The organism is Streptomyces sp. NPDC026377, assembly GCF_055567715.1.
The window spans coordinates 1-113,999 of record NZ_JBVHPV010000006.1; the positions used below are offsets into that span (position 1 = coordinate 1).

Sequence of the window (113,999 nt, forward strand, 5' to 3'; positions counted from 1 at the left end):
GGCTGCCGGGAACCCGGCGGTCAGGAAGCGCGCGGCGTGGGGGGGGGGGGGGCCGGCCCGGGCGGGCCCCCCGGGGGGGGGGGGGGGGGGCCGGGGGGGGGGGGGGGGGGGGGGGGGGGGGGGGGGGGCCCCCGCGCCCCCCCCCCCCCCACGCCGGCTTCTTGAACATGCGGGTCGCGGTGATCTCCCCGTGCACCGACCCGTCGGGGTCGGCGGGCAGACCCGGCCGCAGGTGCTCCTCGACGCTGATGTACTTCAGCCCCGCCCGCAGGTCCGCGTCGTTGCGCAACCGGATGACCAGCGGGAACTCCGCGAGCGCCGTGGTGTCGAACAGGCCCGTGGTGTACAGGAGCTGTACACCCAGCGCGTCCGACACGGCCCGCTGGAGCTCCAGGAGGTACGTGGCGTTGGCCCGGCCGATCGGGTTGTCCAGGAAGAGCGTGCCCGCGTGGCGGTGCTTGTCGCGGCCCCGGTCGTTGCTGCGCAGGGCGGCCATCGTGCAGTACAGCGCGATCGCCGCGGTGAGCAGCTGCCCGCCGGAGAACACGTCGCCCATCTGCCCCACGGGGACGCGCTCGGCGCGCAGCACCGCGTCCGGCTTGAGGATCTCCACCGCGATGCCGCGCGGTTCGAGGGCCGCCTGGACCCCCCGCAGCAGCAGGGACATCCCGTCCCGGCGCATGTCCGAGTTCTTCTTCACGGCCGCGCGCGTGGCCTCGTCGATGACCTCGCCCAGGCGCTCGGTCAGCGTCGCCTGGTCGGGCTCCTCGAAGCGGATCCGCAGGAACTCCTGCCCCGACCACTCCCCGAGCCCCTCCGGCAGCTGCGAGAGCCGCTGGGCCGAGCGCAGGGTCGTCAGCGCCGACTCCACGAGCCCGCGCAGCCGGTCCACGATCGAGTCCCGGTTGCGCTCCAGCTGCTCCAGCTCGTCGGTGAGGACCCGCAGCCGGGGCGCGAACGCCGCCGCCCACGCCGCCGCGTGCTCCGGCAGCGCGACGGCGGGCAGCTCCCGGATCTGCTGGCGGGCCGGGGTGCGCACCTGCTCGTAACGGGTCGCGTTCGCGTGCCGGACCAGGATGTCCGAGGCCTCGCGGACGGCGGCCTCGGCGGCCGACAGATCAGTGGCGCAGCCGCGCAGCGAACGCCGTGCCTCGGCCGCCGACTGCCGCGCCTCGGCGAGGTCACCGGGAAACGGCTCGCTCTCCTGCTCGTCCTCCTCCTGCTGGTGGTCGCGGAGCAGATCGCGCAGGAGCGCGGCGGTCTCCTCGAAGCCCCCGGCCGCGTCCTCGGCGGCGCGGTGGGCCGTCAGGAGCTCGGCGTGCGCGGCGCGCGAGGTCTCCAGCGCGGCGGTGCGCGCGGCGAGTTCGCCCGTGGCCGTCCGCAACAGGGCCTGCGCCTGCTCGGCGTCGCCGGGCACCAGCTCCTCGGGCAGCTCGGTGTGCGCCGCGCCGTCCTCGGGGGCCAGGCGCTCGGCCTCGCCGCGCAGCCGGCCCAGCTGCTCGCTGGCCGCCGACGCCCTGGTCTCCAGGAGCTGTACGAGCGACTCGGCGCGGGCGGCGGCGGCCTGCCGGGACGGGCCGTCGGCGCCGTCGGTGCCCTCAAGCAGCTGGGCGGCACGGGTGCGGACCTTGTTGGTGAGGCGGTCCAGCTCGGCGAGCGCGGCGCTCTCGTCGCTCTCGGCACGGGCCTGCTCGGCGCGCAGGTCGGCGCCGACGCCGACCTTCTCGTACAACTGGGAGGCGGCCCGGTAGGCCTCGCGCAGGGCGGGCAGCGCGGTCCTCGGCGCGTCCGCGTCCGGCTCCGGCAGGTTCTCCGGGGCGCCCGCGATCTCGGCACGCTCGGCGCGCAGCGCGCGGGAGGTGCGGTGGGCGTCGTCGGCGGCGCGCTGGGCGGCGCGGCGGTCCTCGTCGGCGGCCCGGGCGCGCTCCAGGAGCGACTGGGCGCGGGCCTCGGACTCCGCGGCCTCGTCCACCAGCTCGCGCAAAGTGGCCTGCCAGCCCGCGCGCTCGCGCAGCCGGAAGGCGAGCCCGGCCAGCGCGTCGGCGGCGCGGCGGGCCCGCTGCGCGGCCTCCTGGCGCTCGTCGCGGACCCGGGCCGCCTCGGCCGCGGCCTCGTCGGCCTCCGTCCGTGCCGTACGGGCCTCGGTGAGCTCCTCGACGGCGGTCCGGGCCGCCTCGCGCGCGTCCCGCGCGGCCGTGGCGAGCTCGTCGAGCATCCCGGGCGGGCAGTCGGCGCGCCAGGAGCCGAGCCGCGCGGCGAGGCTCCGGTCACCGGCGAGGCGGGCGGCGAGCGCGCGGATCTCCTCGTCACGGGCGGCGGCGCGGGTGCGCAGGGCCTGCCGCTCCTCGTCGGCGGCGTGCTCGTCGTGCATGGCGGGGTTCGGCGGGACGAGGAAGACCTCGCCGTCGCCCGCGCCCTCGCCCTGCCGGGGCACCGGGGCGAGCAGCGCGGCCGCGGTGCCGACGGCGACCGCCGAGCGGGGCAGCAGCGCCGCCCCGGCCAGCACCTCGCGGGCCCGCACGTGCGAGGCGGGGTCGGTGATCACCACACCGTCGACCAGTTCGGGCCGGGCCGCGAGCACCGAGGCGTGGTCGGCCGGGTCGACGGCCTGGGCGAGGTAGCGCCAGCCCGGCAGGGCCGGGATGCCGTGCTCGCCCAGGTACTCCACGGTGGCCAGCACGTCCGGGCCCGGCGGCAGCAGTCCGCCGTCGCCGAGCGCGCCGAGGATGCGCGAGTCGTCGGCGGCGGCGGTGCGCAGCTCGAAGAGCTGCCGTTCGGCGGAGGCGATGTTCTGGTCGAGGAGCTTGCGCAGCTCGTCGGCCTGGCGGTCCAGCTCCTCGGCGGTCAGCGGGGCGTCCGCGCCGCCCGGCGCGAAGGAGGCGGGGGTGCCGCGGACCGCGGCGTGGACGGCCTCGGCCGCGTACCTGGTCGCGTTGCGCGGCTGCGGGACCCCGGCCGCCGGGGCGGACGGCAGGCCGAGGAGCTCGGCGAGGCGCTCCTCGGAGGCGATGGACTCGGCGGCGCGGCGCTCGGCGTCGTACGCGTTCCCCGCCGCCTCGGCCGCGTCCTGGGCGCGGGCGGCGGCCAGTTCGGCGCGCGCCTCGGCGGCGGCGGCCTCGCGGGCGCGGTCGGCGGTGGCGCGGGCGCTCTCACGGGCCGTGTCCCAGGCGGCGACCGCGCTCTTCTCGGCGTCGCTGGCGGCGAGCGCGGCCCTGGCCGGGTCGGCGTCGGGGGCGCTGTCGTCCAGCCAGCCCGCGCGCACGGCCTCGGCGGTCTCCTGCTCGACCTCGGCCAGACGCTGGCGCAGATGCCCGGCCTCGCTGCGGGCGCGCTGGGCGTCGGTGGCGGCGGCCGTGGCGTCGCGGTGGGCCGCCTCGCTCGCCTCCTGGAGCGCGGCGGAGCGCTCCTCCTCCTCGGCCGCGAGCCGCTCGCCGTCCTCGGCGGCGGTGTGCAGGGCCCGTACGAGATCGGCGGCGGCGGTGGCGCGGGCGGCGAGCGCGGGCGCCGCGTCCCGCTCGGCCTCGCGGATGGCGGCGGCCACGCGCGCGGAGCGGTCGGCCGCGGCCCGGTGCCGCAGCACCGCCTCGGCGGCCTGCCAGGCGGAGTGCAGCGTACGGGCGTCGGCCAGCTCGCGGCGCTGGGCGGTGGCGGCCTTCTCGGCGACGGCCAGGGCCAGGGAGGCGTGGCGGTAGGCGAGTTCGGAGGCGATCAGGGCGCTGCGGCCGCGCGCCTGCTCGGCCTCGGTGACGGTGTGCGCGGCGGCGGTGACCCGGCCCGCGAGGTCGGTGGCGCGCCCGCGCTCCTGGGCGGCGCGCGCGGAGAGCCTGCGCGCGAGCGTACGGGTACGGCGCTCGGCGCCGGTGTGGACGTCGCGCGCGCGGGAGCGGGTCTCGGCGGCCTCGACGATCTTGGTGAGCAGGTCCACCGAACCCGCGGTGAAGTCGCGCTCCGCGGTCAGCTCGGCCCGCCTGCCCAGCTTGTTGCCGAAGCCGCTGACCAGGTCCGCCAGGCCGTCGGTGTCACGGGTGTCGGTGACCGCGCGCAGCAGCAGGTCGGTGAAGTCGGAGTCCTTCTTGACCGCGAAGAGACCGGCCGCCTCGCCCTCGTCCGCGTTCATCTCGCGCTGGTAGCGGAAGAGTTCGGGGTCCAGGCCCAGGTCGCCCAGGTGCTCGTTCCAGCGGTCGTGGATCTCCTCCCACACCACGTCGAGGTGGGGATACGCCTTGCCCGCCTCGGTGACCGCGTCGCGGAAGCCCTTCATGGTGCGGCGCCTGCCCTGGGCGCCGGAGGCGCCCTCGGCGGCGGGGCGCATCGCGCTGGACTCGGCGACCGGCAGCGAGTCCAGGCCGAGGCCGGGGCCGGGCCGGAACGAGTACCACGCCTCGGCGAACTTCCTCGGGTCGTTGGAGACCTGCCGGCCGCGCCACTCGCTGACCTTGCCGACGACGACCAGCTCGCCGGTGAGGGTGTGCTGCCACTCCAGGGCGACATGGCCGCAGTCGTCGGCGAGCAGGAACTTGCGCAGCACGCCGGAGCTGGCGCCGCCGAGGGTGTTGCGGTGGCCGGGCAGCATCACCGAGAAGATCAGCTTGAGCAGGACGGACTTGCCGCCGCCGTTCTCCAGGAAGAGCACGCCCGCGGGCGCGGGGCGGCGGGGCGGGCCGACCGGCTCGTCCTCGAAGAACTCCGCCTGGGCGGGCGCCGGGTGGGGCACGGGCGCGCCCACGCCTCGCAGGTCCAGCACGGTGTCGGCGTACCGCGCACCGGCGGGACCGATCGAGTAGAGGCGGACCCGGGACAGCTCGTACATGGCGGACTCTCGTGGATGTGGCGGTGGATGGGCGTGGGGGGCTTACGGGTGCCGGTCAGGCGTGGAAGGGGAGCCCGGCGTCGGCGGCCAGGTCGAGGTCGTCGCCGTCCGGGGGCGGCAGCAGGGTCGCGCTGCCGTCGCTGACCGCGACGACGCCGAGCTCCAGGAGCTCGGCGAGGGCGGCGCTGCCGGCCATGTCGCGGACCTGGAGCTGGTAGCGGGCGGTGGTGCGGTAGGCGCCGCCCGCGTCGTCGCCGGTCCGCTGGAGGAAGCCGGACTCGGTGAGGAACGCGACGGCCTTGGCCACGATGCCGGTGGTGGAACCCGCGAGGCGGCGGGCGTCCTTGGTGGCGCCGGTCGAGCTGCGCCGGGCATAGATGCGCCAGGCGGCTTCAAGGCCCGGGGCGCCGGTCTCGGGGTCGGTGTTCTCGCCCTGTTCGGCGGCCTTCTCCTCCAGCCGGCGGCAGGCCTGGCGGACGAAGGCGTCGACGCCGTTGACCGTGATCCGTCCGATGTAGCCGTCGTCGGCCAGGTCCTCGGGGCGGGGGAAGGCCATCGCCGCCACGGCGAGGTGGGCGAGGCCGTGCAGGAAGCGGTCGGCGGAGTCGGTGGCGGCGCGGCGGGCGTAGTCGCCCATCCGGACGGCGAAGACGGAGTCCTCGGCGGCGGTCACGGCCATGCCGGCGCGGGGGGAGACCTCCAGGACGACCAGGCCGAGCCCCGCGGCGATGGCGTCCGCGAGGCGCGCGAACGCGGGGTCCTCGCGGTGGCGGCGGAGCAGTTCCGCGTACTCCGCGTCGCGGGCGGGGAGCAGTTTGGGCTGGAGGCCGAAGGCGACGAGGCGGGCGGCGTCGGCGGCGTCGCCCGGGGTGATCCGGCGCTCGCCCCCGTCCCGGGGCACGTCGACGGGACCGTCGCCGGCCTCGGGGTCGTGCTCGGGGTGGTGGTCGGTCACGGGTCTGCTCCTTGGGGGGGTGGGTTGTGCGGTGGGGGTGCGGTGCGGGTGGGGGGCGCCTGCGGCGGGCGGGTCCCCACCCCGCCCCTTCCCCGAAGCCCAGGGCGGGCGGCCCGGGGGGCCGATGTTCGTCTGCGGGTCCGGTGGGGGCTGGTCGCGCAGGTCCCCGCGCCCCTGAAGGAACGGGGCTCCGCCCCGGACCCCGCTCCTCGAACGCCCGAGGGGCTGGAGGTGGCTGGGGCCGCAGTTGCCCAAGGGGCGCGGGGAACTGCGCGGCCGGCCCCCACCGGCCCGCAGGTCAACACAGAAGCGGGCCGCGGGCTCCGCAAAGGGGTCCGGGGGCGAAGTCCCCGGGGGACCGCCCTCACCCCCACCCGCCCCCGGAGGGGCTCGGGAAGGGGCGGGGTGGGGGAAATCACGCCGCCTCCCGGTCCGCCGCCATCCCCGCCGCGTCCAGCCGCGCCATCCCCACGATCAGGTCCGCCCCGCCGAACTCCGGGTCGTCCAGCTGCGTCCCGTCGTCCACGGCGAACAGCAGGCGCTCCTCGCCCTGGCGGTAGGCCGTGCCGACCGGCGGGCTCGCCGCGTGGACCGCGAGGAGGGCGACCAGGTACGGCAGGTCGGGGTCGAGGCCGCGCGCCTCGGCGAGGAGGCCCGAGAGGCGGCGCGGAGCGTCGTGCTCCAGGTCGAGCAGTTCCATCGCCGCCGCCAGCTGCTCCTCGCTGAAGCGGCTGTCGTCCGGCGTGGCGATCAGATCGGGCTCGGGCATCTCCGCGCCGAGGTGCTCCCGCTCCATGGGCGGCGTCAGCAATATGTCGACGAGGTCGGCCACCCGCACGGAGACCGGGGTCCGCAGCCCCGTCCCGCGCGCGAAGAACGCGTCCGTCACCCGCGACGCGTCCTCGACCGGCAGCGGCAGCAGGGGCGCGACCAGCTGCCCGTACAGGTCGAGGCCGGTCCGGGTGGCCGGGCGCGCGAACGCCTGGCGGTCCTGCTCGGCCCGGAAGAGCGGCCCGGCCTCCAGCAGCCGCGACTGCAGCTGCGTGTGGCGCCGGATGCAGTCCTTGACGATGTCGACGAGCTCGGCGGCCCGCCGCTTGTTCTCGGGCTCCTCCGCCTCGTCGCGCGCCTTGCGGATGTTGGTGAGGATCGCGTTCTCGTGCCGGTAGCGGTCGGCGACGTGGTCGAGCGCCTCCGCGATCATGTCCGGGACCGCGTTGAGCCAGTCGACCGCGCGGACGTTGCGCCGTGTCGCCTCCAGGGTGCGGCGCAGCGTCTCCGCGTACTGCACGGTCCGGTAGCGGGCCTGTTCGGCGGCGAGCTGGGCGTCGGCGAGGCGGCCCCGGCTGATCAGCACCTCCAGCTTCACCTCGGCGGCGATCTGCGCGCTGGTGACGTCCGTGTCGAGCGCGCCCACCAGCACGTTCACGGCCTCGTCCGTGGTGCGCAGATAGACGCTGCCCCCGTATCCGGGGACCTCCTCGATCAGCTTGAAGTCGTAGTCCCGGCGGACATAGACGCCGTCCGGGCCGAACGTCCCGTACACCGCGCGGAAGCCCCGGTCCACGCTGCCGACGTTGATCAGGTTCTCCAGGACCCAGCGGGCCACCCGCTCGTGCTCGGCGGCCGGGCGGCCCGGCGCCTGGGCGGCGACGCGCGGGATGAGCCGGGCCACGATCTGCTCGTGGTCGGCGCCCGTGTCGAAGTCCATGTTCAGCGTGATGAGGTCGATCGAGGCGAGGGCGACCTCCGCCATCGCGTAGACCGAGTACTCACCCGCGAGGTTCGCCTTGCGGACGTCCAGGTCGTGCAGCGGGGCGGTGCAGGCGAGCGCGCGCAGCCGTCGCGCCAGCCCCTCGTCGGCGGCCGGGCCCTGTGCGGGGCGCGGCCCCGCGCTGAGCTGGGGCGGAACGGGTTCCGTCGAGGCAGGCGAAGTCACGCTGCACAGATTAGGTCCTCGCACTGACAACGGTCGAAACGGCGCAGATACCACCGCCCGGCCGCCCCTGCCGCCCCTCGGCCACCGTCACGCCCGCCGTTCAGCCGGCGTCCGCCACCAGCCCCGCGTACGCCTGGACCAACTGCTCGCGGGAGTCGTCGAGATAGTCGGCCAGCAACCGGGCCGCCCCGGTCCGCTCACCCGCCCGCAGCGCTTCCAGAATCTCCCGGTTCCGTATGAGATAGGGCTGATGGAGCAGTTTCGGGTCGTCCACCACATGGAAGGCGAGCCGCAGTTCGGCCAGGACCCCGCGCATCAGCTCGTCCGTGCGCGCGCTGCCCGCGAGGGCCACCAGCTCCCGGTGGAAGTGGATGTTGGCGGTGGAGACGCCCTGCCAGTCGTGGCGCCGGGCCGCCCGCTCCCCGCCCGCGACCGCCGCGTCCAGCGGCCCGAGCGCGTACGGCGGCGCGCCGAGGCTCCGGACGACGGCGCACTCCACCAGGCGCCGGGTGCGGTAGATGTCCTCGACGTCCTCGACCGCCAGGATCCGTACGAACACCCCCCGGTTGAGCTCGTGGACCAGCAGCCGTTCGTGGGTCAGCAGCCGGAACGCCTCGCGCAGCGTGTTGCGCGAGACCCCGAGCGCCTTGCCGATGGCGTCCTCCGCCAGGCGCTCGCCCGGCGGGAAGTAGCCCTCCGCGATCCGGCCGCGCAGGATGTCCGCGACGCGCTCGGCGGTACTGGTGCGGCCGAGCAGCGGGCGGTCGTCCGCCAGCCCGCCGGCCCCGGACCCGGTGGTCCCCACGGCAACCTCACTCCCCCGCCGGGCTTCCGGCGACGCACTGCCCCCCATCGTAGAAGCGCCGTCACGGAAGAACGGGCCGACACGACTCTTGTCGGATTGTTCAACGATCCTCTAGCTTGGGCGGCACCCCACCCGGGGCCCCCACCCCTCCGCTCTCGACCGCACCCTCCCCCCTCCCCCTGCGAGGTGCAGATGAGCACGACCAAGGCCCAGCCGGAGCAGGACGAACTCCCCGGCGACGGCGGCCCGTTCGGCTGGCTGCGCGCTCTCGGCCCGCGCGGGCGGCGCGCCTTCGGCGGCGCGTTCGGCGGCTACGCCCTCGACTCCTACGACTACTTCACCCTGCCGCTGAGCATGGTCGCGATCGGCGCGTACTTCGGCCTCGACCACGGCCAGACCGGTCTGCTCACCACCGTGACGCTGGTGGTCTCGGCGGTCGGCGGCGCCCTCGCGGGGATCCTGGCCGACCGCATCGGCCGGGTGAAGGCACTGATGATCACGGTCATCACCTACGCGGTCTTCACCGTGGCCTGCGGTTTCGCGCCCACGTACGAGACGCTGATGGTCTGCCGCGCCCTCCAGGGCCTCGGTTTCGGCGGCGAGTGGGCGGTCGGCGCGATCCTGGTCGCCGAGTACGCCTCGGCCAAGGAGCGCGGGCGGACGCTGGGCGCGGTGCAGAGCGCCTGGGCGGCGGGCTGGGCGCTGGCCGTCCTCGTCTACACGCTGGTCTTCCACTACGTGGACGCCGGCACCGCCTGGCGCGTGATGTTCTGGACGGGCGCGCTGCCCGCCCTCCTGGTGATCTACATCCGGCGCAACGTCAGCGACGCACCCCAGGCAGCCGCGCGGCGCGCCGCCGACTCCACCCGCGGCTCCTTCGCCGCCATCTTCAGGAAGGACCTGCTGCGCGCCACCTTCTTCGCGACGCTGCTCTCCACCGGCGTCCAGGGCGGCTACTACACGCTCGCCACCTGGGTGCCGACCTACCTCAAGACCGAACGCGGGCTGACCGTCGTCGGCACCGGCGGCTATCTGACGTTCCTGATCTCCGGCGCGTTCCTCGGCTACCTCACCGGCGGCGTCCTCAGCGACCGGCTGGGCCGCAAGCGGAACATCCAGCTCTTCGCCGTGCTGTCCGCGCTCTGCATCCTGATCTACACGCACATCCCGTCCGGCGCGAACACCCTGCTGCTCGTCCTCGGTTTCCCGCTGGGGTTCTGCATGTCCGCGATCTTCAGCGGGTTCGGCTCGTTCCTCAGTGAGCTCTACCCGACGGCAGTGCGCGGGACCGGCCAGGGCTTCACGTACAACAGCGGCCGGGCCGTCGGCGCCTTCCTGCCCACCTTCGTGGGCTACCTCTCCGACAGCTGGGGCGTGGGCGGCGCGCTGACCCTGGGCGCGGTCGGCTACGCGCTGGCCGTCGTCGCCCTGTTCGGGCTGCCCGAGACCCGCGGCAAGGAGCTGCTGTGACCCAGGTCCCCTCCCGTATCGACCTCAACGCCGACCTCGGCGAGGGCTTCGGGCGCTGGAAGCTGACCGACGACGAGCAGTTGCTGTCCGTCGTCACCAGCGCCAACGTCGCCTGCGGCTTCCACGCGGGCGACGCGGCCACCATGCGGCGCGTCTGCGCGCTCGCGGCCGAGCGCGGGGTGCGGATCGGCGCCCAGGTCTCCTACCGCGACCTGGCCGGATTCGGACGGCGCGGCATGGACGTGCCGTCCGACGAGCTGGCCGCCGAGGTCGCCTACCAGATAGGCGCGCTGGAGGTCTTCGCCCGGGCCGCCGGCAGCCGGGTCGCCTATGTGAAGCCGCACGGCGCGCTCTACAACCGGGTCGTCCACGACGAGGAGCAGGCGGCGGCCGTCGTCGAGGGGGTGTGTCTGGCGGCCGGCGCGGTGCCGGTGCTCGGGCTGCCGGGCTCGCGCCTCCTGGAGCGCGCCGCGAAGGCCGGACTGCCGGTCGTCACCGAGGCGTTCGCGGACCGCGCCTACACCGCGCGCGCCACCCTCGTCCCGCGCGGGCAGGAGGGCGCGGTCATCACCCATCCGCGCGCGGTCGTCCGGCGCGCCCTCGCCCTGGCCACGAGCGGGACGGTGGACGCCGTCACGGGCGGGAGCGTCGAGGTACGCGCGCGTTCGCTCTGCCTGCACGGCGACACCCCGGGCGCGGCCTCGCTCGCCCGCCGGGTGCGGGCGGAGCTGGAGGGCGCGGGTGTGCGGGTGGAGGCGTTCGCGTGAGCCGTGCCCTGCCGATGCGTACGCTGCCGGTCGGCGACCGCGCGCTCCTGGTCGAGCTGGAGAGCGGCGAGGACACCGAGGCCCTCCACGCCGAGCTGCTGCGCCGGCGCGCCGCCGGACGCCTGCCTGCCGTACGGGAGATCGTCCCGGCGGCCCGTACGGTCCTGCTCGACGGCCTGGACGACCCGGCGCGCCTGGCGGCGCTGCTGCCCGGCTGGGAGGTGGCCCCGCCGCGCGCGGACGCGGGCGCGGCGGTCGAGATCCCGGTCCGCTACGACGGCCCCGACCTGGCCGAGGTGGCGGCGGTGTGGGGCGTCTCGCCAGAGGCGGCGGTGCGCATCCACAGCGCGGCCGCCTTCCGGGTGGCCTTCTGCGGCTTCGCGCCCGGCTTCGGCTATCTGACCGGGCTGCCCGAGCGGTACGCGGTGCCCCGCCGCGCCACGCCGAGGACCGCCGTTCCGGCCGGGTCGGTCGCGCTGGCGGGCCCGTACACCGGGGTCTATCCGCGCTCCTCCCCGGGCGGCTGGCAGCTCGTCGGCACCACGGACGCGGTCCTGTGGGACCCGGGCCGGGAACCCGCCGCGCTCCTGGCTCCGGGCACCCGGGTGCGCTTCGTCCCGCTGGGCGTCGCATGACGGACCGGGCCTTCTGCGTGGTGCGGCCCGGGGCGCTCACCTCGGTCCAGGACGAGGGCCGCCCCGGCCACGCCCATCTCGGCGTGCCGCGCTCGGGGGCGCTCGACCTGCCCGCGAGCCGTCTCGCCAACCGCCTCGTGGGCAACCCCGTGGGGGCCGCCGTCCTGGAGACGACGGTGAACGGATGCGCGCTGCGCCCCCGCCGTACCGTCACGGCCGCGGTGACGGGAGCGCCCTGCCCGGTGACCGTCGACGGGCGCCCGGAGGCGTGGGGCGCGCCGGTACGGGTGCCCGCCGGTGCGGTCCTGGAGGTGGGCGCGGCCGTACGCGGGGTGCGCTGCTATGTGGCGTTCGCCGGCGGGGTCGCCGTAGAGCCGGTCCTCGGCAGCCGCTCCACCGACCTGCTCTCCGGACTCGGCCCGCCGCCGCTCGCGGACGGCGCCGTGCTCCCCCTGGGGCCCCCGGCGGGCCGCCCCGCGCGCGTGGACGCGGCCCCCGCCCCGGGCCCGCCGGGCGAGCTGGTGCTGCGGGTGCTGCCGGGGCCGCGCGCCGACTGGTTCACGCGGGACGCCTTCGGCGCTCTCGCGCGCGGGCGGTACCGGGTCTCCTCCGCGAGCAACCGCATCGGCCTGCGCACCGAGGGCCCGGCGCTGGAGCGGGCCGTCCACGGCGAGCTGCCGAGCGAGGGCATGGTGTGGGGCGCGGTCCAGGTGCCACCGGACGGGCGGCCGGTGGTGTTCCTGGCCGACCATCCCACCACCGGCGGCTATCCGGTGCTGGGCGTGGTCGCCGCGGCCGACCTGGCCGCCGCCGCGCAGGCCGCGCCCGGTACCCCGCTGCGGTTCGCGCCCGTCCGCCGCCCCGTCGCGCGGGGCCCTCAGGAGCCGTAGCCGCCGCCTCCGGGCGTGCGCACGACCAGGAGGTCCCTGGGGCCCACCTCGACCGTGTCCACGCCGTCCAGCGGCTCGACGCGGCCGTCCGCGCGCTCCACCAGGTTCTCGCCGAGCGCGCCCGTCGGTGAAGGTGCCGCCCCGGTCGATCCAGAACTCCCAGCGCCCCGTCATCCCTCCATTCCGGCAAGGAGGGGCGGGCCCGGGGGCGCGCCGAGGGCCACGTGCGCGGCGCCGATCCGGCTCGATCCGCCCGGGGAGCGTCCCGTGATCCCTTCGACGAGCTCGTGCACGAGGTCTTCAGAGAGGGTGTCCCGCCGACAGCGCGCCCCGCGCGCCCGGACGGCTCGCGCGGCTCATATCGCGGGCGCGTCGGGGCCCATCCGGTTGTGGATGGCGCTCTGCACCTCGGCCTCCTCGGCCGGGTCGTCGGCCAGGCGCCGCAGCCGCTCCGCCACGCGCGCGTCGACCAGCTCGGCGTACTGCGCGGCCACCTCGCGGGTGGTCTCCTCGCAGTCCCACAGGCACTCGACGGCGAAGCCGGTGGCGAAGGAGGGGTCGGTGGCGGCGAGCGCGCGGGCGGTGCGGCCGCGCAGCTCGGAAGAGGCGGTCTCGCGGTAGAGGTGGCGCAGTACGGGGGCGGCGCAGCCGATGCCGAGCCGTCCGGCGCCGTCGACGAGGGGGCGCAGCAGGGGCGCGTCGGGCCCCTCGGAGCGCACGCACTCGCGCAGCGCGCCCAGCACCAGCTGGGCGTCGTCGGCCTCGCCCCGGCAGGCGAGGACGCCCGCGGCGGCGGCGCCGAGCGCGTCGGGCCGGTGCACCCAGCCGCGCGCCCGGTCGACGGCCGCGGGCCCGCACATCCGCTCGAAGGCCTGGACGGCGGCCTCGGCCACCATGCGGGAGCCGCCGCCGACCGCGGCTTCGACGAGGTCGAGGACGCGCGGGTCGCGCGCCTCGGTGAGGTAGTGCAGTGCGGCGCAGCGGGCACCGTCCGCGCCGGCGCGCGCGGCCTCGACGATCAGCTCGCGGTCGTCCGGTCCGGCGACCGCGCCCAGGCAGCGGGCGGCGGGCAGGGTGAGGTCCGCGCCGCGCTCCAGACCCTCCTCGGCCCAGTCGAAGACGGCCCGGACGCTCCAGCCGGGACGCGGCCCGGAGGGCCGCAGCTGACGCTGCCAGCGGTCGAAGGACCCCGCCTCCTGTGCGGCGCGCACCCGGGCGCCGACGGCGGGGCGACTGTCCTCGGCCCACAGCCGCCAGGGCCGGGGCTCGAAGGCGTCGCGGACGGTGGCGGCCAGTTCGGCGTCGCCCTCGGGGGTGGCGGGGAAGCGGGCGAGAACGGGCTCGGCCAGGCCGCGCAGCCCCGCGTCGTCGTCACGCAGCGCGAGCTCGTCCAGGGCCCAGCCCCAGTTGGCGCCGACCGCGGCGTACCGCCGCAGCAGCGGCAGCGCGTCGTGCCGTCCGTAGGAGGCGAGGTGGCCGAGGACCGCCAGCGCGAGGCCGGTGCGGTTCTCGTCGGCGTCGAGCACGTCCCCGGCGCCGAAGAGATGGGCCTCGATCTCGTCGAGTCCGCCGTCGAGATCCAGGTAGAGGCGCGCGTAGTACAGGGAGCGGTTCTCCACCTGCCAGTCCTGGCGGGGGTCGCTCAGTACACAGTGGTTCAGGGCCGCCAGGGCTTCTGGGCGCGGGGCGGCGAGCGCGTGCAGGGTGCCGTCGCCGCGGCCCCGCTGCAGCAGGCCGAGCAGCGTACCGCTCGGCGCTATGACCGGATCAAACATGGAAGTAGCCTCACATCAAGCTGTCGACGCAACCGGGATTCGTGCCGTGCCTAGTAGGCCGCGCGCCAACATGTTCGGCCGTCCGCCGTCTTCCGCTTGCTGTGGACCATCTTCCTGCCTCTCGTCGTGTGGCCCCCGATGTAAGGACCCTGCCCCTGATGAAGGGGCTCGTCGTCATGATGACCCAGGCATTTCGCCACCGCGACCACATTTACGAGCCTCTCCGACCAGGTAGGCAGGGGTACCCCGACACAAACCTCAGCGGTCGCCGAAGAGTGCGAGCAGTTCCGTCTTGCCGAACATCCGTGCGGTGTCGAGCGCCGACGGCGTCCCGGCGGAAGGATCGGCTCCGCCTGTGAGCAGCGCCTTCACGACCTCCTGCTCGCCCTTGAAGACCGCTCCCGCGAGCGGGGTCTGGCCGCGGTCGTTGGCGCGGTCGGCGTCGGCACCGCGCGCGAGGAGCGCGGAGACCGCCTCCGCGTGCCCGTGGTAGGCGGCGAGCATGACGAGGGTGTGACCCTGGTCATTGGTGAGGTCGGGCGAGACCCCGGCGTCCACGTACGCGGCGAGCGCCTCCGCGTCGCCCCGGCGCGCCAGATCGAAGATCCTGCTCGCCAGTTCGACCACCTCGGGATCGAGGGCATCGCTCATCGCACGGACCGCCTTCCATGGGTGCGGCGCTCCTCGGAACGCCTGTGACCTGGCCCGTACGGCACCGGGGCCGTACGAGTGAATCGACAGGGTACTGCCCGCCGGCCGACATGGACCGGCCCGCCCGGGGCAAAGCTCACCGCGAGTAACAGCGGCCGGTCCGCCGGCGCGCAGTGTCCCTCCCGCGGCCCGGATCCCTGTCCGCCACTCCAGTGAAAATCAGAGGATTTCACCCGATTGCACCTTTTATCACATAGATACTTCCCGTGATCCTGGAAGAACTCATGGTGACTGTCCCCACAACCAGGAGAACTCCTCATGATCCTGTCCATCTCCGGTGTCGTCCTGCTCGGAATCATCGTCTTCCTCTTCTTCCGGAAAGACGGTCTGAAGGCCTCGCACGCCATGGTCTGCGCCCTGTTCGGCTTCTATCTGGCGGGCACCGCGATCGCCCCGAGCATCAAGGCCGGCGGCCAGAGCCTGGCCAGCCTGCTGGGCGGGATCAAGTTCTGACCTCCCGCAGTCCCGACCACCCCCACAGGAGACCGACGTGGCCCGGCGACCACTCCCCCGCATTCTGAGCAGCACGAGCGCGCCGATCGCCCGCAGCCGCGAGCTGGCGCGCACGGCCGCCGACAGCGCCACCGACGTCCTCCATCCGCTCATCACGATCACCCGCGGCCTGCGGCTGATCGTCGCCGCCCTGGGCGGCAGGTGGACCGCCACGCCCAAGGAGCGGCGTGGTCCCGCGCTGTTCCTGGTGGCAGCCGTGGTCCTGGTGGTCGCGCTCATCCCGTACGGGCCGCTGCTCGCCCTGATCACGGTGATGGCCGCGGCCGCCTGGAAGGGCCGGGTGCGCGTCCCCGTCAAGACCGGCCCCGACGAGGCCGAGACCGCCCGGCTCCAAGCGCTCTACGAGGCGCTCGTGCCGTACTTCTCGGTGCCGGAGGACCCCGCCCCGCTCTTCGCCCACGGCGGCGACTGGACCGCGGCCTTCAGCGAGTACGCGTTCGACGACGCGGGCCGGGTCACCCGCCTCCTCATCCGCTATCCCGCGTACTTCACGGACGGCGAGCCCGAGGCGCGCGCCCGTATCGAGCAGTTGCTGCACACCAAGTCCGGGCGCGGCCGGGAGTACCGGTTCGAGTGGGACGAGGAGGGCAACCAGCTCGTGATGCGCGTCCTCGGCGCGCTCCCCACCTCCATCGCCGCCCAGCACTTCGTCGTCGGCCCGGGCGAGACCGTGCTCGGGTTCACCGACGCCGACGCGGTGCAGCGGACCGTGCCGGTCGTCGAGGGCGAGGACGTCCGCGACGCGCCCCCGGTCGTCTGGCGCACCGGGCCGCGCTCCACCGAGCCGCACCTGCTGGCGGTCGGGGAGCCCGGCAGCGGCACCACGACTCTGCTGCGCTCCATCGCCCTCCAGGCGCTCCAGCACGGCGATGTGCTCGTGGTCGAGGGCAGCGGCACCGGGGAGTACGCGTGCCTGGCCGGGCGCCGGGGCGTGCTCGCCGTCGAGTGCGGCCTCGCCGGGGCGCTGGCGACGCTTGAGTGGGCCGCGCACGAGACCGAGCGCCGTCTGATCGCCGCCAACCGCGCCCGCCAGGCGGGCCACCCGACCCCGGACGACATCAAGCGGCCGCTGTGGATCCTGCTCGACCGGCCGAGCGTCTTCGGGCACCTGGCCGCCGCCGACGGGCGCCCCGAGCCGCAGCATCTGCTCCAGATCCCGCTGCGGCACGGGCGGGCGGCCGGGGTGACGGTGGTGGTCGCCGAGCAGTTCGACTGCCTGGAGGCGCTGACCGAGCCGGTCCGCACGCACACCCGCGCGCGCGTGGTGCTCGGCCCGGCCACCGCCGCCCAGGCCGCCTGGGTCCTCGGCGTCCCGCCGCACACCACCCCGACGGCGGCGGTCCCGCCCGGCCGCGGCTACGCCCGGCTGGGCACGGGGCCCGTCCTGCGCCTCCAGGTCCCGGCGACCCCGGACCCGTACGACGAGGCGACCAGCGAACAGCACCGCCAGGCGGTTCTCGACCTGCTCCCGGAGCGCGACCTGCCGGTGGAGGCCGCCCCGCACGCGCAGGCCGTACCGGCGGAGGGGTGAGGCCGGACGGCTGTGGAGGGGTGGGGCGGGACGCCTGCGGGCCGGGGGCCGGCGCCCCTCGGCCGCCTTGCCACTGACCTCCGCGGGCTCACGCCACGAACGTCCGCGGCGACTCGCCCCCCGTGCTCGCCCCCTTCTCCACCAGCCGCGCCGCCGCCGCGAGGCGGGCCGCCGCCTCCTCGGCGACCGGGCCGCTCACGGTGAAGGGCAGGCGCACATAGCCCTCGAAGGCGCCGTCCACGCCGAACCGGGGGCCCGACGGCACCCGGACCCCGACCCGTTCGCCCACCTCCGCCAGGCGCGAGCCGGAGACTCCCCCGGTGCGCACCCACAGCGTGAGCCCGCCCACCGGCACGTCGAACTCCCACTCCGGCAGCTCCCGGCGGACCGCCGCCACCAGCGCGTCGCGGTTCTCGCGCGCCTGGGCGCGGCGCAGCCCGACCGCCTGCTCCCAGCCGCCCGTGGCCATCAGCCAGTTGACGGCCAGTTGTTCGAGGACCGGGGTGCCGAGATCGGCGTAGGCGCGGGCGGCGACCAGGGAGCGGATGACGTCGGGGGCCGCGCGCACCCAGCCGATGCGCATGCCCGCCCAGAACGCCTTGCTCGCCGAGCCCACCGTGAGCACGGTCGCCCCCGCCGGGTCGAAGGCGCAGACCGGGCGCGGCATGTCGACGCCCTCGTCCAGCCACAGTTCGGACATGGTCTCGTCGACGACGAGCACGGTCCCGGCCGAGCGGGCGGCGTCCACCAGGGCCCGGCGCTGGTCCTCGTCGGCCAGCGCGCCCGTGGGGTTGTGGAAGTCGGCGACGACATAGGCGAGCCGGGGCGCGGAGTCGCGCAGCACCTGCCGCCACAGGGGCAGGTCCCAGCCGGTGAGCCGCTCGGCCATGGCGACCGGGACGAGCCGGGCCCCGGCCTCGCGCATCAGCTGGAGGATGTTGGCGTAGCTGGGCGACTCCACCGCGATCCGCTCGCCGCGCCCGGCGAAGAGGTGGCAGATGGCGTCGATGGCGCCCATCGCCCCGGTGGTGACCATGATCTGCTCGGGCATGGTCGGGATGCCGCGCGCGGTGTACCGCTCGGCGAGCATCTGGCGCAGCGCGGGCAGCCCGGCCGGATAGTCGCCGTGGGTGTGCGCGTACGGCGGCAGCTCCTCCAGCGCGCCCTGCACCGAGCGGGTCAGCCAGGGTTCGGGCGCGGGCAGCGCCGCGCACCCCAGGTCGATCATGGAGCCCAGCGACTCCGGCGGCAGCGGCTCCAGGCCGCGCGCGGGCAGCGGGTTGCCCGCCGGCACGGCCGTCCAGCTGCCCGCGCCCCGGCGGGACTCCAGGAAGCCCTCGCCGCGCAGCGCCTCGTAGGCGGCGGCGACCGTGGTGCGGCTGACCGAGAGCGCCAGGGCCAGCTCCCGCTCGGCGGGCAGCCGCGCGGCCACCGGCACCCGGCCTTCGAGGACGAGGAGCCGGATCCCGTCGGCCAGCGCCCGGTAGGCGGGCGGCTTGCGGGTGCCCGCCGGGCGGGGCTGCCGCTGTGCGTCGAGCTGCCGGGCCAGCTGTGCCGGCCCGACCGCCGAGGTCCACTGCGCCATGGAAGTCAGTCCACCTTCCCCGAATTGGCCATGGTTGGGAGAGGATTCCCAGCCACAGAGTGTCATGCATCGGTCCACCACCACCAGACAGGGGGCGCTCACGTGTCCACACACCTCACCCGGAGGCTGCTCCAGCTCTATGTCGGCCTCACGCTGTACGGGGTGAGCTCGGCGCTGCTGGTGCGCAGCGGGCTCGGGCTCGAACCGTGGGGTGTGCTGCACCAGGGCATCGCCGAGCGCACCGGGCTGACCATCGGGGTCGTCTCGATCATCGTCGGCGCGCTGGTGCTGCTGCTCTGGATCCCGCTCCGCCAGCGTCCGGGCCTGGGCACGGTCTCCAACGTGTTCGCCATCGGCATCGCGATGGACGCCACGCTCGCCCTGGTGCCGGACGTGCACGGCCTCGCCGCCGGAATCCCGCTGCTGGCCGGCGGGATCCTGCTGAACGGCGTGGCGACGGGGCTGTACATCTCGGCGCGGTTCGGCCCCGGCCCGCGCGACGGTCTGATGACCGGGCTGCACCGGGTCACCGGCCGTTCCATCCGCCTGGTCCGCACCGCGATCGAGGTGGCGGTCGTGGTGACCGGCTTCCTGCTCGGCGGCTCGCTCGGCGTCGGCACGGTCGCCTACGCCCTCGCCATCGGCCCGCTCGCCCAGCTCTTCCTGCGGGTCTTCGCGATTCCCGGGGCGGCGGGAACAGCGGAGGTCCCCCACGGTCCCGCCCCGGCCGCCGGACCCTTGGCCACCGGCCCCTTGGCCACCGGACCCTTGGCTGCCGGACCCCCGGCCGCCGGACCCCTGGCCGAGGAAGCCCCGGCACAGGCGATACTGCCCGGGTGATTCGCGTACGCCACCCCTATCTGGACCACCCGACGCCGCTCGCCTTCGCCCATCGCGGCGGGACGGCGGACGGCATCGAGAACACCGCCGCCGCCTTCGCGCGCGCCGCTGCGGCCGGTTTCCGGTACTTCGAGACCGATGTCCACACCACCGCGGACGGCCGTCTGGTCGCCTTCCACGACTCCACCCTGGACCGGGTGACCGACGCCGTGGGCCGGATCGCCGACCTGCCGTGGGGCGAGGTGTCCCAGGCCCGGGTGGCGGGCCGCGAGCCGCTGCCGCTCTTCGAGGAGCTCCTGGAGGCGTTCCCCGAAGCCCGCTGGAACGTCGACCTGAAGGCCGAGTCGGCGCTCGTACCGCTGGTGGAGCTGATCCACCGGACCGACTCCTGGGACCGGGTCTGCGTGGGCTCGTTCTCCGAGGCCCGGGTCGCCCGGGCCGCGAGGCTGGCGGGCCCGCGCCTGGCCACCTCCTACGGAGTGCGGGGCGTGGCCGCGCTGCGACTGCGCTCGCTGGGGCTGCCCGCGCCGCTGCGCCGGGGCGCGGTGTGCGCGCAGGTGCCCGAGTCGCAGAACGGCGTACCTGTGGTGGACCGGCGCTTCGTGCGGACCGCGCACGCCCTGGGCCTGCAGGTACACGTGTGGACCGTCAATGATCCCGATCGGATGACAAGGCTCCTGGACCTCGGTGTGGATGGCATCATGACCGATCATCTGGAGACGCTGCGCAAGGTCCTGACCGACCGGGGAACCGGGCTCTGAACTCCGCGCGCGCCCACAGGACGAACGGAAGGGCGCGGGGTTTGACCGCCGAGACCATGGGCCGGGCCGCCGCGGAGGCGGACCCGGACGCCGACCGCCGCCGCGAACAACGCGGCTGGTACTTCTACGACTTCGCGTGTTCGGTCTACTCCACGACCGTCCTGACCGTCTTCCTCGGGCCGTATCTGACGGCGATCGCCAAGGACGCCGCCGACGCGGACGGCTTCGTGCACCCGCTCGGCGTCCCGGTGCGGGCCGGGTCCCTCTTCGCGTACGCGGTGTCCGCCTCGGTGGTGCTCGCGGTGGTCCTGATGCCGGTGGTGGGCGCCGTGGCCGACCGCACCGGCCGCAAGAAGCCGCTGCTGGCGGCAGCGGCCTACACCGGAGCCGCGGCGACGGCGGGCATGTTCTTCCTGGACGGGCACCGCTATCTGCTCGGCGCGCTCCTCTTGATCGTCGCCAACGCCGCGCTATCGGTCTCGATGGTGCTCTACAACGCCTATCTGCCGCAGATCGCGGGCCCCGAGGAGCGCGACCGCGTCTCCTCGCGCGGCTGGGCCTTCGGCTACACCGCGGGCGCCTTCGTCCTCGTCCTGAACCTGGTCCTCTACTCCGGCCACGACGGCTTCGGGCTGTCCGAGGGCACGGCCGTACGGATCTGTCTGGCCTCGGCCGGGGTGTGGTGGGGCGCCTTCACGCTCGTACCGCTGCGGCGGCTGCGGGACCGGCGCGCGCCCGCCGGGCACGTCCCGGCCGAGGGCAGGGTGGGCGCGGGCTGGCGCCAGCTCGTCGCGACCCTGCGCGACATGCGCGCGCGTCCGCTGACGCTCGCCTTCCTGCTCGCGTACCTGATCTACAACGACGGCGTGCAGACCGTGATCTCCCAGGCGTCGCTGTACGGCTCCGAGGAGCTCGGGCTCGGCCAGAACACCCTGATCGTCGCCGTGCTCCTGGTCCAGGTGCTGGCGGTGGCCGGGGCGCTGGGGATGGGACGGCTCGCGCGGACCCACGGCGCCAAGCGCACGATCCTGGGATCGCTGGCGGTGTGGGCGCTGATCCTCGGGGCCGGGTACTTCCTGCCGGCGCACTCGCCCGCGCTCTTCTTCGTCCTGGCGGCGGCGATCGGCACGGTCCTCGGCGGCAGCCAGGCGCTGTCGCGGTCGCTTTTCTCACACATGGTGCCGAGCGGCAAGGAGGCCGAGTACTTCTCGGCCTACGAGATGAGCGACCGCGGGCTGAGCTGGCTGGGGCCCCTGGTGTTCGGGCTCGCGTACCAGCTGACCGGCAGCTACCGGGATGCCATCATCTCTCTGGTGATCTTCTTCGTGGCCGGCTTCGCGCTGCTCGCCAGGGTTCCGGTGCGGGCCGCAGTGGCGGCCGCCGGGAACCCTGTTCCGGCGCGGATTTAGACGTTGAAGTGAAAGGCCGGTAGTGTACGCCTTTGGCCTGCCAGGCGGACCGTTACTGCGTGCTCGACTAGGGAAGACGCTGGGTGACATCTGCTGCCAGATGTGACAAACCGGGCACTGGTGGGTACAACAAGGGGCGGCACGACGGCGACACATGACCCACAACGGGAATCTTTAACGCCGACCGGACGTTGACCGGATGACGACGACAGCGACACCTGTCCTGTGGGCGACAAGCCCGGGAGGCACGATTCATGAGTGAGCGAGCTCTTCGCGGCACGCGCCTCGTGGTGACCAGCTACGAGACCGACCGCGGCATCGATCTGGCCCCGCGCCAGGCGGTGGAGTACGCATGCGAGAACGGACATCGCTTCGAGATGCCGTTCTCGGTGGAGGCAGACATCCCGCCGGAGTGGGAGTGCAAGGCGTGTGGCGCCATGGCACTCCTGGTGGACGGCGAAGGTCCTGAGGAGAAGAAGGGCAAGCCCGCGCGTACGCACTGGGACATGCTCATGGAGCGGCGCACCCGCGAGGAGCTGGAGGAGGTTCTGGCCGAGAGGCTGGAGGTCCTGCGTTCCGGCGCCATGAACATTGCCGTGCATCCGCGCGACAGCCGCAAGTCCGCCTAGGCACGCAAGCGCCGAAGCGCCAGAGTGGAAAAGGGCCGGCCCCACCGTTTCGGTGGGACCGGCCCTTTTCTTGTGCCCGGGAGGCTGTGGGGCGGGCCGGGGGCGTGTCGGGGGGCGAGCGGCCCAGGATCTGTCCGGCCGGTGGCCGGGGCCCGTCAGGGCGGTGGCCGGGGCCGTCAGATCAGCCGCGGCCGGGGGCCCGTCAGGTCAGGGGCGGCCGGGGGCCGCGCTCCTCGCGGTACGGGGAGGAGCCGGCGTCCTCGCGGATGACCTCGCCGCGCACCACCTTGCCGTCCGGCTGGTGGATACGGGCCTGCCGGAAGGCCTCGCCCAGGCCGCCGGGGCGGGAGGCGCGCATCCGCTTCTCCAGCGAGCGCTCCGCGTACCGTCCGAGGGCCTTGCGCACCGGCGGCACCAGGCACAGCAGCCCCAGGGCGTCCGAGAGCAGTCCCGGCACCATCAGGAGCAGACCGCCGAGCATCGTGACGGTGTTGCCCTCGCCGCCGGGCCCCGGCCCGCCGCCCGATTCCGCGGACCCGGACTGCTGCCGCTGAAGCGTTTGCGTGAGGTTGCGGAAGGCCCGGCGCCCGGCCCGCTTGATGACGTAGCCGCCGAGCACGGCGCCCGCGACCAGCAGGGCCAGTACGGTCAGCCCTCCGGCGGCGCGCGCCACCATGACCAGCAGCCAGATCTCCGCGAGGAGCCAGGCGGCGATCGCCGGGGGGACGAGGGTACGCGCACGGGAGCGCTTGGGCGGGGCGGAGGGCGAGGTGCCGGTCGTCATGCTCCCAGTGTGCCTGGGCGTATGACAGGACGGCATAAGGGATCCGTCTGCTCAAGGGACCCGTCGGCGGGGAGCTCGCACGGCGGGGCCGGGCGGGAAGGTACGTACGGCGGTGCGGGGCGGGCGGCCCGTCGGAGACGGGTGACCGTCACCCGCCCTTCCTCCGCTCGACCGGGCCCGTTCAGGACGGCTTGCGGCCCATGAGCTTGTTGGCGCGCGAGCCGACGCCCCAGGCGGTGACCCGCCACAGCGCCTCGACGATGATGTCGTTGCTCATCTTGGAGTCGCCGCGCTCGCGCTCGACGAACGTGATGGGCACTTCGACCACGTGGTATCCGGCGGCCACCGCGCGGCGGGCGAGGTCGACCTGGAAGCAGTAGCCCTGCGAGGCCACCTCGTCCAGGCCCAGGCCCTCGAGCGTCTCGCGGCGGAAGGCGCGGAAGCCACCCGTGACGTCGCGGATGTCCACGCCGAGCAGCAGCCGGGAGTAGGTGGAGCCGCCCCGGGAGATGAACTCGCGGTGCTTGGGCCAGTTCACCACCCGGCCGCCCGGCACCCAGCGCGAGCCCAGGACCAGGTCGGCCCCCTTGAGCGCGGTGAGCAGCCGGGGCAGCTCCTCGGGCTGGTGGGAGCCGTCGGCGTCCATCTCGACCAGGACGCCGTAGCCCTCCTCGACGCCCCAGCGGAAGCCCGCGAGGTAGGCGGCGCCGAGGCCCTCCTTGCCCTTGCGGTGCAGGACGTGGACGTGGTCGTCCTCGGCGGACAGCTCGTCGGCGATCTTGCCGGTGCCGTCCGGACTGTTGTCGTCGGCGATCAGGACATGGGCCTCGGGGACCGACTCCCGGACGCGGGAGACGATCGGCTTGATGTTCTCCGCCTCGTTGTAGGTCGGAATGATCACCAAGGCTCTGCCGAGCGGGCCGTATCGCCTCTGACCGCCGTCGTTCACTGCTGCCCCTTATTGTCCGTACGCAGGGCACCACCATAGCGAGCGGTTCGGGCACTGCCGCACCGCGAGGTCCCGGGGTGTCGGAATGGGGGCCCGGCGCCCTTCGGGCCGGCCCGGGGGCCCGCTGGCTGCGGGCTGCCTGGAGTCGTTGTCTACTGAACGTCCGGGCCCCATCCGGGTCGCACGCTCCCCCGAGCTCCCGCGGAGCAGGGGGACCCCCCGGACGGCAGAAACCTTCTGTCGGCCGGACGTCCTGCGATGGACCCGGCCGAACCTACCGGCCCCCCGCCGCTCTCTGTCAACAGCCGTTTGACCTGCGGGATCGCCGTGAACCAGCAGGTCAGCGCGGGAGATTCGCAGGTGGCGACGGCCCGGGCCAGGCAGCCTGACGGCCGTACGGAACGTCTTTACGTCACTCGTTCGGCCGGACGAAGACGGTGTGGCCGGACACCACCGTGCGCAGACAGACCGGCAGCGCCACCCCCGGGCTGAGGTCGGGCAGGCCGGGCGTGCCCGAGCGCGGATCGGTCGACCAGCGGGCCACCCGGTCGTCCGGCGCCTGCACCACCAGCTCGTCGGTGCGCCAGACCGCGTAGTCGGCGGGGGCGCCGGGCACCAGGGTGCCCGCGTCGTCCCGGCCGATGGCGCGCCAGCCGCCCCGGGTGTGGGCGGTGAAGGCGGCGCGGGCCGAGACCCGGTGCTCGGGGGTGCGGTGGAAGGCGGCCGCGCGGACGGTGCCCCACGGGTCGAAGGGGGTGACCGGGGAGTCGGAGCCGAAGGCGAGGGGCACCCCGGCGCGCAGCAGGGCCGCGTACGGGTTCAGGGTGCGGGCCCGCCGGGCGCCGAGGCGCTCGGCGTACATGCCCTCCTCACCGCCCCACAGCGCGTCGAAGGCGGGCTGCACGGAGGCGGTGAGCCCGAGCTCGGCGAAGGCGGCGATCGTCTCGGGGGTGAGCATCTCGGCGTGCTCGACGCGGTGGCGGGCGGCGCGGATCCGGGCCAGGCCCACCTTGGCGGCGGCGGCCCGGACGCCCTCGACGACCGAGGTGACGGCGGCGTCCCCGATGGCGTGGAACCCGGCCTGGAGCCCGGCCTCGGTGCAGGCGGTCACATGGGCGGCGATGTCGGCCGCGTCCAGGTGGGCGGTGCCGGTGTGCGCGGCGTCGGCGTACGGCTCGTGCAGACAGGCCGTGTGGGAGCCGAGCGCGCCGTCGACGAAGAGGTCGCCGGCCGCGCCGAGCGCGCCGAGTTCGCGGATGCGATCGGCGTCCTTGGGCCCGGTGACCTGCTCGGCCCAGTAACCGAAGACCCGCGGTCCGGCCTCCTCGCGGGCCAGGGCGAGCAGCGAGGTGAAGTCGTCCTCGTCGGAGATCTCGGGACCGCCGCACTCGTGCAGGGTGCCGATGCCGAGGGAGGCGGCGTGGCGCCGCGCGGCCCGCTGGGCCTCCTCGCGCCGGCGCGGGGTGATCGCCGCGTGGGCGGCGGCCCGGACCGCGTGGTGGGCGGCGCCGGTCAGCGGGGCGTCCGGGTGGTAACCGTCGAGGCCGGTGACGCCGGGGATCCGGTCGAGCAGCGCGGTGCTCGCGACGGCCGAGTGGACGTCGACGCGCGGCAGGTACAGCGGGCGCCCGCCGGTGGCCTCGTCGAGCTCGGCGCGGGTGGGCGCGGTCCGCTCCGGCCAGCGCGCCGCGTCCCAGCCGTGGCCGAGCAGCACGTCGTCGCCGGGGCGGGCCGCGGCGTACTCCCGTACCGCGGCCAGGGCTTCGGCGCGGCTGCGGGCGCTCGAAAGGTCGAGGCCGGTGAGCGCGAGACCGGTGGCCGTGGTGTGCACATGCGCATCGGTGAACGCCGGGGTGACCAGGGCCCCTTCGAGGTCGACCACCTCGTCCACGCCCGCCGCGAAGGCGTCGGCCGCGCCCTCGGAGCCGACCCAGGCGACATGCCCGCGTTCGACGACCATCGCCGTGGCGAACGGGTCGGCGGGACTGTGCACCTCCCCGCCGCGCAGCAGCACGGTGCGGTGGTCGGGCTCGCCCGCGGGCAGCGGGGCGACGGTTCGGGCCGGAAGGGCGGCGGCGCTCTCGGAACTCATGGGAACAGCCTAGATACGCGGCGGCCGTGCCTCGTACGGGGTCGACAGGACGACGGTGGTCCGGGTGGAGACGCCGGCCAGCGAGCGGATACGGGTCAGCAGGTGCTCCAGCTCCAGCGGGGTCGCCACGCGCACCTTGAGGATGTAGTTCTCGTCGCCCGCGACACTGTGGCACGCCTCTATCTCCGGCACGTCGGCCAGCCGTTCGGCGATGTCGTCGGGGGCGCTCGGGTCGAAGGGCTTGACCGAGATGAACGCGGTCAGCGGCAGCCCCACCGCCTCGGGATCCACGACGGCGACATAGCCGCGGATGACCCCGCGCTGCTCCAGACGGCGTACCCGCTGGTGCACCGCCGAGGTGGACAGGCCGGTGGCCTTGCCCAGGTCGGTGTAGCTCATCCGCCCGTCCTTGACGAGCAGATCGACGATCTGACGGTCCAGCTCCTCCATGCCGATCAACCTATTCCCCCAGGTCCCCTCCGGCACAGCCCACGGCGACCGGAAGAGGCACCTGCGGCGGGCATGTGACGAATGCCACAGGTTTGTGGGGCCCTGGTGAGGGTCCGCGCGGTTACGGACGGGGCGTGGCGGGAATTGCTTGCTGTGGTCGCGGCTACGGCGCCTTGCCGGCCCACCCGAGGGGGAGAATCCCAATGCAGAACATGAAGCGCGGCGGACGTGTGCCGAATGAACGCACCGACGAACGCACCGGTCCTGAGCCCGTCGCTCACCTCGTCGAGGACGAGTTCACCGACGACGAGGCGGCCGACGCCTACGACACCTTCGAGATGTACCGGGTGATCTGCCCGGACTGCGCCCAGCCGATCGCGCTCCTCGCGGACGAGACGGTGCTGCCGGAGCACGCGCTGTGCCCGAGCCCGTGGAACCCGTTCGTCCTGACGGTGTGCGCCGGGACCGGCCGTCCCGCCGCGCAGAGCAGGCCCGCGGACACCTCCAAGGAGCTGCTGGAGCAGGACACCGCGCTGCTCCTGACGCTCCCGCAGGGCCTGGACTGGCGCACCCAGCCCTTCTCGCACGTCGGCGGCCCCGGCTCGCGCCCGATGCGGGTCCCGCGCATGCGCCGCGCCGCCTAGGGCGCGCCCCCGCTCCAGTACGTTCCCCGCACCATCGCCTCCAGGCTCGCCCGGTGCAGGATCAGCGTGTCCGGGTCCTCGGGGGCCCGGACCTCGCCGAAGTGCAGCTGCCGGTAGGCGATCCTGAGCATCACCACCGCGTGCCGCAGGGCGGCGTAGAGCGTGTGGAACTCCATGGCGCGGGGCGTATGGCCGGTCAACTCCGCGTACCGCGCCTCGATGTGGTCGCGCGTCAGGAAGCCGGGCAGCCCCGGCTGGCCGAAACTCACCGTCAGATCCTGGAAGAAGCGGTGCAGGTAGACGGTCCAGCCGAGGTCGAGTTCGCGCGGGCCGAGCGCCGCCATCTCCCAGTCGAGGACGGCGGCGGGCTCGAAGCCGTCGTAGACGATGTTGCCGATCCGCGCGTCGCCCCAGCAGAGCACCGCCGGGCCTTCGTCGGCGGGCCAGTGCGCGTCGAGCCAGTCGAACGCGGACTCGATGAGCGGGGAGCGCGGCAGGCCCTCCACCACCCAGGCGTAGTAGGCCCGTTGGGCCTGCACATGGCGCCGCAGCGGTGAGCCCTCCCCCGGGGGCAGCAGGAACGCGGCCTCCTCGGCGGGGAAGCGGTCGTGCAGCCGGGCGAGCACCGCGACGGTGGCGTCCTCCAGCCGTCGGCGCTCGGCGTCGCTCGCGGAGTGCAGCCAGTTCCCCTCGTACGTGTAGGGCATGACGTCGGGCGGTACGCGCCCCTGCGCGCGCTCCATCACGAAGAAGGGGGCGCCGAGCGCGGCGGGGTCCTCTTCCAGCCACAGCACCCGGGGCACCGGGACATCGGTGTGCCGCGCGACCAGCCGCATCACCCGGTGCTGGCGGGCCATGTCGTAGACGGGGAAGACCGTGTACGCGGCCGGGTCGGCGGCGAGCCGCAGGGCGCAGGCGCGCACCGGCGCCCCGGGGTGGTCGAGGCCGAAGAGCAGGGTCTCGCTCGACATGCCGTTGGAGGAGGGGACCTCGACGCCGGTGACGCGGGCGCCGGGCAGCCGGGCGTCCAGCCAGCGGGCGAGCCTGCGGCCGGTCTCCTCGGGGTCGCGCGTGGTGGTGCGGGGGCGGGGTGCCGTGGCCATGGGCGGTTCCCTTCTCGGGGCGCTGAGGGGTCAGGGCGCGACGGACGTGTACGTGGTGAAGCCGCTGGGGTCGTGGCGGCCGAAGCTGCCGTGCTCGAAGATGCCGTACCCGGTCCGTCCGTCGAGGGTGAAGCGGGCGGCGTGGTCGGTGACGCCGTGGGCGGCCAGGGGGTGGGCGGCCGGGTCGGAGAGGTCGTGGACGCGGCGGTCGGTCCAGCCGCGCCCCTGCCAGGTGCCGTGCTGCCAGTCGTCCGCCGGCGGGTATCCGGCGCCGACGGCCAGCGGCGAGGAGGTGAGCACCTCGACGTCCAGCTCCAGGGGCTCGCGGGCGGCGTCGGCGAGATGGATCACCGCGCGTTCGGGGTGGCGGGTGCCCGAGCGGTAGGCGATGTCGGCCCGGGGCCAGCCGAGTTGGGTGTCCGGGTGGCCCTCGCGCACGAGCACGGCTTCGTTGAGGGTGCGGTAGCCGTCGGCGTCCTCCTGGGCGATCACCATCAGGAAGCGGTCGTCGAAGCGGACCGGCACCCAGAGCCAGTGGAACCCCTCGGGCCGCTGCTCCTCGGCGCGCCCGTCGCTCTCGCCGGGGATCGGGCGCACCCCCCAGCTGCGGTCCCGGGTGCCGGTCCACTCCCCCGCCGCGACGGCGATCTCCTCGCCGCCGACGCGGATGGTTCCGGTGCAGCGGCCGGCCTGGACGAAGCGGCGGCCTTCGAGGGTCAGCCGGCCGCCCCGGCGCTGGACGTGGTGGGGCTCCCAGACGGCCGGGAAGTCGGCCTGCCAGGCGATCTCGTACGAGAGCGAGGCGGGGTCGGCCGGGTCGGGGGCGCAGTGCAGGGTGAGGCGGCGCAGCGGCTCGTCGACGGTGATGCGCAGCGGGCCCACCGAGAGGTTCATCCGGTCGTCGGTGAGCGCGTCGCTGGCGCGGACGGCGTGCAGCCGGTCGCCCAGGCGCAGGGTGGCGTAGGCGTCGATGACCCCGGTGTTGGGGTAGACGCCGAGGCCCGCGATGAGCAGTGCGCGGCCGTGGTGGTCGAAGACGTGGAAGATGCAGCGGTCGTAGGCGTTGCGGTCGCCGGTGGCGACGTGTTTCAGGGAGAGCGGGACCTGGTGGATCGGGTATTCGTCGAGTGCGATCGGACGGTCCTGGGACACGGCAACCTCCTGGACGACAGGGAAGTTGACGGTACGTCAGAAAGCGCCAAAAGCCAGCCCCCGCGGTCCGGGGCGTACGGATCCGTACGCCCCGGACCCCCAGGGGTCAGCGGGTCTCCGGACCCGCCAGGTGGCGGGCGACGACCATCCGCTGGATCTGGTTGGTGCCCTCGACGATCTGGAGGACCTTGGCCTCGCGCATCAGGCGCTCCACGGGGAAGTCGGCGGTGTAGCCGTAGCCGCCGAGCACCTGGACGGCGTCGGTGGTGACCTTCATCGCCGCGTCCGTGCAGAAGAGCTTGGCCATCGCGGCTTCCTTGGAGAAGGGCCGTCCGGCGTCCCGCAGCCGCGCGGCGGACAGGTACAGCGCGCGGCCCGCCTCGATCTGGGTGGCCATGTCCGCGAGCATGAACCGCAGGCCCTGGAAGTCCGCGATGGGCCGGCCGAACTGCTGCCGCCCGGTGGCGTACGCCACCGCCTCGTCCAGCGCCGCCTGGGCGACGCCGATGGCGCAGGCGGCGATCCCGAGGCGGCCGGAGTCCAGGGCGGAGAGCGCGATCGCGAAGCCCTGGCCCTCCTCGCCGATCCGGCGGCCGTCGGAGACCCGGACCCCGTCGAAGTGCAGCTGGGCGGTGGGCGAGCCCTTCATGCCCATCTTCTTCTCGGGGGCGGCCGCGCTCAGCCCCTCGGCGTCCCCGGGGACCAGGAACGCCGTGATGCCCCGGGACCCCTCGGCGCCGGTGCGGGCGAGGACGGTGTAGAAGTCGGCGACACCTCCGTGGGTGATCCAGGCCTTGGTGCCGGTGATCACCCAGTCGTCGCCGTCCCTGACCGCCTTGGTGCGCAGGGAGGCCGCGTCGGAGCCCGAGGCGGGTTCGGAGAGGCAGTAGGCACCGAGCAGACCGCCGCCGAGCATGGCGGGCAGATGGTCGGCCCGCTGCTGCTTGGTGCCGTAGCCCGCGAGACCGTGGCAGGCCAGCGAGTGGACGCTGACGCCGAGGCCTACGGTCAGACGGGCGGCGGCGAGCTCTTCGAGGACCTGGAGGTACACCTCGTACGGCTGGTCACCGCCGCCGAACGCGGAGTCGTACGGAAGGCCGAGCAGCCCGGACGCGGACAGCAGCGAGAAGATCTCGCGCGGAAAGCGTCCGGCATCCTCCTGCTCGGCGGCATGAGGAGCGATCTCCCGCTGGACGATGTCGCGTACCAGTGCGACGAGGTCCCGGGCCTCCTCGGTGGGCAGCTGTCGGTCCACCGGCTGCGGGGCGCGGTCGGGCATGGCGGCGCTCTCCTCCCTGTCGGGCGCTTCGGCGGTCGCGCGCGCAGGGTGTGGCGGCGCCGCCGGTGAATCTGCCGGACAGCCGATGCCTACCCTTCCGGATCACGGAAGCCGCAGGCTGGTGGCCGTGGCGCTGTGAGTATGCCCGATCGGACGCGTCCCGTCACTGGCTCCAAGATCACGGATTGCGCACCCGGCGGTCACGGAACGAACTGTCCCGGGCCCGGTCCGGCCCCCGACGGACCCGCCCGCTCCCCCGTGTCAGGTGCCCGGCTCCGGCGAGGGGCAGGACGGCTCGCACTCGGCGATGGTGTCCATGGTCCGGCGCAGCATCCGCACCAGCAGTTCGCGCACGGCCGCGCGGTCGGGCTCGCCCGTCCCCAGCCACTCCAGGGTCACGCTCTCCACGCAGCCCATCCAGCCCAGCAGCGCCAGCCGGGCGAGCACCGGGACGTCCCGTCTGCCGTAGGCGCCCTCCGCGATGGTGGCGATCAGCTCCTCGCGGACGGCGTCGCGTATCGCCTGGACCTGGGTGTCGAAGCCGACGCCGCCGGTGACGATCGTGCGGTACGCCGCCTGGTGGTGCTCGGCGTAGAGCAGATAGCCCTCCATCGTCCGGTGGACGCGGTCGGCGCGCGGCAGCTCGGTGTGGGCGGCGGCGCGGGCCACCAGGTCGGCCACGGAATCTTCGACGATGGCGAGGTAGTAGCCGCGCTTGCTCGTGAAGTAGTAGTAGATGAGGCCCTTGGCGACCCCGGCGTGCTGGGCGATGTCGTCCATCGACAAGGCGTCGTACGACCTGTCGGCGAACAACTTCCGCCCCGTCGCGATGAGTTCGGACCGGCGGACCTGCGATCGCCCGGTCGCGCCGCGCTGGTGACTCTGGTTCAAAGCCGTCCCTGGTCTCCGACTGCCACAGGATCCCGGCAGTATGGCAGACCGCTCTGTGGGCCGGGCCGGCGGACGGAGGCCGGCCCGGGGGTCACAGCAGGCCGGTCTGGGTGACCAGCATCGCCAGGACCACCACGAGGGTCCACCCGAGGAAGTGCTCCAGGATCTTGGGGCCGTCGTCGGGGCCGCCGGTGCGGGCGCGGAGCTCGGCGAGGGCGCGCGGGTCGTCGGCGGTGGTGGCGTGCAGGGTCATGGGATCTCACTCGGTCGTCTGGCGGTGGACGGTCCCCCCGGGTGCCATTTCAGAGTGCCAGCAGATCCGGCCCGCGCGGGCGAGACGTTGGTCACGCCCGGACGCCCACCGAGGCCAGGGCCCTGCGCTGGTGCTCCCGCGGGCGCGCGGGCCAGTACAGGTAGCAGATGCCGCCGGTGCCCGAGACCACCTTGCCACTGGCGTTGTACCGCTTGGTCCGCAGCCAGATGTTCTCCCACTCGCGCCGCAGATAGACGCGGCGCACCTCCGGGTCGCCCGGCGAGGCCGGGTCGTTGGCGATCACGTCGCCGTCGGCCGTGAAACCGATCACCGTCATCAGATGGCCCGAGGTGCCGTACCCGGCGCCGGTCAGCTCGGTCTTGAGGAAGGACTGGGAGGTGATGGCCGGGATGCCCGCCCGGACCAGCGTCTCCAGGTCGTTCAGGGAGCGCAGCCGGGTCACCACCGCGCTCATGTCCCGGTAGGTGGCGGCGTACGCGGCGTTGAAGGGCCAGTTGCCGCAGCCGCCGTACTGGTAGTCGTAGGTGTACCGGGCCGCGTGGCAGACCTGGGGGTCGGCGAAGGCCGGGTCGACCCAGGCGAGGTCCGCCGCCGTGGGCCCGCGGCCCCAGTACTCGATGATCATCTCTGAGGAGGTCGGGCTGCACCAGGCCTCGCCGCCGTTGTCGTACTGCGGGTACTGGCCCTTGTGGATCTCCTGCGAGTAGCGCGGGACGAGCAGTTCGCCCGCGTACGCCGGGGTGGAGGCGGGCACCGTGAAGCGGTCCGGAATGTCGGAGGCCATCGCGCCGAGCCGCCACACCGTGGGGGTGAGGTGGGTGCCGGGGGTGCGGTAGAGGGTCAGACGCAGCCGGTAGGAGGCCAGGCGCAGCCCGCTGGCCGGGGTGTCGATGGCGAAGGTGTCGGTGTAGACGGTGCTCCTGCCGTCGCTCTGGCCGTCGACGGAGGTGCGCCGGATGTCGGTGTCGCCGTCGCCCGCCGTCCAGCGGCCCAGCACGTACGCGGGGGTCGCGGCGCCGTCCGAGTAGGTGCCCAGGAGCTCGGCCTGGAGCCAGGTCCCGGCCGGGGTGTGCGCGTTCCAGTGGGCGACGAGCTCGGTGGCCGGGACGGGCGTGCGGTGCTCCGGCGAGGTCCAGTGGGCGTACTCCCAGGTGGCCGTCTTCTTGGTGTGCGGGTCGGTGTAGTCGATCCGGCCTGCCGGGCGGGCGATGACCAGGCCCGGGCGGCGGCCCGGGACGGCCCGCACCCCGGCCGTCTCGCCCGAGCGCCAGTCGGCGTGCGTGGTCCAGGCGCGGTTGTCCACCAGGGAGGGGATGCCTTTCCCGGGCCGGCCCCGGGCGGCGGGCCCGGCCGAGGGGGCCGGGGCGGCGGCCGCGGAGGCCGGGACGGCGGTGCCCGCCGCGGCGGCGAGCGCGGCGGCCAGGACGGTTCTGCGCGGAGTGGAACTGCTCATGGGCGTGACCCCCGGTCGGACGAGGATGGGGCGGTGGGCGCTGCCGTGGCCCAACTATCCCGGGTCCCGGGCGGCTTCTGCCAGAGACGCGCGCCGAGCCGCGCCACCAATATGGGTCTGGACCACTGGTATGACCTGCGCCGCCGCCCCGGCCGCGCCCCTAGGGTGGAGGCATGGCAGAACTTGACCCGATCCTGGCGGCCGTGCGCGCCCTGCCGCCCTCCTGCGGGCCGGTCCGGCTGGTCGCGGTGGACGGGCACGCGGGCTCCGGCAAGTCCACCTTCGCCGGAGCGCTGGCCGCCGCGCTCGGCGGGGCGCCGGTCCTCCACCTCGACGACCTCGCCACCCACGAGGAGTTCTTCGCCTGGACGCCCCGGCTGCTCGCGCAGGTCATCGGGCCGCTGGCGCGGGGCGAGGCCGGGCGGGTCACGCCGTACGACTGGAACGCGCGCCGCTTCGGCCCGCCGGTTCCCCTGGCGCCCGCGCCCGTGGTGCTGATCGAGGGCGTCGGGGCGGGCCGGCGCGAGGTGCGGCCGTGGCTGACGTTGCTGCTGTGGATGGAAATGGACGCCGAGGGGTCCTGGGCGCGCGGTCGCCGACGGGACGGAGCGGCACTTTCCGGCTTCTGGGACGCGTGGACGGAGGCGGAGATGCGCCATTTCGCCGCGGATCCCTCCCTTCCGTATGTGGATGCCTTGGTACGTCAGTGTCAGGAGGGATACGAGTGGCTCCCGAGGCGCGATTTCGCACCCCTCGCACACCATTCTGTCACGGAGAGTGACGACAAGCCCCCGTGGGGCTGAAGCGTCGGAAAACCGCCCCTCGCACTCCTCCAACTCCGCTTGACCCGGGGGCCGTACAGGTCTTACGTTCTGAATGTGCGGCTTTCCGGAGCCGCCGCGGACGCGAAGCCCCCGGTTGTTCCCCCGTGATCGGGGGCTTCGTTCTGCCCTTTCCGGCCCTCTCACCGTGCACGTCAGCGCTTTTCGCTCACCCTCGGTCACTGGCCGCGTCACGCTTTCACCCGCCCCGCGCCACCCTTCGATCCGGGGCCCCCTCGCAGGTACGATGCGAGAGGTGCGGTCAGTTCCCGTCAATTCCGTTCGGTCATTCCCTTCTGCGAATTGGCGGTTCAGCACGGGGGCACGGTGGTGGGGGACGTGATGGACTTCGGCACGCAGGGCGCGCACGCCCCGGCCGATCTCGCCTGGCTGCGGGGCATCGACGCGTACACCATGGGCGCGTATCCGCAGGCCGAGGAGGAGTTCCGGGCCGCGGTGCGGATGGATCCGGGCATGGTGGACGGCTGGCTGGGACTGCACGCGCTGCGGGTGGACACCACCACGGCGCTGCTGCGCATGTACCGCCACCGAGAACGCTTCGGCGAGCAGCGCGCCCGGCACCGGCGCACCCTCAACTCCTGGTACTGGCTGGGCTGGTGGGTCCAGCCGGTCCTGGAGAGCCCGCGCGATCTGCTGCTCGCGCACGCCTCGCACTGGCTGGACGGGCGCCATGTGCCCGAGCTGGACCGGGCTCTGGCCGGGCTGCCGCCGGTCGACACCGACCCGCAGGTCCGCTTCCTGCACGCCTGCCGGGCGTATCTGGTCAAGGACTGGGACCAACTGGTGCGGCACACCGAGCCGTTGCTGGGCGATCCCCTGCTGGGGATCGAGGCCGGGCTCTTCGGCGGGATGGCCCGGGTGCGCCTGGAGATGTTCGGCCAGGCCGAGCCGCTCCTGTCGGCGGCCCTGATGCGCTGCCGCAGCGAGCAGCCGCAGCGCAAGGAGCTGCGGTACTGGCTGGCCCGCGCCCACGAGGGCACCGGCCGCTCCGCCGCAGCGCTGCCGCTGTACCGGGCGGTGCACCGGGTCGACCCGGCGTTCATGGACACCTCGGCGCGGCTGGCCGCGATCACCGAGTCCGATGTCCTGGACGGGTCGTACGGACCGGAGGACCCGGCCGATCTGGCGGCCGTCTCGCTGGCCGGGTTCGGCCAGGACGGCACGGCGGACGGGGCCGAGCCCGAGGCCGCCCCCCTCGAACCGCCGGAGGGACGCGAGGCGCGGGCGCCGCTGACCGGTCCGGCGGTGGTGGCGCCGCCGCCCGACGGCGTACGGCACAAGGCGGGCGTCCCCGCCCAGCCCGCCCCGCCGACGGTGCCGGCCGGTCCGACTGACTCGGCGCTGCTCGCCCAGGCGCTCGCGGAGCTGGAGCGGATGGTGGGCCTGGAGCCGGTGAAACGCCAGGTCAAAGCCTTGTCGGCGCAGCTGAACATGGCCCGGTTACGGGTCGGCCAGGGCCTGCCCGTCCAGCCGCCGAAACGTCACTTTGTCTTCTCCGGCCCCAGCGGCACCGGCAAGACCACGGTCGCGCGCATCCTGGGCCGGGTCTTCTACGCACTCGGCCTGCTGGGCGGCGACCACCTGGTGGAGGCGCAACGGTCCGACCTGGTGGGCGAGTTCCTCGGCCAGACGGCGGTCAAGGCGAACGAGCTGATCGACTCGGCGCTGGGCGGGGTGCTGTTCGTGGACGAGGCGTACAGCCTCTCCAACTCCGGCTACAGCAAGGGCGACGCGTACGGCGACGAGGCGCTCCAGGTGCTGTTGAAGCGGGCCGAGGACAACCGCGACCACCTGGTGGTGATCCTCGCCGGCTACCCCGAGGGCATGGACCGCCTCCTCGCCACCAATCCCGGCCTCTCCTCCCGCTTCACCACCCGGGTGGACTTCCCCTCCTACCGCCCGCTGGAGCTCACCGCGATCGGGGAGGTCCTGGCGGCGGAGAACGGCGACTGCTGGGACGAGGAGGCGGTGGACGAGCTCCGCTCGATCAGCGGCCATGTGGTGGACCAGGGCTGGATCGACGAGCTCGGCAACGGCCGCTTTCTGCGCACGCTGTACGAGAAGAGCTGCGCGTACCGGGATCTGCGCCTGTCGACGTATCCGACGACGCCGGGCCGCGAGGACCTGTCCACGCTGCGGCTGCCGGACCTGATGCAGGCATACGGGGAGGTCCTGTCGGGCCGGGGTGGCCCGGACCCGCTGTAGGGGTTCTGGCGGGGGGCTGGCGGGGCGGGGTTCCGGTCGCGCTCTGCTCACGCAGTTCCCCGCGCGGCTGTCGGGCCCGGTCTTCGTCTGCGGGGCGGTGGGCGGTTGCTCGCGCAGTTCCCCGCGCCCCTTCAGGGTCGGATGTTGGCTGCGGGTTGTCTGTGGCTGAGCGCGCAGTTCCCCGCGCCCCTGACTGCCCAGGGGCGCGGGGAACGGCGCGAGCAACCCAGCACGGTCCGCGGACGAAAGAGGGGTGCCGGGGCGCAGCCCCATAGGGGGTACAGGGGGCCCGGGGGCACAGGCCCCACGGGACACCCCCGCCCGCCCCCGGAGGGTTTGGGGAAAGGGCGGGGAGGGGCACGACCCCCGGTCAGCCCGCCAGGGCCTGTTCGGGGCGGGGCTGGGCCGGGAACGGTCTGTGGGACGGGTCGCGGACCTCCCCGACCAGCATCTCCAGAACGTCCTCCAGCGCCACCAGCCCCAGCACCCGCCCTGAAGCATCCGCCACCTGCGCAAGGTGCGCCGCCGCCCGCCGCATCACGGTGAGCGCGTCGTCGAGCGGCAGCTCGGCCCGCAGCGTGACCAGCGGGCGCCACACCTGCTGCGGCACCGCCCGCTCCCGCTCCTCCAGGTCCAGCACGTCCTTGACGTGGAGGAACCCCATGAAGGCGCCCCCCTCCGCGCAGACGGGGAAGCGCGAGTACCCGGTGCGCACCGTCAGCTCCTCCAGTTGCCGGGGCGTCACCGAGGACCCGACCGTCACCAGGGACGACCGGTCGAGCAGAACGTCCGTCACGGGCCGGCTGCCCAGCTCCAGGGCGTCCTCCAGACGCTCCATCTCCCGCGGGTCGAGAAGCCCGGCCTGCCCGGAGTCCTCCACCAGGCGGTTCAGCTGCTCGCTGGTGAAGACCGCCTCCACCTCGTCCTTCGGCTCCACCCGGAACGCCCGCAGCACCAGCCGCGCGCACGTGCCCAGCGCCACCGTGACAGGGCGGCAGACCCGGGCGAAGGCGACGAGCCCGGGGCTGAACCAGAGCGCGGTCTTCTCGGGCGCCGCCATCGCCAGGTTCTTCGGGACCATCTCGCCGATGACGAGGTGGAGGAAGACGACCAGGGCGAGCGCGATCGCGTAGCCGAGGGGGTGGATCAGTCCCGCAGGGACGCGGGCGGCCTCGAATACGGGTTCGAGGAGGTGGGCCACGGTGGGCTCGGCGACCGCGCCCAGCGTCAGCGAGCAGATGGTGATGCCGAACTGCGCGGCCGCCATCATCTGCGGCAGGTTCTCCAGACCGTGCAGCACCTGCCGGGCCCGCGCCGACTGCGGGGCGAGCGGTTCGATCTGGCTGCGGCGCACGGAGACCAGGGCGAACTCGGCGCCCACGAAGAAGCCGTTCGCCAGCACGAGCAGCAGGGCGAAGAAGAGTTGCAGCAGGCTCATCGCACGGCCTCCGCCACGCTCTTGACGTCGGCGGTGCGGACGAAGCGCACCCGCTCGGCGCGGTACCGCTCGACCCGGCGGACCTGGATCCGCCACCCGGGCAGCTCGGCGCGGTCACCGGGGACCGGGATGCGGCCGAGCAGATCGGCGACGAGTCCGGCGACCGTCTCGTACGGGCCGTCCGGCGCGTCCAGTCCTATCCGGCGCAGGCTCAGCACCCGGCAGCTGCCGTCGGCCTCCCACGCGGGGCGGCCGTCGTCGCTCGGCACGGCGGCGAGCTCGGGAGGGGTGTCGCCCTCGGCGTCGTGCTCGTCGCGCACCTCGCCGACGAGCTCCTCGACGATGTCCTCCAGGGTGACGACCCCGGCCGTGCCGCCGTACTCGTCGACGACCACGGCTATCGGCTGCTCGCTGCGCAACCGCTCCAGGAGCTGCTGCACGGGCAGGGTCTCGGGCACCAGCAGCGGCGGCACGGCGATCCGCGCGGCCGGTGTGCGGTGGCGCTCCTGCGGCGGTACCGCGAGCGCGTCCTTGAGGTGGACCATGCCGACGACCTCGTCGATCCGCTCCCGGTAGACGGGGAAGCGGGAGAGCCCGGTGGCCCGGGTGAGGTTGAGGACGTCGGCGGCGGTCGCGGAGGTCTGGAGCGCGCTCACCTTCACGCGCGGCGTCATCACGTTCTCCGCGGTGAGCCGGCCGAGGGCCAGGGTGCGTACGAAGAGGTCGGCGGTGTCCTGCTCGATGGCTCCGGCGCGCGCCGAGTGGCGGGCCAGGGAAACCAGTTCGCCCGGGGTGCGGGCGGAGGCCAGCTCGTCGGCGGGCTCCACACCGAGGGCCCGGACCAGCCGGTTGGCGACGGTGTTCAGCAGCGCGATGACGGGCCGGAAGAGCCGGGAGAAGCGGCCCTGGGGGCCGGCGACGAACCGCGCGACCTGAAGGGGCCGGGAGACCGCCCAGTTCTTGGGGACGAGTTCGCCGATCACCATCTGGACGGCGGAGGCGAGCAGCATGCCGATGGCGACACTCACCCCGGGCGCCACCTGGTCCGGCAGGCCGGCCGCGGTGAGCGGCCCGTCGAGCAGCCCGGCGAGCGCGGGCTCGGCGAGCATGCCGACGACGAGGGAGGTGATGGTGATGCCGAGCTGGGTGCCGGAGAGCTGGAAGGACAGCTCGCGCAGGGCCGCCACGACGGTGCCGGCGCGGCGGTCGCCCTCGGCGGCGGCCTGCTCGGCGTCCTGGCGCTCCACGGTGACCAGGCCGAACTCGGCGGCCACGAAGAACCCGTTGGCGAGGATGAGAAGGAATGCCGCGGCGAGCAGCAGCAGGGGGGTGGTCATGCCGCCGCCTCCCGCGAAGGGGCGGCGCAGGTACTACCGGACGATCCGTCCATTGCTGGAGGGAGTCACTCCTCGGGTCGCTGGTGCCCCGCAGGCTGGTGGTGCCGCCTTCTGCGCGGGGCCGGCGCGTTGCGCGCCACGTCCACCAGGGTAGCTATTGAGATCGTCGCCGCAATGCCTGCCCCGGTGCTGAAAAGGGGTGGGTCAGCCGTCCTGGCGGGTGCCGTGCGCCTCGGCGAGCGCGCGCAGCGCGCGGGCGTCGCGGATGGCCCGTTCCTTGGCGATGCCGGGCTGGATGCCGAGCGCGGGCAGGCTGGTGCCGTCGCTGAGGTCCAGGAAGACCCAGGGGTCGCCGGGGCGGAGGTTGACGCGCAGGATCTCCGCCCAGGCGAGCCGCCGGGTCCGGGTGAGGTTGACGACGGTGACGCCCGTGTCGTCGGCGACGACCTTGGGGCGGCTCAGCAGCGCCAGGACCGCGAAGAAGACCGTGGCGGTGAAGACGAAGCTGGCCCGCTCGCCCCCGCTCATGTTCTCCAGGAGCAGTGCGACGCCGGTGATCACGGCGAACATCACGGCGCCCACGCTCAGCAGCACGGCCCGGGTGCGGGTCGGCCGGAACGTGACCGGGAGAGCGGGGAGCCGGGGGGCGGGGGCGGACACGGGGAACGTCACTTCCGTACGGGAGTCGGGGGCCGGGCGGACCGGTCAGAGGCGGCAGGCGTGGATGGCCGTGGTGAGGATCGCGCGGGCGCCCAGCTCGTACAGGTCGTCCATGATCCGCTGGGCCTCCTTGGCCGGGACCATGGCGCGCACCGCGACCCAGCCCTCGTTGTGGAGGGGCGAGATCGTCGGCGACTCCAGGCCCGGGGTGAGGGCGACGGCCCGCTCCAGGTGCTCGGCGCGGCAGTCGTAGTCCATCATCACGTAACTGCGGGCGACCAGGACGCCCTGGAGGCGGCGCAGGAACTGCCGCACCTTGGGGTTCTCGGCGTCGGCGCCGGTGCGGCGGATGACGGCCGCCTCCGACTTCATGATCGGCTCTCCGAAGACCTCGAGACCCGCGTTGCGCAGCGAGGTGCCGGTCTCCACGACGTCCGCGATGACCTGGGCGACGCCCAGCTCGATGGCGGTCTCCACGGCCCCGTCGAGGTGCACCACGGAGGCGGCGATACCGGCCTCGGCCAGGTGCTTGGCGACGATGCCCTCGTAGGAAGTGGCGATCGTCTTGCCCGCCAGGTCCTCGATGCCGGAGACGGTGCCGGGCTTGGCGGCGAAGCGGAAGGTGGAGCGGGCGAAGCCGAGCGGCAGGATCACCTCGGCGTCGGCCCCCGAGTCGATCAGCAGGTCCTCGCCGGTGATGCCGATGTCGAGCTTGCCCGCCGACACGTAGATCGCGATGTCCTTGGGGCGGAGGTAGAAGAACTCCACCTCGTTGACCGGGTCGACCAGGACGAGTTCCTTGGACTCCTTGCGCATCTGGTAGCCGGCCTCATGGAGCATCGCCGACGCAGGTCCGGACAGTGAACCCTTGTTGGGGACGGCGATGCGCAGCATGAGGTCGGCTTCCTTCAGGTGAGGGGTGGGGGTGTGCGGGTGTGCTCAGAGGTGGGCGTAGACGTCGTCGAGGGAGATCCCGCGCGCGACCATCATCACCTGGACGTGGTACAGCAGCTGCGAGATCTCCTCGGCGGCGGCGTCCTTGCTCTCGTACTCGGCGGCCATCCAGACCTCGGCGGCCTCCTCGACGACCTTCTTGCCGATGGCATGCACGCCCTTGTCCACCAGCTCGGCGGTGCGGGAGGTGGACGGGTCGCCGTTGGCGGCCTTGAGCTGGAGCTCGGTGAAGAGCTCTTCGAAACTCTTGGAGGGTTTGTTCGCCATGATGCTTCTCAGGGTAAGGGGTGCGTCCCTGCCACTCAGCGCCAGGGTTCGCTGACGGTGCGCAGCGTGGCGGCCGTGGCGACGGCGGCGGTGACCGCTTCGTGGCCCTTGTCCTCGTTCGACCCTTCGAGGCCGGCCCGGTCCAGGGCCTGCTCCTCGGTGTCGCAGGTCAGCACGCCGAATCCGACGGGTACGCCGGTGTCGATGCTGACCTGGGTGAGACCGTTGGTGACACCCTGGCACACGTAGTCGAAGTGCGGTGTACCGCCCCTGATGACGACGCCCAGGGCGACGACCGCATCGTACCCGCGGCCCGCGCAGACCTTGGCGACGACCGGCAGCTCGAAGCTGCCGGGGACGCGCAGCAGCGTCGGCTCGTCGATGCCGAGCTCGTGCAGGGCGCGCAGGGCGCCGTCGACGAGTCCGTCCATGACCTTCTCGTGCCACTGCGCCGCGATCACGGCGACCCGGAGGTCTGCGCAGTTGCGTACGGACAGTTCGGGTGCGCCCTTGCCACTCACGTGCTACTCCTCGGTGATCTTCGCTGTTACGGGTGTCGTCAGGGGGTCGTTACTGGTTGCCGCAGGTCGACGCGGTCGCGTCCAGCCACGGCAGGTCGTGTCCCATCCGGTCGCGCTTGGTGCGCAGGTACCGCAGATTGTGCTCGCCCGCCTTCACGGGCATCGGCTCGCGGCCGGTGACCTTCAGGCCGTGGCGCACCAGGGCGTCGGTCTTCTCGGGGTTGTTGGTCATCAGCCGCAGGCTGCGCACGCCCAGGTTCTCCAGGATCTGCGCGCCGGCCGCGTAGTCGCGGGCGTCGGCGGGCAGGCCCAGCTCCAGGTTGGCGTCGAGCGTGTCGCGGCCGCGCTCCTGGAGCTCGTAGGCGCGCAGCTTGGAGAGCAGTCCGATGCCGCGCCCCTCGTGGCCGCGCAGATAGACCACGACGCCGCGGCCCGCCTCGGTGATGCGCGCCATGGAGGCCTGGAGCTGGGGACCGCAGTCGCAGCGCTGGGAGTGGAAGATGTCGCCGGTCAGGCACTCGGAGTGGACGCGTACCAGCACGTCCTCGCCGTCCCCGAGCTCGCCGTGGACGAGGGCGACGTGCTCGACGCCGTCGACGGTGGAGCGGTAGCCGTAGGCGGTGAACTCCCCGAAGGAGGTGGGGAGGTGGACCTCGGCCTCGCGGCGCACGGTCGGCTCGCTGGAGCGGCGGTAGGCGATCAGGTCCTCGATGGAGATGATCGTCAGACCGTGCTTGCGGGCGAACGGGATGAGTTCGGGCAGCCGCAGCATGACGCCGTCCTCACCGGCGATCTCCACGATCGCACCGGCCGGGGCCAGCCCCGCGAGCCGGGCCAGGTCGACCGCGGCCTCGGTGTGGCCGTTGCGGGCGAGGACACCGCCGGGCTTGGCGCGCAGCGGGAAGATGTGCCCGGGGCGGACGAAGTCGCCGGCCTCGGACTGCCCGTGGGCGAGCAGGCGCAGGGTGGTGGCGCGGTCGGCGGCGGAGATGCCGGTGGAGACGCCGTGCGCGGGGGACGCGTCGACCGAGACGGTGAACGCGGTCTTCATCGACTCGGTGTTGTGGTCGACCATCTGCGGCAGCCGCAGCCGGTCGAGCGCCTCGCCCTCCATGGGCGCGCAGATCAGCCCGCGGCACTCGCTCATCATGAACGCGACGATCTCGGGGGTCGCCTTCTCGGCGGCGATGACGAGGTCGCCCTCGTTCTCGCGGTCCTCGTCGTCCACGACCACGACCGGCCGTCCGGCCGCGATGTCGCGGACGGCCTGCTCGACGGGGTCGAGGGAGAGGTCCTCGCGGTTGTCGGTGGAGTACCAGGTGGGTGTGGTGGCGCTCATGCCGCCGCTCCTTCCAGGACGGGCTGCGCGCTCGTACGGGAGCGCAGCCACCAGTCGCGCAGGCCCCACAGGACGATTGCGCCGTAGATGACGTAGACGAAGCCGGAGAAGGCGAAGCCGTTGGCGAAGTTGAGCGGCACGCCCACGGCGTCGACGAGCAGCCAGGCGAGCCAGAACTCGACCATGCCGCGCGCCTGGGCGTACATGGCGACGATCGTGCCGACGAAGATGTACGCGTCCGGCCACGGGTCCCACGACAGCGTCGGGTAGGCGGTGAACAGGGCGCCGACCGCGAGGGTGCCGAGCGCCGCGCCCGCGGCGAGCAGCCCGCGCTCGCGCCAGGTGGCGAAGCGCACCGCGATGGAGCCGTCCTGGCCCTGGCGCCGCCCGCCGCGCCACTGGTACCAGCCCCACAGCGCCACCACGATGACCACCAGCTGCTTGCCGGCGCTGCCGGAGAGGTGGGCCGTGCTGAAGGCGGCCAGCAGGATGACGCCGGACAGGAGCTGGGCGGGCCAGGTCCATATGGAGCGCCGCCAGCCGAGTGCGAGGGCGGCCAGACCGACCGTGTTGCCGATCATGTCGGACCACATGATGTGCTGGTCGAAGGCGGTGAACGCCTCGGAGTTGAGCCAGTTCACTTCGGGTCCTCCTGGCCGCGGGCGCCGAGCAGGCGCTCGACGTACTTGGCGATCACGTCGACCTCCAGGTTGACCGGGTCACCGGGCTGCTTGTGGCCGAGCGTGGTCAGCGCGAGGGTGGTGGGGATGAGGCTGATGGTGAAGTAGTCGGGGCCGGCGTCGACGACCGTGAGGCTGACGCCGTCGACGGTGATCGAGCCCTTCTCGACGACGTAGCGGGAGAGGTCCGCGGGAAGCGAGACCTTGACGATCTCCCAGTTCTCCGAGGGGGTGCGGGCCACGATGGCGCCCGTGCCGTCGACATGGCCCTGGACGATGTGCCCGCCGAGCCGCCCGCCCACGGCCATCGGCCGCTCCAGGTTGACGCGGGCGCCGACGTCGAGGGCGCCGAGGCTGGAGCGCAGAAGCGTCTCCTCCATGACGTCGGCGGTGAACTCGCCGTCGCCGCTCTCCACGACGGTCAGACAGACTCCATTGACGGCGATCGAGTCGCCGTGCCGGGCTCCCTCGGTGACGACGGGGCCGCGCAGACGGAAGCGGGAGGAGTCGCCGAGCTTCTCGACGGCGGTGACCTCACCCAGCTCTTCGACGATTCCGGTGAACACGCTCAACGCTCCTTGGGAGTGGCACTGATACGGAGATCGGGGCCGACGCGGACGGTCTCGGTCAGTTCGAGCCGCAACGCCTCGGCGATCGTGGTGATTCCGGCGTCGCCCAGGGCCGCCGGGCCCGCCCCCAGCAGGACGGGGGCGAGGTAGCCGACGACCTTGTCGACCGCGCCCGCGGCGACGAAGGCCCCGGCGAGGGCCGGGCCGCCTTCGAGGAGGACGGACCGCACACCCCGGGCGTGCAGGGCGGCGAGCAGCGCCGGGATGTCCAGACCGGTGGCGGCGCGCGGCAGCCGCACCACCTCGGTGCCCGCCAGATGGGCGGTGCCGGCGTCCTCGGCGACCGCGATCAGGGTCGGCGCGGCGCCGTCGAGGACCCGGGCGCCGGGCAGCACGGCCGCGGCCTCGGTGTCGACGACGACCCGCAGCGGCTGGACGGCGCCGTCGATCCCGCGCACCGCGAGGTGGGGGTCGTCGGCGCGGGCGGTACCGGACCCCACGACCACGGCGTCCGCCTCGGCGCGCAGCCGGTGGACGTCGGCGCGGGAGGCGTCCGAGGTGATCCAGCGGCTGCTGCCGTCCTCGGCCGCGATCCGGCCGTCCAGGGTCGCGGCGTACTTCCACAGGACGTACGGGCGGCCGAGCCGTACGGAGGTGAGCCAGGCGGTGTTTCCGGCCTCGGCCTCGGCCGCGAGCACGCCCTGCTCGACCGCGACGCCTGCCGCCGCGAGCGTCTCGGCGCCCCCGGTGGCCTGCGGGTTCGGGTCGCCGACCGCGTACACGACGCGGGCGATGCCGGCCTCGACGAGCGCCTGGGCGCAGGGGCCGGTGCGGCCGGTGTGGTTGCAGGGTTCGAGGGTGACGTAGGCGGTGCCGCCCCGGGCCTTCCCGCCCGCGGCGGACAGGGCGTGGACCTCGGCGTGCGGGCCGCCGGCCTCCTGGTGGAAGCCCTCGCCGACGACGGCGCCCGAGGCGTCGGTGATGACACACCCGACGACCGGGTTGGGGCTGGTGGAGCCGAGTCCGCGCGCGGCGAGCTCGACGGCTCGGCGCATGGCGTCTGCGTCGGCTGCGGTGGCCACCGGGTCCTCCTGCCTCTTCGGGCACGGACTCCGGGGCTGTCGATGAACGACAGAGAGCGGGAACAGGGCCGTACGGACAGCTCACGCATGGCCGAAGGACGCCGATCGCCGATGACGGCGATCCGCACAACGGCCGGCCTGAGCCCTCGAAGGGCCCGCCCGCCGCGCACTGCCTCCCATCCGGACTTTCACCGTCGGTCCAGGAATTCCACCTGGTCAACCGGCCACTGGATGCGGCCGGGTCGCGGACTATTACCGCCGGTTCGGAATTACACCGACCCCGGAGTGCGCTGCTGCTGGTACAGGGTCAGTGTGCCACGACTGATCGTCGGCCATACGGGCGAACATCTATGGCCTGGGTCACAGTCCGGTAGCGACCCGTGACGGAGGTTGACCGTCCGCCATCACCGGCCCCCTGCGGCCGAACATTGGTCCATACCTATTGACGCTCTGGTCTAGTCCTCTTAATCTCCGTGTCACCTCCGAGGTGAGGCCGCCGGTGTGCGCACGCCGGGGCCGCCGCACGACCGCCCGCAGTCCGCCGTGTCCCACCGACCTCCCCTGGAGGAACCGATCGTGCTGTCCCCCACTCGTACGAGAGCCACGCTGCTCGCGACCGGTGCCGCGGTCGCCGGGCTGCTGCTCTCGACGCTCTCCGCGGGCGTCTCGCACGCCTCCGACAACGAACCGTGTCGCCCCGACGGGCTCTACAAGACGCCGGGCGTCGACGTCCCGTACTGCTCCGTGTACGACACGGAGGGCCGGGAGAAGATGGGCGCGGACCACCAGCGCCGGGTCATCGGGTACTTCACCGGCTGGCGCACCGGCCAGGACGGGACCCCGGCCTACCTCGCCTCCGACATCCCGTGGGACAAGGTCACCCACGTCAACTACGCCTTCGCGCACATCGGTTCCGACAACAAGATCTCCGTCGGCGGCGACGGCGAGAAGAACGCGGCTACCGGGATGACCTGGCCCGGCGTCGCCGGGGCCGAGATGGACCCCGCGCTCCCCTACAAGGGCCACTTCAACCTCCTGAACAAATTCAAGAAGCAGCACCCGAACGTGAAGTCGCTGATCTCGGTGGGCGGCTGGGCCGAGACGGGCGGCTACTTCGGCGACGACGGCAAGCGCGTCGCCTCGGGCGGCTTCTACTCGGTGACCACCAACGCCGACGGCTCGGTGAACCAGCCGGGCATCGACACCTTCGCGGACTCGGCCGTCGCCTTCGTCAAGAAGTACGGGTTCAACGGCGTCGACATCGACTACGAGTACCCCACCACGATGAAGGACGCGGGCAACCCGCTGGACTGGACGCTGTCCAACGCGCGCCGGGCGGGCCTGGTCAAGGGCTACGCGGTGCTGATGAAGTCGCTGCGCGAGAAGCTGGACCGCGCGGGAGCGGCCGACGGGAAGCACTACCTCCTCTCCGTCGCCGCGCCCTCGTCCGGCTATCTGCTGCGGGGCATGGAGACCTTCCAGGTGCAGAAGTACCTGGACTACGTCAACATCATGTCGTACGACCTGCACGGCGCCTGGAACGAGTACGTGGGCCCGAACGCCTCGCTCTTCGACGACGGCAAGGACGCCGAACTCGCCGCCGCGGGCGTCTACTCCACCTCCCAGTACGGCGGGATCGGCTACCTCAACGCCGACTGGGCCTACCACTACTTCCGCGGTTCGATGCCGGCCGGGCGCATCAACATGGGGCTGCCGTACTACACCCGGGGCTTCAAGAACGTGAGCGGCGGGACGGACGGGCTCTGGGGCAGGGCCGCCTCCACCAGCTGCCCGGCCGGGTCGGGGCTGACCAAGTGCGGTGACGGCGCGACCGGCATCGACAACCTCTGGCACGACCTCGACGACAACGGCAAGGAGGCCCCGGCGGGCTCCAACCCGATGTGGCACGCCAAGAACCTGGAGAAGGGCGTCGTCGGCGACTACGTGACCAAGTACGGCTTCCCCGCCGGTACCCGGCTGACCGGCGCCTACGCCCGCAAGTACAGCTCGGCGCTGGTGGCGCCCTGGCTGTGGAACGACCAGAAGAAGGTCTTCCTGTCCACCGAGGACGAGCAGTCGGTGAACGCCAAGGCCGACTACATCGTCGACCGGGGCATCGGCGGCACGATGGTCTGGGAGCTCGCGGGTGACTACAGGTACAACGCGGCCAAGGGCCAGTACGAGCCGGGGTCGACGCTGACGTCCGCGATGTACGACAAGTTCAAGACGGCCGCCCCGTACGGCGCCAAGCGCTCCTCGGTGACCCTGCCGACGCAGGCGCTCGACATCGGCGTGGACTTCGGGCAGTTCCCGCTCGGCGACTCCAACTACCCGATCAGCCCGAAGGTGACGCTCACCAACCGCACCAGGGCGACGCTGCCGGGCGGCACGGAGTTCCAGTTCGACTACGGCACCTCGGCCCCGGCGAACGCCAAGGACCAGTCCGGCTTCGGCACCACGATCGTGCGCAGCGACCACACCGGCAGCAACGTGGGCGGGCTCAAGGGTGACTACAACCGGGTCTCGCTGAAGCTCCCGGCCTGGCAGTCGCTGGCCCCGGGCGCCTCGGTGACGCTGGACTTCGTCTACTACCTGCCGGTGTCCACGCCCTCCAACTGGACGGTGACCTTCGGCGGCCGCACCTACGCGGTGGCCGGCGACCTCACCCGCGGCGCGACGCCTACCGAGCCGGACACGGGCACGACGGGCGGCACCACCGGGGGGACCACGGGAGGTACCACCGGGGGGACCGGAGGGACCACAGGCGGGACGACGGGTGGCACCACCGGCGGTACCACGGGCGGCACCACTGGCGGTGGCTCCTGCACCGCGCCCGGCTGGTCGGCCACGGCCGAGTACGGCGGCGGCACGACCGTCTCGTACAAGTCCCACACCTGGAAGGCGAAGTGGTGGACGAAGGGCGAGGAGCCCGGGACCACCGGCGAGTGGGGCGTCTGGCAGGACCTCGGCGGCTGCTGAGGCCCCGCTCCCCGAACGCCCGGCGGCGCGCCTCGGGGCCCTTGCCGCCCCGCCGGGCACCCTCGGCGAAGCGCCCGCACCCCGGCCGGACCTACCGGCCGGGGTGCGGTGCGTCAGGGCCCGAACAGCGCGTCCTGCGCGGCGTCCCGGGCGGCGAGCAGGGCCCCGCGCAGCACCGCGCGGTCCCCGAGCTCGCTGGTCCTGACGTCCGCGCCGAGCGGGGTGAGGGCGGCGAGCCGGGCGCTCACCCGGGCGGAGAGCGACGCCCCGCCCGCGTGGCCGAGTTCGCCGCCCAGAACGATCAGGCCCGGGTCCAGTACGGAGACCACGGCCGCCGCGCCGATGGCGATCCGCTCGGCGAGCGCGTCCAGGAACGGGCCGTCCGCCTCACGCACCAGGGCCTCCGCGCCGCCGCTCAGCCCGTGCCCGGCGGCGAGCCGCACCACCGCCTCGGCGCCCGCGAGCGCGTGGAACCCGCCGTCGCAGCCGGTCGCGGACGGCAGCGCTCCGGTTCCGGGGACGGGCAGGAAGCCGATCTCGCCCGCGCCACCGGAGGCTCCCCGGCGCAGCTTCCCGTCCAGGAAGACCGCCGCCCCCACGCCCTGGCCCAGCCAGAACAGGACGAAGTCGGCCTGGCCGCGCGCGGCACCGAGGCGGTGCTCGGCCATCGCCGCCAGGTTCACCTCGTTCTCGACGAGGACCGCGGCCGACAGCCGCCCGTGGAGGGCGGGGACCAGCGCCCGGTGCCAGGCGGGCAGCCCCGTGCTGTCGCGCAGCTCACCGGTCGCCGGGTCGATCAGGCCGGGCGCCCCGATCCCGATGCTGTGCAGCCGCTCGGCGCCCGCCTCCTTCGCGGTGCGCTCCAGGAGCGCCACCGCCTGCTCCACGGCCGGCTCCGTCCCGGCCTCGGCGTCGATCGGCAGGGCGGCCCGGGCGAGGGTCGCGCCGAGCAGGTCCGCCACCACCACCGTGACGCTGTCGGTGCGCACGTCGAGGGCGGCGAGGTGGGCCCGGTCGGCGACGATCCCGTACAGCCTGGCGTTGGGTCCGCGCCGCTCGGCGCCGGACTCCCCCACGACCTGGACCAGCCCCGAGCCCTGGAGCCGCTCGACCAGGTCGGCGACGGTGGGCCGGGACAGACCGGTGAGTTTCTTGAGCTGACCCGCCGTCAGCGGCCCCTCGTCCTGGAGCAGACGCAGGGCGAGGCGGTCGTTGATGACCCGGGCGGTGCTCGGTGATGCGGGCATGCCGGAATCCTTCCAGACGACCGAAAGCCGGTGGACGGCACGGTATTTATCAGGCAGGCTTCCTGATAGTTTAACGCGGGCACCGGACCGCACCGTCCACGCAAAGGGGAGGACCGGCCAGATGACGACCGAAGCGGGTGCCGCACCACGGCAGTTGAGGCGGGCCAGGATCGCGATCGCCGCGGTGTTCTGCGTCCATGGCACGGTCACCGGGAACTTCGCCACCCGGGTCCCCTGGATCCAGGAGCACACCGGGATCTCCACCGGCCAGCTCGGTCTGGCGCTCGCGTTCCCTGCCATCGGCTCGTCGCTGCTGATGCCGCTCTCGGGCGCGGTCACGCACCGCTTCGGGGCGCGCCGGGCGCTGCGCGCCCTGCTGGCGCTGTGGACCCTGGCGCTCGCCCTCCCGGCGCTCGCGCCCAACCTCTACACGCTCTGCGCGGCGCTCTTCGTGTTCGGGGCGACGGCGGGCCTGTCGGACGTCGCCATGAACGCGCTGGGCGTGGAGACCGAGGACCGGCTCGGGCGGTCCATCATGTCGGGGCTGCACGGGATGTGGAGCGCGGGCGCGCTGATCGGCTCGACCGCCGGTACGTTCGCCGCGCACCTCGGCGTCGACGCGCGCGTGCACCATCTCGTGGCGGCGGCCGTCCTCACCGCGCTCGGCGCGCTCTGCTGCGGCGCCGTGCTGGATCTGCGCAGCGCGCCCGACGAGGTGGCGCCGCCGCGCTTCACCCTGCCGCCGAGGGCGGCGGTGGTGATCGGCCTCGTCGCGTTCTGCGCGGTGTTCGCCGAGGGGGCGAGCCTGGACTGGTCGGCGGTCTATCTGCGGGACACCCTGGACGCGTCGGCGGGGCTCGCCGCCGCCTCGACCACCGCGTTCACCCTGACCATGACGGTGGCGCGGATCGCGGGCGACCGGGTGGTGGACCGGTTCGGCGCGGTACGGACGGTCCGCTGCGGCGGTGTGCTGGCCACGGCGGGCGGGCTCGCGGTGGTCCTGGCGCCCTCGCCGGCCGTGGCGATGGCCGGGTTCGCCCTGGTGGGACTCGGAGTCGCGGTGGTGGTGCCGCTGGCGTTCGCGGCGGCCGGGCGCAGCGGTCCGAACCCGAGTCAGGCCATCGCGGGTGTCGCCACCATCACGTACACCTCGGGCCTCGTGGCCCCCTCGACGATCGGCGGCATCGCCGATCTCACCTCCCTGACGGTGTCGTTCGGTCTGGTGACGGTGCTGGCGCTGGGGCTGGTGGCGGGGGCGAACGTGCTGCGTACGTCAGGGCGCGCCCCGGCCGCGGGTGGCGGGGCCGCCGTGGAGGCGGCACCGGCGCGGTCGACCGGCACCGCCCCCTAGGCTCACCCGGCGGCCATGCCCGATATTCCCCTCGTAGAGGCACCTTCCCACCCAGAAGCTTCACATAGCTGAACGCTGTTCACCAGTAAGACCGTTGGAGCGCAGAGCCAGCAGTTCCGGGTGACAATGCCTCGCCCGGAATTCACGGATGGGATCCGATCTCCCGGGCCCCACTACCATGGCGCTGATTCTTCTCAGCACGGAACGAACTGGAGCAAACTCATGGGCCTCGGCGTGCGCTGGACCCTGCACGGTGACGGGCGGACCCCCGCCCCCGGCGCCGTCGTCCGTCCGGACGAGCGGCTCTCCTGGCCCCGGACGATCGGCCTCGGCGCCCAGCACGTGGTGGCCATGTTCGGCGCGTCCTTCGTGGCGCCCGTGCTCATGGGCCTGGATCCCAATCTCGCGATCATGATGTCCGGCGTCGCCACGGTCATCTTCCTGCTCGCCACCAAGGGCCGGGTCCCGAGCTATCTGGGCTGCTCGCTCTCCTTCGTCGGCGTCGCGGCCACGATCCGGGCCACCGGCGGCACCAGCGCCACCGTCACCGGCGCGGTCCTCGTCGTCGGCGCCGTCCTGTTCGCGGCGGGCCTCGCGGTGCAGCGGTTCGGCGCCCGGGTCATCCACGCCGCGATGCCGCCCATCGTGACCGGCGCGGTCGTCATGCTGATCGGCTTCAACCTGGCGCCGGTGACCGCCTCCACGTACTGGCCGCAGGACCAGTGGACCGCACTGCTGGTGATGCTCTTCACCGGGCTCGCCGTGGTCTGTCTGCGCGGGTTCTGGTCCCGGGTCGCCATCTTCCTCGGGCTGCTCTTCGGCTACGGCGTCTCCTGGCTCTTCGACCGCGTCTTCGGCAAGATCCATTCCGTTACGGGCGCGGGGGCGGCCACCGACCACTGGCGTCTGGACCTCTCCGGCGTCGGCCGGGCCGACTGGATCGGCCTGCCCTCCTTCCACGCCCCGCACTTCGAGTGGTCCGCCGTCCTGGTCGCCCTGCCCGTGGTGATCGCGCTGATCGCCGAGAACGCCGGGCACGTCAAGGCCGTCGGCGAGATGACCGGCGACGACCTCGACGACAAGCTGGGCACCGCGATCGCGGCCGACGGCGTGGCCTCGGTGCTCTCCACCGCCGTCGGCGGCCCGCCCAACACCACCTATTCCGAGAACATCGGCGTCATGGCCGCCACCCGCGTCTACTCGACCGCCGCCTACTGGGCCGCCGCCGGCTTCGCGCTGCTCTTCGGTGTCTGCCCCAAGTTCGGCGCGGTCGTCGCCGCCATCCCCGGCGGCGTCCTCGGCGGCATCACCGTCATCCTCTACGGCATGATCGGCCTCCTGGGCGCCCAGATCTGGATCAACGCCGGGGTGGACCTGCGCAATCCGCTGAACCTGGTCCCGGCGGCGGCCGGGATCATCATCGGCATCGGCGGCGTCAGCCTGAAGTTCACCGACGACTTCCGCCTGGGCGGGATCGCCCTGGGCACCCTCGTGGTCATCACCGGCTATCACGTGCTGCGCGCGCTCGCCCCGGCCCATCTGAAGGAGCAGGAGCCGCTGCTCGACGAGGGCACGTCGTCCTACGACGAGGGCGGCGAGCGTGGTGAACGCGGCGAGCGCGGCGACGGGCAGGAGGCGCCCGAGGAGTCTCAGCGCGCCAAGTCGTAGGCGTAGTCGGGTGCGAAGCCGCCCGCCGCGCCCCGGCAGCCGTCGGACTCGCCGGGCAGCTTCACCCACAGATAGGCGTCGATACGCGCCTCGCCCGTGTGCGTGGTGGGGGCGCGCCCCAGGCTCCGCCCAGCCGGGTCGCACCACTGCCCGTCCGGCGGCGCGCCCCTGCCGTTGCGGCTGGTGTCGATCACCGCGCCCAGCCGCGCGGGGCCGCCCAGCGCCGTGAGCACCCGGCGGGCATACGCCACCTCCTCCGCCGTGGCGTGGAAGTTGGAGACGTTGGTGAAGATCCCGTCGCCACTGGTGGCCGCGCCCGCCTCGCGCAGCAGCCCCGCCATCTCCCGCGCGCCGTGCCAGCCGGAGTGGCCCGCGTCGAAGTACACCCTGGCGCGGGCGTCGGCCGCGTGCACCGCGCGCCCCGCCCTGGCCAGCGAGGCGAACCGGGCCGTGCGCTCGCCCGCGGTGAGGCAGTCCGACTGGGCGATCGCGTCCGGCTCCAGGACCACGACGACCGGTGAACGCCCGAGCCCCGCAGCGAAGTTCCCCATCCACCTGTCGTACGCGGCGAGATCCGGCGCACCGCCCTGCGAGGCGCCACCGCAGTCCCGGCCGGGTATCGCGTACGGGACGAGCACCGCCACCCGGCCCTGCGCGGCGGCCGCCGAGGTCACCGCCCGCACCTCGCGCGTGATCGAGCCCGGGTCGTACTCGGTGAACCAGACGGCCGTGGGCCGGTCCGCGATCCGGCGCTCGATCAGCGGGCGCCGGGGGTCGTCGGGGTGTGCCCGGACCCAGTCGAGGACCTGCGAGCCGGGCGAGCGGTAGAGCTCGGCGGAGATCGCGCCCCGCGCGGGCGGGGCGGCGGCCGTGGGCCGGGGAGCCGTGGACGGCCGGGCGGCGCGCGGGCTCGCGCGCGTGGGCGACGGGGGCGCGGGGGCGGGCACGGCGGGCAGGGTCGCGACGGCGGACGACGCGGACGGCGCGGGCCGGGCCGTGCCACCACCCCCGCCCCCTCCCCCGAGGGCCGCCACCGCGCCCGAGACCACGCCGACGCCCGCGACCGCGCAGGCCAGCGCCACCATGGCGGTGCGCCGGGCCGCCGAACGGCGCGCGGCTCTGTCCTCGCCGCGCCGGTGCGCGCGCGACGGCGGTGTTCCCGACAACAGCTGACTCCTCTTCCTCCGGGCCCACGGCCCGGGTTCACCCGTTCCGGGGAAGCCCCGGGCACGGCGACGTCCCGGGCGGCGCCGGACTGGGACGCTGCCCCCATGGTGCGGATGATCGAGCAGCGGGCAGGTGCCACGGGCCTCGCCGGGGCGTCGGTGGACACCGTAGCGGGACGGATGCGGGCGCTGCGCGCGAGCCTGCCGCCCAGGGACGGTCTGGCCGTCTTCAACCGGGTCTATCTGGCGGTCACCGAGGAGGTCGGCCGCTCCCTGAACCGGGGCGCGTTCGAGGATCCGGGGGCCGCGGCGACGCTGGACGTGCTGTTCGCCCGGCGCTATCTGCGGGCGGTCGACGCGGTGGCGGCGGGGCGGCGCCCGCCCGCCTGCTGGCGACCGCTGTTCCAGTACCGGCGCCACCCGGGCGTGCGCCCCCTGCAGTTCGCGCTCTGCGGCATCAACGCCCACATCGGGCACGACCTGGCCCTCGCCGTCGTCGACAGTTGCCGTGCCCTGGATTGCGGGCCGGAGGGGCTGGAGCGGGACTTCGAACGGGTCGGCGACATGCTGGTGGCGCTGGAGGAGCGGGTGCGCGAGGAGCTGATGCCCGGCCCCGACCTGCTGGAGGTCGCCGACCCGCTCACGCACCTGCTGGCGTCGTGGAGCCTGGAGCGGGCGCGCGACGCGGCCTGGTCGTCGGCGCGGCTGCTGTGGAGACTGCGGGAACTTCCCGAGCTCTCGGGCGAGTTCAGAGAGCGGATGGACGCGGGGGTCGGCCTGGTGGGGCGGTGCCTGCTGACGCCGTACGCGGGCCCCTCTCCCGTACGGGAAGTCCCCTCCTGGCGCTCCGGCGCGGACCCGGTCCTCCTTGGCTGAGGCAGGACGACACCGGCGGCACAGGCGTACGGACCCGCGCGCGGCCGGGCCGTGAGCGGGCGGCGGAACGGAAGAGGGGCCCGGGAGCCGCAGCCCCCGGGCCCCTCGTGCCCGGTCCCCGCCCTCGTCGGTCCGCCGTCAGTCCTCCGGCAGCTCGACCGGCGCGATCTCGTCGTACAGGTCGCCGGGGCCGGGGTTGGTGCCGTCCGTAGAGCCGCCGAGGTGGTGCATGACGCCCCACACCGCGTTCAGGGCGGTCTGCACCGCGCCTTCGGCCCAGCCGGCCGTCCAGGAGATGTCGTCGCCCGCGAGAAAGATGCCCCGCTTGTCCTCGGGCAGTGAGTCCTGCATGAAGTGCGTGAACAGACGGCGCTGGTAGCGGTAGTGGCCCGGCAGGTTCGCCTTGAACGCACCCATGAAGTAGGGCTCGTTCTCCCACGACACGGTCACCGGGTTGCCGATGATGTGCTTGCGGATGTCGACCTTCGGGTAGATCTCGCCGAGCGACTTGAGCATGACCTCCATGCGCTCGTTCGCCGACAGCGGCAGCCACTTCAGGCTGTCGTCGCACCAGGTGTAGGAGAGGCAGATGACGGCGGGCTTGTCCGGGCCGTCGTCCAGCAGGTAGGTGCCGCGGGTCATCCGGTCGGTGAGCGTCATCGACATGACGTCCCGGCCCGTCGGATTCCCCTTGTCGTCGACGGCCTTGTCCAGCCAGAAGGGCCGGTCAACCGGCACGAAGAGCTTGCTCGACTCCATGTAGTGGGTGCGCTCGATCGCCGTCCAGTGGTCGATCGGGAAGAGCGAGTCATCGCACTCGATCTTGGAGAGCAGCATCCAGGACTGCGCCGTGAAGATCGCCGCACGGTAGGTGCGGATGTCGCCCGACGCGTCGGTGACGGTGATCCGGTTGCCGGAGGTGCGGGTCAGCCGGGTGACCGCCGGGCGCGGCGCGCCCTCGTGCAGCGAGGAGAGCGAGGTGCCCTGCGCCCAGTGCACGATCTTCTCCGGCTCGCGCTCCCACAGCCGCAGCGGCAGCTGCTGGGAGCCGCCGACGATGCCGCGGTGGTGGTCGTCCGCCTCGGTGTAGACGACGCGCAGGATCTCCAGGATGGAGTTGGGGAAGTCGGTGTCCCAGCCGCCGGTGCCGAAGCCGACCTGGCCGAAGATCTCGCGGTGGCGGAAGGACTTGAACGCCTGCGAGTCGCAGAGGAAGCCGTAGAAGGTCTGGTTGTCGAGCTTCTCGACGAGCTTGGCCCAGATCTCCCGGATGCGCGGGACGTCGCGCTCGCGCATCGCGGTGTTCATGTCCGAGAAGTCGGCGCCCTCCTCCAGACAGGCGTTCCAGGCGGCGGCCACGTCGCGGTAGACCTGCGGCAGGTCGGCGATGGTCTCGGCGTAGTGCGACTCGCCCTTGAGGTCGACGACGGTCGAGGGGGTGGCCTCGGCGAGCGGGTTCGGGAACGGCTCGGTGACCAGGCCGACCAGGTCGATGTAGTGCTGGAGCGCCGTCGAGGAGGGCGGGAAGCGCATCGCGCCCATCTCGGCGGTCAGCCCGTCCGTGCCGGGTCCGTCGAAGGTGACGGTGCGCAGCCGCCCGCCGATCTGGTCGGCCTCGTAGACGACGGGCTTGAGGCCCATCTTCATCAGCTCGTACGCCGAGATGATGCCGGACAGACCGCCGCCGATGACGGCGACCTCGGTGCCGTGCTCGGTCGCGGGTATCTGGCCGAGCCCGGCCGGGTGGGCCAGGAAGTCGTCGTACGCGTAGGGGAAGTCCGGACCGAACATGGTGATCGGCGGCTGGCCCTCGGGCTGCGGGACGGCGGTGGGCACCGTGGACGTCATGAGGTACGGACTCCTTGCACAGTACGAGGGGGGTGGGGGACGGCCGGAAGGGGTCCGGGTCAGACGAGGGAGGTGTAGAGGCCGGGGCGGCGGTCGCGCAGATACGGGTTGTTCGCGCGCGAGGCGGCCAGGAACTCGGGGTCGGCGTCGCCGACGACCAGCTCGGCCTCGCGGCCCGCGCGGGCCCGGGCGGTGCCGTCGGGACCGGCCAGGCAGCTCAGCCCGACGAACTCGAACTCGCCCTCGGGGCCGGTCCGGTTGACGTACGCGATGTACATCTGGTTCTCGAAGGCGCGCACCGGCACCACGGACTCGGCGACGAACTGGAAGGGGTGCATCTGCGCGGTGGGCACCAGGAGGAGGTCGGTGCCGGCCAGCGCGTGCGCCCGGACGTTCTCGGGGAACTCCACGTCGTAGCAGATCATCATCCCCAGCCGCAGGCCGTTCAGCTCGGCCTGGACGACCTGCTGGTCGCCGGGGGTGAACCACTTCTGCTCGAAGCAGCCGAAGAGGTGGGTCTTGCGGTAGTTCGCCAGGCTCCGGCCGTCGGCGTCGATGAGCTGCGCCGAGTTGTAGACGCTCTCGCCGTCCCGCTCGGGGTAGCCGTAGAGGACCGCGAGGCCGTGGCGGCGGGCGATCTCGGCGATGGCGTGCGCCCCGGGGCCGTCGGCGGCCTCGGCGAGCCTGGGCACGTCGTCCCCGATGGCGTAGCCGGTGAGGAACATCTCCGCGGTGACCAGCAGGCCCGCCCCGGTCGCGGCGGCCCGCCCGGCCGCCTCGTCCAGCACCTTCAGGTTCGCGGCGACGTCACCCGGACGGCCGGAGCTCTGGAGCAGGGCGGTGCGCAGCGGGGGCATGGCGGTCCTCGGGGCGAAAGTGGTTGAAGGGGTCACCTAGACGGTACGTTCCGCCGCTCGACCCCGACAAGGCGCGACTGTTGCACGCCGGAGGAGGATTCGTTGCGCGTCAGGGGCCCTCGGCGGCGATTCGTTGCGCGCCTGCCCTGCGGCCGGTACGCCCCCCGATCCCCGGGACCGTCGGGAGTCAGGCGGGTGAGCCCGAGGAGAAGCGCCTGAGCAGGGGCGAGAGCACCAGGACCGACTTGGTGCGCTCCACGTACGGTTCCCCGGCGATCCGTTCCAGGACCCGCTCGAAGTGGCGCATGTCGGAGGCGAAGACCTGGACGATCGCGTCCGCCTCACCGGTGACGGTGGAGGCGGACGCGACCTCGGGGTACCGCTCCAGGCCGCGCTTGATGGCCTCGGGCGAGGTGTTGCGGCGGCAGTAGAGCTCAATGAAGCCCTCGGTCTCCCAGCCGAGCGCCGCGGGGTCCACCCGGACGGTGAAGCCGGTGATGGCCCCCTCGGCGCGCAGCCGGTCCACGCGCCGCTTCACGGCGGGCGCGGAGAGGCCGATCAGCGAGCCGATGTCGGCGTAGGAGCGGCGGGCGTCTTCGGCGAGGGCGTGGACGATGCGCTCGTCGAGGTCATTGAGTCGCACTGCGGGTGGATCACTTCTCTGCGGATGCGGTCTCCGTGGCCGGGGCCGAGGCCGTGGCCAGTCGGGAGCGGCGGATGCCGTATCCGAAGTAGATCACGAGACCGACGGCCATCCAGACTCCGAACACGGTCCAGGTGGACATGCCGAGGCCCTTCATCATGTAGATGCAGAAGAAGAAGCCGAGGATCGGGCAGACCCAGCCGAGCGGGGCGCGGAAGGTGCGCGGCATGTCCGGGCGGGTCCGGCGCAGCACGATGACCGCGACGTTGACCAGCGCGAAGGCGAAGAGCGTGCCGATGCTGGTGGCGTCGACGAGGTCGCCGAGCGGGACGGCGGCGGCGAGGACACCGCAGAAGAGCGACACGATGACCGTGTTGGCGCGGGGGGTGCCGGTCTTGGGGTTGACCTTGCCGAAGACCTTGGGGACCAGGCCGTCGCGGGACATCGAGAACAGGATGCGGGTCTGGCCGTAGAGCACGGTCAGCACCACGCTGGCGATGGAGATGACGGCGCCGGCCGCGAGCAGCGTGCCCCAGAAGGTCTGGCCGCTGACGTCGTTCATGATCGCGGCGAGGGTCGCCTCGCTGCCCTCGAAGGTCTTCCACTGGCGGGCGCCCACGGCGACCGCGGCGACCAGGACGTACAGCGCGGTGACGATGATCAGCGAGAGCATGATCGCGCGCGGCAGGTCGCGCTGGGGGTTCTTGGCCTCCTCACCGGCGGTGGAGGCGGCGTCGAAGCCGATGTAGGAGAAGAAGAGCGAGGAGCCCGCGGCGCTGACACCGGCCATGCCGAGCGGCATGAAGTCGGAGTAGTTGCCGGACTTGAAGCCCATGATGCCGATGGAGCAGAAGAGCACCAGGGTGACGATCTTCACCGCCACCATGATGGTGTTGGCGCGCGCCGACTCACGGGCGCCGCCGAGCAGGAACACCATCGCGAGCAGCACGACGATGAGCGCGGGCAGGTTGAATATCCCGCCGTCGCCGGGCGGCGCGGAGAGCGCGTCCGGGATGGTGACACCGATGGTCCCGTCGAGCAGCTCGTTGAGGTACTGGCCCCAGCCCACGGCCACGGCCGCGACCGAGACGCCGTACTCCAGGATCAGGCACCAGCCGCAGACCCAGGCGACGAGTTCGCCCAGCGTTGCGTACGCGTACGAGTACGAGGAGCCCGCGACCGGGATGGAGCCCGCCAGCTCGGCGTAGGAGAGCGCGGAGAACAGCGCGGTGAGTCCGGCCAGGACGAACGACAGGGTGACCGCCGGTCCGGCCTCGGGGACGGCTTCGCCCAGGACGACGAAGATGCCGGTGCCGAGCGTGGCGCCAATGCTGATCATGGTGAGCTGCCACATGCCGAGGGTGCGGCGCAGAGTGCCGCCCTCGCCCTTGCCACCCTCGGCGACCAGCAGTTCTACCGGCTTGCGTCGCAGCAGCGGGTTGCCGGGGCGCGCTGCCCCGGTGGCCGGTGCTGCTGCGGTGGGGGGCGCTGTGCCGTGGTCCAACACTTCAGTGGGCTCCTTGTCGCTGCCTTCGGACGTCGGCGACCACGACGGTCCGGCCCTTCGGATGCGAAGGGGCAATCCGGGCATGACTGAGCACACCGTGGTCGGTACCGCCGAGCAGGCGGTCGCCGCCACTCCACGTATCGCGAGAAGAGTAAAGGGTTCCGCTTCCCGCTCGTAATGCAGCAACCTTGCGCATCGGTGACTGATCATTGCGCACAAGCGCGACGGATGGGTGTTTGTTGCGCATCAGCGTTCGATCCGTGCGTCAACGGTGTGATCAGGCCACGCCCGGCGGGGTAGGAGTGAGGTCCCCGACACCCTGCCGACGTGGTGTGCGGGTACCCCGATCGGAGGCGTGGATGACCTGGCTGGACCCGGAGCCGTTCCAGCGCGGAGTGGCGTGGCGGGACGCGAGGGGCCTGCCGGTGCGGGCGGACCCCGACGATCTGGCACGGCTGCCCTGGGACACCGCGGAGCGGGCCGGACTGCCGATAGGGGTGCGGCTGGAGTTCGTCGCGGACGGAGCGTCCGCGGTGGAGATCCACTACCGGGCGCGGGTGCCCGCACCGGGCGAGGCGATGCGCTCCCTCGCCCACACCTTCGCCCTCTGGGCGGACGGCCACCTCGTCCACGAGACGGCCGTGACCCCGGCCGAGGAGGCGGTCGCGGTCCTCCAACTCCCGCCCGGCGGCGGCCCGTTCACCCTGTATCCGCCGCAGGACCGGGCGCCGCGCATCCTCGCCCTGCGCGGGGTGGGCGGCAGGCTCGCGCCCGCGCCGCGCGGGCCGCGCTGGCTGGTCCACGGCGACTCGATCACCGAGGGCTGGTGGTCGACCCGCCCCGCCCACGCCTGGCCGGCGGTGGCCGGGCGGGCGCTCGGCCTGGACACCGTCAACCTCGGTTACGCGGGGTCGGCGCGCGGCGAACTCGCCACCGCGCAGCAGCTCGCCTCCCTGCCCGCCGACGCGCTGACCCTCGCCTTCGGCACCAACTGCTGGTCGGGCGTGCCGAGTTCGGCCGAGCTGATGTACGAGACGACGCGCGCGTTCCTGACGCTGGTGCGCGCGGGCCACCCGCACACCCCGCTGCTGCTGCTCTCCCCGCTGACGCGCCCCGACGCCGAACACACTCCGAACGCCCTGGGCGCCACGCTGGGCGACCTGCGCACCGCGATGGAGGCGGCGGCCGAGAACCGCGTCAAGGACGGCGACAGCCACCTCCACGTGCTTCCTGGCCGTGATCTGCTGACGCCCGAGGATCTGGCGGACGGTCTGCACCCGGACGACGGCGGCCACGCGAAGGTCGCGGCGGCGGTGGTGGAGGCGCTGGGACCCCACATATAGAGACCGTCCCCCGCGCACAGCGCGGGGGACCGTTTCTTCAGGGGCGCGGGGAACCGCTCGATCGGCCGCGGCGAACCCGCGGAGGAAGGACCGGGCCCCCGCGCAGCGTCTAGCTCCAGCTGGCGTGGAGCGGCTTGCCCTCCGCGTAACCGGCGGCGGACTGGATGCCGACGACCGCCTTCTCCTCGAACTCCGCCAGCGAGCTCGCGCCCGCGTAGGTGCAGGAGGAGCGGACGCCCGCGATGATCGAGTCGATCAGGTCCTCGACGCCCGGCCGGGTCGGGTCCAGGAACATCCGCGAGGTGGAGATGCCCTCCTCGAAGAGCGCCTTGCGGGCCCGGTCGTACGCGGACTCCTCGCTCGTGCGGTTGCGCACGGCACGGGCCGAGGCCATGCCGAAGGACTCCTTGTACAGCCGCCCGTCGGCGCTCTGCTGGAGGTCGCCCGGGGACTCGTACGTACCGGCGAACCAGGAACCGATCATGACGTTGGAGGCACCGGCCGCGAGCGCCATGGCGACGTCGCGCGGGTGGCGGACACCGCCGTCGGCCCACACGTGCTTGCCGTACTTCTTCGCCTCGGCGGCGCACTCCAGGACGGCGGAGAACTGCGGGCGGCCCACGCCGGTCATCATCCGGGTGGTGCACATGGCACCGGGGCCCACACCGACCTTGATGATGTCGGCGCCCGCGTCGATGAGGTCGCGCACGCCCTCGGCGGCGACGATGTTGCCCGCGACGATCGGGACCTGCGGGTCCAGGGCGCGGACGGCCCTGATCGCGGCGATCATGGACTCCTGGTGGCCGTGCGCGGTGTCGACGACGATCGTGTCGGCGCCGGCGTCCAGGAGCTGCTTGGCCTTGCCCGCCACGTCGCCGTTGATGCCGACGGCGGCGGCGATGCGCAGCCTCCCGGCGGCGTCGGTGGCCGGGGTGTACAGGGTCGCGCGCAGGGCGCCCTTGCGGGTGAGGATGCCGGCGAGGCGGCCTTCCTTGTCCACGGCCGGGGCGTAGCGGCGGTTGGCGTGGTCGAGCTTGTTGAACGCCTCGCGCGGGTCGATGTCCGCGTCGAGCAGCAGCAGGTCCTTGGACATGACCTCGGAGAGCTGCGTGAAGCGGTCGACGCCGGTCAGGTCGGCGTCGGTGACGACGCCGACGGGGCGCTGCTCGGAGTCGACGACGACACCGGCGTTGTGGGCGCGCTTGGGCAGCAGCGCCAGCGCGTCCGCGACGGTCTGGGTCGGGGCGAGGACGATCGGGGTGTCGAGCACGTGGTGACGCGTCTTGACCCAGGTGATGACGTCGGTGACGACCTCGATCGGGATGTCCTGCGGGATGACGACGATGCCGCCGCGGCGCGCCACGGTCTCGGCCATCCGCCGTCCCGCGATGGCCGTCATGTTGGCGACGACGAGCGGGATCGTGGTGCCCGAGCCGTCGGGCGAGGCCAGGTCGACGCCCTGGCGGGAGCCCACCGCGGAGCGGCTGGGGACCATGAACACATCGTCGTACGTCAGGTCGTACGGCGGCTTGATGTCATTGAGGAAACGCACGTGCAGAACATCCCAGTCGATCGGAGTGACCCCAGGCATTTCAGCCGGGGCTAAACGCACGTACTTCATTGTCCCATGTTCGGGTGATTGCGCCGCCCGGGCCGATCCTCCAGGGGTCGGGGAAGGCCCTGGTGCGATCAGACGAACGCGCCGAGGGCGAGCACCACCGCCAGGGTGCCGCCGTCGCCGGTGACCACCGCCCCGTCCAGCACGTCCCGGGCGCTCTCCCACTCCTGCGGGCGCGCCGCCGCGTACCCCTGCCAGCCCCGCACCACCAGCAGCCGGCCGGGGTCGGCCGGGCCCCGGTCCGGGTCGCCCAGGCAGTCGGCGAGGGCGTCCCAGTTGCGGCCGAACCACTCCGGCAGGCGCAGCGCGCGGGCGCAGCGGTCCATGAAGCCGGCCTTGTCGGTGACCCCGGTGAGGTCGAGCACGTCGACCTGCCAGCCCGCGGACCGTACGGCGTCGAACGGGTCGGCCGTCATCGCAGCACCGCCTGATACGTCTTGTAGTGGTCGCCGGTGTAGTAGATCTCGCCGCCCTGGCCGGTGACCAGCCGCCGGGCTCCGCGGTCGCGCGACTTCGGGGTGGGCACCGTGTACTCGTGGTAGTAGCCGCGCGGGTGCCGCGGCAGGGCCTTCTCGAAGTCGGCGAAGACCGTGCCGTCCTTGCGGTACGGGAAGGGGCCGCCCCGGTCGATGAGCTCCAGGGTCCGCCGGGCCTCCGCGGGCAGAGCGCCCGGCCGGACGGTGGCCATGCCCCGGGCCCAGCCGGGCGTCGCGGCGGCGGTGGCGCGGGACGGCCCGGCGTCCTTCTCCGCCGTGCCCCCGCACCCGGTGAGCAGGAGCGCCAGGCAGGCCAGCAGGGCGGCGGCGATCGTTCGGGCGGACCGGGTGGGCATGCGCCGATGCTGCCATCTCGGACCTGCGGGCGCGAACGGGCCGGGTGAGGATGGGGACATGCTTCTCGCCGATGTGGCCACGACCTCCCGGGAGATCGCGGCGACCTCCTCCCGTACGAAGAAGGCCGCCCTGCTCGCCGCGCTGTTCCGCGAGACCGCCCCCGCCGAGGCCCCGCTGGTGGTCACCTATCTGGCGGGCCGGCTGCCGCAGCGCCGTACGGGCCTGGGCTGGAGCACCCTGAAGGACCGTCCGCCGCCCGCGCGGAGCCCCGCCCTCACCGTCCAGGAGGTCGACGCGGCGCTCGACCGGATCGGCGCGCTGTCGGGCAAGGGCGCCCAGGGCGAGCGCGTGCGGCTGGCCCGCGAGCTGATGGCCGCCGCCACCGAGGAGGAGCAGCGCTTCCTCATCGGTCTGATCACCGGCGAGGTCCGCCAGGGCGCGCTCGACGCCGCGGCCGTGGAGGGCCTGGCCGAGGCGACCGGCGCCCCGGCGGCGGACGTACGGCGCGCGGTGATGCTCGGCGGCTCACTGGGGGCGGTGGCCCAGGCACTGCTCGGCGGTGGCGGCGACGCGCTGGCGGCCTTCCGGATGGACGTGGGCCGGCCGGTGCTGCCGATGCTGGCGCACACCGCCAAGGACGTGGACGAGGCGCTGGACCGGCTGGGCCCGTGCGCGGTGGAGGAGAAGCTCGACGGCATCCGGGTGCAGGTCCACCGCGACGGCGACGAGGTGCGCGTCTTCACCCGTACGCTCGACGAGATCACCGCCCGGCTGCCCGAAGTGGTGGCCGCCGCGCGCGAGTTGGGCGCCGAACGGGCGATCCTCGACGGCGAGGTGATCGCCCTCGACCAGGAGGGGCGGCCCCGGCAGTTCCAGGACATCGCGGGGCGGGTCGGCTCACGGCTGGATGTGGCCGGCGCCCAGGACCGGCTGCCACTGTTTCCGGTCTTTTTCGATCTGCTCTCGGTGGACGGCCGCGACCTCCTCGATCTGCCGGTACGGGAGCGCTGCGCCGAGCTGGTCCGGCTGGCGCCGGAGCCGCGCCGCGTGCGGCGGGTGGTGGTGGAGGACCCGGCCGACCCCGAACAGCGGGCGGCGGCAGGCGAGTTCGCCGCCCTGACGCTGGAGCGCGGTCATGAGGGGGTGGTGGTGAAGGCGCTGGACTCGGCGTACAGCGCGGGCCGCAGGGGCGCCTCCTGGCTGAAGGTCAAGCCGGTGCACACCCTGGACCTGGTGGTGCTGGGGGCGGAGTGGGGCCACGGGCGGCGCACCGGCAGGCTCTCCAATCTGCACCTGGGCGCCCGCCGCCCGGACGGCTCGTTCGCCATGCTGGGCAAGACGTTCAAGGGCCTCACCGACGTCCTGCTCGCCTGGCAGACCGAGCGGCTGCGGGAGCTGGCGGTGGCCGAGGAGCCGTGGGGGGTGCGCGTGCGGCCGGAACTCGTCGTAGAGATCGCCTTCGACGGGGTGCAGAGATCGTCGCGCTACCCGGAGGGGGTGACACTGAGGTTCGCACGGGTAGTGCGCTACCGCGAGGACAAGAGCGCCTCGGAGGCGGACACGGTCGCCACGGTGAAGCAACTGGGCGGCGGGAGGGACTGAGGCAGTGGGGTCGGAGCAGGTGCGCGAACGGGTACGGCGGGCACGGCAGGAGGCGGCACGGCTCGCCTCCGAGGGGGTCCGCGCGGTGGCGCTGACCTCGGTGGACAACGCGGGCATCGCGCGCGTGAAGGCGGTGCCCGCGGCCCGGCTTCCCTCGGTCGTGGAGCGCGGGGTCGGGATGTCGCCCTGCTTCGACGCCTTCCTGGTGGACGACTCGGCCACCTCCAGCCGCTTCAGCGGCGGCCCGGACGGCGATCTCCGGCTCTTCCCCGACCTGGACCGGCTGACCGTGCTCGCCGGGCAGCCGGGCTGGGCCTGGGCCCCGGTCGACCGCTACGACCAGCGGGGCGGTGAACACCCGGGCTGCCAGCGGCTGTTCGCCCGGCGGATGACGCGCCGGGCCGCCGAGCGGGGCCTCTCCCTGCGGATGGGCTTCGAGACGGAGTGGACGGTCTCGCCCGCGCTGGAAGGCCCGGCGTACGGGATGGCGCGGGTCGTGGAGCGGTCCGCGTATCTCGGTGATGTGCTCGGCGCACTGCTGGACCAGGGGGTGGATGTGCTACAGATCCACCCCGAGTACACGGAGGGCCAGTTCGAGGTGTCGGTGGCCCCCACCGATCCGGTGGGGGCCGCGGATCTGGCGGTGCTGGTGCGCGAGACGATCCGCGCGGTCTCGGTACGGCACGGGCTGACCGCCCTCTTCGGACCCGTGGTCACCCCGGGCGGCGTCGCCAACGGCGCCCACCTCCACCTCAGCCTCTGGCGGGACGGCCGGAACCTGTGCGGCGGCGGCGACGGCCGTTTCGCCATGACCACCGACGGCGAGGCGTTCCTCGCGGGCGTCCTGGCGGCGCTTCCCGCCCTCGTGGCCGTCGGTGCCCCCTCCCCCGCCAGCTACCTCCGCCTGGAACCCTCCCGCTGGGCCGGCGCGTTCCAGTGCTGGGGGCACGAGAACCGGGAGGCCGCCCTCCGCTTCATCACCGGCGCCCCCGACGACCCGGACGCCGCCAACGCCGAGGTCAAGTGCTTCGACCCGGCCGCCAATCCGTATCTGGCGGTGGGCGCGGTGATCGCGGCGGGCCTGGCGGGCCTCGACGCCAGGACGATGCTGCCCGAGCCGGTCTCGGGCGATCCCGCGGTGGTCGGCGGGCCGCCACGCCTCCCCGCCTCCCTGCCCGAGGCGCTGCGCCACTTCACCGCCTCCGACGTCCTGCGGGAGGCGATGGGCGACCCTCTCTTCGAGGCGTTCGCGGCGGTCCGCCAGGCGGAGTCGGCCCTGTTCGAGGGCAAGTCCCCCCAGGAGATCGCGGACGCGACGCGGGGGCGGTACTGAGATGGGCGGCCAGGAGGGGACTTCGGCGCCCCGCGGGGCGACCGCCGACGGGCCCCGCCGCCCACCCGTCGTGGTCCCCGCGGGCACGCTCCTCGACCACCACTGCCACGGCGTGCTGCGCACCGACCCCACCCCGGAAGCCTTCGAGGCGTTCCTGACCGAGGCCGACGGGCCCGCCGCGCCCGGGACGAGTTTCTTCGACACCCAGCTCGGCTTCGCGGTGCGCCGCTGGTGCCCGCCGCTGCTCGGCCTGGAGCCGCACTGCGCGCCGGAACGCTATCTGGCGCGGCGCCGCGAGCTCGGCGCCCGTGAGGCGACCCGGCTTCTCCTGCGCGGCAGCGGCATCGGCGCGTACGTCATGGACACCGGCCTCCCCGGCGACATCACCGGCCCCGGTGAGCTCGCCGCGCTGAGCGGCGCCCCGGTCCACGAGATCGTGCGCCTGGAGCGGCTGGCCGAGCTCGCGGCCGACACGACCGGGGACGCGGACGCGTTCCTGGCGGAGCTGGCGGCGCGGATCCGCTCGGCGGCGGCCACGGCCGTGGGTTTCAAGTCGGTGGCCGCCTACCGGTACGGGCTGGACCTCGCCCCCGAGCCGCCCGCGCTCCACGAGGTACGGGACGCGGCGGCGAATTGGCTGAAAAAACGGCCGAAGGGCGACCGGCTCAAGAATCCGGTGCTGCTGCGTCATCTGCTGTGGTCGGCGGTCGCGACCCGGCTCCCGCTCCAACTGCACACCGGCTTCGGCGACCCCGACCTACGGCTGCACCGCTGCGACCCGCTGCTCCTGACGGACTTCATCCGGGCCACGCGCCGCTCCGCCACCCCGCTGATCCTGCTGCACGGCTACCCCTACCACCGCAACGCCGCCTACCTCGCCCATGTGTACCCGCATGTGTACGCGGACATGGGCCTCACCCTCGGCCACACGGGCGCGCGGGCCGGCGCGGTCCTGGCCGAGATGCTGGAACTCACCCCGTTCGGCAAGCTCCTCTTCTCCACCGACGCCTACGGCCTGCCCGAGCTGTACGTGGTCGGGGCGCGCCTCTTCCGGGAGGGCCTGGAAGAACTCCTGGAAACCTGGACGAGGTCGGGCGCATGGTCGCCCCCGGACGCGCACCGGGTAACCGCCCTCCTGGCAAACGAGAACGCGCAACGCGTTTACGCACGCCGGGACGCCTGACGGGGGGGCAGGTGAGCCATCGGGGCCCGCTGGCCGACGGCACGGGGTGGGGGTTTACGGATGGCGGGACAGCCCCGCCTCCCGGGCGGACGGCACGTGGTGCACAACCCCCGTCCCCCAGGAGCGCGGGGAACCGCGCGACCGGCCCCCACCGGGTCCGCAGACAAAAGGGGCGGGGGCGCAGCCACAAAGGGGCCCAGCCGGGCCGAAGCCTCAGACCCCGTCGGGGTCCGCCCGATCCAGCGCGGGCCGAGGCTGCACACCGGTCTCATGCAGCAGAAAGTCCGCCGCGGCCGTATCGGTCACCAAGCTGGTGACCAGCCCCGACCGCAGCACCGCGTCGATCGCCGACGCCTTCCGCGCCCCCCCGGCGATCGCCACGACCTCCGGAATCCGCCGCAGCCGGTCCGCCTCGACCGTGATGCACCGCTCCCCGAGGTCCCGCCCGACCCGCCGCCCCTCCGCGTCGAACAGATGGGCGGACATCTCGGCCGCGACGCCGAGCGAGGCGTAGTGCGCCCGCTCCTCGTCGGTCAGCATGTCGTGCACCGTGGAGATCCCCGGCTCCCACGACCCGATGGACACGGCCGCCACGGTCACCTTGTCGAAGTACTCGAAGGCCCGCGCGATCCCGGTCTGGTTGCGCAGGGCGGCCGCGGTGGCGGCATCCGGCAGCAGCATCGGCGCGTAGATGGGGTGGGCGTCGCCGCCGGACACCTGGGCGGCACGCCGTACGGCCTCGACCGAGCCGCGCTCGGCGGTGCCCGCGTCGTACACCCCGGTGAGCTGCACGACCGTGCAGGGCGGCAGCCGGTCGAGGGCCGCGGCCATGTGGATGGTGGACCGGCCCCAGGCCAGGCCCAGCACATCGCCCTCGCTGACCAGCTCGCCGAGGAGATCGGCGGCCACCTCACCCAGGTTCTCCGGGTCCGGCGACGACTCGTCCTCGCCCGCCTCCGGGGACTCCACGACGACCGCGTGCCGCAGCCCGTACCGGGCGCGCAGCGCGTCCGAGCGCTCCGCGTCCAGCTCCGCCGGGACGCGGATCTCGATTCTCACGAGGTCGCGCTCCAGGGCGGTCTCCAGGACCCGGGCCACCTTGAAGCGGCTGACGCCGAACTCCTCGGCAATCTGGATCTTGGACTTGCCCTCCAGATAGAAGCGGCGGGCCATCGCCGCCGCCTGCACCAGCTCCGCGGGTCCCATCCGCAGGGCTGACCGTCCCGCCGACATTGCAGACACCGCGATCTCCTCACTGCTGTTCACACTCTGGACTCGCTGTTCATCCTGTCAGATCCAACGGTCCTTGATCAGCCCCGGAGGGCCGCGTTCACCGAGCCGTGGCTCAGTGGCCGCATGCCCATGGGGCGTCGGCCGTGCTCCGTTCCGCCATGGAGCGCAGGGTACGCACCGCGTCGGCGGGGTCCTTCGCCCCGTAGACGGCCGACCCGGCCACGAAGACGTCCGCGCCCGCCTCCGCGCACCGCTCGATGGTCGTCGCGGAGACCCCGCCGTCCACCTGGAGCCACAGTTCGAGGCCGTGCTTGGAGATCAGCTCCCGGGTGCGGCGGATCTTGGGCAGCATCACATCGAGGAAGGGCTGGCCGCCGAAGCCCGGCTCCACGGTCATGATGAGCAGCATGTCCAGCTCGGGCAGCAGGTCCTCGTACGGCTCGATGGGCGTCGCGGGCTTGAGCGCCATCGACGCCCGCGCTCCCTTGGCCCGGATCTCCCGCGCGAGCCGCACGGGCGCGGCGGCGGCCTCGGCGTGGAAGGTGACCGACCCGGCTCCGGCCTCCACGTACTGCGGGGCCCACCGGTCCGGGTCCTCGATCATCAGATGGCAGTCCAGCGGGGTGTCCGTCGCCCGGCGCAGGGATTCCACGACCGGCACACCCAGCGTGAGGTTGGGCACGAAGTGGTTGTCCATGACGTCCACGTGCAGCCAGTCGGCGCCTTCGACGGCCTTGGCCTCTTCGGCGAGACGGGCGAAGTCGGCGGAGAGGATGCTGGGGTTGATCTGAGCCATGCCCCAAGCCTGCCATGCCCGGCACCACTTGCCAGCCACGGTACGGACTCGGTGCCCGCGGGAGGCGAGACCTACGTCTCTCCTACGCCTCTCCCACGACTCACCGGGCCGGGACGCTCCGTGCAATTTTGGCGTTTCAGGCCGTTTTAGTCCGTTTCGGGAGTGGCTCGACACCTTCGCGGTCCGCTCGGTCCTGCTCACGCCGCTCTTCCCGGACGTGGGGTCCGGTGACCGCGGCGGCTGTCGCGGGAACCCGAGGAGGGACCGCCCCCGCACCTGCGGGGCCCGTACGCCCGGCGCCCAGCGCCTCAACCGGCGCGAGCGGGCCCGGAGTTCACCGCTCCGGGCCCCTCATCTCACGCCGTGCGCCGCAGCAGCGCCAGATACATCGCGTCCGTGCCGTGCAGATGCGGCCACAGCTGTACGTCGGGCCCCTCGCCCAGCCCCGCGACGCCCGGCATCAGCGGCCGTACGTCGATCCACTCGGCCTCGACGGGAGCCCCGCCCCGGCCCTTGAGCACGTCCTCCACCACGATCCGCGTCTCGGCGAGGTGCGGCGAGCAGGTCGCGTATCCGACGACGCCGCCCACCCGGACCGCCGACAGCGCCTCGCGCAGCAGCCCGCGCTGGAGCGGCGCGAAGCCCTCCAGATCCTCGGGGCGCCTGCGCCACCGGGCCTCGGGGCGGCGGCGCAGGGCACCCAGGCCGGAGCACGGCACATCCATCAGGACGCGGTCGAAGGAGCCCTCCCGCCACGGCGGCCGGGTGCCGTCCGCCGTGATCACCTGGTACGGGCCGGGGTTGCCGGCGAGCGCCCGCTCCACCAGCCGGGCCCGGTGCGGCTGCTTCTCGGAGGCGAGCAGCAGCGCCCCGCGCTCGGCCGCGAGGGCGGCGAGCAGCGCCGCCTTGCCGCCGGGACCGGCGCAGCCGTCCAGCCAGCGCTCGTCGCGCCCCTCGACCGGCGCGTTCGCGAGTGCGACGGCCACCAGCTGGCTGCCCTCGTCCTGCACACCGGCCCGGCCGTCCTTCACGGCCTCCAGCGCACCCGGCTCGCCGCCCTCGGCCATCCGTACGGCGTAGGGGGACCAGCGGCCGGGCAGCGCGCTGTCCTCGCCGAGGGCGTCCATGAGTTCGTCGGTGGTGGAGCGGCCGGGACGGGCCACCAGGGTCACCTCGGGCCGCTCGTTGTCGGCCTCCAGAAGGTCCTCGATGCCCGCGCGACCGCCGCCCAGCGCGTCCCAGAGGGCCGAGACGACCCATCGCGGGTGCGAATGGACCAGGGCGAGGTGGTCCTCGGCGTCCTCGTCGTACGGGGGCGCGATCTTCTCCAGCCAGCCGTCCAGGTCGTCCGCCGCGATCTTGCGAAGTACGGCGTTGACGAAGCGGGCCCGGCCGTCGCCGAGCACCACACGGGCGAGCTCCACGCTGGCGGAGACCGCGGCGTGGCTGGGGATGCGGGTCCCGAGCAGCTGGTGCGCGCCGAGCGCGAGCACATCGAGGACCGGCGGGTCCACCTCGCGCAGCGGCCGGTCGATGCAGGCCGCGATGATCGCGTCGTAGGTGCCCTGGCGGCGCAGGGTGCCGTAGACGAGCTCGGTGGCGAGCGCCGCGTCACGGCCGTCGAAGTTCCCGCCCTCGCGGGCCTTGCGCAGCAGCGGCGGCAGTACGAGGTTGGCGTACGCGTCCCGCTCGTCGACGGCGCGCAGCGCCTCGAAGGCGAGGATGCGGACGGGGTCCTTCTTGGGGCGGCGGTACGGCTTGCCGCCGCCCTTGCCGTCGCTGCTGCGGGGACGGCCGTGCGGCTGATCGTTCACGTGGAAGGTGCTCCGCTGGTCAGATGGTGCGAACCCGACCAGCCTACGACTGTTCGCCGCGCGCCCCCACCCGGGTCCGCGCGCCCGGTTCAGCCGACGTGCTCGCCCGGGGCGATGCGCACGCCGCGCGCCCAGTCGGCGCCCTTCATCGGCTTCTTGCCCTGGGGCTGGACCCAGAGCAGCTCGACGGCGTGCGAGCCGGTGCCCACGTACACGTTGTTCTTCCCCGCGGACAGCTCGCCCGGCGCCAGGTCGGTGCGGTCCGGGACCGGCGCCGCCTGGACGAGCTTGAGCCGCTCGCCCCGGAAGAGCGTCCAGGCGCCCGGGGCCGGGGTGCAGCCGCGCACCACGCGGTCGACCCGGAGCGCGGGCGCGGCCCAGTCGATCTGCGCGTCCTCGACGGTGATCTTGGGGGCCAGGGTGATCCCGTCCGCCGGCTGCGGAACGGCCTTGAGCGTGCCGTCCTCGATGCCGTCCATGGTGGCGGCCAGCAGCCCGGAACCGGCGAAGGCGAGCCGGGTCAGCAGATCGCCGCTGGTGTCGGTGGGGCGGACGACCTCGGTCACCGTCCCGTACAGCGGACCGGAGTCCAGGCCCTTCTCGATCTGGAACGTCGAGGCCCCGGTGATCTCGTCACCCGCCATCAGCGCGTGCTGGACGGGGGCGGCGCCGCGCCAGGCGGGGAGCAGCGAGAAGTGCAGGTTCACCCAGCCGTGCACCGGGATGTCCAGCGCCACCTGCGGGAGCAGCGCCCCGTAGGCGACGACGGGGCAGCAGTCGGGGGCGATCTCGCGCAGCCGCGCCAGGAAGTCCTCGTCGCGCGGCTTCACCGGCTTCAGCACCTCGATGCCGGCCTCCTCGGCGCGCTGGGCGACGGGGCTCGCCACCAGATGGCGACCGCGTCCGGCGGGCGCGTCCGGCCGGGTCACCACGGCGGCGACCTCGTGCCGCCCGGAGGCGATCAGGGCGTCAAGGGCGGGAACGGCGACCTCGGGGGTGCCTGCGAAGACGAGCTTCACTGGGGAGTACCTCGCTTTGTAGAGAGCGACGCCCAGTCTATTGCGTGCCCGGGCCGGTCGGTTGGGTCTCCCGGCCGTGCCGCCGCCGATGACGTTCGAGTGCTCTGTTCGGGTTTCCTTTCGCGGTATCGGGACAGGGGCGTACGCCACTTCGCGCGCCCTGCGCACAGACCCATACGCCCCCGCACCGTGACCACAAGAGCGGGTGGCGCGTTGGTCAAGAGAGATTGACCGAAACGGGCCGCGCGTGCGGCCCGATCCCTTTTCAACAACGCCGGTCCGAGAGGCTTGTTCATGGCCGACCACGCAACCCACGACGCCCAGGCACGGGCCAGTCTTCACCTGTTGGTGCGGGACATCGAGCGGGTCCGCCGGCAGGTGGACGCGCTGCGCACCCTCACCGCCCAGCTCGGCAACGTCTACCGTCCGCGCCGCTCCGGCCCGTCCACGGGCTTCGTCGTCTACGGCCGGGCCCCCGCCCCCACCGTCCGGCTCGCCCAGGAGCTGCGGGACAGCGTGGAGACCCTGGTCACCGCGGCGGTCGACTTCGACCGTTCCCTGGGCTTCTCGTGGGACGCGGTGGGCTCGGCGCTCGGAGTCACCAAGCAGGCGGTGCACCGGCGGTACGGGGCGCGGCGGGCCGCCGCGCAGAGCACCGAGGCCGAGCGCCCGGCAGAGGCGACGGTGACGCGCACGCTGCCGGTGCCCGCCGTGATCCCCGCGGTTCCGGCCGCGCGTTCGATGCCGCCCCAGCCGACGGCGACCACGCAGTCGCTGCGCGAGGAGGCCCGCACGACGGCGCTCCCGGGGCCGCGCAACGGCTGACCGCCCCCTCGTCTTCCGTGCCCTCGTCGCACCCGCGTGTGCGCCGGGGGCACCTGTCTGCGGGGGCGCGGGGGCGCGGGGGCTGGGTTTCCCGGACCGGGCGTACGCGCGGCCGCCCGCGGGACCGGTGGCGCCCCGCCGCCCGCCAGGCCGCGCCCGCTCCGCCCGCCGCCCCCTCAGCCGATGTCCGGCGGGTCCACCCTGATCCGCACCGGATCGCCGCCCCCGCGCGCCAGCCGTCCCGCCTGGGCGGTCTTGAGGGCCGTGGCCAGGGCCGCGCCGCTGCCCGGTGGCACGCGCAGCAGCGCCCGCTCCCAGGTCTCCCCCACCGGAGGGTCGCCGGGGCGCCGGGCCCGGCCCGGCTCGCTCGGGCGCATCAGGACCGGGCCCAGGATCTGTGCGTCGGGCGGCAGCCGAACACTCGTCAGGAACGTCTCCACCGCCTCCGCGCGCCCGGTGACCTCGGCCATCCGGGAGACCGGGGGGAAGCCCAGCTCGGCCCGCTCGGCCAGCTCGCGCAGGGCGTGGCCGACCGGGTCCCAGCGGACCAGGGCCTGGACCGGCCGCAGGGTCGGCTCGGCGACCACCACCACCGTGCCGCCCTCATCCTGGCCGCGCACCAGGGAGGCCGCGCCGATCCAGCGGCGCAGCGCCTCCTCCCCGGCGCGCAGGTCGGGCCGCCCGAGCATGGCCCAGCCGTCCAGGAGCAGCGCCGCCGCGTACCCGCCCTCGGCGACCGGCTCGGCGCCGGGAGTGGAGACGACGAGCGCGGGCCGCCCGGGCACGCTGTCCAGTACGTGGTCGCGCCCGGAGGTCCGCACCGGCACGGCGGGGAACGCCCGGCCGAGCTCCTCGGCGGTCCGGCGCGCGCCCACGACCCGCGCCCTGAGCCGGACGCCGCCGCACTCCGCGCAACGCCACTCCGGCTCGTTCCGCCCGCACCACCCGCACCGCAGGTCCCGCTCGTCCGGCGCCTCCAGGGGCCCGGCGCAGTGCCGGCACCGGGCCGGGGTGCGGCAGCGCTCGCAGGAGAGACGGGGCACATAGCCCCGGCGGGGCACCTGGACCAGGACCGGGCCGCTCTTCAGACCGTCCCGGACGGCCTGCCAGGCGAGGCTGGGGAGCCGTGCGGCCCGGGCCGCCTCGTCGCGGGCCAGCTCGCCGTCCCCGACCGTACGCACCAGGGGCGCGGCCGACCGTACGGTGGCGCGGTCCGCCACCAACGGCGCCGCCCAGCCGCTCTCGACGAGCTGGGCGGCCTCGACCGTACAGCTCGTACTGCCCAGCAGGAACGCGCATCTGTCGTGGGTGGCGCGCAGCTCAAGGACCTCGCGGACGTGCGGGAAGGGCGCGTGGTCGTCGCTGTGGCTGGAGTCGCCGTCCTCCCAGACGACCACCAGGCCGAGCTTCTCGACGGGGGCGAACATCGCGGCCCGGGTGCCGACCACGGCCCGCACCGAACCGCGCCGCACCGCGAGCCACTGCCGGTACCGCTTCTCCGGGCCGGACTCGGCGGTCAGCAGCGCGTGCCGCCCCTCCCCGAGCAGCGCGGTGAGCGCGGCGTCGACCCGTCCGGCGCTGCGCCCGTCGGGCACCACGACCAGCGCGCCGCGCCCGCCCGCCAGGGTGGCCGCCACGGCCCGGGCGATCTCCTCGGCCCAGGAGGGACCGGGCAGCGCGGTCCACACGGCGCGCGGCGCCCCGCCCGCGGCGAGCGCGCGCAGGAACGCGCCCCCGTTCCCGTACCGCCCCCACGTCCCCGCGTCCGGCTCCGGCGGGGGCCCCGGCGGCTCGGGCGAGGGCTTGGACTCGGCCCGTGCGTTTCTGGGCGGCACCGCTAGCTGGAGCACGTCCGCCAGGCTGCCCGCGTACCGGTCGGCGACCGCGCGGGCCAGGGCGAGCATCTCGGGGCTGAGCACCCGCTCGGGGGAGACGACACCGGCGAGCGCGGCGAGCGGCCCCGAGTAGTCGGACTCGGCGAGGCGCTCGACCACGAACCCGTCGATCAGCCCGCCGCCCTCGCGGCGCCCGTCGCGCACCTGGCGCGCCCCGGCCCCGAAGCGCACCCGCACCCGCACCCCGGGCTGGGCGTCCGCGTCCAGCTCCTCGGGAACCGCGTAGTCGAAGTACCGGTCGAGGTGGACCCCGCCCTTGTCCACCACCACCCGCGCCACGGGCAGGGCCTTGGCCAGCGCGGCGCCGCGCCAGGTCCGCGGCTTGGCCCTGGGCACCTTGGCCTTGCGCACGGTCTCCCGAATCAGCGCGAGCTGCTCCGCCCCGCCCCCCTCGGCGCCCCCGCCCGGCTTCTCGTTCTCGCTGCTCACAGCCAAATTCCTACCAGACACCACTGACAGCGGCCCGAGCCCGGACGCACCGCGGCCCCGGACCGCACCGGTCCGGGGCCACCGTGGAGCCGGGTCGGGCTACAGCCCCGCTGCCGTGCGCAGCGCGTCCACCCGGTCCGTGCGCTCCCAGGTGAAGTCGGGGAGCTCGCGGCCGAAGTGGCCGTACGCGGCGGTCTGGGCGTAGATCGGGCGGAGCAGGTCGAGGTCGCGGATGATGGCCGCCGGGCGGAGGTCGAAGACCTCGGTGATGGCGGTCTCGATCTTGTCCGTGTCGATCGTGGCGGTGCCGAAGGTCTCCACGAAGAGACCGACCGGCTCGGCCTTGCCGATCGCGTACGCGACCTGGACCTCGCAGCGGGCCGCGAGACCGGCGGCGACGACGTTCTTGGCCACCCAGCGCATCGCGTACGCGGCGGAGCGGTCGACCTTGGACGGGTCCTTGCCGGAGAAGGCGCCGCCGCCGTGGCGGGCCATGCCGCCGTACGTGTCGATGATGATCTTGCGGCCGGTGAGGCCGGCGTCGCCCATCGGGCCGCCGATCTCGAAGCGGCCGGTGGGGTTGACCAGCAGGCGGTAGCCGTCGGTGTCGAGCTTGATGCCGTCCTCGACGAGCTGCTTGAGGACGTGCTCGACGACGAACTCGCGGATGTCGGGGGCGAGCAGCGAGTCCAGGTCGATGTCGCTCGCGTGCTGCGAGGAGACGACGACGGTGTCGAGGCGGACCGCCTTGTCGCCGTCGTACTCGATGGTGACCTGGGTCTTGCCGTCGGGGCGCAGGTAGGGGATGGTCCCGTTCTTGCGCACCTCGGAGAGCCGGCGCGAGAGGCGGTGCGCCAGGTGGATCGGGAGCGGCATCAGCTCGGGCGTCTCGTCGCAGGCGTAGCCGAACATCAGGCCCTGGTCGCCGGCGCCCTGCTTGTCGAGCTCGTCCTCGTCGCCCTCGACCCGCTTCTCGTACGCGGTGTCGACGCCCTGCGCGATGTCCGGGGACTGCGCGCCGATGGAGACCGACACGCCGCAGGAGGCGCCGTCGAAGCCCTTCTTCGACGAGTCGTACCCGATCTCCAGGATCTTGTCCCGGACCAGCTGGGCGATGGGCGCGTACGCCTTGGTCGTGACCTCGCCCGCGACGTGGACCAGACCCGTGGTGATCAGGGTCTCCACGGCGACACGGGACGTCGGGTCCTCGCGCAGGAGCGCGTCGAGGATCGTGTCGCTGATCTGGTCAGCGATCTTGTCGGGGTGACCCTCGGTCACGGATTCCGAGGTGAACAGACGACGGGACACAATGCTCCCTGGGGTTGCAGCGGCTGCTGGCTGATCATGGGTGGAACGGGCCGGAGGCTGCGCCCGACATCGTTCCACCGCCAGTTTATCGGTCGGTACCGCTCACCGGGCCACTTGTCTCGCACATTGAAAGCTCTGTGACCTGCGACACCGCGTTCCGCGGTACGCGGATCGGACTCCATCTGGGGCTCGCGGAGCGGATTTTGGCGGGTTTGGGCCCGCCGTCGGGGCGCGCGTGAATTTATGCGAAACGCGGGGCCACGAGATCCCACACCACGTCCGCGAGAGCCTCTTTCGGCCCGTACGGAACCGGTGTCTCCGTCCCGTCGGCGGCGAGCACGACCGCCTCGTTCTCCTCCGAGCCGAAGGTCTTGCGCTCCCCCACCTCGTTGACGACCAGCAGGTCGCAGCCCTTGCGGCGCAGCTTCTCGCGGCCGTTGGCCAGGACGTCGTCGGTCTCGGCGGCGAAGCCGACGACCACCTGGCCCGGGCGCGCCCGGTCGGCGGAGATCTCGGCGAGGACGTCGGGGTTGCGGACCAGGGTGAGCGGAGCGGGCTCCTGGCCGTCCCTTTTCTTGATCTTCCCGGCGGCGTACGACTCCGGCCGGAAATCGGCCACGGCCGCCGCCATGACCACCGCGTCCGCGTCCGCGGCGGCCTTCAGCACGGCCTCCCGCAGTTGAACGGCGGTGCCCACCCGGACGACGTCGGCCCCGGCCGGGTCGGGCAGCCCCGTGTTGGCCTCGATCAGCGTGACGCGGGCGCCCCGGGCCACGGCGGTGCGGGCCAGGGCATACCCCTGCTTTCCGGAGGAACGGTTCCCCAGGTAGCGGACCGGGTCCAGCGGCTCGCGCGTGCCGCCCGCGCTGACCACCACGTGGCGGCCTTCGAGGTCCCGCTCGGCGGTCCCGCGGGCCAGCACCCTGCGGCAGACCTCGAAGATCTCGCCGGGGTCGGGCAGCCGGCCCTTGCCGGTGTCGACGCCGGTGAGGCGGCCGACGGCGGGCTCGATGACGACCGCGCCCCGGCGGCGCAGCGTGGCCACGTTCTCCTGGGTGGCGGGGTGCTCCCACATCTCGGTGTGCATCGCGGGGGCGAAGACGACCGGACAGCGGGCGGTGAGCAGGGTGTTGGTGAGCAGGTCGTCGGCGAGGCCGTGGGCCGCCTTGGCCAGCATGTCCGCGGTGGCGGGGGCGACGACGACGAGGTCGGCGTCCTGGCCGATCCTGACGTGCGGCACCTCGTGGACGTCGTTCCACACCTCGGTGGAGACGGGGTGCCCGGAGAGCGCCGACCAGGTGGCCGCGCCCACGAAGTGCAGCGCCGCGGCGGTCGGCACCACACGGGTGTCGTGCCCGGACTCGGTGAGCCTGCGCAGCAGCTCGCACGCCTTGTAGGCGGCGATGCCGCCGCTGACCCCCAGAACGACCTTCGGCCTGTCCACCGCGTCTCCCCGCATTCGGATACGTACTCGTCTATGACACACCACAGGCCCGGCAGTCACGCTGCCGGGCCTGTGGTCACACGTAACGGAGGCCTTACTGGGCCGGGCCCTCGATGGCCTCGGAGGTCAGCAGACCCGCGTTGATCTCGCGAAGCGCGATGGAGAGGGGCTTCTCGTGGACGTGCGTGTCCACCAGGGGGCCGACGTACTCCAGCAGGCCCTCACCGAGCTGCGAGTAGTACGCGTTGATCTGACGGGCGCGCTTGGCCGCGTAGATCACGAGGCTGTACTTCGAGTCGGTTGCTTCGAGCAGCTCATCAATCGGCGGGTTGATGATGCCCTCGGGCGTGGTGATGGAAGAGGACACGTCTGCCTTCCGAAGGGGTGAAAAATCAAAGAACTCTCATCAAGGCTAGCAGCTCGCGCGCTACGTCCTCGACGGAGGTGTTGACCAGGGTCGTGTCGAACTCCGACTCCGCGGCCAGTTCCACCTTGGCGGCGGCGAGCCTGCGCTCGATGACCTCGGGGGCCTCGGTGCCGCGGCCGGTGAGCCGGCGGACCAGTTCGTCCCAGCTCGGCGGGGCCAGGAAGACGAGCTGGGCCTCCGGCATCGACTCGCGCACCAGCCGGGCGCCCTGGAGGTCGATCTCCAGGAGGACCGGCTCACCGGCCTCCAGGCGGTCCAGGACGGCGCGGCGGGGCGTGCCGTAGCGGTTGCCCGCGAATTCGGCCCATTCGAGCAGTTCGCCGTTGGCGACCAGCTTCTCGAACTCCTCGTCGTCCACGAAGAAGTAGTGGACGCCGTGGCGTTCGCCGGGGCGCGGCTTGCGGGTCGTCGCCGACACCGAGAGCCAGACCTCGGGGTGGACCTTGCGCATATGAGCGACGACCGTGCTCTTGCCGACCCCGGAGGGGCCGGAGAGCACGGTCAGCCGCGGACGTGCGTCCGGGGGTACGGGGGATGACCCCCGGGGTGAAGCTGCCATGCACCGATTATTCCAGCTTCCCGGGGGTGCCCGGGACGTCAGGCCCCGGAGCCGCCGAACTCACGCTCCAGGGATGCGATCTGGTTGGAGCCGAGACCCCGCACACGGCGGCTCTCGGAGATCCCCAGCCGCTCCATGATCTGCTTGGCCCGGACCTTGCCCACACCGGGCAGGGACTCAAGGAGGGCGGAGACCTTCATCTTCCCGATGACGTCGTTCTCCTGGCCCTGCTTGATGACCTCGTGGAGGGAGGCGCCGGAGTGCTTGAGTCGATTCTTGACCTCGGCCCGCTCCCGGCGAGCCGCGGCGGCCTTTTCGAGCGCGGCTGCGCGCTGTTCAGGGGTAAGGGGCGGAAGAGCCACGCCTACGTCACCTCGGATGTCGAACTGTCGGATACGGACCGGTGCGGAGGCTGGTCGCCCCACACCAGGCGAGCAACGAGCGACGCGTCTTGCCCGTTCGCTCGTCTCTGCTCTCGTCGGAGACTAGCGGCCTGGACCGCTCCAGTCAGCGAGAACAGACGAAAAGTCCTGGTCAGCCTCTGCCGACCAGGACATTCACGACATAACACCCCGGTTTTGGGTAAGGAATGCGTCAACCTTTGGCGCGCGGACTCCTCCGGGGGCCGCGCCGACCGTCAGGCCGAGGCCACCGCGGTGCGGATCTCGTCCGCGAAGCGGGCCGCCGCGTCCTGGAGCCCGACGAGGTCGGGGCCGTGACGCAGAACACCCCGGCTGACGTTCGGGACCACGTTGCGCACGGCCGCGCCGAAGACCGCGGGCAGGTCCGCGGCCGTCGCGCCCTGCGCGCCGATGCCCGGAGCCAGCAGCGGTCCGTTGATGTCGAGGTCGAAGGCGGACAGATCGCCCAGCGTCGCCCCGACCACGGCGCCGAACGAGCCCATCGGGGCCGCGTCGGCGTTCTCGTCCGCCAGGTGCGCCAGCATCGTCGCGCCGATCGTGCGGCCGTCCTCGCGCACCGCGCGCTGCACCTCCGCGCCCTCCGGGTTGGAGGTCAGGGCGAGCACGAAGAGCCCGGCGCCGCTCTCGCGCGCCAGCTCCACGGCGGGCTTCAGCGAGCCGTAGCCGAGGTAGGGCGAGACGGTGAGCGCGTCGGAGAACAGCGGCGCGTCCGGGTGCAGGAAGGTCTCGGCGTACGCGGCCATGGTGGAGCCGATGTCGCCGCGCTTGGCGTCCATCAGGACCAGCGTGCCGGCCGCGCGGGCGTCCGCCACGGTGCGCTCCAGGACCGCGATGCCGCGCGAGCCGAAGCGCTCGAAGAACGCCGCCTGCGGCTTGAAGACGGCCACCCGCTCGGCGAGGGCCTCGACGACCGAGCGGGAGAACCGCTCCACCCCCGCGACGTCGTCGCTCAGGCCCCACTCGGCGAGCAGGGAGGCGTGCGGGTCGATGCCGACGCAGAGCGGGCCCCGCTCGTCCATGGCGTGGCGCAGCCGCGCGCCGAAGGGAAGACTCACTTCACGGCCTTTCGGGTCTCGGCGCCGACGGCCTCGGCGAGGGTGGCGTAGGGGGAGGCGGCGAGCCGGGCCGCGAGGCCCTTGTGGATCGCCCGGCCCCAGAAGGGGCCCTCGTAGACGAAGGCGCTGTAGCCCTGGACCAGGGTGGCCCCGGCCAGGATCCGCTGCCAGGCGTCCTCGGCCGTCTCGATGCCGCCGACGCCCACCAGGGTGATCCGGTCGCCTACGCGCGCGTAGAGGCGGCTCAGGACCTCCAGGGAGCGCTCCTTGAGCGGGGCGCCGGAGAGGCCGCCGGTCTCCTTGACGAGCGCGGGGCCGGACTTCAGACCGAGGCCCTCGCGCGCGATGGTGGTGTTGGTGGCGATGATGCCGTCCAGGCCGAGCTCGACCGAGAGGTCCGCGACCGCGTCCACGTCCTCGTCCGCCAGGTCCGGGGCGATCTTGACGAGCAGCGGCACCCGCCTGTCGGTCACCGTGCGGTCCGCGGCCTCGCGCACCGCGGTGAGCAGCGGGCGCAGCGACTCGGTCGCCTGGAGGTTGCGCAGCCCGGGGGTGTTGGGCGAGGAGACGTTGACGACCAGGTAGTCGGCGTGCGCGGCGAGGCGCTCGGTCGACTTCACGTAGTCGGCGGCGGCGTCCGCCTCGGGGACGGTCTTGGTCTTGCCGATGTTGACGCCGACCGTCGTGCGGAAGACGGCCCTGCGGGCGGCCAGGCGCTCGGCGACGGCCGCGGAGCCCTCGTTGTTGAAGCCCATGCGATTGATCAGCGCGCGGTCCTGGACCAGCCGGAAGAGCCGCTTCCTGGGGTTTCCGGGCTGGGCCTCGCCCGTGACCGTGCCGATCTCGACGTGGTCGAAGCCGAGCATCGCCATGCCGTCGATGGCCACGGCGTTCTTGTCGAAGCCGGCGGCGAGCCCGAACGGGCCGTGCATGCGCAGCCCGAACGCCTCGGTGCGCAGCTCCTTGTAACGGGGCGCGAGGACGGCCGCGACGAAGGTGCGCAGGACGGGGATGCGGGCGGCGAGGCGGATCCAGCGGAAGGCCAGGTGGTGGGCCTGCTCCGGGTCCATCCGCTTGAAGACCAGGTGGAAGAACAGCTTGTACATGTCTTGAGTCCTCATGCGGAGGGGGACACCGGATTCCGGTGTCCCCCTCGGGCGGTTGCTAGTCGCGGGCCGCGGTCAGGTGTTCCGCGTGCTCCTGGAGCGAACGCACTCCCACGTCCCCGTGGTTGAGGGCGTCGATGCCCTGGACGGCGGCGGCGAGGGCCTGGACGGTGGTCAGGCACGGGACGCTGCGGGCGACGGCCGCGGTGCGGATCTCGTAGCCGTCGAGGCGGCCGCCGGTGCCGTAGGGCGTGTTGACGATGAGGTCGACCTGGCCGTCGTGGATGAGCTGGACGATGGTCTTCTCACCCGCGGGCCCCTCGCCCTCGGACTGCTTGCGCACGACGGTGGCGTTGATGCCGTTGCGCTTGAGGACCTCGGCGGTGCCGGAGGTGGCGAGCAGTTCGAAGCCGTGCGCGACGAGCTCCCGGGCCGGGAAGATCATCGAGCGCTTGTCGCGGTTGGCGACCGAGATGAACGCGCGTCCCTTGGTCGGCAGCGGTCCGTAGGCCCCGGCCTGCGACTTGGCGTAGGCGGTGCCGAAGACGGAGTCGATGCCCATGACCTCGCCGGTGGAGCGCATCTCCGGGCCGAGCACGGTGTCGACGCCGCGCCCGTGGATGTCGCGGAAGCGGCTCCAGGGCATCACGGCCTCCTTCACCGAGATCGGCGCGTCCAGCGGCAGGGTGCCGCCGTCGCCGTTCCTCGGCAGCAGGCCCTCCTCGCGCAGCTCGGCGATGGTGGCGCCCAGGCTGATGCGGGCGGCGGCCTTCGCCAGCGGCACCGCGGTGGCCTTGGAGGTGAAGGGCACCGTGCGCGAGGCGCGCGGGTTGGCCTCCAGGACGTAGAGGATGTCCCCGGCCATCGCGAACTGGATGTTGATCAGGCCGCGCACCCCGACGCCCTTGGCGATGGCCTCGGTGGAGGCGCGCAGGCGCTTGATGTCGAAGCCGCCCAGCGTGATCGGGGGCAGCGCGCACGCGGAGTCGCCGGAGTGGATACCGGCCTCCTCGATGTGCTCCATGACCCCGCCGAGGTAGAGCTCGGTGCCGTCGTAGAGGGCGTCCACGTCGATCTCGATGGCGTCGTCGAGGAAGCGGTCGACCAGGACCGGACGGGTCGGGGAGATCTCGGTGGACTCCGCGATGTAGGACTCCAGGCGCGTCTCGTCGTAGACGATCTCCATCCCTCGTCCGCCGAGCACGTACGAGGGCCGGACCAGGACCGGGTAGCCGATCTCGTCCGCGATGGCCTTCGCACCCGCGAAGGTGGTGGCGGTGCCGTGCTTGGGTGCGGGCAGGCCCGCCTCGGCCAGGACCTGGCCGAAGGCGCCGCGGTCCTCGGCGGCGTGGATGGCCTCCGGCGGGGTGCCGACCACGGGCACGCCGTTGTCCTTGAGCGCCTGGGCGAGCCCGAGCGGGGTCTGGCCGCCGAGCTGGACCACCACACCCGCCACCGGACCGGCCAGCGTCTCCGCGTGGACGATCTCCAGCACGTCCTCCAGCGTCAGCGGCTCGAAGTAGAGGCGGTCGGAGGTGTCGTAGTCGGTGGAGACGGTCTCGGGGTTGCAGTTGACCATCACCGTCTCGTAGCCCGCCTCGCTCAGCGCGAAGGAGGCGTGGACACAGGAGTAGTCGAACTCGATGCCCTGGCCGATGCGGTTGGGCCCCGAGCCCAGGATGATCACCGCGGGCTTCTCGCGCGGCGCGACCTCGCACTCCTCGTCGTAGGAGGAGTAGAAGTACGGGGTCTTCGCGGCGAACTCGGCCGCGCAGGTGTCGACCGTCTTGTAGACCGGGCGCACCCCCAACGCGTGGCGCACCTCGCGCACCACGTCCTCGCGCAGGCCCCGGATCCCGGCGATCTGGGCGTCGGAGAAGCCGTGCCGCTTGGCCTCGGCCAGCAGGGCGGGCTCCAGCTTGTCGGCGGCGGCGAGCTCGTCGGCGATCTCCTTGATGAGGAAGAGCTGGTCGACGAACCACGGGTCGATCTTCGTGGCGTCGAAGACCTCCTCGGGGGTGGCGCCCGCGCGGATGGCCTGCATGACGGTGTTGATCCGCCCGTCGGTCGGCCGTACCGCCTCTTCCAGGAGGAGCTTCTTGTCACCGGGCTCACCGGTGAAGGTGAACTGGCTGCCCTTCTTCTCCAGCGAGCGCAGCGCCTTCTGCAGGGCCTCGGTGAAGTTCCGCCCGATCGCCATCGCCTCGCCCACCGACTTCATGGTGGTCGTCAGTGTGGAGTCGGCGGAGGGGAACTTCTCGAAGGCGAACCGCGGGGCCTTCACCACGACGTAGTCGAGGGTCGGCTCGAAGGAGGCCGGGGTCTTCTCCGTGATGTCGTTGGGGATCTCGTCCAGCGTGTAACCGACGGCCAGCTTCGCGGCGATCTTCGCGATCGGGAAACCGGTGGCCTTCGACGCCAGCGCGGAGGAGCGCGACACACGGGGGTTCATCTCGATGACGATGATCCGGCCGTCGTCCGGGTTCACCGCGAACTGGATGTTGCAGCCGCCGGTGTCCACACCGACCTCGCGGATGATCGCGATACCGATGTCCCGCAGCCGCTGGTACTCGCGGTCGGTCAGCGTCATCGACGGCGCCACCGTGATCGAGTCACCGGTGTGCACGCCCATCGGGTCGAAGTTCTCGATGGAGCAGACGACCACGACATTGTCGTTCCTGTCGCGCATCAGCTCCAGCTCGTACTCCTTCCAGCCCAGGATCGACTCCTCCAGGAGCACCTCGGTGGTCGGCGACAGCGTCAGGCCCTGGCCCGCGATACGGCGCAGCTCCTCCTCGTCGTGCGCGAAGCCGGAGCCGGCGCCGCCCATGGTGAAGGAGGGACGCACCACGACCGGGTAGCCGCCGAGCGTCTCCACGCCCTTGAGGACGTCGTCCATGGAGTGGCAGATCACCGAACGGGCCGACTCGCCGTAGCCGATCTTGGCCTTGACGGCCTCGACGACGCCCTTGAACAGGTCGCGGTCCTCGCCCTTGTTGATCGCCTCGACGTTGGCGCCGATCAGCTCGACACCGTACTTCTCCAGCACACCCTGCTCGTGCATGGAGATCGCCGTGTTCAGCGCGGTCTGGCCGCCCAGGGTGGGCAGCAGCGCGTCGGGACGCTCCTTGGCGATGATCTTCTCGACGAACTCGGGCGTGATCGGCTCGACGTAGGTGGCGTCGGCGATCTCCGGGTCGGTCATGATCGTGGCCGGGTTGGAGTTGACCAGGATGACCCGCAGGCCCTCGGCCTTCAGGACCCGGCAGGCCTGGGTGCCGGAGTAGTCGAACTCCGCGGCCTGGCCGATGACGATCGGGCCGGAGCCGATGACCAGGACGGACTGGATATCGGTGCGCTTAGGCACGCTGGCCCTCCATGAGCTGGACGAAGCGGTCGAAGAGGTAGGCGGCGTCGTGCGGGCCCGCCGCGGCTTCGGGGTGGTACTGGACGCTGAAGGCCGGCTGGTCGAGCAGCTGGAGGCCCTCCACCACGTTGTCGTTCAGACAGACGTGGGAGACCTCGGCGCGGCCGAAGGGGGTCTGGGAGACCTGGTCGAGCGGGGCGTCGACGGCGAATCCGTGGTTGTGCGCGGTGACCTCGACCTTGCCGGTCGTACGGTCCTGCACGGGCTGGTTGATGCCGCGGTGGCCGTACTTCAGCTTGTACGTGCCGAAGCCGAGCGCGCGGCCCAGGATCTGGTTGCCGAAGCAGATGCCGAAGAGCGGGGTCCGGCGCTCCAGGACGGCGCGCATCACGGACACCGGGCCGTCGGCGGTGGACGGGTCGCCGGGGCCGTTGGAGAAGAAGACGCCGTCGGGGTTGACCGCGTAGACGTCCTCGGCCGTGGCGGTGGCGGGCAGCACGTGCACCTCGATGCCGCGTTCGGCCATCCGGTGCGGGGTCATGCCCTTGATGCCGAGGTCGACGGCGGCCACGGTGAACTTCTTCTCGCCGATCGCCGGGACGACGTAACTCTCCTTGGTGGCGACCTCGGCCGCGAGGTCGGCGCCCGACATCTCGGGAGCCTGGCGGACCTCGGCGAGCATGGTGCCCTCGTCGGGCAGCGCGTTGCCGGAGAAGATGCCGACGCGCATCGCGCCGCGCTCGCGCAGATGGCGGGTGAGCGCGCGGGTGTCGATGCCGGAGATCCCGACGACGCCCTGCTCGCGCAGCTCCTCGTCGAGCGAGCGCCTGGCGCGCCAGTTGGAGGAGACGCGGGCGGGGTCGCGCACGACGTAGCCGGCGACCCAGATGCGCCGGGACTCGGGGTCCTCGTCGTTGACGCCGGTGTTGCCGATGTGCGGCGCGGTCATCACGACGACCTGGCGGTGGTACGACGGGTCGGTGAGGGTCTCCTGGTAGCCGGTCATGCCGGTGGAGAACACGGCCTCGCCGAAGGTCACCCCCACGGCCCCGTAGGCACGGCCGTGGAAGGTACGGCCGTCCTCCAGGACGAGTACTGCGGGAGCCTGGGCTCCTGGGGTGGAGGTCGTCATCGTGCGGCGCCTTCCGTCGTGGTGGTGGGGTGGTTCATGGAGTTGATGGCCTCGATCCAGGCGGCGTGCTCGGACGCCCGGTCGGAGCGGAAGCCGGAGTCGATCAACTTGTCGCCGTGGGCCCAGGTGACGACCAGCAGGCCGCCCTCCGGGAGCACCTTTCCGGCGATGGCCTTCTCGGACCGGGCCCCGCGCAGTGCGGCGGCCGGGATGAAGAAGTCGTTCGCCCCGGGGCGTACGACGTTCACTCCCTCGGCCGTCAGGGTGAGCTCGGCCTTGCTGCGCACACCCAGACCGTGCGCGACGATCCGGTCGAGCCACTGCCCGGCCGTGGTGGAGCCGTGGTAGCGGCCGCTCATGCCGAGTGTCGCCGGGCCGGTGGCCTTCGGCACGGCGGGAAGCTCCGGCAGGTCCGACTGGAGGGTGCCGCGCCACTTCCAGCCCTGGCGCATCAGCCAGTAGACGAAGCCGATGAAGATCAGCACGCCGACGACCCAGGCGATCCGGGCCCCCCAGTGCGTCACCTCGGCCGACTTCTGCTCCGCGGCCAGTGCCGCCCCGCCGAGATTGAAGAGTGCAGGTGTCATGCCAGCTTCCCGTCCGCGACCGTCGCCCTGCCCCGCAGGAAGGTGTGGGTGACGCGACCCGGCAGCTCACGGCCCTCGTAGGGGGTGTTGCGGCTGCGGGAGGCGAAGCCCGCGGGGTTCACCGGGCCACGGTATGCCGGATCGACCAGCGTCAGGTTGGCGGGCTCGCCTGCCGAGACGGGACGGCCGTGGTCCTCGGCGCCGCCGATCCGGGCGGGCTTGAACGACATCCGCTCGGCGACGTCCGCCCAGTTCATCAGGCCGGAGTCGACCATGGTGTGCTGGACGACCGAGAGCGCGGTCTCCAGGCCCACCATGCCCATGGCGGCCGCGGCCCACTCGCAGTCCTTGTCCTCGTGCGGGTGCGGGGCGTGGTCGGTGGCGACGATGTCGATGGTGCCGTCCGCGAGCGCCTCGCGCAGCGCCATGACGTCGGCCTCGGTGCGCAGCGGCGGGTTCACCTTGTAGACCGGGTTGTACGAGCGGACCAGCTCGTCGGTGAGGAGCAGGTGGTGCGGGGTGACCTCGGCGGTGACGTCGATGCCGCGCGACTTGGCCCAGCGAACGATCTCGACCGAGCCGGCCGTGGAGAGGTGGCAGATGTGCACCCGGGAGCCGACGTGCTCGGCGAGCAGCACATCGCGCGCGATGATCGACTCCTCGGCGACCGCGGGCCAGCCGCCCAGGCCCAGCTCGGCGGAGACGACGCCCTCGTTCATCTGGGCGCCCTCGGTCAGCCGCGGCTCCTGGGCGTGCTGGGCGACGACACCGCCGAAGGCCTTCACGTACTCCAGGGCGCGGCGCATGATCACGGCGTCGTCGACGCACTTGCCGTCGTCGGAGAAGACGGTGACCCCGGCGGCCGAGTCGTGCATGGCACCCAGCTCGGCCAGCTGCTTGCCCTCCAGGCCCACGGTGACGGCGCCGATGGGCTGCACGTCGCAGTAGCCGTGCTCGCGGCCGAGCCGCCAGACCTGCTCGACGACGCCCGCGGTGTCGGCGACGGGGAAGGTGTTGGCCATGGCGAAGACCGAGGTGTAGCCGCCGCGGGCGGCGGCCCGGGTGCCGGTGAGGACCGTCTCGGAGTCCTCGCGGCCGGGCTCGCGCAGATGGGTGTGGAGGTCGACGAGACCGGGGAGCAGGATCTGCCCGTCGGCCTCGATCACTCGGGCGCCCTCGCCGGAGAGCCCGGTGCCGACGGCGGCGATGGTCTCGCCGTCGATCAGGACGTCCTGGACCTCGCCGCCCAGCACCTGCGCACCGCGGATGAGGATCTTGCTCATGATTACTTGGTCTCCGAATCGACGGGGCGGGCGTGGCTGACGGCGGGCTCGTTGCCGCCCAGGAGCAGATAGAGGACGGCCATCCGGGTGTGGACGCCGTTGGCGACCTGCTCGACGACGGTGCAGCGGTCGGAGTCGGCGACCTCGGCGGTGATCTCCATGCCGCGGACCATCGGACCGGGGTGCATCACGATGCCGTGCTCGGGCATCCTCGCCATCCGCTCGCCGTCCAGGCCGTACCGCCGCGAGTACTCGCGCTCGGTCGGGAAGAAGGCGGCGTTCATCCGCTCTCGCTGCACACGCAGCATCATCACCGCGTCCGACTTCGGCAGCACGCTGTCGAGGTCGTAGGAGACGTCGCAGGTCCAGTGGTCCACGCCCACCGGCAGCAGCGTGGGCGGGGCCACCAGGGTGACCTCGGCGCCCAGGGTGTGCAGCAGGTCCACGTTGGAGCGGGCCACCCGGCTGTGCAGCACGTCGCCGACGAGGGTGATGCGCTTGCCGGCCAGGTCCTGGCCGAGGCCCGCGTCCCGGCCGACCAGGCGGCGGCGCATGGTGAAGGCGTCGAGCAGGGCCTGGGTGGGGTGCTGGTGGGTGCCGTCGCCGGCGTTGATGACGGTCGCGTCGATCCAGTCGGAGGTGGCGAGCCGGTAGGGCGCGCCCGAGGCGCCGTGCCGGATGACGACGGCGTCGACGCCCATCGCCTCCAGGGTCTGCGCGGTGTCCTTGAGCGACTCGCCCTTGGAGACCGAGGAGCCCTTGGCGGTGAAGTTGATGACGTCCGCGGACAGGCGCTTCTCGGCGGCCTCGAAGGAGATCCGGGTGCGCGTGGAGTCCTCGAAGAAGAGGTTGACGACGGTACGGCCGCGCAGGGTGGGCAGCTTCTTGATCGGCCGGTCGGCGACCCGGGCCATCTCTTCGGCGGTGTCGAGGATGAGCACGGCGTCGTCGCGGGTGAGATCGGCGGCCGAGATGAGGTGACGCTTCATCTGGTTTCTTCTCCAGGAGGGTGGAGGTTCGGGCGTGCGGGCGCGCGGCAGTACCGCACGGGCCGGTGCGGCCCGAACTCCGTGCGGAGGTGGACTACTGCTCGCCGGCCGGGGCGGTCCGCTTGGCACCGAGCAGCACGGCGTCGCGGCCGTCCTCCTCGGCGAGCAGGACCTTGACCGTCTCCCGCAGCGACGTCGGGAGGTTCTTGCCGACGTAGTCGGCGCGGATCGGGAGTTCGCGGTGGCCGCGGTCGACGAGGACCGCGAGCTGCACGGCGCGCGGGCGTCCGATGTCGTTCAGCGCGTCGAGCGCGGCGCGGATGGTGCGGCCGGAGAAGAGCACGTCGTCGACGAGGACGACCAGCTTGCCGTCGAGGCCGTCCCCGGGGATCTCGGTGCGGGCCAGCGCGCGCGGCGGGTGCATGCGCAGGTCGTCGCGGTACATGGTGATGTCGAGGGAGCCGACCGGGATCTTTCCGGCGGTGATCTCTTCGAGCTTGTCGGCGAGCCTGCGGGCGAGGAAGACGCCCCGGGTGGGGATGCCGAGCAGGACCACGTCGTCGGCGCCCTTGGCGCGTTCGACGATCTCGTGGGCGATACGGGTCAGTACCCGCGCGATGTCGGGGCCCTCGAGAACCGGGCGCGCCGCATCGGAGTCATGCGTGTCCATACGAAACGGACCTCCTTCTCCGCCTCACGGGACGGACCTTAAAGGACGTCGGAATTACTCCGTCCACGGTACCAGGGCCACAGGCCGCCCACACACGGGGCTGTCACCCGTCTGGGGTGGGGGTATGGACCATTCGGCTTGACGCAGCCAAGTAACGCTGCGTAACCTCACAGTGAGTTACCAGCCACGCGGCCGAGCCGCACGTTGTCACAGCGTCCGGGGAGCTATATGTCCAGCGAATACGCAAAACAGCTCGGGGCCAAGCTCCGCGCCATCCGCACCCAGCAGGGCCTGTCCCTCCATGGTGTGGAGGAGAAGTCCCAGGGCCGCTGGAAGGCCGTCGTGGTCGGGTCGTACGAGCGCGGCGACCGCGCCGTGACCGTGCAGCGCCTCGCCGAGCTCGCGGACTTCTACGGGGTCCCGGTGCAGGAGCTGCTGCCCGGCACCACGCCCGGCGGGGCCGCCGAGCCGCCGCCGAAGCTCGTGCTCGACCTGGAGCGCCTCGCGCACGTCCCGCCGGAGAAGGCGGGCCCCCTGCAGAGGTACGCGGCGACGATCCAGTCGCAGCGCGGCGACTACAACGGCAAGGTGCTGTCGATCCGTCAGGACGACCTGCGCACCCTCGCCGTGATCTACGACCAGTCGCCCTCGGTCCTCACCGAGCAGCTGATCAGCTGGGGCGTGCTGGACGCGGACGCGCGCCGCGCGGTCGCCCACGAGGACAACTGACGCCCGCGACCCCTCAGCAGAAACGTGCCGCCGCCGGGCCGGCCGGGACCTTCGAGGTCCCGGCCGGCCCGGCGTCGTCTTCTCCGCCCGGTGGGCCGCGGATCCGTCCGGGCATGACGAAGGGGCCCGCTGTACGCACGTACAGCGGGCCCCTTCGTGTGCCGGGCGGCGGCGGGGACTAGGCGTCCCGGCGAAGGCTCGGCTTGAGGTCCTTGAAGCGGGCCAGCAGCCCGTTCACGAAGGCCGGGGAGTCGTCCGTGGAGAACTCCTTCGCCAGCTGCACCGCCTCGTCGATGGCGACGGCGTCGGGCGTCTCGTCCTCCCAGACCAGCTCGTACGTCCCGAGCCGGAGGATGTTCCGGTCGACGACCGGCATCCGGTCGAGCGTCCAGTCGACGGAGTACGTGGAGATGAGGTCGTCGATGCGCTCGACGTACTGCGCGTACCCCTCGACGAGCTGCATCGTGTACTCGTTGACCGGCGGCTGACGGTCGTCCGACCGCGAGTGGCGCACCCAGTCCGCAAGGACCGTCTGCACGGACTCGCCGCGCTGGTCGGCCTCGAAGAGGATCTGGAAGGCGCGCTTGCGCGCCTTGTTCCGGGCAGCCACGGTTAGCTGTTCACCCGGCCGAGGTAGTCGCTCGTACGGGTGTCGACCTTGATCTTCTCGCCGGTGGTGATGAAGAGCGGGACCTGGATCTGGTGGCCGGTCTCCAGGGTGGCGGGCTTGGTGCCGCCGGTGGAGCGGTCACCCTGGACGCCGGGCTCGGTCTCCTGGATGGTCAGCTCGACGGCGGCCGGGAGCTCGACGTAGAGCACCTCGCCCTCGTGCTGGGCCACGGAGGCGGTGAAGCCCTCGATCAGGAAGTTGGCGGCGTCGCCGACGGACTTGCGGTCGACCATCAGCTGGTCGTACGTGTCCATGTCCATGAAGACGAAGTACTCGCCGTCCATGTACGAGAACTGCATGTCGCGGCGGTCGATGGTGGCCGTCTCGACCTTCACACCGGCGTTGAAGGTCTTGTCGACGACCTTCCCGGAGAGCACGTTCTTGAGCTTGGTGCGCACGAAGGCAGGGCCCTTGCCGGGCTTGACGTGCTGGAACTCGACGACGGACCAGAGCTGGCCCCCGTCGAGCTTGAGCACCATGCCGTTCTTGAGGTCGTTCGTGGAAGCCACGGTTGCGGAATCTCCTGGACTGAAGCTGGTGGGACCGAGGGTGCGCGGCACAGCCGGGCTAGAGCGCGAGCAGCTCCTTGGTCGTGATGGTGAGTAGCTCTGGCCCGCCGTCCGCCTCGGGGCGGACGACGAGCGTGTCATCGATTCGGACACCACCCCGGCCCGGGAGGTGGACCCCCGGTTCGACGGTGACCGGCACGCAAGCGTCCAGTTTACCCATGGCTCCAGGTGCGAGCTGCGGGTCCTCACTGATTTCGAGGCCGACACCGTGTCCGGTGCACGCTCCCAGGCCCTCCGCGTGGCCCGCCGCGTCCAGCACCTGACGCGCCGCACGGTCCACCGCGCGGTACTCGGCGCCGGGGACCAGCGCCTCCCGCCCGGCCCGCTGAGCGGCGAAGACGACGTCGTAGAGCTCGATCTGCCAGTCCGCGGGCGTCGTCCCGATGACGAACGTACGGCCGATCTCGCAGCGGTAGCCGCGGTAGGTGGCGCCCAGGCAGACCGAGAGGAAATCGCCTTCCTCGACCCGTCGGTCCGAGGGCCGGTGGCCGCCGCGGCCGGAGTTGGGGCCGGTGCCCACGGAGGTGCTGAAGGCGGGACCGTCGGCCCCGTGGTCGACCAGGCGGCGCTCCAGCTCCAGGGCGAGGTGGCGCTCGGTGCGGCCGACCAGGATCGACTCCAGGAGCTCACCGAGGGCCTGGTCGGCGATCTCGGCCGCGATGCGCAGGCACGCGATCTCCTCCTCGTCCTTGACCAGCCGCTTCTGCTCGACCGCTCCCCCGACGTCGTGGAGGAGCAGCCGGGGCGCGACCGAGCCGATCGCCCGGTGCCGGGCAACCGTGAGGTCGTGCTCCTCGACACTGAGGGAGTCGGCTCCGCCGGCCTGGGCGAGGTCGGCCGCCGCCACCGCCGGGTCTCCCGAGGGCGTGGGCAGCACGGTGACCCGCAGCAGCTCGTCGAGCCGCCCCTCCACGAGGTCGCCGGTGGGCGTACGGGGGCAGAGCAGGACGTCCTCGGCGGGGCCGAGCAGCAGGACGGCCCCGGGCGGGGCGCCGCCCGCGAGATAGCGGACGTTCGCGGGGCGCGAGACCAGTGCGGCCGCGCTGCCGGCGGCGGCGCAGCGGTCGCGCAGCCAGCCTCGGCGGAGCCCATACACCTCTGACATGCGACGAGCGTATGAGGGGGCCCGGGGGTGTGCCGGATGTGCGCGTCCGACCGGGGGGCCAACGCGTCCGCAGCCGGTGGGGCCGGTCGCGGACGCGCGGCGGAGCCGCACGCGCCACGGTCCCGCGCCCCCGGGCGGCCGCCTCCCTCACCAGCTCGGCGGGCTCGCGATCGCTCGTGCCAGGACGTCGTCCAGGAGACGGGCCGTGGTGGGGACGTCGTACTGGGAGTTGTCGATGATGGGCAGGCCCGAGCCGTACCAGCCCGCCATGCGGCCGTGGATGCCCGCCACCTCCTCGTCCGAGAGGCGGCGGTTGCCGGAGCGCTCGGCGTTGCGCTCCAGGACGATGTCCAGGCCGGGGAGCAGGACCACCGGGAGCAGGCCGGGGCCGACGTGGCGCTTCCAGCCGCCGAGGCCGACGACCGGGCGGTCGGGGAAGACCGCGTCGTCGAGGATGCAGGAGATGCCGTTGGCCAGGAAGTTCCGCGCGGCGAAGCCGCAGGTGCGGCGGGCCAGGCGGTACTGCGCCTCGGAGTGGTCGTTCCAGCCCGCCTGCGGGTCGGCGAAGCCCGCGCAGACCCATTCGCGCACGTCGTCGAGGCTGATGTGGGCGGTGGGGACGCGGCGGTGCTGGGCCCAGTAGCGGGCGACCGTGGTCTTGCCCGCGCCCGCCGGGCCTATCAGCAGCACCGCGAGCGTGGTGACGCCGGTGCCCTCGGGGGCCTGCGGCAGCGGGACGGGGCCGCCCGGCGGCAGCGCGACGTGCCCGGTGGTGTCCCGGGACGGGGGCGGGGCCTGCTGGGGCGCCGGGGCGTGCCAGCCCGGGGCCGGTGGCGGCGGACCGGGGACGGGCGGCGGCTGGGCGCCGGGGGCGGGGGGCTGGTGGGCACCCGGGGCCGCGGGCCCGCCGAGGGGGGCCGCGGGCTGATGGGCGGCGAAGGCCCAGTCGGCCACGGGGCCGCGCCCCGGGGCGTGGGGCGGCGGAAGCGGCGCTCCCGCTTCGTGCTGCATCCGGTGCCACTCCGTCTCGTACAAGGCAACTGGCGCTGGTGTGACGCCCGTCGGGCGTCCGGTCCAGAACCGTACCTCCCCCGGCCGTCGCAGTGTGAACGGCCGGGGTGCGGCGAAGGTGCCCGGTCAGCCGCCGAGTTCGCCGGAGAGCTCGTCGGCGAGCGCGCGCAGGGCCAGCCGGTAGGAGCCGATGCCGAAGCCCGCGACCGTGCCGCTGGCCACGGCCGCCACCACGGAGGTGTGGCGGAACTCCTCCCGGGTGTACGGGTTCGAGATGTGCACCTCGATGAGCGGGGCGGTGCGCTGGGCGGCCGCGTCGCGCATTCCGTACGAATAGTGGGTGAACGCGCCCGGGTTGAGAACGACCGGAATCCTTCCGTCGGCAGCCTCGTGGAGCCAGCGGATCATGTCGCCCTCGTCGTTGGTCTCGCGGACCTCCACGTCCAGGCCGAGCTCCTTGCCGAGGCCCTCGCAGACCTCGACGAGACCGGCGTACGTCGTCGCCCCGTACACATCCGGCTCCCGCGAACCGAGGCGGCCCAGATTGGGGCCGTTGAGCACCAGGACGCGGCGGCTCACGAGGACACCTCGCCGTACGCGGCGAGCAGCACCGCGGGGTCAGGGCCCTCCAGGACCGTGGGCTTGGCGAGGCCGTCCAGGACGATGAAGCGCAGCAGGTTGCCCCGGGACTTCTTGTCCAGCTTCATGTTCTCGACCAGCTTGGGCCACTGGTCGCCGCGGTAGGTGAGCGGCAGGCCCACCGACTGAAGGATGGAGCGGTGCCGGTCGGCCGTGGCGTCGTCGAGGCGCCCGGCGAGACGGCCCAGCTCGGCCGCGAAGACCATGCCGACGGAGACGGCGGCGCCGTGGCGCCACTTGTAGCGCTCGTTCTTCTCGATGGCGTGCGCGAGGGTGTGCCCGTAGTTGAGGATCTCGCGCAGCCCCGACTCCTTGAGGTCGCTCGAGACGACCTCGGCCTTCACCCGGATCGCGCGCTCGATCAGCTCGGCCGTGTGGGGGCCCTCGGGGGTGCGGGCGCCCGCCGGGTCGGCCTCGATCAGGTCGAGGATGACCGGGTCGGAGATGAAACCGGCCTTGATGACCTCGGCCATGCCGGAGACGAAGTCGTGGACCGGCAGCGAGTCCAGCGCGGCGAGGTCGCACAGGACACCCACGGGCGGGTGGAACGCGCCCACCAGGTTCTTGCCTTCGGCGGTGTTGATGCCGGTCTTGCCGCCCACGGCGGCGTCGACCATCCCCAGCACGGTGGTCGGGACCGAGATCCAGCGCACCCCGCGCAGCCAGGTCGCCGCGACGAACCCGGCGAGGTCGGTGGTGGCGCCGCCGCCGACGCCGACGACGGCGTCGGTGCGGGTGAAGCCGGACTGGCCGAGCGCCTTCCAGCAGTAGGCGGCGACCTCGTAGGTCTTGGCCTCCTCGGCGTTGGGCACCTGGATGGCGATGGCCTCGTAGCCCTGCGCGGCCAGGTCCTCGCGGATGGCGTCGCCGGTGCCGGCCAGCGCCTCCGGGTGGATGACGGCGACCTTGCGGGCCGCGGGGCCGATCAGCCCGGCCAGTTCGGCGAGGAGGTTGCGGCCGACGAGCACGTCGTACGGGTCCGTCCCGGCGGTGGCGCCGACGTGGATCCGGGTGGGTGCCTGCTCGCTCATGCGGATTTCAGCTCCAGTGCGTCGAGGACCGCCTGGGCGACCTCTTCGGGGGTACGGGCGTCGGTCTCGACGACGACCCGGGCGACTTCGGTGTACAGATGGCGCCGCGCTTCCATCAGCTCGCGCCACTGGCGGCGCGGGTTGACGGCGAGGAGCGGGCGGGCGGTGTTGAGGCCGACCCGCTTCACCGCCTCCTCGACGTCCATGGACAGATAGACGACCGGCAGACCGGTCAGCAGCGCGCGCGTGGAGGCGTCCAGGACGGCGCCGCCACCGAGGGCGAGCACACCGGTGTGCTCGGCGAGCGCGGCGCGCACCGCCTCCCGCTCCAGCTCGCGGAAGTGCGGCTCGCCCTCGTCGACGAAGATGTCGGCGATCGGACGGCCCTGGGCGGCCACGATGTCGGCGTCGGTGTCCCGGTAGGGCGCGCCGAGCCGCTCGGCGAGCAGCGTGCCCACGGTGGACTTGCCGGAGCCCATCGGCCCGACCAGGACGACCAGCGGAGCGGTGCTCACCGGATCTGGAGGTTGTCGAGGTAGGACCGGACGTTGCGGCGGGTCTCGGGGACCGAGTCACCGCCGAACTTCTCCGCCACCGCGTCCGCGAGGACGAGCGCCACCATGGCCTCGGCCACGATCCCGGCGGCGGGCACCGCGCACACGTCCGAGCGCTGGTGGTGCGCCTTGGCGGCCTCGCCGGTCACCACGTCGATGGTGGCCAAAGCGCGGGGCACGGTCGCGATCGGCTTCATGGCGGCGCGCACGCGCAGCAGCTCGCCGGTGGTCAGGCCGCCCTCCGTGCCGCCCGCGCGGCCCGAGGTGCGCTTGACGCCGTCGGCGGTCCGCACGATCTCGTCGTGCGCCTGGGAGCCGGGGACGCGGGCCAGGTCGAACCCGTCGCCGACCTCGACGCCCTTGATCGCCTGGATGCCCATCAGGGCGGCGGCGAGACGGGCGTCCAGACGCCGGTCCCAGTGCACGTGCGAACCGAGACCCACCGGCACGCCGTACGCCAGGACCTCGACCACACCGCCGAGGGTGTCCCCGTCCTTGTGGGCCTGGTCGATCTCGGCGACCATCGCCTTCGACGCGTCCGCGTCCAGGCAGCGCACCGGGTCGGCGTCCAGCTTCTCGACGTCGGCCGGGGTGGGGTAGACGCCGTACGGAGCCTTCGCGGACGCAAGTTCGACCACGTGCGAGACGACCTCGATACCGGCCGTCTCCTTCAGGTAGGAGCGGGCCACCGCGCCCAGGGCGACGCGGGCGGCGGTCTCCCGGGCGCTGGCGCGCTCCAGGATCGGGCGCGCCTCGTCGAAGCCGTACTTCTGCATGCCCGCCAGGTCCGCGTGGCCCGGCCGGGGGCGCGTCAGCGGCGCGTTGCGGGCGAGGTCGGCGAGGACCTGCGGGTCCACGGGATCGGCCGACATGACCTGCTCCCACTTGGGCCACTCGGTGTTGCCCACCATGATCGCGACGGGCGAGCCCATCGACAGGCCGTGGCGGACGCCGCCGAGGAAGGTGACCTCGTCGCGCTCGAACTTCATCCGCGCGCCGCGTCCATAGCCGAGGCGGCGCCGGGCCAGGTGGTCCGCCACCATCTCCGTGGTGATCGGGACGCCGGCCGGAAGGCCTTCCAGCGTCGCCACCAGTGCGGGGCCGTGCGACTCTCCCGCGGTCAGCCAGCGCAACCTGCTCAACGGTGCTCCTCTTGCTCTCGCGCCTTCGAACTGCGACGGCGCGGCCGGGTGCGCGGCCCCGGCCCGCCTCCCCTGATCCTCCCATGTCCGGTGCGCCGCCCTGGCCGACCGTCCAGCCAACGGACGCCTCTTCGTCAGGTGCGGGGGCGTCGTGGCTGGTCGCGCCCACGCGGCGGAGCCGCAACTGTCACAGCCCCGCGCCCTGAAGGGGCGCACCGCAGCCGGTGGGAGCGCCCCGGCCGTACGAGCGGAGGACCTCAGCGGGCCGCCAGCGCCGCCTCGCCCGCCTCGCGCATGACCGCCAGCGGGGCCTTCGCCACGCCGGTCATCTGCTCCACCTGGAGCACGGCCTGGTGCACCAGGAGGTCGAGGCCGCCCACGACCGCTCCCCCGCGCCCGGCCCAGGCCGCCGCCAGCGGGGTGGGCCAGGGGTCGTAGAGGACGTCGAAGAGGGTGCCTGGCCGCTCGGGCACGGCCGCCGCGAGCGCGTCGGTGGTGCCCGCCGGGGTGGTGGCGACGACCAGCGGCGCCGCGAAGGCCTCGGCCGCGTCCGCCCAGTCGGCGGTGCGCACGGCCACATTGAGCCGCTCGCCCCAGCCCCGCATCTCCTCGGCCCGGGCGGCGCTGCGCACGTACGCGGTGACCTCCCCCGTACAGATCCGGGCGAGGGCGGCGAGCGCGGAGGAGGCGGTGGCGCCCGCGCCGAGCACGGCGGCCGAGCCGACCCGCTCGACCCCGCGCTCGCGCAGGGCGGCGAGCATGCCGGGGATGTCGGTGTTGTCGCCGTAGCGGCGCCCGTCGGCGGTGAGGACGACGGTGTTGACCGCCTCCACCGAGGAGGCGGTGTCGCTGATGCCGTCGAGCAGCGGGATGACCGCCCGCTTCAGCGGCATGGTGAGCGAGAACCCCGCCCACGACCGGTCGAGCCCGCCGAGGAAGCCGGGCAGCGCCGCCTCGTCCACCTCGAAGCGGTCGTACGACCAGTGGGCGAGGCCGAGTTCCCGGTAGGCGGCGCGGTGCAGCACCGGGGAGAGCGAGTGCGCGATGGGCGATCCCAGTACGGCCGCCCGTCGCGCACCGCTCTCCTGGCTCGTGGAGCTCACTGGCCGGCTTTCTCCTCTTCGTACTTCCTGCGGTTCTGCTCGTGCTCTTCGTTGGTGACCGCGAACAGCGTCTTGTCCTCGGTGACGGAGACGAAGTAGTACCACGGGCCGGGCGTCGGGTTGAGCGCCGAGTGCAGCGCGGACTCACCGGGGTTGCCGATGGGACCGGGCGGCAGGCCGTGGATGTAGTACGTGTTGTACGGGTGCTTGAAGTCCCGCAGGTGCTTGACCGCGCCGATGTCCAGGGTCGACTGGCTCTTGGCGTAGTTGACCGTGGAGTCGAAGTCGAGCAGGCCGTAGGTCTCGGTGTTGTTGGGCTTGAGGCGGTTGTAGACGACCCGCGCGACCTTGTCGAAGTCGTGCTTGTACTTGCCCTCCGCCTGGACCAGGCTCGCGACCGTGATGAGCTGGAGCGGCGACTTCAGGCCGAGCTTGGAGGCCATGCCCTTCAGGTCGACCTTGCCGTACTCGGTGTTGGCACGCGCGACCATCTTGCGCAGCACGTCCTCGGGCTTGGTGCCCTTGGCGACCGGGTAGCTGGCCGGGTAGAGGAACCCTTCCAGCGGGTCCTGGATGTCCTTGTTGTCGTTCGCCCAGTCGGGCAGGCCGAGCTTCTTGGCCTGGCTGGCGGCGACACCCTTGGTCGTGCCCGCCTTCAGCTCCAGGCGCTTGTCGATCTGCTCGTAGACCCAGGCATTGCGTTTGCCCTCGGGAATGATGAGGTTGTTGCGGCTGGCGGGGTTGAGCATGGCCGCGACCGCGTTGGCCGCCGACATCCCCTTGTTCAGGGTGTAGACGCCGGCCTGGAGGGTCTTGCCCTTGGGGTTCTCGTTCTGCGCGGAGACGAAGGCGCCCTGGCTCTTGACCACTCCGGCCTTGGCCAGGATGCTGCCGATCTCGTAGCCGCCGGCGCCCTGCGGGATCTCCACCTGGACGGGGGTGGAGCCGGTGCCCACGTAGTCGGGGGCCGCGCCGAACTTCTTCTGCCAGAACTGGTAGCCGAAGTACCCCGCGCCGCCCACGCCGAGCGAGAAGACGACCACGAGCACCAGGCAGGCGCGCCCGCTCTTGCCCTTCTTCTTGCTCTTGCCCCGGCGGTCACGGCCGCCGCCGCCGCGCCGCGAGCGCGGCTCGTCGTCGTCCTCGTCGGACCCGGGCCCGGACCTGTCACCGTCACCGTCGCTGAAGAAGGGGTGGTTCTCCTCCTCCGGCTCCTGCTCCTCGGGGTTCCACTCGGGTGCCTGCCCGGGGACCGTCCGCCGCTGCCCGGGGGGCTGCGGCGGCGGATACGCCTCGGGGGTGCCGTAGTGGTCCTGGGTCTCGGTGCCGTAGCCCGGGTAGCTCTCGGGCTGCTGGCCCGCGTAGGGCATGGCCGCCTGCTGGTCGGTGTCCCAACCCGCGTGGTACTGGACCTGCTGGGCGTACTGCTGCTCCTGCGGGTAGCCCTGCTGGGGCTGTTCGCCGTAGTGCGGTTGGCCGTAGGACTCCTGCGGCTGCTGCGCGTACTGCTGCTGGTGCTGGTCCTGCTGAGGATGCTGCTGGTGCTGGTGTGACGGGTTCTGCTGATGCTGCTGATGCTGCTGGTGGGCGTACTGCTGCCCGCCCTGCTGGTCGACGTACGGAGCCTGACCGGGCGCGGTCTGCTGCGCGCCCCACCCCTGGTCCCCGTAGAGGGGATCCTCGGGATGCCACGGTTCGGAGCCTGCGCCCCGGCCATACTCAGTCATCGGTCCCCTAGAGCCGCGAGGCATCCGGACGGTCCGCCTCTTTTGCTGTGCGGCTGCTGTTCGAATGTCGCCGCATCGCGCGGAACGTTACCGTATCGCGATCAGATAACCACTTCGACGCCCTCGCCGGGCGGCCGTCCTGACACCCGTTCGGCCTCAAGCGCGGTCTGCAGAATGATGACCGCGGCGGCCTGGTCGATGACCGACCTGCCCTTTTTGGCCTTCACCCCGGAGGCGCGCAGCCCCTGGGTGGCGGTGACCGTCGTCATACGCTCGTCGACCAGCCGGACCGGCACCGGGGCGATGCCCTTCGCCAGTTCGTGGGCGAACTTGCGCACCTTGACGGCCGCCGGGCCCTCGCCCCCGCTGAGGGAGCGAGGCAGCCCCAGGACGACCTCGATGGGCTCGTACTCCTCGACGAGTTGGCGCAACCGCCGGTGGGCGGCCGGGACATCACGTCCCGGCACGGTCTCCACCGGCGTGGCGAGGACCCCGTCGGGGTCGCACGAGGCGACCCCGATCCGGGCGTCCCCGACGTCGACCGCGAGGCGTCGTCCGCGTCGCATCAGACGGTCTCGCCGACCTGGCGCTCGACGGCGTCGATGGCGTCACCGACCGCGTCCGGGTTCTGGCCGCCGCCCTGGGCGACGTCCGGCTTGCCGCCACCGCCGCCGCCGAGGGTCTTGGCGGCGGTACGCACCAGCTCACCGGCCTTGAGACCGCGCTCGCGGGCGGCCTCGTTGGTGGCGATGACCGTCACCGGACGCCCGTTCGCCGTGCTGAACAGAGCCACCACGGCCGGGCGGTCCGAGGAGATGCGGCCGCGCACGTCGAGGACGAGCTTGCGCAGGTCGTCGGCGGAGGTGCCGTCCGGCACCTGGCCGGTGACCAGGGCGACGCCCCGGACGTCCTTGGCACCCTCGGCGAGCCCGGCGGCGGCCTGGAGCACCTTCTCGGCGCGGAACTTCTCGATCTCCTTCTCGGCGTCCTTCAGCTTGCCGAGCATGGTGGAGATCTTCTCCGGAAGCTCCTCGGGACGGCCCTTGACCAGCTCCTGGAGCTGGGCGACGACCGTGTGCTCGCGGGCGAGGAAGTTGTACGCGTCCACGCCGACCAGGGCCTCGATACGGCGCACGCCGGAGCCGATGGACGACTCGCCGAGCAGCTTCACCAGGCCCAGCTGGGCGGTGTTGTGGACGTGCGTGCCGCCACAGAGCTCCTTGGAGAAGTCCCCGATGGTGACCACGCGCACGCGCTCGCCGTACTTCTCGCCGAACTCGGCGATGGCGCCCTGCTTCTTGGCCTCGTCGATCGACATGACCTCGGCCTGGACGTCCAGCTCCCGGGCGAGCACCTCGTTGATCTTCTGCTCGACGTCGGTGAGGACCGTGCCGGGGACGGCGGCGGGCGAGCCGAAGTCGAAGCGGAAGCGGCCCGGCGAGTTCTCCGAGCCGGCCTGGGCGGCCGTCGGGCCGAGCGCGTCGCGCAGGGCCTGGTGGGTGAGGTGCGTGGCGGAGTGGGCGCGGGCGATGGCGCGCCGGCGCCGGGTGTCGATGACGGCGTAGGCAGAGGCGCCGAGGGTGACCTCGCCGACCTGGACGACGCCCTTGTGGACGTGGACGCCCGGGACCGGCTTCTGCACGTCGCGGACCTCGATGACCGCGCCGCTGTCGAGCTTGATGCGGCCCTGGTCGGCCTGCTGGCCGCCGCCCTCGGCGTAGAAGGGGGTGCGGTCGAGGACGACCTCGACCTCGTCGCCCTCGGAGGCGGCCGGCGAGGGCACGCCGTCGACGAGCAGACCGACGACCCTCGACTCGTTCTCGGTGAGCGTGTAGCCGGTGAAGTCGGTCTCGCCGGAGCTGTCGGCCACCTCGCGGTAGGCGGACAGGTCGGCGTGACCGGTCTTCTTGGCCTTGGCGTCGGCCTTGGCCCGCTCGCGCTGCTCCTTCATCAGACGGCGGAAGCCGTCCTCGTCGACCGAGAGGCCCTGTTCGGCGGCCATCTCCAGGGTGAGGTCGATCGGGAAGCCCCACGTGTCGTGGAGCAGGAACGCCTTCTCACCGGCGAGGACCGTGCCGCCGCCCGCCTTGGTCTCGGTGACGGCGGTGTCCAGGATGTTGGTGCCGCCCTTGAGGGCCTTGAGGAAGGCGGCCTCCTCGGCGAGCGCGACCGTCTCGATGCGCTTGCGGTCGGTGATCAGCTCCGGGTACTGCTGCCCCATCGTGTCGATCACGACGTCGATGAGCTCCTGGACGACCGGGCCGGTGGCGCCCATCAGGCGCATGTTGCGGATCGCGCGGCGCATGATGCGGCGCAGCACATAGCCGCGGCCCTCGTTGCCGGGGGTCACCCCGTCGCCGATGAGCATCACGGAGGTACGGATGTGGTCGGCCACCACCCGCATGGAGACGTCGGTGTCGTGCTTGTCGCCGTAGCGCACACCGGTGAGCTCGGTGGCCTTGTCCATGACCACGCGCAGGGTGTCGGTCTCGTACATGTTCTGTACGCCCTGAAGGATCATGGCGAGTCGTTCGAGGCCGAGACCGGTGTCGATGTTCTTCGACGGGAGGTCACCGAGGATCGGGAAGTCCTCCTTGCCGTCGCCGGCGCCCCGCTCGTACTGCATGAAGACCAGGTTCCAGATCTCCACGTACCGCTCGTCGTTGACGGCCGGGCCGCCCTCGACGCCGAACTCGGGGCCGCGGTCGTAGTTGATCTCGGAGCAGGGGCCGCAGGGGCCGGGGACGCCCATGGACCAGAAGTTGTCCTTCTTGCCCAGGCGCTGGATGCGCTCGGCAGGGACGCCGATCTTCTCGCGCCAGATCCGCTCGGCCTCGTCGTCGTCTAGGTAGACGGTGATCCAGAGCTTCTCCGGCTCCAGGCCGAAGCCGCCGTCGGCCACGGGGCTGGTCAGCAGCTCCCAGGCCAGCTCGATGGCGCCTTCCTTGAAGTAGTCGCCGAAGGAGAAGTTGCCGCACATCTGGAAGAACGTGCCGTGGCGGGTGGTCTTGCCGACCTCTTCGATGTCCGGGGTGCGCACGCACTTCTGCACGCTGGTGGCGCGCGGCGCGGGCGGCTTGGTCTCGCCCAGGAAGTACGGCTTGAACGGCACCATGCCCGCGTTGACCAGGAGCAGAGTCGGGTCGTCCGCGATGAGCGACGCCGAAGGGACGACGGTGTGACCGCGCTCCTCGAAGAAGCTCAGCCAGCGGCGGCGGATTTCAGCCGACTCCATCAGTGGTCCTCATTCCGGTTGTACGAGATCTTCTTGTAGGAGATCTTCGGGTTCTGCTGGTTGGGTTGGTCGATGGCCGCGAGGCGGCGCTGCGCCGGGAGTTCGCGCACGTTGGAGGCGTTCAGGCCGAGCGCGTCGTGGAGTTCCGACTCCCGCTGCGCCATGCCGGCCTTCACGTCGAGCGCGAAGTCCTTGAGCCGGTGGCCCGCCTCGATCGCCTTCTCGGCGGTGCGCGCGGCCAGCGACTCGGGGGTCAGCTGCTTCAGCTTCCGGTTGACCTTGGTGGTGGCCCACACACCGGCCGCGGCGCCCGTGGTGAACCAGAACGTACGGCGGAACATCGCAGCCTCAGCCCTTTCGCTTCCTCCGCCGCGCGGACGGCAGAGTCCGCCCGACGATCACCGTACGCGGCGGCTCGGCGGGCCCGGTTTTCCGTCCGATGGCCCGGCGCACGCCGTACCCGAAGGCCGCGACCTTCACCAGCGGGCCGCCGAAGGTCGAGGCGACCGTGGTGGAGAGCGCCGAGGCGTTGGAGGTGACCTCCTGGACGTCCGAGGCGATCGCGTCGACCCGGTCCAGCTGGGTCTGCGCCGAGCGCACCGCCGTCGAGGCGTCCGCGAGCAGCGGGACGGCCTGCTCGGTCACCTCGGCCACCAGCTTGGTCGTCGCCTTCAGCGTCTGGGCCAGCCTCACGAGGACTACGGCGAGGAAGGACACCAGGATCGCCCAGAAGACGGCCACCAGGATCCCGGCCACCTCTCCACCGGACACTTCGCACCGCTCCCTGCGCATCGACCGTCGGACAAGAAAAGTTGTCCCCCGACCCTATCGCGCCGAGGGTCTTGCCCCCTACCGCATTCGGGGCGGGCGCGAGCGGAGTCCGGTCACCCGCTTGTACGCACCGCTCACCCTTGAGTACTCTGCGTGTCCCATGCGCTCCCCTGTGCCCTCAGAGCTGAACCGCTTCGTCGGGCGAGAACGTGAACTGGCCGCGCTGCACGGGCTGCTGGCCGAGGCGCGGCTGACCACCGTGGTCGGCGTCGGCGGCGTCGGCAAGACGCGGCTGGCGCTGCGCGCCGCCGCCACCGCGGCCGCGCAGGAACGCTACTGCGACGGGGTCGGGCCCGCGGACCTGTCCACGGTCACCGACCCGGACCTGCTCGACCACGCGGTGGTGGAGGCGCTCGGCCTCACCGACCACACCAGCCGCCCGCCCCGCCGCATCCTCCTGGACCACCTCGCCGACCGCACCCTGCTGCTGGTCCTGGACGGTTTCGAGCAGGTCGTGGACGCCTGCGCGGAGCTGGTGGACGCGCTGCTGCGCCACTGCCCGGGGCTGCGGGTGCTCGCCGCCGGGCGGCTGCCGCTGCGGCTGGCCGGGGAACGGCTGCTGGCACTGGCGCCGATGGACGACGAGGACGCGGTGGCGCTCTTCGCCGACCGGGCCGCCGCGGTCCGCGGCGGTTCCGCCCTCACCGACGGGTCGGGCGCGGCCGCCCTGGAGCTGTGCCGCAGGCTCGACGGGATCCCGCTCGCCCTGGAGCTGGCGGCCGGACGGCTGGGCGCGCTGTCGGTGGAGCAGGTGCTGCGCCGCCTCGACGACCGGTTCCGGCTGCTGACCGGTGGCGGGCGCGGGGCGCCGGCGCGCCACCAGACCCTGCGCACCACGATCGGCTGGAGCCACGAGCTGTGCACCCCGGCCCAGCGGCTGCTGTGGGCCCGGCTCTCGGTGTTCGCCGGGCAGTTCGACCTGGAGGCCGTCGAGTACATCTGCGTCGGCCCGGAGTTGCCGCCGGAGTCCGTGCTCGACGTGCTCCAGGAGCTCCTGGACCACTCGCTGGTGGTGCGCGAGGACGGCCCGGCGGGGGTGCGCTACCGGATGCTCGACACCGTACGGGAGTACGGCGCCGACTGGCTGGCGGCGACCGGGGACGCCGAGCGGCTGCGCCGGCGCCACCGTGACTGGTACCTGGGGCTCGCCACCTGGTGCGAGCTGGACTGGTTCAGCCCGCGCCAGGCGGAGGTCGCGGTGCGGGTGGAGGCGGATCTGCCCAATCTGCGGGCCGCGATGGACCACTCGCTCGGCTGCGGGCAGGACATCCGGCTGGCCCGCTACCTGGCGGCCACGCTCTGGTTCTGCTGGGTGGGCTGCGGGCGGCTGGCCGAGGGCGCGCACTGGCTGGCGCTGGCCCTGGAGGCCGAGGGCGGCGACCACGACGGCGCCCGGCTCAAGGCGCTGTGGGTGTTCGGCTACGTCTCGGTGCTGCGCGGCGACACGGCGGCGGCGATCGCGGCCCTGCACGAGTGCCGCGAGGAGGCCGAGCGCACCGGTGACCTGGCGGCGCGCGCGTACGCGGTGCACCGCACGGGCTGTCTGGCGCTGGTCTCGGACGACATGCCGAGGGCCGAGGAGCTGCTGCGGTCGGCGCTCGCCCAGTACGAGGAGATCGGCGAACTCAACAGCAACGTCCTGATGGCCCGGGTCGAGCTGGCGATGGCGGTGGCCTTCCTCGGGCATCTGGGGGAGGCCGTGGTGATGTGCGAGCAGGTGGTGGAGGTCTGCGAGGACCACGGCGAGCGCTGGGCCAGGGCGTACGCGCTCTATGTCCTCGCCTACGCGGCCTGGCACGGCAAGGATCTGGGCCGGGCGCGGGCGCTGCTCGGCGAGTGCCTGGAGATCGACCACGCCTTCCACGACCTGCTGGGCACGGTGCTGGCGCTGGAGCTGATGGCGCTGGTCACGGTGGACGGCGGCGATCCGGCGGAGGCGGCCGTGCTCCAGGGGGCGGCGGAGGGGATCTGGCCGTCGGTGGGGCTGCCGCTGTTCGGCTCGGAGTCCTTCAACGCCGCCCATGTGCTGTGCGAGCAGCGGGCCCGGGAGCGCCTGGGCGAGGCGGCGTACGAGTCGTTCCGCCGCCGGGGCCGCGGTCTCGGCCTGGACGCGGCGGTGGCGCGGGCGCTGGCGGGCGCGGACGGCAGCGCCCCCGAGATGCCCGCGGCCCGGGAGGAGGCGGCCCCGAGAAAGCGAGAGCCCGCCGCCCCTCGCTCCGTACGGAGCGGGGAGACGGCGGGCCGCAGCGCGGAGCGCTGACTACCGCACCCGGATCAGCGGGCGTAGTACTCGACGACGAGCTGCTCGTCGCAGATGACCGGGATTTCCTTGCGGTTCGGGTCACGGTCCAGGCGGAAGGCCAGGGCCTTCAGGTTCACCTGGAGGTAGCGCGGGGTCTCGCCCTCGCCGGCGTAGCCACCCTCGCGGGCCACCTGGAAGGGGTGCTTCTCGCGGCTGCGCTCGCGCACGGTGATGACGTCGTCCGGACGGACACGGAACGACGGCTTGTCGACCTTGCCACCGTTGACCTCGATGTGGCCGTGGACGACCATCTGGCGGGCCTGGTAGATGGTGCGGGCGATGCCCGAACGCAGGACCAGGGCGTCGAGGCGGCGCTCGAGCTCGACGACCAGCGCCTCGCCCGTCTTGCCCTCGGCCTTCTTGGCGCGGTCGTAGGCACGCGCCATCTGACGCTCAGAGATGTCGTACTGGGCGCGCAGACGCTGCTTCTCGAGCAGACGGACCTTGTAGTCCGAGTTCTGCTTGCGGCCACGGCCGTGCTCGCCCGGCGGGTACGGACGGGCCTCGAAGTACTTGACGGCCTTCGGCGTCAGCGCGATACCGAGCGCACGGGACTTCTTGACCTTGGGACGCGACTGGTTAGGCACGTTCTCCAAACCTCCATGGTTGGGTTAGGTTAGGCTCACCTTACTCAAGGAGATCGTATGTCTCGTCCGGGGAACACCAGTCACATCACGGACAGCACGAAGAAGGCCGCACCCGCAGAAGGGGCCGGCTCCACCGGCCCGCAGAACGGGGCCGGTACCGGTGCGCAGCATGCCACCGGTCACGTGACGGAGGTCCGATCAGATCGTGGTCAGCCGCGTCCCAGCGGACATGAAATCGCGCGGATGCCGTCAGCAGCCGAGCGCACACGAACTCTCGTACATAGTACCTGCTCCTCCGTGCTCCTCCCGACCGGCCTCGACGCGGCCCGCCCGGAACAGTTGATGCCCCGGCTGCGCAACGTCGGTCCCGAGGGCGATCTGTTCCTGCTCTTCCCCGCCGACTCCCCCGCCGTACGGGCCGCGACACACGCCCAGGACGACGAGCTCTCCGCCGTCCTGGAGATCACCGATGTGGCGCCGGTCTCCGTCCCCCACCGTATCCGGGGCCGCGCCTGGATCACCGGCTGGCTCACCCGCGTGCCCGGCCTGGCCCCGCCCGGCAGCATGACGCTGCGCCTGGAGGTGAACGAGGCGTACGTGGACGACCTGTGGGGCGCGAGCGCGGTGGAGCCCGGGGCGTTCGCCGCGGCCGAGCCCGATCCGCTGGTCCGGGAGGAGAGCGAGCTGCTCCAGCACCTCCACGCCCACCACGGGGAGCAGGTGCGGTCGCTGTGCGGGCTGGTGGCCCGGCTCGGACCCGAGGGGGACCGGGCCTTGGCCTCGGTCACACCGCTGGCGCTCGACCGGTTCGGGCTGCGGGTGCGGTTCCGGGACACCGCCGGGCACTGCTTCGACGCCCGGTTCGAGTTCCCGGAGCCGGTGACCGGCCTCGTCCAGCTGCGCCGGGCCATGCGGCGGCTGTTCGAAGCGGCGGCGGACTGACGGTACGCGGCGGCGGACGGGGTGGGGCGCGGGCGCCCGGGTGCCCGGGTGCCGCCGCAGGCGCCCGGGGTGGGGAGGCCCGGGCCGGGGACGCCCGGGGCGGGAAAACCCGGGGCAGGGGGGCCTACTCGCCCCGGCCGAGCCGCTCGCGGACCTTCTCGACCACGTCCGCGTACCGCGCCTCCGCGCCGTAGCGCGTGGGTTCGTAGTAGCGCCTGTCGGCGACCGCTTCCGGTGCGTACTGCTGGGCGGCGATCGCGCCCGGCACGTCGTGCGGGTACACATACCCCTGGGCGTGGCCGAGCTTGGCCGCGCCCTTGTAGTGGCCGTCGCGCAGATGCGGCGGGACCGGACCGGCCAGGCCCTTGCGGACGTCCTCCATCGCGGCGGCGATCGCGGTGGTCGCCGCGTTCGACTTGGGGGCCAGGGCCAGGGCGATGGTGGCGTGGCTGAGGGTGAGGGCCGCCTCGGGGAAGCCGATCATGGCGACCGCCTGGGCGGCGGCGACGGCCGTCGGCAGCGCCGTCGGGTCCGCGAGGCCGATGTCCTCGCTCGCGGAGATCATCAGCCGGCGGGCGATGAACCGCGGGTCCTCGCCCGCCTCGATCATCCGCGCCAGATAGTGCAGCGCCGCGTCCACGTCCGAGCCGCGGATGGACTTGATCAGGGCGCTCGCCACGTCGTAGTGCTGGTCGCCGTCCTTGTCGTATTTCACGGCCGCCCGGTCGACCGTCTCCTCGACGGTGCGGAGCGTGACCTCCCGCTCCTCCTGGGCCAGGGCCGAGCCCGCCGCCGCCTCCAGGGCGGTCAGCGCGCGCCGGGCGTCGCCGCCCGCGATCCGCAGCAGATGCGCCTCGGCGTCCTCGGCCAGGGTCACCGCGCCGCCGAGTCCGCGCTCCTCCTCGACCGCCCGGCGCAGCAGCGCGCGCAGGTCGTCGTCGGTGAGCGGCTCCAGGGTCAGCAGCAGGGAGCGGGAGAGCAGGGGGGAGATCACCGAGAAGTACGGATTCTCCGTGGTGGCGGCGATCAGCGTCACCCAGCGGTTCTCCACCGCCGGGAGCAGGGAGTCCTGCTGGGCCTTGGAGAAGCGGTGGATCTCGTCGAGGAAGAGGACGGTCTCCTTGCCGAAGCCGCCGATCGCCCGGCGGGCCCCGTCGATCACGGCCCGCACTTCCTTGACCCCCGCGGTGATCGCGGAGAGCTCGACGAACCGCTTGTTGGTCGCCTTGGACACCACGTACGCCAAAGTGGTCTTGCCGGTGCCGGGCGGGCCCCAGAGGATCACCGAGGAGGGCCCGGCGGGGCCGCCGCTCCCCTCCCCCACCAGGCGGCGCAGCGGCGAGCCGGGCTTCAGCAGATGCTGCTGGCCCACCACTTCGTCGAGGACGCGCGGGCGCATCCGGACGGCCAGAGGGCTGCCCGCCGGGTCTTTCTCCTGGCGGTCCTCTGCGGCTGCGGTGAACAGGTCGGGCTCCACGTCAAGAACCCTATGCCACCCCACTGACAATGCCGTCAGGACGGGGGAAACCCCAGCTCAGCGCCGGTTGAGCACCGGTCGGCCCCCGTCAGGCGCGTCAGCTGGTCCAGAAATCCCACCAGCGGGTCAGGATCAGCATCCCGATGATCCCGACGTGCACCACCGGCAGCACCCAGGTGAACTCCGACAGGAACGACTTCAGCCAGGTCGGCGCGGGCAGCAGGCCGCGGCGGATGTTGTGCGAGGTCACGTACCAGAACATGAAGATCGTGGCGACCCAGGCCAGGCTGCACCACAGGCACAGGGCGTTGATCCGGTACAGCGACTGGAACTGCAGCCAGGTGCAGAATCCGACCCCGAAGAGCGTGCCCGCGTTCAGCGTCAGCCAGTACCAGCGCCGGAAGCGGGCGCCCGCCAGCAGGCTCATGCCGACCGCGACGACGATCCCGTACGCCACCAGGCCCAGCATCGGGTTGGGGAAGCCGAAGGCCGACGCCTGGTCGCTCTTCATGATGTTGCCGCAGGAGACCACCGGGTTGAGGCTGCACCCGGGGGTGAAGTTCGGGTCCTCCAGCAGCTTGAACTTGTCGAGCGTGATGACCCAGGCCGCGAGCAGTCCGGCGGCTCCCGTGATCACCAGGAGCCACGCGAACGCGCGGCCGGCCCCGACGGTGCCCTCGGTGCTCACCTGCTCCCGGCCGAAGGAGACGTCGTCAACTGTTGTGGTCATATCGCCGTTCCGTCATTCCGTGGCTGCTGGGCACGGCCATTGTGCCGCAATCCATGGCCCGGCCACCGTTCGATGGGGATAAGGACGACGGCATCGGTGGCGCCGAGTCCGGCCCGCGGGGACCGGACTTGGCACTTCGCCCCGGCGTCATCCGTCAGGACGACGCCGTACGCACCGAGTTGACCCGGCCGTCAGACCAGGCGCGCGCGCACGGCCTCGACGGCGTCCGCGACGGGGACCGCGACCTGGTCGCCGGACTCCATGTCCTTGAGCTGCACCACGCCCTCGGCCAGGTCCCGCTCGCCCGCGACCAGGGTGAGGCGGGCGCCGGAGCGGTTGGCGTTCTTCATGGCGCCCTTGAGGCCCTTGCCGCCGAAGCTGAAGTCGGCCGCCACTCCGGACCGGCGCAGCTCGGTGACCACGCGGAACAGCACCCGCCGCGCCTCCTCGCCCAGCGGCACCGCGAACACGCTGGTCGCGGAGGGGATGTCGAGGGCGACGCCCTCGGCCTCCAGCGCCAGCACCGTACGGTCCACGCCCAGCGCCCAGCCCACCGACGGCAGCGCGGGGCCGCCGATCATCTCGGAGAGGCCGTCGTAGCGGCCACCGCCGCCGACCGCGGACTGCGAGCCCAGGCCGTCGTGGACGAACTCGAAGGTGGTGCGGGTGTAGTAGTCGAGGCCACGCACCAGCCGGGCGTCGTCCTCGTACGCCACGCCCTCGGCGGTCAGCAGCTCGCGGACCTCCTCGTGGTACGCCTTGCACGCGTCGCACAGGTAGTCGCGCAGCAGCGGCGCCCCCGCCAGCTGCTTCTGGACCGCGTCCCGCTTGTCGTCGAGGACGCGCAGCGGGTTGATCTCGGCCCGGCGCAGGGTGTCCTCGTCGAGGTCGAGGCCGCGCAGGAAGTCCTGGAGCGCGGCCCGGTAGACGGGACGGCACTCCTGGTCGCCCAGCGAGTTCAGCAGGATGCGGAAGTGGCGCAGGCCCAGTGAGCGGTAGGCGTCGTTCGCCAGGATGATCAGCTCGGCGTCGAGCGCCGGGTCCTCCGCGCCGATCGCCTCGGCGCCGACCTGCGAGAAGTGGCGGTAGCGGCCCTTCTGGGGGCGCTCGTAGCGGTAGTACGAGCCCGAGTACCAGAGCTTGACGGGCAGGTTGCCTGCCTTGTGGAGGTTGGCCTCCAGGGCGGCGCGCAGCACGGACGCGGTGCCCTCGGGGCGCAGGGCGAGGCGGTCGCCGCCCTTGGTCTCGAAGGCGTACATCTCCTTGGTCACGATGTCGGTGGACTCGCCGACACCGCGCGCGAACAGCTCGACGTTCTCGAAGCCCGGGGTCTCGATGTAGCCGTAGCCCGACCGCCGCAGGGGCGCCGCGATGGCCTCGCGCACCGCGAGGAAGCGGGCCGAGTCGGGCGGGAGCAGGTCGTAGGTGCCCTTGGGAGCCTGGAAGGTACTCATGGGGAAGCTTCTCGTCACATTCCTCGTCGGGGAGAGGCGATGCCCTCTCCCGGGCCGGCGGCCACCTGCCGCAGATACGGGTTGGTGGCGCGCTCCTGGCCGATGGTGGTCTGGGAGCCGTGGCCGGACAGCACCACGGTCGAGTCGTCGAGCGGCAGGCACACACGGCCCAGCGACTCGAGGAGCTCGGCGTGGCTGCCGCCGGGCAGGTCGGTGCGTCCGACGGAGCCGGCGAAGAGCAGGTCGCCCGAGAACAGGATCGGAGGGATGTCCTCCGCCTCGGGCAGCCCGAACGTCACCGACCCCTTGGTATGGCCGGGCGCGTGCGACACGGTGAGCTCCATCCCGGCGAGCTCCAGCTTCGCGCCGTCCGTCAGCTCCTTGACGTCGTCCGGTTCGCCGATGGTCAGCTCGCCCATGATCTGAGCGCCGAAGGAGCGGCCGAGGGCCTTCTCCGGGTCGCTCATCATGTACCGGTCCGAGGGGTGGATCCAGGCGGGAACGTCATGGGCGCCGCAGACCGGGACGACCGAGGCGCAGTGGTCGATGTGGCCGTGGGTGAGGACGACGGCGACGGGCTTGAGCCGATGCTTCCTGAGCGCGTCCTCGACTCCCTGGGCGGCCTGGTGGCCCGGGTCGATGATCACGCACTCCTCGCCTGCGGCGGGGGCGACCAGGTAGCAGTTGGTCCCCCAGGCCCCGGCGGGGAACCCGGCAATGAGCACGATCGTCCTCAGTTTCTCGTACGGCGGGTGGTTGCGGCTGTTCAGAGCCTACCGGCGCTGCTCCTGTCACAGCGAACCCATATACGGTACGGGCACAGTCCGCGCGTACACGCGTCCGTACGCCACTACACCGCACAAGGAGACCACCGGTGGTCAGCAGCGATCAGCGCCGGCGCCAGCTCGCCCGGGAGAAGTTCGAGCGTCAGCAGCGCCGCCGTGAGGAGGCCCGGCGCAAGGCCAAGCGCCGCAACACCGTCATCGCGGCCACCCTCGCGGTGGTCGTCGCGGCGGGCGGGGCGGCCTTCGCCACGGGATCCTTCGACGGCGACGACGACAAGAAGTCGGACGCCGCCTCCCCCTCCCGGACGCCGACGCCCCAGGCGAGCAAGGACTCGGCTCCGGAGCCGAAGATGGCGATCGACCAGAAGGCGTCGTACACGATGTCGCTGAAGACCAGCGCGGGCGACATCGCCTTCACGATGGCCGCGGCGAAGACCCCGCACACGGTCAACTCGTTCAAGTCCCTCGCCGACAAGGGTTACTTCGACAACACGAAGTGCCACCGTCTGACCACGCAGGGCATCTTCGTCCTCCAGTGCGGCGACCCCAAGGGCGACGGCACCGGCGGCCCCGGCTACACGCTCCCGGACGAGAATCTGACGGCCCTGGGCAAGGCGGGCGCGGAAGGTACGGTCACCTACCCGGCGGGCACCGTCGCGATGGCCAACACCGGCCAGCCGCACACCGGCGGCAGCCAGTTCTTCCTGGTCTACAAGGAGACCAAACTGCCCCCCACCTACACACCGTTCGCCACCATGGACGCCGCCGGGCTCAAGGCCGTCCAGGAGGTCGCGAAGGCGGGTGTGGCGGGAGGCGCCGGGGACGGTGCGCCCAAGACGGCCGTCACCATCGAGAAGGCCACCGTCAACAAGGACTGACCCGCGGAAGTCGGCCGCGCTGAGTGCGGACAGCCGGGCGGCCGGTCGCCTAGATTGGCGTTGTGCAGCGCGGTGACGAACGCGTTGTGGAGGACGGGCGAGGCCCGTCCCGGAAACTGTGGACGATGCCGTGGGGGCCCGATCCCTCGTAGAGGCATCATGTGGAGGAGGCGCTGTGAGCAGCGACCCGTGGGGCCGCGTCGACGAGACGGGCACCGTGTATGTGCGTACAGCCGAGGGCGAAGTGGTCGTCGGATCGTGGCAGGCGGGGACTCCCGAGGAGGCCCTGGCCTACTTCGAGCGCAAATACGAGGGCCTGGTTGTCGAGATCGGCCTCCTCGAGCGGCGGGTGAGGACCACCGACCTGTCGGCGAAGGACGCCCAGGCGGCGATCGACCACCTGCGCACCCAGGTGGACGAGCACCACGCGGTGGGTGACCTCGACGCGTTGCGGGGGCGGCTCGACAAGCTGGTCGAGACCGTCGAGTCGCGGCGCGAGGAGCGCAAGGCCCAGAAGGCCAAGCAGACCGACGAGGCCAAGCACGCCAAGGAGGCGCTGGTCGCCGAGGCCGAGGAGCTGGCGCAGAGCGAGCAGTGGCGCTCGGCCGGCGAGCGGCTGCGGGCCCTCGTGGACATCTGGAAGGGCCTGCCCCGGCTGGACCGGAAGTCCGACGACGAGCTGTGGCACCGCTTCTCGCACGCGCGCTCGGCGTTCTCCAAGCGGCGCAAGGCGCACTTCGCGTCGCTGGACGCGCAGCGCGAGGAGGCCCGCAAGGCCAAGGAGAAGCTGGTCGTCGAGGCCGAGTCGCTGTCCTCGTCCACGGACTGGGCCGCCACGGCGGCCCGCTACCGCGAGCTGATGGCCGACTGGAAGGCCGCGGGCCGTGCCCAGCGCGAGGCCGAGGACGAGCTGTGGAACCGCTTCCGCGGCGCCCAGGACGTCTTCTTCGCCGCGCGCGGGGAGGTCTTCGCGGAGCGTGACGCCGAGCAGACCGAGAACCTCAAGCTCAAGGAGGAGCTGGCGGTCGAGGCCGAGAAGCTCCTCCCGGTGACCGATCTGAAGGCGGCCCGCGCGGCCTTCCGCGGCATCAACG

100 protein-coding genes and 1 riboswitch (1 of these 101 running past the window's edge) are annotated in these 113,999 nt (G+C 72.9%); of the genes, 27 read left to right on the forward strand and 73 right to left on the reverse strand.

The features are described from left to right. The 4 genes from ACZ4MU_RS14570 to ACZ4MU_RS14585 all read right to left on the reverse strand — a co-directional run. A partial coding sequence (locus ACZ4MU_RS14570; RefSeq protein ID WP_467875565.1) for a coiled-coil domain-containing protein occupies nt 1–4,810 on the reverse strand: 4,810 nt, incomplete at its 3' end. 55 nt (nt 4,811–4,865) lie between these two features. Then, nucleotides 4,866–5,711, reverse strand: coding sequence for a hypothetical protein (locus ACZ4MU_RS14575; RefSeq protein ID WP_467876328.1), 846 nt, complete (start codon nt 5,709–5,711; stop codon nt 4,866–4,868). Nucleotides 5,712–6,180: 469 nt separating this feature from the next. Then, entirely contained in the window at nt 6,181–7,704 is a 1,524-nt protein-coding gene (locus tag ACZ4MU_RS14580; protein ID WP_467875568.1) for a hypothetical protein, read from the reverse strand. Nucleotides 7,705–7,804: 100 nt separating this feature from the next. After that, complete coding sequence (locus ACZ4MU_RS14585) at nt 7,805–8,509, reverse strand: GntR family transcriptional regulator (protein ID WP_467875570.1); 705 nt, start codon at nt 8,507–8,509, stop codon at nt 7,805–7,807. A gap of 192 nt (nt 8,510–8,701) precedes the next feature. Here ACZ4MU_RS14585 and ACZ4MU_RS14590 point away from each other — a divergent pair, with 192 nt between their 5' ends. Genes ACZ4MU_RS14590 through ACZ4MU_RS14605 form a run of 4 tightly spaced genes read left to right on the forward strand, consistent with a single transcriptional unit; the run spans nt 8,702 to nt 12,271 of the window. Then, nucleotides 8,702–9,979 carry an MFS transporter gene (locus tag ACZ4MU_RS14590; protein ID WP_467875573.1) on the forward strand — a complete coding sequence of 426 codons (1,278 nt, stop codon included), beginning with the start codon at nt 8,702–8,704 and terminating at the stop codon, nt 9,977–9,979. Beyond that, nucleotides 9,976–10,746, forward strand: a complete 771-nt coding sequence (locus ACZ4MU_RS14595; protein WP_467875575.1) for a LamB/YcsF family protein — start codon at nt 9,976–9,978, stop codon at nt 10,744–10,746. The genes ACZ4MU_RS14590 and ACZ4MU_RS14595 overlap by 4 nt, the downstream gene beginning before the upstream one ends. A gap of 14 nt (nt 10,747–10,760) precedes the next feature. Further along, a complete protein-coding gene (gene pxpB, locus ACZ4MU_RS14600; RefSeq protein ID WP_467876331.1) occupies nt 10,761–11,381 on the forward strand; it encodes a 5-oxoprolinase subunit PxpB in 621 nt (206 codons plus the stop codon). Further along, nucleotides 11,378–12,271, forward strand: a complete 894-nt coding sequence (locus ACZ4MU_RS14605; protein WP_467875578.1) for a 5-oxoprolinase subunit C family protein — start codon at nt 11,378–11,380, stop codon at nt 12,269–12,271. The genes pxpB and ACZ4MU_RS14605 overlap by 4 nt, the downstream gene beginning before the upstream one ends. Before the next feature lie 356 nt (nt 12,272–12,627). Here ACZ4MU_RS14605 and ACZ4MU_RS14610 read toward each other — a convergent pair whose 3' ends face one another. Both ACZ4MU_RS14610 and ACZ4MU_RS14615 read right to left on the reverse strand, forming a co-directional pair. After that, the gene (locus ACZ4MU_RS14610; protein ID WP_467875581.1) at nt 12,628–14,046 is read right to left on the reverse strand and encodes a HEAT repeat domain-containing protein; all 1,419 of its coding nucleotides are present in this window, start codon (nt 14,044–14,046) and stop codon (nt 12,628–12,630) included. A 258-nt stretch (nt 14,047–14,304) separates the two neighbouring features. Next, nucleotides 14,305–14,697 (reverse strand): ankyrin repeat domain-containing protein, encoded by a 393-nt coding sequence (locus ACZ4MU_RS14615; RefSeq protein ID WP_467875584.1) that lies wholly within the window; start codon nt 14,695–14,697, stop codon nt 14,305–14,307. 318 nt (nt 14,698–15,015) lie between these two features. Between ACZ4MU_RS14615 and ACZ4MU_RS14620 the strand changes: the two genes are divergently transcribed. Together ACZ4MU_RS14620 and ACZ4MU_RS14625 are read left to right on the forward strand one after the other, a co-directional pair. Then, on the forward strand, nt 15,016–15,210 hold the full coding sequence (locus tag ACZ4MU_RS14620; RefSeq protein WP_067155558.1) for a hypothetical protein: 195 nt from the start codon (nt 15,016–15,018) through the stop codon (nt 15,208–15,210). Nucleotides 15,211–15,247: 37 nt separating this feature from the next. Beyond that, the gene (locus ACZ4MU_RS14625; RefSeq protein WP_467875587.1) at nt 15,248–16,801 is read left to right on the forward strand and encodes a hypothetical protein; all 1,554 of its coding nucleotides are present in this window, start codon (nt 15,248–15,250) and stop codon (nt 16,799–16,801) included. Between the two features lie 88 nt (nt 16,802–16,889). On the opposite strand, the gene ACZ4MU_RS14630 is transcribed toward ACZ4MU_RS14625, so the two are convergent. Beyond that, nucleotides 16,890–18,386, reverse strand: coding sequence for an SCO1417 family PLP biosynthesis transcription factor (locus tag ACZ4MU_RS14630; RefSeq protein WP_467875589.1), 1,497 nt, complete (start codon nt 18,384–18,386; stop codon nt 16,890–16,892). 30 nt (nt 18,387–18,416) lie between these two features. Between ACZ4MU_RS14630 and yczE the strand changes: the two genes are divergently transcribed. The 4 genes from yczE (at nt 18,417) to ACZ4MU_RS14650 (ending at nt 22,025) form a co-directional block, all read left to right on the forward strand. Next, complete coding sequence (yczE, locus tag ACZ4MU_RS14635; protein WP_467876333.1) at nt 18,417–19,226, forward strand: membrane protein YczE; 810 nt, start codon at nt 18,417–18,419, stop codon at nt 19,224–19,226. After that, nucleotides 19,223–19,987 carry a glycerophosphodiester phosphodiesterase gene (locus ACZ4MU_RS14640; RefSeq protein ID WP_467875591.1) on the forward strand — a complete coding sequence of 255 codons (765 nt, stop codon included), beginning with the start codon at nt 19,223–19,225 and terminating at the stop codon, nt 19,985–19,987. The genes yczE and ACZ4MU_RS14640 overlap by 4 nt, the downstream gene beginning before the upstream one ends. Nucleotides 19,988–20,043: 56 nt before the next feature. Next, nucleotides 20,044–21,396: an MFS transporter gene (locus ACZ4MU_RS14645; protein ID WP_467876335.1), complete on the forward strand. Its 1,353-nt coding sequence runs from the start codon at nt 20,044–20,046 to the stop codon at nt 21,394–21,396. A gap of 254 nt (nt 21,397–21,650) precedes the next feature. Beyond that, the gene (locus tag ACZ4MU_RS14650; protein ID WP_067155573.1) at nt 21,651–22,025 is read left to right on the forward strand and encodes an RNA polymerase-binding protein RbpA; all 375 of its coding nucleotides are present in this window, start codon (nt 21,651–21,653) and stop codon (nt 22,023–22,025) included. A gap of 202 nt (nt 22,026–22,227) precedes the next feature. Here ACZ4MU_RS14650 and fxsA read toward each other — a convergent pair whose 3' ends face one another. The 4 genes from fxsA to ACZ4MU_RS14670 form a co-directional block, all read right to left on the reverse strand. Beyond that, nucleotides 22,228–22,809 (reverse strand): FxsA family membrane protein, encoded by a 582-nt coding sequence (gene fxsA, locus ACZ4MU_RS14655; protein ID WP_467875594.1) that lies wholly within the window; start codon nt 22,807–22,809, stop codon nt 22,228–22,230. 181 nt (nt 22,810–22,990) lie between these two features. After that, complete coding sequence (locus tag ACZ4MU_RS14660; RefSeq protein WP_467875597.1) at nt 22,991–23,758, reverse strand: polyprenol monophosphomannose synthase; 768 nt, start codon at nt 23,756–23,758, stop codon at nt 22,991–22,993. 412 nt (nt 23,759–24,170) lie between these two features. After that, nucleotides 24,171–25,850, reverse strand: a complete 1,680-nt coding sequence (locus ACZ4MU_RS14665) for an amidohydrolase (protein WP_467875599.1) — start codon at nt 25,848–25,850, stop codon at nt 24,171–24,173. Nucleotides 25,851–25,859: 9 nt separating this feature from the next. Then, a complete protein-coding gene (locus tag ACZ4MU_RS14670; protein ID WP_067155585.1) occupies nt 25,860–26,300 on the reverse strand; it encodes an Lrp/AsnC family transcriptional regulator in 441 nt (146 codons plus the stop codon). Between the two features lie 203 nt (nt 26,301–26,503). Between ACZ4MU_RS14670 and ACZ4MU_RS14675 the strand changes: the two genes are divergently transcribed. Further along, nucleotides 26,504–26,944: a hypothetical protein gene (locus ACZ4MU_RS14675; protein ID WP_467875602.1), complete on the forward strand. Its 441-nt coding sequence runs from the start codon at nt 26,504–26,506 to the stop codon at nt 26,942–26,944. Here ACZ4MU_RS14675 and ACZ4MU_RS14680 read toward each other — a convergent pair. The 6 genes from ACZ4MU_RS14680 to ACZ4MU_RS14705 form a co-directional block, all read right to left on the reverse strand. Further along, nucleotides 26,941–28,047: a phosphotransferase family protein gene (locus tag ACZ4MU_RS14680; protein WP_467875605.1), complete on the reverse strand. Its 1,107-nt coding sequence runs from the start codon at nt 28,045–28,047 to the stop codon at nt 26,941–26,943. The two genes, ACZ4MU_RS14675 and ACZ4MU_RS14680, sit on opposite strands and share 4 nt — an antisense overlap. Before the next feature lie 30 nt (nt 28,048–28,077). Next, nucleotides 28,078–29,199, reverse strand: a complete 1,122-nt coding sequence (locus tag ACZ4MU_RS14685; protein WP_467875608.1) for an Rv3169 family protein — start codon at nt 29,197–29,199, stop codon at nt 28,078–28,080. 106 nt (nt 29,200–29,305) lie between these two features. Further along, the gene (locus ACZ4MU_RS14690; protein WP_467875611.1) at nt 29,306–30,478 is read right to left on the reverse strand and encodes an acyl-CoA dehydrogenase family protein; all 1,173 of its coding nucleotides are present in this window, start codon (nt 30,476–30,478) and stop codon (nt 29,306–29,308) included. A 261-nt stretch (nt 30,479–30,739) separates the two neighbouring features. Next, nucleotides 30,740–31,369 carry a TetR/AcrR family transcriptional regulator gene (locus ACZ4MU_RS14695; protein WP_467875614.1) on the reverse strand — a complete coding sequence of 210 codons (630 nt, stop codon included), beginning with the start codon at nt 31,367–31,369 and terminating at the stop codon, nt 30,740–30,742. Between the two features lie 91 nt (nt 31,370–31,460). Beyond that, nucleotides 31,461–31,622 (reverse strand): SCO1431 family membrane protein, encoded by a 162-nt coding sequence (locus ACZ4MU_RS14700; protein ID WP_107503676.1) that lies wholly within the window; start codon nt 31,620–31,622, stop codon nt 31,461–31,463. Between the two features lie 91 nt (nt 31,623–31,713). Next, a complete protein-coding gene (locus ACZ4MU_RS14705) occupies nt 31,714–33,096 on the reverse strand; it encodes a peptidase C39 family protein (protein ID WP_467875618.1) in 1,383 nt (460 codons plus the stop codon). A 173-nt stretch (nt 33,097–33,269) separates the two neighbouring features. On the opposite strand from ACZ4MU_RS14705, the gene ACZ4MU_RS14710 reads away from it, so the two are divergent. Further along, nucleotides 33,270–33,899 carry a hypothetical protein gene (locus ACZ4MU_RS14710; RefSeq protein WP_467875621.1) on the forward strand — a complete coding sequence of 210 codons (630 nt, stop codon included), beginning with the start codon at nt 33,270–33,272 and terminating at the stop codon, nt 33,897–33,899. A 360-nt stretch (nt 33,900–34,259) separates the two neighbouring features. Beyond that, a complete protein-coding gene (locus tag ACZ4MU_RS14715) occupies nt 34,260–36,143 on the forward strand; it encodes an AAA family ATPase (protein WP_467876338.1) in 1,884 nt (627 codons plus the stop codon). 370 nt (nt 36,144–36,513) lie between these two features. Here the strand turns inward: ACZ4MU_RS14715 and ACZ4MU_RS14720 are convergent, their stop codons facing one another. From ACZ4MU_RS14720 to ribD, 10 genes are all read right to left on the reverse strand, one after another. Next, complete coding sequence (locus tag ACZ4MU_RS14720; protein WP_467875625.1) at nt 36,514–37,581, reverse strand: hemolysin family protein; 1,068 nt, start codon at nt 37,579–37,581, stop codon at nt 36,514–36,516. Then, nucleotides 37,578–38,918, reverse strand: a complete 1,341-nt coding sequence (locus ACZ4MU_RS14725) for a hemolysin family protein (protein WP_467875628.1) — start codon at nt 38,916–38,918, stop codon at nt 37,578–37,580. The genes ACZ4MU_RS14720 and ACZ4MU_RS14725 overlap by 4 nt, the downstream gene beginning before the upstream one ends. 204 nt (nt 38,919–39,122) lie before the next feature. Beyond that, nucleotides 39,123–39,578, reverse strand: a complete 456-nt coding sequence (locus tag ACZ4MU_RS14730) for a PH domain-containing protein (protein ID WP_467876341.1) — start codon at nt 39,576–39,578, stop codon at nt 39,123–39,125. A 45-nt stretch (nt 39,579–39,623) separates the two neighbouring features. Beyond that, nucleotides 39,624–40,472, reverse strand: a complete 849-nt coding sequence (hisG, locus tag ACZ4MU_RS14735) for an ATP phosphoribosyltransferase (protein WP_467875631.1) — start codon at nt 40,470–40,472, stop codon at nt 39,624–39,626. A gap of 45 nt (nt 40,473–40,517) precedes the next feature. Further along, nucleotides 40,518–40,799, reverse strand: coding sequence for a phosphoribosyl-ATP diphosphatase (locus ACZ4MU_RS14740; RefSeq protein ID WP_188275085.1), 282 nt, complete (start codon nt 40,797–40,799; stop codon nt 40,518–40,520). 35 nt (nt 40,800–40,834) lie between these two features. Then, nucleotides 40,835–41,320, reverse strand: a complete 486-nt coding sequence (ribH, locus tag ACZ4MU_RS14745) for a 6,7-dimethyl-8-ribityllumazine synthase (protein ID WP_358836079.1) — start codon at nt 41,318–41,320, stop codon at nt 40,835–40,837. 49 nt (nt 41,321–41,369) lie between these two features. Then, a complete protein-coding gene (locus ACZ4MU_RS14750; RefSeq protein ID WP_467875634.1) occupies nt 41,370–42,659 on the reverse strand; it encodes a bifunctional 3,4-dihydroxy-2-butanone-4-phosphate synthase/GTP cyclohydrolase II in 1,290 nt (429 codons plus the stop codon). After that, the gene (locus ACZ4MU_RS14755) at nt 42,656–43,300 is read right to left on the reverse strand and encodes a nicotinamide mononucleotide transporter family protein (protein ID WP_467875636.1); all 645 of its coding nucleotides are present in this window, start codon (nt 43,298–43,300) and stop codon (nt 42,656–42,658) included. The genes ACZ4MU_RS14750 and ACZ4MU_RS14755 overlap by 4 nt, the downstream gene beginning before the upstream one ends. Further along, nucleotides 43,297–43,905, reverse strand: coding sequence for a riboflavin synthase (locus tag ACZ4MU_RS14760; protein WP_467875638.1), 609 nt, complete (start codon nt 43,903–43,905; stop codon nt 43,297–43,299). Before ACZ4MU_RS14760 ends, ACZ4MU_RS14755 begins: the two co-directional genes overlap by 4 nt. Before the next feature lie 2 nt (nt 43,906–43,907). Beyond that, nucleotides 43,908–44,990 (reverse strand): bifunctional diaminohydroxyphosphoribosylaminopyrimidine deaminase/5-amino-6-(5-phosphoribosylamino)uracil reductase RibD, encoded by a 1,083-nt coding sequence (gene ribD / locus ACZ4MU_RS14765; protein ID WP_467875641.1) that lies wholly within the window; start codon nt 44,988–44,990, stop codon nt 43,908–43,910. Nucleotides 44,991–45,152: 162 nt separating this feature from the next. Beyond that, nucleotides 45,153–45,283, reverse strand: a riboswitch (FMN riboswitch). A 283-nt stretch (nt 45,284–45,566) separates the two neighbouring features. On the opposite strand from ribD, the gene ACZ4MU_RS14770 reads away from it, so the two are divergent. After that, entirely contained in the window at nt 45,567–47,969 is a 2,403-nt protein-coding gene (locus tag ACZ4MU_RS14770; RefSeq protein ID WP_467875643.1) for a chitinase C-terminal domain-containing protein, read from the forward strand. 113 nt (nt 47,970–48,082) lie between these two features. Here the strand turns inward: ACZ4MU_RS14770 and ACZ4MU_RS14775 are convergent, their stop codons facing one another. Beyond that, nucleotides 48,083–49,216 carry an ROK family transcriptional regulator gene (locus ACZ4MU_RS14775; RefSeq protein WP_467875646.1) on the reverse strand — a complete coding sequence of 378 codons (1,134 nt, stop codon included), beginning with the start codon at nt 49,214–49,216 and terminating at the stop codon, nt 48,083–48,085. Between the two features lie 121 nt (nt 49,217–49,337). On the opposite strand from ACZ4MU_RS14775, the gene ACZ4MU_RS14780 reads away from it, so the two are divergent. After that, a complete protein-coding gene (locus ACZ4MU_RS14780; protein WP_467875649.1) occupies nt 49,338–50,567 on the forward strand; it encodes an MFS transporter in 1,230 nt (409 codons plus the stop codon). A gap of 222 nt (nt 50,568–50,789) precedes the next feature. Continuing rightward, entirely contained in the window at nt 50,790–52,235 is a 1,446-nt protein-coding gene (locus ACZ4MU_RS14785) for a uracil-xanthine permease family protein (RefSeq protein WP_467875651.1), read from the forward strand. On the opposite strand, the gene ACZ4MU_RS14790 is transcribed toward ACZ4MU_RS14785, so the two are convergent. Further along, complete coding sequence (locus ACZ4MU_RS14790; protein WP_467876344.1) at nt 52,217–53,320, reverse strand: glycoside hydrolase family 6 protein; 1,104 nt, start codon at nt 53,318–53,320, stop codon at nt 52,217–52,219. The genes ACZ4MU_RS14785 and ACZ4MU_RS14790 overlap by 19 nt on opposite strands. A gap of 186 nt (nt 53,321–53,506) precedes the next feature. Here ACZ4MU_RS14790 and ACZ4MU_RS14795 point away from each other — a divergent pair, with 186 nt between their 5' ends. Then, complete coding sequence (locus ACZ4MU_RS14795; protein WP_467875654.1) at nt 53,507–54,277, forward strand: DUF5995 family protein; 771 nt, start codon at nt 53,507–53,509, stop codon at nt 54,275–54,277. 138 nt (nt 54,278–54,415) lie between these two features. Here the strand turns inward: ACZ4MU_RS14795 and ACZ4MU_RS14800 are convergent, their stop codons facing one another. The 4 genes from ACZ4MU_RS14800 to ACZ4MU_RS14815 all read right to left on the reverse strand — a co-directional run bounded on the left by ACZ4MU_RS14800 (nt 54,416) and on the right by ACZ4MU_RS14815 (nt 59,132). Continuing rightward, nucleotides 54,416–56,125 carry a flavin monoamine oxidase family protein gene (locus ACZ4MU_RS14800; RefSeq protein WP_467875656.1) on the reverse strand — a complete coding sequence of 570 codons (1,710 nt, stop codon included), beginning with the start codon at nt 56,123–56,125 and terminating at the stop codon, nt 54,416–54,418. A gap of 59 nt (nt 56,126–56,184) precedes the next feature. Then, a complete protein-coding gene (locus ACZ4MU_RS14805; RefSeq protein ID WP_467876346.1) occupies nt 56,185–56,982 on the reverse strand; it encodes a carbon-nitrogen hydrolase family protein in 798 nt (265 codons plus the stop codon). Nucleotides 56,983–57,169: 187 nt separating this feature from the next. After that, entirely contained in the window at nt 57,170–57,625 is a 456-nt protein-coding gene (locus ACZ4MU_RS14810) for an Lrp/AsnC family transcriptional regulator (RefSeq protein ID WP_406554686.1), read from the reverse strand. Between the two features lie 10 nt (nt 57,626–57,635). Beyond that, the gene (locus tag ACZ4MU_RS14815; protein WP_467875658.1) at nt 57,636–59,132 is read right to left on the reverse strand and encodes an amino acid permease; all 1,497 of its coding nucleotides are present in this window, start codon (nt 59,130–59,132) and stop codon (nt 57,636–57,638) included. A gap of 359 nt (nt 59,133–59,491) precedes the next feature. Here ACZ4MU_RS14815 and ACZ4MU_RS14820 point away from each other — a divergent pair, with 359 nt between their 5' ends. Beyond that, nucleotides 59,492–60,475, forward strand: coding sequence for a GDSL-type esterase/lipase family protein (locus ACZ4MU_RS14820; RefSeq protein ID WP_467875661.1), 984 nt, complete (start codon nt 59,492–59,494; stop codon nt 60,473–60,475). A gap of 109 nt (nt 60,476–60,584) precedes the next feature. On the opposite strand, the gene ACZ4MU_RS14825 is transcribed toward ACZ4MU_RS14820, so the two are convergent. The 3 genes from ACZ4MU_RS14825 to ACZ4MU_RS14835 form a co-directional block, all read right to left on the reverse strand. Further along, nucleotides 60,585–62,066 carry a GuaB1 family IMP dehydrogenase-related protein gene (locus tag ACZ4MU_RS14825; RefSeq protein ID WP_467875663.1) on the reverse strand — a complete coding sequence of 494 codons (1,482 nt, stop codon included), beginning with the start codon at nt 62,064–62,066 and terminating at the stop codon, nt 60,585–60,587. 98 nt (nt 62,067–62,164) lie between these two features. Then, nucleotides 62,165–62,509 carry a barstar family protein gene (locus ACZ4MU_RS14830; protein ID WP_467875666.1) on the reverse strand — a complete coding sequence of 115 codons (345 nt, stop codon included), beginning with the start codon at nt 62,507–62,509 and terminating at the stop codon, nt 62,165–62,167. Then, complete coding sequence (locus ACZ4MU_RS14835) at nt 62,506–62,925, reverse strand: guanyl-specific ribonuclease (protein ID WP_467875668.1); 420 nt, start codon at nt 62,923–62,925, stop codon at nt 62,506–62,508. Before ACZ4MU_RS14835 ends, ACZ4MU_RS14830 begins: the two co-directional genes overlap by 4 nt. A 58-nt stretch (nt 62,926–62,983) precedes the next feature. On the opposite strand from ACZ4MU_RS14835, the gene ACZ4MU_RS14840 reads away from it, so the two are divergent. From ACZ4MU_RS14840 to ACZ4MU_RS14850, 3 genes are all read left to right on the forward strand, one after another. Beyond that, the gene (locus ACZ4MU_RS14840; protein WP_467875671.1) at nt 62,984–64,528 is read left to right on the forward strand and encodes an ATP-dependent DNA ligase; all 1,545 of its coding nucleotides are present in this window, start codon (nt 62,984–62,986) and stop codon (nt 64,526–64,528) included. Between the two features lie 4 nt (nt 64,529–64,532). Next, nucleotides 64,533–65,861, forward strand: a complete 1,329-nt coding sequence (locus ACZ4MU_RS14845; protein WP_467875673.1) for a type I glutamate--ammonia ligase — start codon at nt 64,533–64,535, stop codon at nt 65,859–65,861. Nucleotides 65,862–65,931: 70 nt separating this feature from the next. Then, a complete protein-coding gene (locus tag ACZ4MU_RS14850; protein ID WP_467876349.1) occupies nt 65,932–67,044 on the forward strand; it encodes an amidohydrolase family protein in 1,113 nt (370 codons plus the stop codon). 213 nt (nt 67,045–67,257) lie between these two features. Here ACZ4MU_RS14850 and ACZ4MU_RS14855 read toward each other — a convergent pair whose 3' ends face one another. The 4 genes from ACZ4MU_RS14855 to fmt form a co-directional block, all read right to left on the reverse strand. Next, nucleotides 67,258–68,310, reverse strand: a complete 1,053-nt coding sequence (locus ACZ4MU_RS14855; protein ID WP_467875675.1) for a sugar-binding transcriptional regulator — start codon at nt 68,308–68,310, stop codon at nt 67,258–67,260. A 79-nt stretch (nt 68,311–68,389) separates the two neighbouring features. Continuing rightward, nucleotides 68,390–69,073 carry a ribulose-phosphate 3-epimerase gene (gene rpe / locus ACZ4MU_RS14860; protein WP_467875677.1) on the reverse strand — a complete coding sequence of 228 codons (684 nt, stop codon included), beginning with the start codon at nt 69,071–69,073 and terminating at the stop codon, nt 68,390–68,392. 356 nt (nt 69,074–69,429) lie between these two features. Next, nucleotides 69,430–70,887 carry an RsmB/NOP family class I SAM-dependent RNA methyltransferase gene (locus tag ACZ4MU_RS14865; RefSeq protein ID WP_467875680.1) on the reverse strand — a complete coding sequence of 486 codons (1,458 nt, stop codon included), beginning with the start codon at nt 70,885–70,887 and terminating at the stop codon, nt 69,430–69,432. An 89-nt stretch (nt 70,888–70,976) separates the two neighbouring features. Next, nucleotides 70,977–71,906 carry a methionyl-tRNA formyltransferase gene (gene fmt, locus ACZ4MU_RS14870; RefSeq protein WP_467875683.1) on the reverse strand — a complete coding sequence of 310 codons (930 nt, stop codon included), beginning with the start codon at nt 71,904–71,906 and terminating at the stop codon, nt 70,977–70,979. A gap of 294 nt (nt 71,907–72,200) precedes the next feature. Here fmt and ACZ4MU_RS14875 point away from each other — a divergent pair, with 294 nt between their 5' ends. Beyond that, nucleotides 72,201–72,731 carry a hypothetical protein gene (locus ACZ4MU_RS14875; RefSeq protein WP_467875685.1) on the forward strand — a complete coding sequence of 177 codons (531 nt, stop codon included), beginning with the start codon at nt 72,201–72,203 and terminating at the stop codon, nt 72,729–72,731. Nucleotides 72,732–72,907: 176 nt separating this feature from the next. Here ACZ4MU_RS14875 and ACZ4MU_RS14880 read toward each other — a convergent pair whose 3' ends face one another. The 14 genes from ACZ4MU_RS14880 to pyrR all read right to left on the reverse strand — a co-directional run bounded on the left by ACZ4MU_RS14880 (nt 72,908) and on the right by pyrR (nt 89,404). After that, nucleotides 72,908–75,055: a primosomal protein N' gene (locus tag ACZ4MU_RS14880; RefSeq protein ID WP_467875688.1), complete on the reverse strand. Its 2,148-nt coding sequence runs from the start codon at nt 75,053–75,055 to the stop codon at nt 72,908–72,910. Nucleotides 75,056–75,154: 99 nt separating this feature from the next. Continuing rightward, entirely contained in the window at nt 75,155–76,363 is a 1,209-nt protein-coding gene (metK, locus tag ACZ4MU_RS14885) for a methionine adenosyltransferase (RefSeq protein WP_467875690.1), read from the reverse strand. 241 nt (nt 76,364–76,604) lie between these two features. Then, nucleotides 76,605–77,807, reverse strand: coding sequence for a bifunctional phosphopantothenoylcysteine decarboxylase/phosphopantothenate--cysteine ligase CoaBC (gene coaBC / locus ACZ4MU_RS14890; protein WP_467875692.1), 1,203 nt, complete (start codon nt 77,805–77,807; stop codon nt 76,605–76,607). A gap of 94 nt (nt 77,808–77,901) precedes the next feature. Further along, nucleotides 77,902–78,174 (reverse strand): DNA-directed RNA polymerase subunit omega, encoded by a 273-nt coding sequence (gene rpoZ, locus ACZ4MU_RS14895; protein ID WP_003970369.1) that lies wholly within the window; start codon nt 78,172–78,174, stop codon nt 77,902–77,904. A 25-nt stretch (nt 78,175–78,199) separates the two neighbouring features. Then, nucleotides 78,200–78,793: a guanylate kinase gene (gene gmk, locus ACZ4MU_RS14900; protein WP_467875695.1), complete on the reverse strand. Its 594-nt coding sequence runs from the start codon at nt 78,791–78,793 to the stop codon at nt 78,200–78,202. 38 nt (nt 78,794–78,831) lie between these two features. Next, entirely contained in the window at nt 78,832–79,155 is a 324-nt protein-coding gene (locus ACZ4MU_RS14905; protein ID WP_016638838.1) for an integration host factor, read from the reverse strand. Between the two features lie 275 nt (nt 79,156–79,430). Next, entirely contained in the window at nt 79,431–80,270 is an 840-nt protein-coding gene (pyrF, locus tag ACZ4MU_RS14910; protein ID WP_467875697.1) for an orotidine-5'-phosphate decarboxylase, read from the reverse strand. Next, entirely contained in the window at nt 80,267–81,376 is a 1,110-nt protein-coding gene (locus tag ACZ4MU_RS14915) for a quinone-dependent dihydroorotate dehydrogenase (RefSeq protein WP_467875698.1), read from the reverse strand. Before ACZ4MU_RS14915 ends, pyrF begins: the two co-directional genes overlap by 4 nt. Nucleotides 81,377–81,434: 58 nt before the next feature. Next, nucleotides 81,435–84,743 carry a carbamoyl-phosphate synthase large subunit gene (carB, locus tag ACZ4MU_RS14920; RefSeq protein WP_467875701.1) on the reverse strand — a complete coding sequence of 1,103 codons (3,309 nt, stop codon included), beginning with the start codon at nt 84,741–84,743 and terminating at the stop codon, nt 81,435–81,437. Further along, nucleotides 84,736–85,875 (reverse strand): glutamine-hydrolyzing carbamoyl-phosphate synthase small subunit, encoded by a 1,140-nt coding sequence (gene carA / locus ACZ4MU_RS14925; RefSeq protein ID WP_467875703.1) that lies wholly within the window; start codon nt 85,873–85,875, stop codon nt 84,736–84,738. Before carA ends, carB begins: the two co-directional genes overlap by 8 nt. Beyond that, the gene (locus tag ACZ4MU_RS14930; protein ID WP_467875706.1) at nt 85,872–86,462 is read right to left on the reverse strand and encodes a PH-like domain-containing protein; all 591 of its coding nucleotides are present in this window, start codon (nt 86,460–86,462) and stop codon (nt 85,872–85,874) included. Before ACZ4MU_RS14930 ends, carA begins: the two co-directional genes overlap by 4 nt. Further along, the gene (locus tag ACZ4MU_RS14935; RefSeq protein WP_467875709.1) at nt 86,459–87,745 is read right to left on the reverse strand and encodes a dihydroorotase; all 1,287 of its coding nucleotides are present in this window, start codon (nt 87,743–87,745) and stop codon (nt 86,459–86,461) included. Before ACZ4MU_RS14935 ends, ACZ4MU_RS14930 begins: the two co-directional genes overlap by 4 nt. Before the next feature lie 2 nt (nt 87,746–87,747). Then, a complete protein-coding gene (locus ACZ4MU_RS14940; RefSeq protein ID WP_358834421.1) occupies nt 87,748–88,734 on the reverse strand; it encodes an aspartate carbamoyltransferase catalytic subunit in 987 nt (328 codons plus the stop codon). A 94-nt stretch (nt 88,735–88,828) separates the two neighbouring features. Then, complete coding sequence (gene pyrR, locus ACZ4MU_RS14945) at nt 88,829–89,404, reverse strand: bifunctional pyr operon transcriptional regulator/uracil phosphoribosyltransferase PyrR (RefSeq protein ID WP_358834420.1); 576 nt, start codon at nt 89,402–89,404, stop codon at nt 88,829–88,831. 228 nt (nt 89,405–89,632) lie between these two features. Between pyrR and bldD the strand changes: the two genes are divergently transcribed. After that, the gene (gene bldD, locus ACZ4MU_RS14950) at nt 89,633–90,133 is read left to right on the forward strand and encodes a transcriptional regulator BldD (RefSeq protein WP_067155757.1); all 501 of its coding nucleotides are present in this window, start codon (nt 89,633–89,635) and stop codon (nt 90,131–90,133) included. A gap of 178 nt (nt 90,134–90,311) precedes the next feature. On the opposite strand, the gene nusB is transcribed toward bldD, so the two are convergent. The 14 genes from nusB to ACZ4MU_RS15020 form a co-directional block, all read right to left on the reverse strand. Continuing rightward, nucleotides 90,312–90,743: a transcription antitermination factor NusB gene (gene nusB / locus ACZ4MU_RS14955; RefSeq protein WP_467875713.1), complete on the reverse strand. Its 432-nt coding sequence runs from the start codon at nt 90,741–90,743 to the stop codon at nt 90,312–90,314. A gap of 2 nt (nt 90,744–90,745) precedes the next feature. Then, nucleotides 90,746–91,312, reverse strand: coding sequence for an elongation factor P (gene efp / locus ACZ4MU_RS14960; protein WP_467875715.1), 567 nt, complete (start codon nt 91,310–91,312; stop codon nt 90,746–90,748). 58 nt (nt 91,313–91,370) lie between these two features. Beyond that, nucleotides 91,371–92,477: a M24 family metallopeptidase gene (locus ACZ4MU_RS14965; protein WP_467875718.1), complete on the reverse strand. Its 1,107-nt coding sequence runs from the start codon at nt 92,475–92,477 to the stop codon at nt 91,371–91,373. A 147-nt stretch (nt 92,478–92,624) separates the two neighbouring features. Beyond that, on the reverse strand, nt 92,625–93,488 hold the full coding sequence (locus ACZ4MU_RS14970) for a Pro-rich N-terminal domain-containing protein (RefSeq protein ID WP_467875721.1): 864 nt from the start codon (nt 93,486–93,488) through the stop codon (nt 92,625–92,627). A 126-nt stretch (nt 93,489–93,614) separates the two neighbouring features. Further along, nucleotides 93,615–94,067, reverse strand: coding sequence for a type II 3-dehydroquinate dehydratase (gene aroQ, locus ACZ4MU_RS14975; protein ID WP_467875723.1), 453 nt, complete (start codon nt 94,065–94,067; stop codon nt 93,615–93,617). Then, nucleotides 94,064–95,158, reverse strand: a complete 1,095-nt coding sequence (aroB, locus tag ACZ4MU_RS14980) for a 3-dehydroquinate synthase (RefSeq protein WP_467875725.1) — start codon at nt 95,156–95,158, stop codon at nt 94,064–94,066. Before aroB ends, aroQ begins: the two co-directional genes overlap by 4 nt. Then, nucleotides 95,155–95,673, reverse strand: coding sequence for a shikimate kinase (locus ACZ4MU_RS14985; protein WP_467875728.1), 519 nt, complete (start codon nt 95,671–95,673; stop codon nt 95,155–95,157). Before ACZ4MU_RS14985 ends, aroB begins: the two co-directional genes overlap by 4 nt. Next, nucleotides 95,670–96,854 (reverse strand): chorismate synthase, encoded by a 1,185-nt coding sequence (gene aroC, locus ACZ4MU_RS14990; protein WP_467875730.1) that lies wholly within the window; start codon nt 96,852–96,854, stop codon nt 95,670–95,672. Before aroC ends, ACZ4MU_RS14985 begins: the two co-directional genes overlap by 4 nt. A gap of 257 nt (nt 96,855–97,111) precedes the next feature. Then, on the reverse strand, nt 97,112–97,957 hold the full coding sequence (locus tag ACZ4MU_RS14995; protein WP_467875733.1) for a shikimate dehydrogenase: 846 nt from the start codon (nt 97,955–97,957) through the stop codon (nt 97,112–97,114). Continuing rightward, nucleotides 97,954–99,684, reverse strand: a complete 1,731-nt coding sequence (gene mltG / locus ACZ4MU_RS15000; protein ID WP_467875735.1) for an endolytic transglycosylase MltG — start codon at nt 99,682–99,684, stop codon at nt 97,954–97,956. The genes ACZ4MU_RS14995 and mltG overlap by 4 nt, the downstream gene beginning before the upstream one ends. 101 nt (nt 99,685–99,785) lie before the next feature. Further along, nucleotides 99,786–100,250, reverse strand: coding sequence for a Holliday junction resolvase RuvX (gene ruvX, locus ACZ4MU_RS15005; protein ID WP_467875738.1), 465 nt, complete (start codon nt 100,248–100,250; stop codon nt 99,786–99,788). Beyond that, nucleotides 100,250–102,919 (reverse strand): alanine--tRNA ligase, encoded by a 2,670-nt coding sequence (gene alaS, locus ACZ4MU_RS15010; protein ID WP_467875741.1) that lies wholly within the window; start codon nt 102,917–102,919, stop codon nt 100,250–100,252. Before alaS ends, ruvX begins: the two co-directional genes overlap by 1 nt. After that, a complete protein-coding gene (locus ACZ4MU_RS15015) occupies nt 102,919–103,260 on the reverse strand; it encodes a DUF6167 family protein (protein WP_467875743.1) in 342 nt (113 codons plus the stop codon). Before ACZ4MU_RS15015 ends, alaS begins: the two co-directional genes overlap by 1 nt. Nucleotides 103,261–103,267: 7 nt before the next feature. Further along, on the reverse strand, nt 103,268–103,690 hold the full coding sequence (locus tag ACZ4MU_RS15020) for a DUF948 domain-containing protein (protein WP_358831893.1): 423 nt from the start codon (nt 103,688–103,690) through the stop codon (nt 103,268–103,270). A gap of 160 nt (nt 103,691–103,850) precedes the next feature. On the opposite strand from ACZ4MU_RS15020, the gene ACZ4MU_RS15025 reads away from it, so the two are divergent. Continuing rightward, nucleotides 103,851–106,010: an ATP-binding protein gene (locus ACZ4MU_RS15025; protein WP_467875747.1), complete on the forward strand. Its 2,160-nt coding sequence runs from the start codon at nt 103,851–103,853 to the stop codon at nt 106,008–106,010. Between the two features lie 14 nt (nt 106,011–106,024). On the opposite strand, the gene rpsD is transcribed toward ACZ4MU_RS15025, so the two are convergent. After that, nucleotides 106,025–106,639 carry a 30S ribosomal protein S4 gene (rpsD, locus tag ACZ4MU_RS15030; RefSeq protein WP_101392271.1) on the reverse strand — a complete coding sequence of 205 codons (615 nt, stop codon included), beginning with the start codon at nt 106,637–106,639 and terminating at the stop codon, nt 106,025–106,027. A 243-nt stretch (nt 106,640–106,882) separates the two neighbouring features. Here rpsD and ACZ4MU_RS15035 point away from each other — a divergent pair, with 243 nt between their 5' ends. Beyond that, nucleotides 106,883–107,581 carry a DUF2470 domain-containing protein gene (locus ACZ4MU_RS15035; RefSeq protein ID WP_467876352.1) on the forward strand — a complete coding sequence of 233 codons (699 nt, stop codon included), beginning with the start codon at nt 106,883–106,885 and terminating at the stop codon, nt 107,579–107,581. Between the two features lie 124 nt (nt 107,582–107,705). Here ACZ4MU_RS15035 and ACZ4MU_RS15040 read toward each other — a convergent pair whose 3' ends face one another. The 4 genes from ACZ4MU_RS15040 to ACZ4MU_RS15055 form a co-directional block, all read right to left on the reverse strand. Then, a complete protein-coding gene (locus ACZ4MU_RS15040) occupies nt 107,706–109,058 on the reverse strand; it encodes a replication-associated recombination protein A (protein ID WP_467875750.1) in 1,353 nt (450 codons plus the stop codon). Nucleotides 109,059–109,155: 97 nt separating this feature from the next. Continuing rightward, entirely contained in the window at nt 109,156–109,788 is a 633-nt protein-coding gene (locus tag ACZ4MU_RS15045; RefSeq protein WP_467875752.1) for a vitamin K epoxide reductase family protein, read from the reverse strand. 191 nt (nt 109,789–109,979) lie between these two features. Next, nucleotides 109,980–111,242, reverse strand: a complete 1,263-nt coding sequence (hisS, locus tag ACZ4MU_RS15050) for a histidine--tRNA ligase (protein WP_467875755.1) — start codon at nt 111,240–111,242, stop codon at nt 109,980–109,982. 14 nt (nt 111,243–111,256) lie between these two features. Then, a complete protein-coding gene (locus tag ACZ4MU_RS15055; protein ID WP_467875757.1) occupies nt 111,257–111,967 on the reverse strand; it encodes an MBL fold metallo-hydrolase in 711 nt (236 codons plus the stop codon). Between the two features lie 149 nt (nt 111,968–112,116). Between ACZ4MU_RS15055 and ACZ4MU_RS15060 the strand changes: the two genes are divergently transcribed. Then, the gene (locus tag ACZ4MU_RS15060) at nt 112,117–112,905 is read left to right on the forward strand and encodes a peptidylprolyl isomerase (RefSeq protein WP_467875760.1); all 789 of its coding nucleotides are present in this window, start codon (nt 112,117–112,119) and stop codon (nt 112,903–112,905) included. Between the two features lie 175 nt (nt 112,906–113,080). Further along, nucleotides 113,081–113,999, forward strand: the 5' portion of a protein-coding gene (locus ACZ4MU_RS15065) for a DUF349 domain-containing protein (RefSeq protein ID WP_467875762.1). 311 nt of this gene lie beyond the right edge of the window; the window shows 919 of its 1,230 coding nt (coding positions 1–919); it begins with the start codon at nt 113,081–113,083; its stop codon lies beyond the right edge, outside the window.

Coding starts and splice junctions, on each gene's coding strand:
- ACZ4MU_RS14700 (WP_107503676.1), bottom strand. CDS start 31,622: ATGACCCTGCACGCCACCACCGCCGACGACCCGCGCGCCCTCGCCGAG.
- ACZ4MU_RS14840 (WP_467875671.1), top strand. CDS start 62,984: ATGCTTCTCGCCGATGTGGCCACGACCTCCCGGGAGATCGCGGCGACC.
- ACZ4MU_RS14775 (WP_467875646.1), bottom strand. CDS start 49,216: ATGCCCGCATCACCGAGCACCGCCCGGGTCATCAACGACCGCCTCGCC.
- ACZ4MU_RS14630 (WP_467875589.1), bottom strand. CDS start 18,386: ATGGCGCAGTGGACCTCGGCGGTCGGGCCGGCACAGCTGGCCCGGCAG.
- ACZ4MU_RS15035 (WP_467876352.1), top strand. CDS start 106,883: ATGCCGTCAGCAGCCGAGCGCACACGAACTCTCGTACATAGTACCTGC.
- ACZ4MU_RS14645 (WP_467876335.1), top strand. CDS start 20,044: ATGGGCCGGGCCGCCGCGGAGGCGGACCCGGACGCCGACCGCCGCCGC.
- ACZ4MU_RS14785 (WP_467875651.1), top strand. CDS start 50,790: ATGGGCCTCGGCGTGCGCTGGACCCTGCACGGTGACGGGCGGACCCCC.
- ACZ4MU_RS14740 (WP_188275085.1), bottom strand. CDS start 40,799: ATGGCGAACAAACCCTCCAAGAGTTTCGAAGAGCTCTTCACCGAGCTC.
- ACZ4MU_RS14615 (WP_467875584.1), bottom strand. CDS start 14,697: ATGAGCGATGCCCTCGATCCCGAGGTGGTCGAACTGGCGAGCAGGATC.
- ACZ4MU_RS14965 (WP_467875718.1), bottom strand. CDS start 92,477: ATGTCAGAGGTGTATGGGCTCCGCCGAGGCTGGCTGCGCGACCGCTGC.
- yczE (WP_467876333.1), top strand. CDS start 18,417: ATGGTTGGGAGAGGATTCCCAGCCACAGAGTGTCATGCATCGGTCCAC.
- bldD (WP_067155757.1), top strand. CDS start 89,633: ATGTCCAGCGAATACGCAAAACAGCTCGGGGCCAAGCTCCGCGCCATC.
- pxpB (WP_467876331.1), top strand. CDS start 10,761: ATGCGTACGCTGCCGGTCGGCGACCGCGCGCTCCTGGTCGAGCTGGAG.
- ACZ4MU_RS14675 (WP_467875602.1), top strand. CDS start 26,504: ATGCAGAACATGAAGCGCGGCGGACGTGTGCCGAATGAACGCACCGAC.
- alaS (WP_467875741.1), bottom strand. CDS start 102,919: ATGGAGTCGGCTGAAATCCGCCGCCGCTGGCTGAGCTTCTTCGAGGAG.
- ACZ4MU_RS14930 (WP_467875706.1), bottom strand. CDS start 86,462: ATGACACCTGCACTCTTCAATCTCGGCGGGGCGGCACTGGCCGCGGAG.
- ACZ4MU_RS14680 (WP_467875605.1), bottom strand. CDS start 28,047: ATGGCCACGGCACCCCGCCCCCGCACCACCACGCGCGACCCCGAGGAG.
- ACZ4MU_RS14650 (WP_067155573.1), top strand. CDS start 21,651: ATGAGTGAGCGAGCTCTTCGCGGCACGCGCCTCGTGGTGACCAGCTAC.
- mltG (WP_467875735.1), bottom strand. CDS start 99,684: ATGACTGAGTATGGCCGGGGCGCAGGCTCCGAACCGTGGCATCCCGAG.
- ACZ4MU_RS14940 (WP_358834421.1), bottom strand. CDS start 88,734: ATGAAGCGTCACCTCATCTCGGCCGCCGATCTCACCCGCGACGACGCC.
- gmk (WP_467875695.1), bottom strand. CDS start 78,793: ATGGCAGCTTCACCCCGGGGGTCATCCCCCGTACCCCCGGACGCACGT.
- ACZ4MU_RS14670 (WP_067155585.1), bottom strand. CDS start 26,300: ATGGAGGAGCTGGACCGTCAGATCGTCGATCTGCTCGTCAAGGACGGG.
- ACZ4MU_RS14620 (WP_067155558.1), top strand. CDS start 15,016: ATGATCCTGTCCATCTCCGGTGTCGTCCTGCTCGGAATCATCGTCTTC.
- ACZ4MU_RS14790 (WP_467876344.1), bottom strand. CDS start 53,320: ATGGTGGCGCTGGCCTGCGCGGTCGCGGGCGTCGGCGTGGTCTCGGGC.
- ACZ4MU_RS14830 (WP_467875666.1), bottom strand. CDS start 62,509: ATGACGGCCGACCCGTTCGACGCCGTACGGTCCGCGGGCTGGCAGGTC.
- aroB (WP_467875725.1), bottom strand. CDS start 95,158: ATGAGCGAGCAGGCACCCACCCGGATCCACGTCGGCGCCACCGCCGGG.
- ACZ4MU_RS15025 (WP_467875747.1), top strand. CDS start 103,851: ATGCGCTCCCCTGTGCCCTCAGAGCTGAACCGCTTCGTCGGGCGAGAA.
- pyrR (WP_358834420.1), bottom strand. CDS start 89,404: ATGGACACGCATGACTCCGATGCGGCGCGCCCGGTTCTCGAGGGCCCC.
- ACZ4MU_RS14820 (WP_467875661.1), top strand. CDS start 59,492: ATGACCTGGCTGGACCCGGAGCCGTTCCAGCGCGGAGTGGCGTGGCGG.
- rpe (WP_467875677.1), bottom strand. CDS start 69,073: ATGGCTCAGATCAACCCCAGCATCCTCTCCGCCGACTTCGCCCGTCTC.
- ACZ4MU_RS14970 (WP_467875721.1), bottom strand. CDS start 93,488: ATGCAGCACGAAGCGGGAGCGCCGCTTCCGCCGCCCCACGCCCCGGGG.
- ACZ4MU_RS14690 (WP_467875611.1), bottom strand. CDS start 30,478: ATGCCCGACCGCGCCCCGCAGCCGGTGGACCGACAGCTGCCCACCGAG.
- ACZ4MU_RS14720 (WP_467875625.1), bottom strand. CDS start 37,581: ATGAGCCTGCTGCAACTCTTCTTCGCCCTGCTGCTCGTGCTGGCGAAC.
- ACZ4MU_RS14605 (WP_467875578.1), top strand. CDS start 11,378: ATGACGGACCGGGCCTTCTGCGTGGTGCGGCCCGGGGCGCTCACCTCG.
- ACZ4MU_RS14800 (WP_467875656.1), bottom strand. CDS start 56,125: ATGACGTCCACGGTGCCCACCGCCGTCCCGCAGCCCGAGGGCCAGCCG.
- ACZ4MU_RS14590 (WP_467875573.1), top strand. CDS start 8,702: ATGAGCACGACCAAGGCCCAGCCGGAGCAGGACGAACTCCCCGGCGAC.
- ACZ4MU_RS14780 (WP_467875649.1), top strand. CDS start 49,338: ATGACGACCGAAGCGGGTGCCGCACCACGGCAGTTGAGGCGGGCCAGG.
- ACZ4MU_RS14705 (WP_467875618.1), bottom strand. CDS start 33,096: ATGAGCAGTTCCACTCCGCGCAGAACCGTCCTGGCCGCCGCGCTCGCC.
- ACZ4MU_RS14835 (WP_467875668.1), bottom strand. CDS start 62,925: ATGCCCACCCGGTCCGCCCGAACGATCGCCGCCGCCCTGCTGGCCTGC.
- fxsA (WP_467875594.1), bottom strand. CDS start 22,809: ATGACGACCGGCACCTCGCCCTCCGCCCCGCCCAAGCGCTCCCGTGCG.
- ACZ4MU_RS14665 (WP_467875599.1), bottom strand. CDS start 25,850: ATGAGTTCCGAGAGCGCCGCCGCCCTTCCGGCCCGAACCGTCGCCCCG.
- hisG (WP_467875631.1), bottom strand. CDS start 40,472: ATGCTGCGCATCGCCGTCCCCAACAAGGGTTCACTGTCCGGACCTGCG.
- ACZ4MU_RS14795 (WP_467875654.1), top strand. CDS start 53,507: ATGGTGCGGATGATCGAGCAGCGGGCAGGTGCCACGGGCCTCGCCGGG.
- hisS (WP_467875755.1), bottom strand. CDS start 111,242: ATGAGTACCTTCCAGGCTCCCAAGGGCACCTACGACCTGCTCCCGCCC.
- ACZ4MU_RS14610 (WP_467875581.1), bottom strand. CDS start 14,046: ATGTTTGATCCGGTCATAGCGCCGAGCGGTACGCTGCTCGGCCTGCTG.
- ruvX (WP_467875738.1), bottom strand. CDS start 100,250: ATGCGACGCGGACGACGCCTCGCGGTCGACGTCGGGGACGCCCGGATC.
- carA (WP_467875703.1), bottom strand. CDS start 85,875: ATGACGACCTCCACCCCAGGAGCCCAGGCTCCCGCAGTACTCGTCCTG.
- ACZ4MU_RS14750 (WP_467875634.1), bottom strand. CDS start 42,659: ATGAGCGCCACCACACCCACCTGGTACTCCACCGACAACCGCGAGGAC.
- ACZ4MU_RS14715 (WP_467876338.1), top strand. CDS start 34,260: ATGGACTTCGGCACGCAGGGCGCGCACGCCCCGGCCGATCTCGCCTGG.
- ACZ4MU_RS15015 (WP_467875743.1), bottom strand. CDS start 103,260: ATGTTCCGCCGTACGTTCTGGTTCACCACGGGCGCCGCGGCCGGTGTG.
- ACZ4MU_RS14725 (WP_467875628.1), bottom strand. CDS start 38,918: ATGACCACCCCCCTGCTGCTGCTCGCCGCGGCATTCCTTCTCATCCTC.
- ACZ4MU_RS14935 (WP_467875709.1), bottom strand. CDS start 87,745: ATGAGCAAGATCCTCATCCGCGGTGCGCAGGTGCTGGGCGGCGAGGTC.
- ACZ4MU_RS14825 (WP_467875663.1), bottom strand. CDS start 62,066: ATGCCTGGGGTCACTCCGATCGACTGGGATGTTCTGCACGTGCGTTTC.
- ACZ4MU_RS14710 (WP_467875621.1), top strand. CDS start 33,270: ATGGCAGAACTTGACCCGATCCTGGCGGCCGTGCGCGCCCTGCCGCCC.
- ACZ4MU_RS15045 (WP_467875752.1), bottom strand. CDS start 109,788: ATGACCACAACAGTTGACGACGTCTCCTTCGGCCGGGAGCAGGTGAGC.
- ACZ4MU_RS14915 (WP_467875698.1), bottom strand. CDS start 81,376: ATGTACAAGCTGTTCTTCCACCTGGTCTTCAAGCGGATGGACCCGGAG.
- ACZ4MU_RS14805 (WP_467876346.1), bottom strand. CDS start 56,982: ATGCCCCCGCTGCGCACCGCCCTGCTCCAGAGCTCCGGCCGTCCGGGT.
- ACZ4MU_RS14875 (WP_467875685.1), top strand. CDS start 72,201: ATGGCCGACCACGCAACCCACGACGCCCAGGCACGGGCCAGTCTTCAC.